General features: G+C 62.9%; 102 protein-coding genes, 1 tRNA gene and 4 pseudogenes (1 of these 107 running past the window's edge). 41 read left to right on the plus strand and 66 right to left on the minus strand.

The genetic code is table 11. The features are described from left to right. Positions 1-120: 120 nt before the first annotated feature. On the minus strand, positions 121-876 hold the full coding sequence (locus tag AC0QUY_RS24505; protein ID WP_202639225.1) for a methyltransferase domain-containing protein: 756 nt from the start codon (positions 874-876) through the stop codon (positions 121-123). A 120-nt stretch (positions 877-996) separates the two neighbouring features. Here AC0QUY_RS24505 and gloB point away from each other — a divergent pair, with 120 nt between their 5' ends. Then, positions 997-1,764 carry a hydroxyacylglutathione hydrolase gene (gene gloB / locus AC0QUY_RS24510; RefSeq protein WP_161851261.1) on the plus strand — a complete coding sequence of 256 codons (768 nt, stop codon included), beginning with the start codon at positions 997-999 and terminating at the stop codon, positions 1,762-1,764. Next, complete coding sequence (locus AC0QUY_RS24515) at positions 1,764-2,195, plus strand: cupin domain-containing protein (protein ID WP_475388788.1); 432 nt, start codon at positions 1,764-1,766, stop codon at positions 2,193-2,195. The genes gloB and AC0QUY_RS24515 overlap by 1 nt, the downstream gene beginning before the upstream one ends. Positions 2,196-2,281: 86 nt before the next feature. On the opposite strand, the gene yddG is transcribed toward AC0QUY_RS24515, so the two are convergent. From yddG to AC0QUY_RS24530, 3 genes are all read right to left on the minus strand, one after another. After that, positions 2,282-3,148, minus strand: coding sequence for an aromatic amino acid exporter YddG (gene yddG, locus AC0QUY_RS24520; protein ID WP_475388789.1), 867 nt, complete (start codon positions 3,146-3,148; stop codon positions 2,282-2,284). Between the two features lie 183 nt (positions 3,149-3,331). Further along, positions 3,332-4,057 carry an acetoacetyl-CoA reductase gene (gene phbB, locus AC0QUY_RS24525; RefSeq protein ID WP_161851259.1) on the minus strand — a complete coding sequence of 242 codons (726 nt, stop codon included), beginning with the start codon at positions 4,055-4,057 and terminating at the stop codon, positions 3,332-3,334. Positions 4,058-4,279: 222 nt separating this feature from the next. Beyond that, positions 4,280-5,458, minus strand: coding sequence for an acetyl-CoA C-acetyltransferase (locus AC0QUY_RS24530; protein WP_161851258.1), 1,179 nt, complete (start codon positions 5,456-5,458; stop codon positions 4,280-4,282). 317 nt (positions 5,459-5,775) lie between these two features. On the opposite strand from AC0QUY_RS24530, the gene phaR reads away from it, so the two are divergent. Then, entirely contained in the window at positions 5,776-6,375 is a 600-nt protein-coding gene (phaR, locus tag AC0QUY_RS24535) for a polyhydroxyalkanoate synthesis repressor PhaR (RefSeq protein WP_475388791.1), read from the plus strand. A gap of 138 nt (positions 6,376-6,513) precedes the next feature. Here the strand turns inward: phaR and AC0QUY_RS24540 are convergent, their stop codons facing one another. Next, positions 6,514-8,205: a putative bifunctional diguanylate cyclase/phosphodiesterase gene (locus AC0QUY_RS24540; protein ID WP_475388792.1), complete on the minus strand. Its 1,692-nt coding sequence runs from the start codon at positions 8,203-8,205 to the stop codon at positions 6,514-6,516. A 230-nt stretch (positions 8,206-8,435) separates the two neighbouring features. Between AC0QUY_RS24540 and AC0QUY_RS24545 the strand changes: the two genes are divergently transcribed. Then, positions 8,436-8,723, plus strand: coding sequence for a hypothetical protein (locus AC0QUY_RS24545; protein WP_475388794.1), 288 nt, complete (start codon positions 8,436-8,438; stop codon positions 8,721-8,723). A 10-nt stretch (positions 8,724-8,733) separates the two neighbouring features. On the opposite strand, the gene AC0QUY_RS24550 is transcribed toward AC0QUY_RS24545, so the two are convergent. From AC0QUY_RS24550 to mtgA, 3 genes are all read right to left on the minus strand, one after another. Then, on the minus strand, positions 8,734-9,477 hold the full coding sequence (locus tag AC0QUY_RS24550) for a hypothetical protein (protein WP_475388795.1): 744 nt from the start codon (positions 9,475-9,477) through the stop codon (positions 8,734-8,736). A gap of 134 nt (positions 9,478-9,611) precedes the next feature. Continuing rightward, positions 9,612-9,794, minus strand: coding sequence for a 50S ribosomal protein L32 (gene rpmF / locus AC0QUY_RS24555; RefSeq protein ID WP_024509484.1), 183 nt, complete (start codon positions 9,792-9,794; stop codon positions 9,612-9,614). Between the two features lie 153 nt (positions 9,795-9,947). Beyond that, positions 9,948-10,625, minus strand: coding sequence for a monofunctional biosynthetic peptidoglycan transglycosylase (mtgA, locus tag AC0QUY_RS24560; RefSeq protein ID WP_161851254.1), 678 nt, complete (start codon positions 10,623-10,625; stop codon positions 9,948-9,950). 177 nt (positions 10,626-10,802) lie between these two features. Here mtgA and AC0QUY_RS24565 point away from each other — a divergent pair, with 177 nt between their 5' ends. Then, on the plus strand, positions 10,803-11,723 hold the full coding sequence (locus AC0QUY_RS24565) for a polyprenyl synthetase family protein (protein ID WP_475388796.1): 921 nt from the start codon (positions 10,803-10,805) through the stop codon (positions 11,721-11,723). 119 nt (positions 11,724-11,842) lie between these two features. Continuing rightward, the gene (locus AC0QUY_RS24570) at positions 11,843-12,523 is read left to right on the plus strand and encodes a DUF1345 domain-containing protein (protein WP_475388797.1); all 681 of its coding nucleotides are present in this window, start codon (positions 11,843-11,845) and stop codon (positions 12,521-12,523) included. A gap of 82 nt (positions 12,524-12,605) precedes the next feature. On the opposite strand, the gene AC0QUY_RS24575 is transcribed toward AC0QUY_RS24570, so the two are convergent. Further along, a complete protein-coding gene (locus AC0QUY_RS24575) occupies positions 12,606-14,348 on the minus strand; it encodes a caspase family protein (RefSeq protein WP_161851251.1) in 1,743 nt (580 codons plus the stop codon). Positions 14,349-14,551: 203 nt separating this feature from the next. On the opposite strand from AC0QUY_RS24575, the gene AC0QUY_RS24580 reads away from it, so the two are divergent. Next, on the plus strand, positions 14,552-14,962 hold the full coding sequence (locus AC0QUY_RS24580) for a hypothetical protein (protein WP_161856330.1): 411 nt from the start codon (positions 14,552-14,554) through the stop codon (positions 14,960-14,962). Between the two features lie 12 nt (positions 14,963-14,974). Here AC0QUY_RS24580 and AC0QUY_RS24585 read toward each other — a convergent pair whose 3' ends face one another. Then, on the minus strand, positions 14,975-15,409 hold the full coding sequence (locus tag AC0QUY_RS24585; protein WP_161851250.1) for a GFA family protein: 435 nt from the start codon (positions 15,407-15,409) through the stop codon (positions 14,975-14,977). A 102-nt stretch (positions 15,410-15,511) separates the two neighbouring features. Here AC0QUY_RS24585 and AC0QUY_RS24590 point away from each other — a divergent pair, with 102 nt between their 5' ends. Together AC0QUY_RS24590 and AC0QUY_RS24595 are read left to right on the plus strand one after the other, a co-directional pair. Continuing rightward, positions 15,512-15,886 (plus strand): nuclear transport factor 2 family protein, encoded by a 375-nt coding sequence (locus AC0QUY_RS24590; protein WP_161851249.1) that lies wholly within the window; start codon positions 15,512-15,514, stop codon positions 15,884-15,886. Positions 15,887-15,927: 41 nt separating this feature from the next. Continuing rightward, entirely contained in the window at positions 15,928-16,302 is a 375-nt protein-coding gene (locus AC0QUY_RS24595; RefSeq protein WP_161851248.1) for a nuclear transport factor 2 family protein, read from the plus strand. Positions 16,303-16,324: 22 nt separating this feature from the next. Here the strand turns inward: AC0QUY_RS24595 and AC0QUY_RS24600 are convergent, their stop codons facing one another. From AC0QUY_RS24600 to ispG, 3 genes and pseudogenes are all read right to left on the minus strand, one after another. Then, positions 16,325-17,665 (minus strand): Rieske 2Fe-2S domain-containing protein, encoded by a 1,341-nt coding sequence (locus AC0QUY_RS24600; RefSeq protein WP_161851247.1) that lies wholly within the window; start codon positions 17,663-17,665, stop codon positions 16,325-16,327. A gap of 254 nt (positions 17,666-17,919) precedes the next feature. Beyond that, positions 17,920-18,725 (minus strand): annotated as a pseudogene (locus AC0QUY_RS24605) (TauD/TfdA dioxygenase family protein); the annotation flags it as partial. A gap of 146 nt (positions 18,726-18,871) precedes the next feature. Continuing rightward, positions 18,872-20,155 carry a flavodoxin-dependent (E)-4-hydroxy-3-methylbut-2-enyl-diphosphate synthase gene (ispG, locus tag AC0QUY_RS24610; protein WP_161851245.1) on the minus strand — a complete coding sequence of 428 codons (1,284 nt, stop codon included), beginning with the start codon at positions 20,153-20,155 and terminating at the stop codon, positions 18,872-18,874. A 265-nt stretch (positions 20,156-20,420) separates the two neighbouring features. Here ispG and AC0QUY_RS24615 point away from each other — a divergent pair, with 265 nt between their 5' ends. From AC0QUY_RS24615 to AC0QUY_RS24625, 3 genes are all read left to right on the plus strand, one after another. Then, positions 20,421-21,296: a sulfurtransferase gene (locus AC0QUY_RS24615; protein WP_475388798.1), complete on the plus strand. Its 876-nt coding sequence runs from the start codon at positions 20,421-20,423 to the stop codon at positions 21,294-21,296. Between the two features lie 87 nt (positions 21,297-21,383). Then, positions 21,384-21,644, plus strand: coding sequence for a hypothetical protein (locus AC0QUY_RS24620; RefSeq protein WP_475388799.1), 261 nt, complete (start codon positions 21,384-21,386; stop codon positions 21,642-21,644). Further along, complete coding sequence (locus AC0QUY_RS24625) at positions 21,641-22,159, plus strand: nucleotidyl transferase AbiEii/AbiGii toxin family protein (protein ID WP_475388800.1); 519 nt, start codon at positions 21,641-21,643, stop codon at positions 22,157-22,159. Before AC0QUY_RS24620 ends, AC0QUY_RS24625 begins: the two co-directional genes overlap by 4 nt. Positions 22,160-22,333: 174 nt before the next feature. On the opposite strand, the gene AC0QUY_RS24630 is transcribed toward AC0QUY_RS24625, so the two are convergent. Then, the gene (locus AC0QUY_RS24630) at positions 22,334-23,272 is read right to left on the minus strand and encodes a DMT family transporter (RefSeq protein WP_475388801.1); all 939 of its coding nucleotides are present in this window, start codon (positions 23,270-23,272) and stop codon (positions 22,334-22,336) included. A gap of 32 nt (positions 23,273-23,304) precedes the next feature. Further along, entirely contained in the window at positions 23,305-23,790 is a 486-nt protein-coding gene (locus AC0QUY_RS24635) for a Fur family transcriptional regulator (RefSeq protein WP_161851241.1), read from the minus strand. 155 nt (positions 23,791-23,945) lie between these two features. Here AC0QUY_RS24635 and AC0QUY_RS24640 point away from each other — a divergent pair, with 155 nt between their 5' ends. The 3 genes from AC0QUY_RS24640 to AC0QUY_RS24650 are packed head-to-tail and all read left to right on the plus strand — an operon-like array spanning position 23,946 to position 27,145. Then, positions 23,946-24,425 carry a MarR family winged helix-turn-helix transcriptional regulator gene (locus tag AC0QUY_RS24640; protein WP_475388803.1) on the plus strand — a complete coding sequence of 160 codons (480 nt, stop codon included), beginning with the start codon at positions 23,946-23,948 and terminating at the stop codon, positions 24,423-24,425. Next, positions 24,418-25,584 (plus strand): HlyD family secretion protein, encoded by a 1,167-nt coding sequence (locus AC0QUY_RS24645; RefSeq protein WP_475388804.1) that lies wholly within the window; start codon positions 24,418-24,420, stop codon positions 25,582-25,584. Before AC0QUY_RS24640 ends, AC0QUY_RS24645 begins: the two co-directional genes overlap by 8 nt. Before the next feature lie 4 nt (positions 25,585-25,588). Then, complete coding sequence (locus AC0QUY_RS24650; RefSeq protein ID WP_475388805.1) at positions 25,589-27,145, plus strand: MDR family MFS transporter; 1,557 nt, start codon at positions 25,589-25,591, stop codon at positions 27,143-27,145. A gap of 19 nt (positions 27,146-27,164) precedes the next feature. Here the strand turns inward: AC0QUY_RS24650 and AC0QUY_RS24655 are convergent, their stop codons facing one another. The 16 genes from AC0QUY_RS24655 to pcaF form a co-directional block, all read right to left on the minus strand. Further along, positions 27,165-27,644: an SRPBCC domain-containing protein gene (locus AC0QUY_RS24655; RefSeq protein ID WP_475388806.1), complete on the minus strand. Its 480-nt coding sequence runs from the start codon at positions 27,642-27,644 to the stop codon at positions 27,165-27,167. An 11-nt stretch (positions 27,645-27,655) separates the two neighbouring features. Further along, positions 27,656-27,979 (minus strand): ArsR/SmtB family transcription factor, encoded by a 324-nt coding sequence (locus AC0QUY_RS24660; RefSeq protein ID WP_475388808.1) that lies wholly within the window; start codon positions 27,977-27,979, stop codon positions 27,656-27,658. Between the two features lie 192 nt (positions 27,980-28,171). Beyond that, the gene (locus AC0QUY_RS24665; RefSeq protein WP_475388809.1) at positions 28,172-29,095 is read right to left on the minus strand and encodes a DMT family transporter; all 924 of its coding nucleotides are present in this window, start codon (positions 29,093-29,095) and stop codon (positions 28,172-28,174) included. Positions 29,096-29,306: 211 nt separating this feature from the next. Next, positions 29,307-31,019, minus strand: coding sequence for an FAD-dependent oxidoreductase (locus AC0QUY_RS24670; protein WP_475388810.1), 1,713 nt, complete (start codon positions 31,017-31,019; stop codon positions 29,307-29,309). A 6-nt stretch (positions 31,020-31,025) separates the two neighbouring features. Continuing rightward, positions 31,026-32,855, minus strand: a complete 1,830-nt coding sequence (locus AC0QUY_RS24675) for a tannase/feruloyl esterase family alpha/beta hydrolase (protein WP_475388811.1) — start codon at positions 32,853-32,855, stop codon at positions 31,026-31,028. 42 nt (positions 32,856-32,897) lie between these two features. Next, complete coding sequence (locus AC0QUY_RS24680) at positions 32,898-34,769, minus strand: bifunctional sugar phosphate isomerase/epimerase/4-hydroxyphenylpyruvate dioxygenase family protein (RefSeq protein WP_475388814.1); 1,872 nt, start codon at positions 34,767-34,769, stop codon at positions 32,898-32,900. Then, positions 34,766-35,506, minus strand: coding sequence for an ABC transporter ATP-binding protein (locus AC0QUY_RS24685; protein WP_475388816.1), 741 nt, complete (start codon positions 35,504-35,506; stop codon positions 34,766-34,768). The genes AC0QUY_RS24680 and AC0QUY_RS24685 overlap by 4 nt, the downstream gene beginning before the upstream one ends. Before the next feature lie 12 nt (positions 35,507-35,518). Continuing rightward, positions 35,519-36,262: an ABC transporter ATP-binding protein gene (locus AC0QUY_RS24690; RefSeq protein ID WP_475388817.1), complete on the minus strand. Its 744-nt coding sequence runs from the start codon at positions 36,260-36,262 to the stop codon at positions 35,519-35,521. After that, positions 36,259-37,257 (minus strand): branched-chain amino acid ABC transporter permease, encoded by a 999-nt coding sequence (locus AC0QUY_RS24695; RefSeq protein WP_475388818.1) that lies wholly within the window; start codon positions 37,255-37,257, stop codon positions 36,259-36,261. Before AC0QUY_RS24695 ends, AC0QUY_RS24690 begins: the two co-directional genes overlap by 4 nt. After that, the gene (locus AC0QUY_RS24700; RefSeq protein ID WP_161851228.1) at positions 37,254-38,129 is read right to left on the minus strand and encodes a branched-chain amino acid ABC transporter permease; all 876 of its coding nucleotides are present in this window, start codon (positions 38,127-38,129) and stop codon (positions 37,254-37,256) included. The genes AC0QUY_RS24695 and AC0QUY_RS24700 overlap by 4 nt, the downstream gene beginning before the upstream one ends. A gap of 92 nt (positions 38,130-38,221) precedes the next feature. Continuing rightward, a complete protein-coding gene (locus AC0QUY_RS24705) occupies positions 38,222-39,358 on the minus strand; it encodes an ABC transporter substrate-binding protein (protein ID WP_475388819.1) in 1,137 nt (378 codons plus the stop codon). Positions 39,359-39,410: 52 nt separating this feature from the next. Next, a complete protein-coding gene (locus AC0QUY_RS24710) occupies positions 39,411-40,301 on the minus strand; it encodes a shikimate dehydrogenase (RefSeq protein ID WP_475388820.1) in 891 nt (296 codons plus the stop codon). Positions 40,302-40,428: 127 nt separating this feature from the next. Next, complete coding sequence (locus AC0QUY_RS24715) at positions 40,429-41,367, minus strand: LysR family transcriptional regulator (protein WP_475388821.1); 939 nt, start codon at positions 41,365-41,367, stop codon at positions 40,429-40,431. Positions 41,368-41,415: 48 nt separating this feature from the next. After that, on the minus strand, positions 41,416-42,021 hold the full coding sequence (gene pcaG / locus AC0QUY_RS24720) for a protocatechuate 3,4-dioxygenase subunit alpha (RefSeq protein ID WP_475388822.1): 606 nt from the start codon (positions 42,019-42,021) through the stop codon (positions 41,416-41,418). Beyond that, positions 42,022-42,723 carry a protocatechuate 3,4-dioxygenase subunit beta gene (gene pcaH, locus AC0QUY_RS24725; RefSeq protein WP_161851223.1) on the minus strand — a complete coding sequence of 234 codons (702 nt, stop codon included), beginning with the start codon at positions 42,721-42,723 and terminating at the stop codon, positions 42,022-42,024. It abuts the gene before it with no gap. 106 nt (positions 42,724-42,829) lie between these two features. Then, positions 42,830-44,038 (minus strand): 3-oxoadipyl-CoA thiolase, encoded by a 1,209-nt coding sequence (pcaF, locus tag AC0QUY_RS24730; protein ID WP_161851222.1) that lies wholly within the window; start codon positions 44,036-44,038, stop codon positions 42,830-42,832. Positions 44,039-44,269: 231 nt separating this feature from the next. Between pcaF and mutS the strand changes: the two genes are divergently transcribed. Together mutS and AC0QUY_RS24740 are read left to right on the plus strand one after the other, a co-directional pair. Continuing rightward, complete coding sequence (gene mutS, locus AC0QUY_RS24735; RefSeq protein ID WP_475388823.1) at positions 44,270-47,002, plus strand: DNA mismatch repair protein MutS; 2,733 nt, start codon at positions 44,270-44,272, stop codon at positions 47,000-47,002. Positions 47,003-47,029: 27 nt separating this feature from the next. Further along, positions 47,030-48,154 (plus strand): hypothetical protein, encoded by a 1,125-nt coding sequence (locus AC0QUY_RS24740; protein WP_475388824.1) that lies wholly within the window; start codon positions 47,030-47,032, stop codon positions 48,152-48,154. Here the strand turns inward: AC0QUY_RS24740 and AC0QUY_RS24745 are convergent. From AC0QUY_RS24745 to AC0QUY_RS24765, 5 genes are all read right to left on the minus strand, one after another. Further along, on the minus strand, positions 48,151-48,948 hold the full coding sequence (locus AC0QUY_RS24745; protein ID WP_475388825.1) for a hypothetical protein: 798 nt from the start codon (positions 48,946-48,948) through the stop codon (positions 48,151-48,153). The two genes, AC0QUY_RS24740 and AC0QUY_RS24745, sit on opposite strands and share 4 nt — an antisense overlap. Positions 48,949-49,131: 183 nt before the next feature. Beyond that, positions 49,132-49,641: an OsmC family protein gene (locus tag AC0QUY_RS24750; RefSeq protein WP_161851218.1), complete on the minus strand. Its 510-nt coding sequence runs from the start codon at positions 49,639-49,641 to the stop codon at positions 49,132-49,134. Between the two features lie 57 nt (positions 49,642-49,698). Beyond that, the gene (locus AC0QUY_RS24755; protein ID WP_475388826.1) at positions 49,699-50,484 is read right to left on the minus strand and encodes an ABC transporter ATP-binding protein; all 786 of its coding nucleotides are present in this window, start codon (positions 50,482-50,484) and stop codon (positions 49,699-49,701) included. Continuing rightward, complete coding sequence (locus AC0QUY_RS24760; RefSeq protein ID WP_475388827.1) at positions 50,484-51,332, minus strand: ABC transporter permease; 849 nt, start codon at positions 51,330-51,332, stop codon at positions 50,484-50,486. Before AC0QUY_RS24760 ends, AC0QUY_RS24755 begins: the two co-directional genes overlap by 1 nt. A gap of 205 nt (positions 51,333-51,537) precedes the next feature. Next, positions 51,538-52,512 (minus strand): aliphatic sulfonate ABC transporter substrate-binding protein, encoded by a 975-nt coding sequence (locus tag AC0QUY_RS24765; protein WP_475388828.1) that lies wholly within the window; start codon positions 52,510-52,512, stop codon positions 51,538-51,540. A 192-nt stretch (positions 52,513-52,704) separates the two neighbouring features. Here AC0QUY_RS24765 and AC0QUY_RS24770 point away from each other — a divergent pair, with 192 nt between their 5' ends. Further along, positions 52,705-55,500: a [protein-PII] uridylyltransferase gene (locus tag AC0QUY_RS24770; RefSeq protein ID WP_475388830.1), complete on the plus strand. Its 2,796-nt coding sequence runs from the start codon at positions 52,705-52,707 to the stop codon at positions 55,498-55,500. Positions 55,501-56,322: 822 nt separating this feature from the next. Here the strand turns inward: AC0QUY_RS24770 and AC0QUY_RS24775 are convergent. Next, a complete protein-coding gene (locus AC0QUY_RS24775; protein ID WP_475388831.1) occupies positions 56,323-56,580 on the minus strand; it encodes a hypothetical protein in 258 nt (85 codons plus the stop codon). A gap of 430 nt (positions 56,581-57,010) precedes the next feature. Between AC0QUY_RS24775 and AC0QUY_RS24780 the strand changes: the two genes are divergently transcribed. The 4 genes from AC0QUY_RS24780 (at position 57,011) to AC0QUY_RS24795 (ending at position 60,441) form a co-directional block, all read left to right on the plus strand. Next, entirely contained in the window at positions 57,011-58,762 is a 1,752-nt protein-coding gene (locus AC0QUY_RS24780) for a PAS domain-containing sensor histidine kinase (RefSeq protein ID WP_475388832.1), read from the plus strand. Continuing rightward, the gene (locus AC0QUY_RS24785) at positions 58,759-59,427 is read left to right on the plus strand and encodes a response regulator transcription factor (protein ID WP_475388833.1); all 669 of its coding nucleotides are present in this window, start codon (positions 58,759-58,761) and stop codon (positions 59,425-59,427) included. Before AC0QUY_RS24780 ends, AC0QUY_RS24785 begins: the two co-directional genes overlap by 4 nt. 93 nt (positions 59,428-59,520) lie before the next feature. Next, positions 59,521-59,907 carry a response regulator transcription factor gene (locus AC0QUY_RS24790; protein ID WP_246738505.1) on the plus strand — a complete coding sequence of 129 codons (387 nt, stop codon included), beginning with the start codon at positions 59,521-59,523 and terminating at the stop codon, positions 59,905-59,907. A gap of 336 nt (positions 59,908-60,243) precedes the next feature. Then, complete coding sequence (locus AC0QUY_RS24795) at positions 60,244-60,441, plus strand: hypothetical protein (protein WP_475388834.1); 198 nt, start codon at positions 60,244-60,246, stop codon at positions 60,439-60,441. Between the two features lie 200 nt (positions 60,442-60,641). Here AC0QUY_RS24795 and AC0QUY_RS24800 read toward each other — a convergent pair whose 3' ends face one another. Then, entirely contained in the window at positions 60,642-61,151 is a 510-nt protein-coding gene (locus tag AC0QUY_RS24800) for a methylated-DNA--[protein]-cysteine S-methyltransferase (RefSeq protein WP_246738504.1), read from the minus strand. A 97-nt stretch (positions 61,152-61,248) separates the two neighbouring features. On the opposite strand from AC0QUY_RS24800, the gene AC0QUY_RS24805 reads away from it, so the two are divergent. The 3 genes from AC0QUY_RS24805 (at position 61,249) to AC0QUY_RS24815 (ending at position 64,477) form a co-directional block, all read left to right on the plus strand. Then, a complete protein-coding gene (locus tag AC0QUY_RS24805) occupies positions 61,249-61,611 on the plus strand; it encodes a DUF1304 domain-containing protein (RefSeq protein ID WP_475388836.1) in 363 nt (120 codons plus the stop codon). Between the two features lie 130 nt (positions 61,612-61,741). Continuing rightward, complete coding sequence (locus AC0QUY_RS24810) at positions 61,742-62,968, plus strand: ABC transporter substrate-binding protein (protein ID WP_475388837.1); 1,227 nt, start codon at positions 61,742-61,744, stop codon at positions 62,966-62,968. Positions 62,969-63,250: 282 nt separating this feature from the next. Further along, positions 63,251-64,477 (plus strand): ABC transporter substrate-binding protein, encoded by a 1,227-nt coding sequence (locus AC0QUY_RS24815; RefSeq protein WP_475388839.1) that lies wholly within the window; start codon positions 63,251-63,253, stop codon positions 64,475-64,477. Positions 64,478-64,645: 168 nt separating this feature from the next. Here the strand turns inward: AC0QUY_RS24815 and AC0QUY_RS24820 are convergent, their stop codons facing one another. Continuing rightward, entirely contained in the window at positions 64,646-65,071 is a 426-nt protein-coding gene (locus tag AC0QUY_RS24820) for a DUF1330 domain-containing protein (protein WP_475388840.1), read from the minus strand. 145 nt (positions 65,072-65,216) lie between these two features. On the opposite strand from AC0QUY_RS24820, the gene AC0QUY_RS24825 reads away from it, so the two are divergent. Further along, entirely contained in the window at positions 65,217-67,430 is a 2,214-nt protein-coding gene (locus tag AC0QUY_RS24825) for a transglycosylase domain-containing protein (protein ID WP_475388841.1), read from the plus strand. A 145-nt stretch (positions 67,431-67,575) separates the two neighbouring features. On the opposite strand, the pseudogene AC0QUY_RS24830 reads toward AC0QUY_RS24825, so the two are convergent. The 4 genes and pseudogenes from AC0QUY_RS24830 to AC0QUY_RS24845 all read right to left on the minus strand — a co-directional run bounded on the left by AC0QUY_RS24830 (position 67,576) and on the right by AC0QUY_RS24845 (position 71,718). Continuing rightward, positions 67,576-68,426 (minus strand): annotated as a pseudogene (locus AC0QUY_RS24830) (M48 family metallopeptidase). A 208-nt stretch (positions 68,427-68,634) separates the two neighbouring features. After that, a complete protein-coding gene (locus AC0QUY_RS24835; RefSeq protein WP_475388842.1) occupies positions 68,635-69,984 on the minus strand; it encodes a polyhydroxyalkanoate depolymerase in 1,350 nt (449 codons plus the stop codon). A gap of 124 nt (positions 69,985-70,108) precedes the next feature. Further along, positions 70,109-70,927, minus strand: a complete 819-nt coding sequence (locus tag AC0QUY_RS24840) for an ABC transporter permease (protein WP_475388843.1) — start codon at positions 70,925-70,927, stop codon at positions 70,109-70,111. After that, entirely contained in the window at positions 70,924-71,718 is a 795-nt protein-coding gene (locus tag AC0QUY_RS24845) for an ABC transporter ATP-binding protein (protein WP_475388845.1), read from the minus strand. The genes AC0QUY_RS24840 and AC0QUY_RS24845 overlap by 4 nt, the downstream gene beginning before the upstream one ends. A 288-nt stretch (positions 71,719-72,006) precedes the next feature. Here AC0QUY_RS24845 and AC0QUY_RS24850 point away from each other — a divergent pair, with 288 nt between their 5' ends. The 3 genes from AC0QUY_RS24850 (at position 72,007) to AC0QUY_RS24860 (ending at position 75,911) form a co-directional block, all read left to right on the plus strand. Beyond that, a complete protein-coding gene (locus AC0QUY_RS24850; protein WP_161851204.1) occupies positions 72,007-73,332 on the plus strand; it encodes an ActS/PrrB/RegB family redox-sensitive histidine kinase in 1,326 nt (441 codons plus the stop codon). 108 nt (positions 73,333-73,440) lie between these two features. Beyond that, positions 73,441-73,995 (plus strand): ActR/PrrA/RegA family redox response regulator transcription factor, encoded by a 555-nt coding sequence (locus tag AC0QUY_RS24855; protein WP_057852373.1) that lies wholly within the window; start codon positions 73,441-73,443, stop codon positions 73,993-73,995. 194 nt (positions 73,996-74,189) lie between these two features. Then, the gene (locus tag AC0QUY_RS24860; protein WP_475388846.1) at positions 74,190-75,911 is read left to right on the plus strand and encodes a SulP family inorganic anion transporter; all 1,722 of its coding nucleotides are present in this window, start codon (positions 74,190-74,192) and stop codon (positions 75,909-75,911) included. Positions 75,912-76,023: 112 nt separating this feature from the next. On the opposite strand, the gene AC0QUY_RS24865 is transcribed toward AC0QUY_RS24860, so the two are convergent. The 4 genes from AC0QUY_RS24865 to AC0QUY_RS24880 all read right to left on the minus strand — a co-directional run bounded on the left by AC0QUY_RS24865 (position 76,024) and on the right by AC0QUY_RS24880 (position 79,621). Beyond that, the gene (locus AC0QUY_RS24865; RefSeq protein ID WP_475388847.1) at positions 76,024-76,380 is read right to left on the minus strand and encodes an Mth938-like domain-containing protein; all 357 of its coding nucleotides are present in this window, start codon (positions 76,378-76,380) and stop codon (positions 76,024-76,026) included. A 118-nt stretch (positions 76,381-76,498) separates the two neighbouring features. After that, positions 76,499-77,686, minus strand: a complete 1,188-nt coding sequence (locus AC0QUY_RS24870) for a 6-phosphofructokinase (protein WP_475388849.1) — start codon at positions 77,684-77,686, stop codon at positions 76,499-76,501. A gap of 21 nt (positions 77,687-77,707) precedes the next feature. Continuing rightward, a complete protein-coding gene (locus tag AC0QUY_RS24875) occupies positions 77,708-78,853 on the minus strand; it encodes a fructose 1,6-bisphosphatase (RefSeq protein WP_475388850.1) in 1,146 nt (381 codons plus the stop codon). Between the two features lie 279 nt (positions 78,854-79,132). After that, the gene (locus AC0QUY_RS24880; RefSeq protein WP_475388851.1) at positions 79,133-79,621 is read right to left on the minus strand and encodes an MmcB family DNA repair protein; all 489 of its coding nucleotides are present in this window, start codon (positions 79,619-79,621) and stop codon (positions 79,133-79,135) included. Positions 79,622-79,778: 157 nt separating this feature from the next. Here AC0QUY_RS24880 and AC0QUY_RS24885 point away from each other — a divergent pair, with 157 nt between their 5' ends. Continuing rightward, entirely contained in the window at positions 79,779-80,900 is a 1,122-nt protein-coding gene (locus AC0QUY_RS24885) for a vWA domain-containing protein (RefSeq protein ID WP_475388852.1), read from the plus strand. Positions 80,901-81,036: 136 nt separating this feature from the next. On the opposite strand, the gene AC0QUY_RS24890 is transcribed toward AC0QUY_RS24885, so the two are convergent. Continuing rightward, positions 81,037-81,774 (minus strand): RMD1 family protein, encoded by a 738-nt coding sequence (locus tag AC0QUY_RS24890; protein ID WP_475388906.1) that lies wholly within the window; start codon positions 81,772-81,774, stop codon positions 81,037-81,039. 264 nt (positions 81,775-82,038) lie between these two features. Between AC0QUY_RS24890 and AC0QUY_RS24895 the strand changes: the two genes are divergently transcribed. Further along, on the plus strand, positions 82,039-82,719 hold the full coding sequence (locus tag AC0QUY_RS24895) for an MBL fold metallo-hydrolase (RefSeq protein WP_475388853.1): 681 nt from the start codon (positions 82,039-82,041) through the stop codon (positions 82,717-82,719). Between the two features lie 35 nt (positions 82,720-82,754). On the opposite strand, the gene AC0QUY_RS24900 is transcribed toward AC0QUY_RS24895, so the two are convergent. Beyond that, positions 82,755-83,966 carry an extracellular catalytic domain type 1 short-chain-length polyhydroxyalkanoate depolymerase gene (locus AC0QUY_RS24900; RefSeq protein ID WP_475388854.1) on the minus strand — a complete coding sequence of 404 codons (1,212 nt, stop codon included), beginning with the start codon at positions 83,964-83,966 and terminating at the stop codon, positions 82,755-82,757. Between the two features lie 125 nt (positions 83,967-84,091). Beyond that, a pseudogene (locus AC0QUY_RS24905) lies at positions 84,092-85,497 on the minus strand (MFS transporter). Between the two features lie 406 nt (positions 85,498-85,903). On the opposite strand from AC0QUY_RS24905, the gene AC0QUY_RS24910 reads away from it, so the two are divergent. Together AC0QUY_RS24910 and AC0QUY_RS24915 are read left to right on the plus strand one after the other, a co-directional pair. Next, positions 85,904-86,359, plus strand: a complete 456-nt coding sequence (locus AC0QUY_RS24910; protein WP_475388856.1) for an Lrp/AsnC family transcriptional regulator — start codon at positions 85,904-85,906, stop codon at positions 86,357-86,359. Between the two features lie 187 nt (positions 86,360-86,546). Further along, positions 86,547-87,788 (plus strand): LLM class flavin-dependent oxidoreductase, encoded by a 1,242-nt coding sequence (locus tag AC0QUY_RS24915; RefSeq protein WP_475388857.1) that lies wholly within the window; start codon positions 86,547-86,549, stop codon positions 87,786-87,788. Positions 87,789-88,014: 226 nt separating this feature from the next. Here the strand turns inward: AC0QUY_RS24915 and AC0QUY_RS24920 are convergent, their stop codons facing one another. Continuing rightward, on the minus strand, positions 88,015-88,827 hold the full coding sequence (locus AC0QUY_RS24920; RefSeq protein WP_475388858.1) for a hypothetical protein: 813 nt from the start codon (positions 88,825-88,827) through the stop codon (positions 88,015-88,017). 240 nt (positions 88,828-89,067) lie between these two features. On the opposite strand from AC0QUY_RS24920, the gene AC0QUY_RS24925 reads away from it, so the two are divergent. After that, positions 89,068-90,444: a cytochrome P450 gene (locus AC0QUY_RS24925; protein ID WP_161851191.1), complete on the plus strand. Its 1,377-nt coding sequence runs from the start codon at positions 89,068-89,070 to the stop codon at positions 90,442-90,444. Between the two features lie 116 nt (positions 90,445-90,560). Here AC0QUY_RS24925 and AC0QUY_RS24930 read toward each other — a convergent pair whose 3' ends face one another. Further along, complete coding sequence (locus AC0QUY_RS24930) at positions 90,561-91,052, minus strand: cupin domain-containing protein (protein WP_475388859.1); 492 nt, start codon at positions 91,050-91,052, stop codon at positions 90,561-90,563. Positions 91,053-91,167: 115 nt separating this feature from the next. Next, on the minus strand, positions 91,168-92,010 hold the full coding sequence (locus AC0QUY_RS24935) for an SDR family NAD(P)-dependent oxidoreductase (RefSeq protein ID WP_161851189.1): 843 nt from the start codon (positions 92,008-92,010) through the stop codon (positions 91,168-91,170). Positions 92,011-92,198: 188 nt separating this feature from the next. Here AC0QUY_RS24935 and AC0QUY_RS24940 point away from each other — a divergent pair, with 188 nt between their 5' ends. From AC0QUY_RS24940 to AC0QUY_RS24950, 3 genes are all read left to right on the plus strand, one after another. Next, positions 92,199-93,161 carry a sensor histidine kinase gene (locus AC0QUY_RS24940; RefSeq protein WP_475388861.1) on the plus strand — a complete coding sequence of 321 codons (963 nt, stop codon included), beginning with the start codon at positions 92,199-92,201 and terminating at the stop codon, positions 93,159-93,161. A 238-nt stretch (positions 93,162-93,399) separates the two neighbouring features. After that, positions 93,400-95,175 carry a putative bifunctional diguanylate cyclase/phosphodiesterase gene (locus tag AC0QUY_RS24945; RefSeq protein ID WP_475388862.1) on the plus strand — a complete coding sequence of 592 codons (1,776 nt, stop codon included), beginning with the start codon at positions 93,400-93,402 and terminating at the stop codon, positions 95,173-95,175. 144 nt (positions 95,176-95,319) lie between these two features. Further along, positions 95,320-98,427, plus strand: a complete 3,108-nt coding sequence (locus tag AC0QUY_RS24950) for a bifunctional diguanylate cyclase/phosphodiesterase (RefSeq protein ID WP_475388864.1) — start codon at positions 95,320-95,322, stop codon at positions 98,425-98,427. On the opposite strand, the gene AC0QUY_RS24955 is transcribed toward AC0QUY_RS24950, so the two are convergent. The 3 genes and pseudogenes from AC0QUY_RS24955 to AC0QUY_RS24965 all read right to left on the minus strand — a co-directional run bounded on the left by AC0QUY_RS24955 (position 98,343) and on the right by AC0QUY_RS24965 (position 101,509). Beyond that, entirely contained in the window at positions 98,343-100,277 is a 1,935-nt protein-coding gene (locus AC0QUY_RS24955; RefSeq protein ID WP_475388865.1) for a patatin-like phospholipase family protein, read from the minus strand. The genes AC0QUY_RS24950 and AC0QUY_RS24955 overlap by 85 nt on opposite strands. Positions 100,278-100,391: 114 nt before the next feature. After that, positions 100,392-100,445, minus strand: a pseudogene (locus AC0QUY_RS24960) (hypothetical protein); the annotation flags it as partial. Next, positions 100,430-101,509: an LLM class flavin-dependent oxidoreductase gene (locus tag AC0QUY_RS24965; protein ID WP_475388867.1), complete on the minus strand. Its 1,080-nt coding sequence runs from the start codon at positions 101,507-101,509 to the stop codon at positions 100,430-100,432. The pseudogene AC0QUY_RS24960 and the gene AC0QUY_RS24965, both read right to left, overlap by 16 nt. Before the next feature lie 141 nt (positions 101,510-101,650). Between AC0QUY_RS24965 and AC0QUY_RS24970 the strand changes: the two genes are divergently transcribed. Then, positions 101,651-102,058, plus strand: coding sequence for a YccF domain-containing protein (locus tag AC0QUY_RS24970; RefSeq protein ID WP_161851185.1), 408 nt, complete (start codon positions 101,651-101,653; stop codon positions 102,056-102,058). A gap of 18 nt (positions 102,059-102,076) precedes the next feature. On the opposite strand, the gene AC0QUY_RS24975 is transcribed toward AC0QUY_RS24970, so the two are convergent. After that, positions 102,077-102,553 carry a universal stress protein gene (locus tag AC0QUY_RS24975; protein ID WP_161851184.1) on the minus strand — a complete coding sequence of 159 codons (477 nt, stop codon included), beginning with the start codon at positions 102,551-102,553 and terminating at the stop codon, positions 102,077-102,079. A 165-nt stretch (positions 102,554-102,718) separates the two neighbouring features. Between AC0QUY_RS24975 and AC0QUY_RS24980 the strand changes: the two genes are divergently transcribed. Continuing rightward, positions 102,719-102,795, plus strand: a tRNA-Arg gene (locus AC0QUY_RS24980). A 37-nt stretch (positions 102,796-102,832) separates the two neighbouring features. Here AC0QUY_RS24980 and AC0QUY_RS24985 read toward each other — a convergent pair. The 7 genes from AC0QUY_RS24985 to AC0QUY_RS25015 form a co-directional block, all read right to left on the minus strand. Then, on the minus strand, positions 102,833-104,020 hold the full coding sequence (locus tag AC0QUY_RS24985; RefSeq protein WP_371419385.1) for an IS481 family transposase: 1,188 nt from the start codon (positions 104,018-104,020) through the stop codon (positions 102,833-102,835). 261 nt (positions 104,021-104,281) lie between these two features. Beyond that, the gene (locus AC0QUY_RS24990; protein ID WP_475388869.1) at positions 104,282-104,770 is read right to left on the minus strand and encodes an AAA family ATPase; all 489 of its coding nucleotides are present in this window, start codon (positions 104,768-104,770) and stop codon (positions 104,282-104,284) included. Between the two features lie 51 nt (positions 104,771-104,821). Beyond that, positions 104,822-106,225 carry a CopM family metallochaperone gene (gene copM / locus AC0QUY_RS24995; RefSeq protein ID WP_475388870.1) on the minus strand — a complete coding sequence of 468 codons (1,404 nt, stop codon included), beginning with the start codon at positions 106,223-106,225 and terminating at the stop codon, positions 104,822-104,824. A 530-nt stretch (positions 106,226-106,755) separates the two neighbouring features. Beyond that, positions 106,756-107,052, minus strand: a complete 297-nt coding sequence (locus AC0QUY_RS25000; RefSeq protein WP_475388872.1) for a GYD domain-containing protein — start codon at positions 107,050-107,052, stop codon at positions 106,756-106,758. Positions 107,053-107,181: 129 nt separating this feature from the next. Beyond that, positions 107,182-107,646, minus strand: a complete 465-nt coding sequence (locus AC0QUY_RS25005; RefSeq protein ID WP_475388873.1) for a methyltransferase family protein — start codon at positions 107,644-107,646, stop codon at positions 107,182-107,184. A gap of 341 nt (positions 107,647-107,987) precedes the next feature. Next, positions 107,988-108,212: a hypothetical protein gene (locus tag AC0QUY_RS25010; RefSeq protein WP_475388875.1), complete on the minus strand. Its 225-nt coding sequence runs from the start codon at positions 108,210-108,212 to the stop codon at positions 107,988-107,990. A 537-nt stretch (positions 108,213-108,749) separates the two neighbouring features. After that, positions 108,750-109,268, minus strand: coding sequence for a copper chaperone PCu(A)C (locus AC0QUY_RS25015; protein WP_475388876.1), 519 nt, complete (start codon positions 109,266-109,268; stop codon positions 108,750-108,752). 385 nt (positions 109,269-109,653) lie between these two features. On the opposite strand from AC0QUY_RS25015, the gene AC0QUY_RS25020 reads away from it, so the two are divergent. Further along, positions 109,654-110,757, plus strand: a complete 1,104-nt coding sequence (locus AC0QUY_RS25020; protein WP_475388877.1) for a transporter — start codon at positions 109,654-109,656, stop codon at positions 110,755-110,757. A 195-nt stretch (positions 110,758-110,952) separates the two neighbouring features. Here AC0QUY_RS25020 and AC0QUY_RS25025 read toward each other — a convergent pair whose 3' ends face one another. Next, positions 110,953-112,650: a methyl-accepting chemotaxis protein gene (locus AC0QUY_RS25025; protein WP_475388878.1), complete on the minus strand. Its 1,698-nt coding sequence runs from the start codon at positions 112,648-112,650 to the stop codon at positions 110,953-110,955. A 213-nt stretch (positions 112,651-112,863) separates the two neighbouring features. Here AC0QUY_RS25025 and AC0QUY_RS25030 point away from each other — a divergent pair, with 213 nt between their 5' ends. After that, on the plus strand, positions 112,864-113,169 hold the full coding sequence (locus AC0QUY_RS25030) for a hypothetical protein (RefSeq protein WP_161851175.1): 306 nt from the start codon (positions 112,864-112,866) through the stop codon (positions 113,167-113,169). Between the two features lie 16 nt (positions 113,170-113,185). Here the strand turns inward: AC0QUY_RS25030 and AC0QUY_RS25035 are convergent, their stop codons facing one another. Then, a protein-coding gene (locus AC0QUY_RS25035) for a serine hydrolase domain-containing protein (RefSeq protein ID WP_475388879.1) crosses the window boundary here: on the minus strand, positions 113,186-113,306 show its end. It continues 1,145 nt past the right edge of the window; only the last 121 of its 1,266 coding nucleotides appear in the window; its start codon lies beyond the right edge, outside the window — the gene reads right to left on this strand; it ends in the stop codon at positions 113,186-113,188.

Raw genomic sequence — 113,306 nt, forward strand, 5'->3', positions numbered from 1 at the left:
ACACCATCAATGTGAGGGACGACCGCCCGCCTTCCAGGCAGGTCGCGCGAAGCGCGCCACCCAACACCGCCGTAGCAAGCGCGGCTTGCCTGGAGGGTGGACCGGGGCCCGTTACCCCATCTACGATCCCTTCAGCTTGTCCCGCGTCGCCGTCGACGACGGTACCAGCACCGGCTCCAGCGAGGGTATCAGCCGCGTGCGTTCGCGGCCCGCGGGGATCGCGCGATAGACCTGCTTGGTCGCTTCCACGATATGCACGCCTGCAAACGGCAGCGACAGCGCGGCGCCGACGCGCTCCCACGCCATCGCCGAGCGCAGAAACCAGCCATTGCCGACCGGCGGCAGAAACAGCGCTTCACCCCACGCCGCCGGCGTGAACCAGGTCTGCCGCAGCAATTGCGTGATCTGCGCGCGCGAATAGGGCCGCCCGTGGCCGAACGGCGTATTGTCGGTGCGCGTCCACACGCCGCGCCGGTTCGGGATGACGGCGATCAGGCGGCCGGACGGCGCCAGCACCCGCCACACCTCGCGCAGCAGGCGCTCCGGATCGTCGGACATTTCCAGCGCATGAACCAGCAGGATGCGGTCCACCGCGGCGTCCGGCAGCGGCATTGAAAACTCATCGATCAGGGTCGCCAGCGCCGGCCGCGCCGTCGGCCATTTCAACACGCCCTGCGCCGCCGGCATGAAAGCGATGCATCGCTCGGAATCCTCGCGAAACAGGCCGAGATAGGGCGTAGGATAGCCGAGGCCCAGCACGCGCTGCCCTGCCGCGTTGGGCCAGCGCGCCCGGATACCGCGGTTGATCAACTGCCGCGCGACGATGCCGAGGCGCTGCGAATAGAAATCGCGAAGATCGATGACGTCGATGGTCATGCGCGCAATCTACCACACCGTGTTACATTGCGGCGCACCGAAAATGGCATTGCCGCGCAAGCGTTAACGCCATATTTCTTGGAATTAATGGGGGCTGAAGGTCCTAACTACGGAGCGATCATGGCCGCGGAAATTCGTACTTTCACCTGTCTCAGCGACAATTTCGGCTATTTGATCCACGATCCCGCGACCAAGGCCACCGCATCGATCGACGCGCCGGAAGCTGGTCCGATCCTCAAGGCGCTGGAGCGCGAGGGTTGGACGCTGACCGATATCCTGATCACCCACCACCATCACGACCATGTCGGCGGCGTCGCCGAACTGAAGCAGAAATATAACTGCCGCGTCGTTGCACCGCACGACAAGTCCACCAAGATCGCCAATGTCGACCTGCGCACCGGCCATGGCGACGTCATCAAGGTCGGAAGCCTGCTGGTGCGGGTGCTGGAAACGCCGGGCCACACGCTCGACCACATCTCCTATGTATTCGACGGCGAGAAGGCGGTGTTTGCCGCCGACACGCTGTTCTCGATCGGCTGCGGCCGGGTGTTCGAGGGCACCTATCCCATGATGTGGGATTCGCTGCTCAAGCTGCGCGCGCTGCCGGACGATTTCAAACTCTATTGCGGCCATGAGTACACGGCATCGAACGTCAAGTTCGCGCTCACGGTCGACGGCGACAACCCCGCGCTGAAAGCACGCGCAGAGGAAGTGACGCGGCTGCGCGCCGAGAACAAGCCGACGATCCCGGTACTGCTGGGCGAAGAGAAAAAGGCCAATGTGTTCCTGCGCGCCGACGAACCGTCGGTGGCGGCGAATCTGCACATGAAGGGCGCCAGCGCCGTCGAAGTGTTCGGCGAACTCCGCGAACGCAAGAACAAGTCCTGATGGCGCTGCCGAAAGAAGCCGCCGACATCATCGCGCGGCTCGACCTCAAGCCGCATCCCGAGGGCGGCTACTATCGCGAAACGTTTTGCGACGAAAGCGTCGACAGCGACGGACGTTCACGATCGACGGCGATCTATTTCCTGCTGGCGCGCGGCGAACGCTCGCACTGGCATCGCGTCGATGCCGTGGAGACCTGGCACTATTACGCCGGCGCCGCGCTGACGCTACGGATCGCAGACGGCAGGGGCCAACGCACCGTGAATCTCGGCGCAGATCTCGCAGCCGGTGAAGCGCCGCAGGCGATCGTGCCGCCGCATGCGTGGCAATCGGCCGAGAGCAACGGCGACTGGACGCTGGTCGGCTGCACGGTTGCTCCCGGATTTGAGTTTGCGAAATTCGAGATGGCACCGAAGGGCTGGGAGCCGACGTGAAATCGTAGGGCGGGCAAAGCGCGGCGTACCCACCATTCTCAACCGCGAGCGCAGAACGATGGTGTGCACGCTTCGCTTTGCCCAACCTACCTCTTCCAAACCATGTCCTTCGCCGCGATCAGGCCGCCACCGGCGATCAGGATCGCGGATGTGGCGATCGCGGCCGTCGGTTGCGCAAAGCCCGCGAGAATCAGAAACGCCGTCGAAAGCAGCGGTGTCGCATAGGACGCCGCGCCGAGCACGCGAATATCGCCGCGCTTCATGCCGATGTCCCAGACGAAGAACGCCGCGCCCACCGGGCCGACGCCGAGCGCGATGATCGCAAGCCATTGCCCGATCGTTTCCGGCCATACCGTGATCTCGACCATGCTGTGAACCAGCGCGGCGAGCAGCGCGGTGGCGAGGCAGAAGCCTGCCACCGCATCGGTCGGCACCGCCTTGAGCTTGCGCGACATCACCGAATACGCCGCCCAAACGAAAGCGGCGACGAAGGCGGCCGCCAATCCCGGGACCTGGGCCGGCGTGAAACCGCTGGTATTGCCGGCAAACAGCAGCACCGTACCAGCGAGCCCGAGCAGCGCACCGATGATGTGATGCAGAGCCAACCGTTCGCCTGGCAAGAGCGAGGAGAACAGCACGATCAGAAGCGGCCAGAGATAGTTCAACAGGCCGGCTTCCGCCGGCGGTGCAAAGCGAAGCGCGAGGAAATAGAGCGCGTGATAGCCGAACAGGCCGCCGACACCGACGACCCAGGCGACTACGGGCTGCTTGAGCGCGCCGAAGGCAGACGGCCGGAACAGGAAGCTCGCAAAGGCAACCAGAGCGCCGATCGCAAACGTCATCGCTGCAAGCTGGAACGCCGGGATCTTTCCGGTCGCAACCGTGAGCACCGACAGCAGCGACCACATCAGGATCGCGGTCAGTCCGACCAGGGTGGCGGTACGTGGAGTCATGGGCAGAGTTCTCTCGTCATGGCCGGGCTTGTCCCGGCCATCCACGTCTTTCTTGCCGCCGGTTGTAAAGACGTGGATGCCCGGGACATCTAGCGCGAAGACGCGCTTCGCGCTTTTGCCCGGGCATGAAGACTTTTTATGAGCCGTTGCGACATGCAACAGCCATGCGATGACGAGACGCCATCAGGTCATATACTGTCCACCATTGATCGTCATCGTCGAGCCGGTGATGCCGCTGGCTTCATCGGCGGCAAGGAACACCACGGCGCGGGCGATTTCCTCGGGCTCGCCGAGACGGTTGACCGGGATCAGCGGCAGAATGCTCTTCTCCAGCACGTCCTTCGGCACCGCCTGCACCATTTCGGTGTTGATATAGCCGGGGCAGATCGCGTTCACAGTGACGCCGCCCTTGGCGTTCTCGAGCGCCAGCGCTTTGGTGAAGCCGATATCGCCGGCCTTGGCCGCGGAATAATTGACCTGGCCGAATTGTCCCTTCTGGCCGTTGATCGAGGAAATATTGATGATGCGGCCGAACTTGCGGGCGCGCATGCCCTCGATCACCGGGCGCGTCATGTTGAACAGCGAGCCGAGATTGGTGTTGATGACCGCGTTCCACTGATCGAGCGTCATCTTGTGGAAGGCGCCGTCCTTGGTGATGCCGGCATTGTTGACGAGCACGTCGATCGGACCGACATCGGCCTCGACCTTCTTGATGCCCTCGGCACACGCGTCGAACGAGCTGACGTCCCATTTGTAGACGGGGATGCCGGTCTCGGATTTGAATTTCTCGGCAGCGGCATCGTTGCCGGCGTAGCTCGCCGCAACCTTGTAGCCGGCTGCTTTCAGCGCCTTGCTGATCGCCGCGCCAATGCCCCTCGTCCCTCCCGTAACCAATGCAACACGTGCCATATCGTAGTCCTCCTTGGGTAATCTTCTTGATACGCCGGAATTGTCCCGGTCTTTTGACGAAACTCAACCTTTCTGCATTCGAAGCGCTCTTGCTTTCAAGCTTTTGGAAACGCTTCAGAGATGAAAATGCCCGGCGCGAGACCGGGCATTTCATCTTTATCAATTCGAGCCGCGGTTACGAGATGATCTTTTCATCATTCAACCGTTCACTCTGCCTTTTGTTCAATCGCGTGCGACGCACATCGCGATACCCATGCCGCCGCCGATGCACAAAGTGGCGAGGCCCTTCTTGGCGTCGCGCTTCTGCATCTCGTGCAAGAGCGTCACCAGCACGCGTGCACCCGACGCGCCGATCGGATGACCGATCGCGATCGCGCCGCCGTTGACGTTGACCTTGCCGGTATCCCAGCCGAGATCTTTGTTGACCGCGCAGGCCTGTGCCGCGAACGCCTCGTTGGCCTCGATCAGGTCGAGATCGCCGACGTTCCAGCCGGCCCGCTTCAGGGCGGCGCGCGAGGCAGGGATCGGGCCGGAGCCCATGATCTTCGGATCGACGCCGGCCTGGCCCCAGGACACGATGCGGGCGAGCGGCTTCTTGCCCTGCTTGGCGGCTTCCTTGGCGGTCATCAGCACCACCGCGGCGGCGCCGTCATTGATGCCCGACGCGCTGCCGGCGGTCACGGTGCCTTCCTTCTCGAAGGCCGGCTTCAGCTTGGCCATCGCCTCCAGGGTCGCGCCGTGGCGGGGATATTCGTCGGTGTCGACCACCACGTCGCCCTTGCGGGTCTTGATGGTGACGGCGGCGATCTCGTCCTTGAACTTGCCGGCCTTCTGCGCGGCCTCCGCCTTCTGCTGCGAGTGGACAGCGAACTCATCCTGCTGGGCGCGGGTGATCTGCCACTGCTTGGCGACGTTCTCGGCGGTGTTGCCCATGTGATAGCCGTTGAAGGCATCCCACAGGCCGTCCTTGATCATGGTGTCGACCAGTTCAAGGCCGCCCATCTTGACGCCGCCGCGCAGATATTGCGCATGCGGGGCCATGCTCATCGATTCCTGGCCGCCGGCGACGACAACGGAGGAATCGCCGTTGAGCAGCGCCTGATAGCCGAGCGCGACCGAGCGCAGGCCCGAGCCGCAGAGCTGGTTGACGCCCCAGGCCGGGCTCTCCACCGGAATACCGGCATTGATCGAGGCTTGGCGGGCCGGGTTCTGGCCTTGGGCAGCGGTCAGGATCTGGCCCATGATGACTTCGGAGACCTGGCCCGGCTCAACGCCTGCGCGCTCCAGCGCCGCCTTGATGGCGATGGCGCCGAGGTCGTGGGCCGGGGTGGTGGCGAACGCGCCGTTGAAGCTGCCGACCGGAGTGCGGGCGGCGCTGACGATGACGACATCGTCTGACATGGACATCTCCTTATGGGGTTTCTTGGGCTTGAGGTTCTTGGACGGCGGGCGGGCCGGATGGCGTGCCTGTCTCTCACCTTATCCTGTTAACCCCGTTGACCCATGTCAATCGGCCAAGGCCTAAATTCCTGTCGCGGCGCATTCAAAATGATCCCGGTCAGGGTTTTCGTAGCAGCGTCCATGCCTTGGAATTAACCGTGCCGCACAAAACGGTAGCCGAGCCGCATTGAAAATGCTTACTTTGCTGCGTTTGCGTTGCTCGTCTGCCCGTCAGCGAAGCTGCCGGGTTCCCGCTCTCGGTGTCGATGTGTGAGCTTATGGCAAAGTCAGACCAACCTACGACTATTAAAAAATACGCTAATCGGCGGCTCTATAATACCGGCACCAGCACCTATGTGACGCTCGAGGATCTCGCGGCGATGGTGAAGGAAGGCGAGGATTTTCTCGTCTATGACGCCAAGACCGGCGACGACATTACACGCCAGGTGCTGGCGCAGATCATCTTCGAACAGGAAAACAAGGCCGGACAAAATCTGTTGCCCACCACCTTCCTGCGGCAATTGATCCGCTTCTACGGCGACAGCATGCAGTTGGTGGTGCCGAAATATCTGGAGCAGTCGATCGACACCCTGACGCGCGAGCAGGAAAAATTCCGCAAGCAGCTCACCAACACTTTCAGCGGCACGCCGTTCGCGCCGCTCGAAGAGCATGTCCGCCGCAACATGGAATTGTTTCAGCAGACCTTCTCGATGTTCAAGCCGTTCGTGCCGCCGCGCGCCGGTTCGAACTCGTCCGAACCGGACAAGGTGCCCGAGCCGGCGCCCGACGAGGACAATATCGACGACCTTCGCCGCCAGATGAAGGACATGCAGGAACGCCTCGAGCGCATGTCGAAAGAGCCGAAGAAGGAAGAGTGAGACTTCTTTGCTGAAGCTGCCTGCTGTTCTCGTCATGGCCGGGCTTGTCCCGGCCATCCACGTTTTTGGTGCAACGGTTGCTAAAGACGTGGATGCCCGGGACGAGCCCGGGCATGACGACCTTTGCTATCTCTCGATCTATCCCGCCGCCGGCAGCGCGGTATCACCCGACGCAGCCCACGGCCGCTGCGGCGAGGCCAGCCCGATCAGGCGGCCCTGGATGTAATCGCAGCCCCATTCGCGCAGCATCACGGCCGCCTCCTCGTCCTGCACCCATTCCGCCACCGTCTTGATCTGCAGGCGGCGCGCCAAGTCGATCAGCGTCTGCACGAAGGCGCGATCGTCCGCCGAGCGCGCGATGTTCTGCACGAAGGCGCCGTCGATCTTCACGATATCGACGCCGAGCTTGCGCAGGTTGCGGAACGAGGTGTATCCGGCGCCGAAATCGTCGATCGCGATCTGACTGCCGAAGTTTTTCAGTCGCGTGATGAAATCCCTGATATCGTCGATATCCTGGATCGCAACGGTCTCCGTGATCTCGACGATCAGCCGCTCGCCGGCGCCGGGATGGGCCTGCATCAGCGACTCAATCGAAGTCCACCAATCCGGGTCCATGGTGGTGTCGGGCGAGATGTTGAGGCTGAGCCGCACGTTCGGCGAGGCCGCAAGCTCGGCGACCGCGAGTTCGAGCACGCGGTGATCGACCAGCCGGATCAGGCCCAAGCGCTCGGCCACCGGAACGATATCGGGCGCCAGCAGCGCCCGCCCGTCCTCCTGCTCCATCCGCACCAGGCATTCGTAGAATGCCGGCTGCCGCGAGCGCGCTTCGACCACTGGCTCGAAGGCGGTGACGATCCGCCGCTCATTCAGTGCGGTGACGATCTCATCGGTGACGCGGATGTTGACGCGTCGCTGGGCGTCGCGCTCGATGTTCGGCTTCCACAGCGAGAACGATCCGGCGCGGCGGCGCTTGGCGGCATCGAGCGTTTCCTGGGCGCGGTTGACGGCCTCATCGGCATTGCGGGCATAGCGCGGGGTGGTGATGGCGCCGATCGAGGCGGTCACCGAGACCGGGCCGGATTTGGTCGGGATCACCTCGTCGCGGATCCCGGCGAGGAAGCGCTCGGCCGCGATATTGGTGTCGTCGACGGTGCAGTTCCTCAAGATCAGCCCGAACTTGTTGCCGGAGAACCGCCCGAGCACGTCGCCGCCGCGCAGCTTGGCGCGGATGCGTTTTCCAACTTCGGCAATCACGGCATCCGCGACGTCGAAACCGAATGCATCATTGACGCGCGCCAGATGATCGATGCCGATCAGCATGAAGGCGCAGGTCGATCGGAACCGCATGGCTTCCTCGATCGATTCCGCCAGCGCGGCGACCAGATGGGTGCGATTGAGTTCACCGGTCAGCGGATCGTGCCGCGACAGCCGTATGAGCTGTTCGTCGCGGGCGTGGCGCTCGTTGTTGATACGGACGATGCCTTGCGCGCGCACCGGCTTGCCGTCGGCACCTGCAAACCAGCAACCGGTCTCCTCGATCCAGATCACGGGCGCGGAGGTCGAGGCCCGCACGCCATATTCGATCCGGTAGGCGATGCCTTCGTCGCCCCGCGCCGGTGCCGATTGAGCGAGCACGTCCGTGCGGATCGAGCGGGAAGGCTCAATCAGCCGGGCGAAGCCGGTGCCGCTAGCCAGCGCTTCCGGTGGAATGTCGGTGAAAACCGCACCAGCGTTGTCGCTCCAGGTGAGGGTGTCCGCTATCAGATCCCAGAGGAAGGCCGCCTGGCCTAGCGAGGCGAGGATGCTGGAGGCTTGTGGGACAGGAAGCATCAGGCCGCCTCGATTCGGGACACCGCCGGGTGATTCCCAACGGCAAGGATAGTGGCTCTTCCGAACCAGAGGCTAGGCGAAGATCATAAATAATCCGGAAACCATGTTTCGCAGACTTCCGGGGACAGCCGGGAACGAATCGGAAGGGAGCGGCATAGGCCTTGCGAGGTCCTATCGCAGTGGGGCGTTACGTCCCAAAACGTGACAGTTTTAGCCGGTTGCGGTGTGCGATGCTGGATGCCGATCGACCAGAGGAAATCCTGGACGGCGAGTTCGTCAATCTCGACGAGCCGGCCTGCGTCGAGCTCGTGCCGGTGACCCAGTCGGTGCAGTGGTCGCGAAGACCGGCCATCCCTCGGCCCGATCCGACCTTCCTCGCGCAGCTGATCGCGACCGCTGACCAGGCGCCGCAAACCCGCAGCCTGCGCCGGGCCTCGCTGGCGGATGCACAAACCGCCTATGGCGCCAGCCAGAGCCGGCGTTGCAACGCCGGGTTCCGGACGCGGCAAACCATCTAGATCTGCTGGATCAGCGCTGAGGCGTGTCCGGTTTGTCCGGAGATGGCGTTGGGCCCGGACCCGGCTGCAGCCCCGGCGACGGGACTTCCGGCGATGACGCCTCGTGCGATGTGGCTTCCGGTGAAGGCGTTTTCGGCGGGGCGGCGTCGGGCACGACCGGGGCCGCCTCGGGCGCGACGGTGGGCGCGGGCGGCACCGGTTTCGGTTCGGGATGATCCTTCAATACGGATTCGGCAACAGAGGCTGCCGCCGGCGCCGCTGGCGTAGCCGTTGCTGCTGCAGCAGGTGGCGCTGCCGGCGCCGGCTCGATTTTGGGCTCGGCTACGGGGGCTTCGACCTTTTCGGCGCCTTTCGGTGCCGGCGCCGGCACCGGTGTCACCGCGACAGCACGGCGCCGCGTCCGCAAGGCGAGGCCGGAGAGGAAATCCACCAGCGAGAGCGCTGTCATCAGGAAATAGGTCGACGTGCCGAATTTCGGCCACAGCACGAATTCGGCCGCCGCCGCGCCGAACACGAGCAGCGACAGCAGATGGTCGGTGAGATATTTCGCGCCAGGGCGCGCGCCTTTAATGACTTCGGCGAGCAGCAGCAAAATGCTGAGCGTGAGCAGCACGTCGCTCAGCGACACCGCCCATTCCGCACCCGACATCAGCGTCACCTTCACCAGCGGATCGGTGAACGATACCTCCGGCATCAGAAAGACGATGATGTTGTAGATCGCGAGCGGAATCAGAAGCAGCGGAAAACCGACCATGGGTATCGCGCCTTGCTAGGAAAACCGGAATGTCCCCGGGCAAAGCAACGCCTCGCCCCTCGGGAACCGTTGGCCCACTCGTTGGCCAAATTCAGGCAGACGCCGCCGAAAGCGGCGCCTTATCCCCTATCCGGTCAGGATTCCTTCTTCTTCAGCACCTGCCGGCCCTTGTACATGCCGGTCTTCAGGTCGAGATGATGCGGACGGCGCAGTTCGCCGGAATCCTTGTCCTCGACATAGGTCGGCTTCTTCAGCGCGTCCGCCGAGCGGCGCATGCCACGCCGCGAGGGCGATGTTTTTCTTCTGGGAACGGCCATAACGGTCCTCTAGGGGTGTTGTCGGAGGCATCGTCTGAAACCAGACGGCCCAGCGCTTCGCGCACGGGCTGCGATGCCGATAAGGCCGCGCTTATAGAGGAACGGACGACGTAAAGCTAGGCCGGCCTGCGGTAAAAACGGCCGAAAATTGGCTCAAAAACCTCGATTCTCGCTCCAGCAGCGCTGTAGTGCCGCGGCATTGGCCCGCGCCATGTAGGTCGCGGCCAGACGGCGCACCCCGGGTCCGGGATTGCGGGCGCTGCGCCTGACCGGGTTGGGCAGGATCGCCGCCAGCAAGGCAGCCTCTCGCGCCGACAGCGTCGCGGCGGAACGGCCGAACGCGTACATCGACCCGGCCTCGGCGCCGAACTGCCCGGACGGGCCGAGTTCGGCAATGTTGAGGTAGATTTCCAGGATCCGCTGCTTCGGCAGCACCAGATCGATCCACATCGCGAGCGGCAGTTCCAGCGCCTTGCGGACCACGCTGCGACCCGGCCACAGGAACAGGTTCTTGGCCACCTGCTGGGTGATGGTCGATCCGCCACGGGCAGGCTCACCATCCTCGGCATCGTCGATCGCGTCCTGCAAGGCCCCCCAATCGACCCCGCGATGGCTGCAGAATCTGGCGTCTTCGGAACCCACCACCGAGCGCGGCAGGTAGGGCGACATTGCGTTTAGATCGATCCATTGGCGTGTCACCGGCGCGCCCTTGAGCCAGCGCCAGGCCATCAGCATCGAGACCGGATGGCCGGTTCGGTAGAACGGCGTCACCACATAGGGCAGCAACAGCACCGCCAGCAGGATCAGCACTAGAATTCGGACAATGCGCAAAACGGATGCTTCCGGTTCAGACCAAGCCGTCCAGGACCGGTGAACAGGCCCCACCCTAAGTGACATCTCCATGATATTTCGGGAGTTTTCCAGCGCTTTTGTGACTGAAGTCATGGAATTGACGAAGCCTCTGGCATCAACGATTGTCCGGGCCAAATTGATCTGGAGCTATTCTTAATGACCACCGCCACTGCCGATTTTGCCAAACGACTGGACCAGACCGCAGAGGACACCGAAGCGCTGCTGGCGAAGCTGTTGTCCGATACGCTGCTGCCCGACGAGATCGCGCGGCCGAAGCGGCTGATGGAAGCGATGCGCTATTCGACCCTCGGCGGCGGTAAGCGGCTGCGGCCCTTTCTGGTAGTCGAAAGCTCGGCCGTGTTCGGCGTCCCGCGCGAGGCTGGCCTTTTGGTCGGCGCGGCGCTGGAATGCATCCATTGCTATTCCCTGATCCATGACGATCTGCCGGCGATGGACAACAGCGATTTGCGTCGCGGCCGGCCGACGCTGCACAAGAAGACCGACGACGCCACCGCAATCCTCGCCGGCGATGGCTTGCTGACGCTGGCCTTCGACATCGTCACCCGCGACGAGATCCACAAGGACGCCACTGTGCGCCTTCTCCTGACGCGGGCGCTGGCGCGCGCCGCCGGCATCGGCGGCATGGTCGGCGGCCAAATCCTCGACCTCGCCGGCGAAGGCCGCTTCGGCGATCGGGAACCGGTCGACGTCGCGCGGCTGCAGCAGATGAAGACCGGCGCGCTGTTGCGCTATGGCTGCATCGCCGGTGCGATTCTCGGCCAGTCCTCACAGAAGGAATATCACGCGCTCGACGATTACGGCCGCGCGCTCGGCGAGGCCTTCCAGATCGCCGACGACCTGCTCGACGTCGAGGGCGATGCCGCGGCGCTCGGCAAGCCGGCCGGCGCCGATGCGGCGCTCGGCAAGACCACCTTCGTGACGCAGCTCGGCATCGAAGGCGCCAAGCAGCGCGTGCGCGATCTGCTGGCGCGGGCGGATTCGGCGTTGTCGGTGTTCGGCGCCAAGGGCGACGTGTTGCGGGCGGCCGCGCGCTTCGTCGCGGAGCGCAAAAACTAGCGCCCGGCTCTGATTGAATCAGAACCGGGCTCTAGCATTTTTGTTTTGACGCGTTTTCTTCACGCGAACCGGGATCCACTTCGCTCGAAAACGCTATAGGGCGCAGTCAAAGGCAGCGGATGAGCAGGGAATTCGAAGAGCACCTTGTTCGGTTCCGAAACCTGCCGCTGCCGATCCGCGTGGTCTATGGCCGGCCGCGCACCTTCATCGCGCTGGCGGCCGGCGTCATCGCATTCTTCCTGCTGCCCGGCACGCTGCGGCTGCCGACGCGGCTTGTCGTCGGCTGGGATGTGTTTGCCGCGCTTTATATCGTGCTCGCCTACTTCATGATGCTGCGCTGTGACGTCGGCCATATCAGACGCAGCGCGGTGTTGCAGGACGACGGGCGTTTCCTGATCCTGTTGTTGACCGCGTTCGGCGCCCTCGCGAGCCTTGGCGCGATCGTGTTCGAGCTCGGCGCCTCGAAAGGCAATCCGGCCGGGCTGATCCTGGCTGTAGTGACGATCGTATTGTCATGGGTGCTGGTGCACACCGCCTTTGCGTTGCACTACGCGCATGATTTCTACCGCGGCAGCAAAGCCGGCGGCCTACAGTTCCCGAGCGGCGGCGCGCACGAGGATGCGGACTATTGGGACTTCGTCTACTTTTCGTTCGTGATCGGCATGACCGCGCAGGTTTCCGATGTCGGCATCACCGACAAGGTCATCCGCCGCACCGCGACGGCGCACGGCATCGTCTCGTTCGTGTTCAACACGGCGCTGCTGGCCTTGATGGTGAATATCGCGGCGAGCGCGATCTGAGTCTCTGTTGTCCCGCCATGAACCGGGACCCGGATTCCCTGCCGTCAAGACAGGATCAGCCGGACCCGGCGTCCCCGCGGCTTTATGGGCATACGCCCGACATGATGGCTCCGAACGAGTGGCAACCCGTCGCACGTTCCTGGCCGGTAAGCGGACGACCCGAAGACGACATCCCTGCACCAGTCTGAGACCGCGTGATAACAACTCTCTTTGTTGCTTCCGGAACTCGCCTTGCTTCGGGAGCGAGCCTCGGTTCGGGCCTGTCGCGTCTTGCCACCGGCTTGGTGCGGCGCTTCTCGCATTCATTGTCGTCGTTGAGGTACGAGCCCTCGGCACAGACGATCTTGATGCAGCGCTCACCCTCGGCCTTGAAGCCGTGCTCACAGACCAGCGGGCACACCCGTGACGACTTCAGCTTGATCGTATCGAGCGTATCGACGCTGGCGACCTTGGTGTCGAGCTTGGTTCCGGCGTAGCGGTTGAACTGCGTCAGCGACCGCTGCGAGGCGTTATTCCAATTGCCATCGGCGTTGCCGGAGAGGCAACCGACGCGGCGCAGTTCGGCCTGCACCGACTTGGTAACGTCAGGCTGTTGCGCGGCCGGCGTGAGGGCGGCCACGTTCACCGGCTTATCCTTGTCGGCGGCGGCGCTTTCGGCGGCGACGCGCTTCTGTTCGGCCGCGGCCGCCTGCTCCTGCGCCACCTGCTTGGCCTTTTCAGCCGCGATGCGCGCCTGCTCGGCGGCCTTGGCTTCCGCCTCGGCCTTGGCCTGTTGCGACTTCTGGGCGCCTTCGGCTGCAAGCCGTGCCCGCTCCTGTTCAGCGAGCCGGGCCTTTTCGGTCGCCGCGACGCGCGTCTCTTCGGCCGCGATCTTGTCGAGCTGAAGCTTGGCGAGGCTCGAATAGAAACCGTCGGGATATTGCGCAAGGAAGGCGTTGAGCGCGCTCTTGTTGCCGATCTGCAGCGCCAGTTCGTAATCGCGGCGGGCTTCGGCCTGCGCGCTCAGGGCTGGCGCAGGGGCCGCCGCTGCGGGCGCCGGGCGCGGCGCCGGCACCAGCGGCACGTCTTCACCGCCGAGCGAACCATACACGAAGGGTTCCTGCCGGTTGTTGGTGGTCTTGAGCACCTCGTCGCGGACGAAGCCGAACGCTCGGCGCACGTCGAGCCCGGGCTTGGTCAGATGGTGCGACAGCGCCGCGGTGAACGGGCTGTTCTGGCCATCGCCGTCAGCCGCGGTGGAGCCGGCCTTGGCCGAATAGGCGATCAGGACATTCGGGCTGGTCGGCTCGACCTTGGCTAAGCCCTGCCCGATTGCGCGCGACGCGACAGTGCGCTTCATGGTCCGGGAGAACGGATTGTCGCGGCAGGCGTCGAGAATCACGAGCCGCAGCTTCTTGGCCGGCTCGATCGCGATCAGGATGCGATCGAGCGAGAAGGCTTCATCGTAAACGTCGGTGTCGCGTTCCAGCCGCGCATCGACGGGAATCAGGTAGTTCGCGCCGTCCACCTCGATGCCGTGGCCGGCATAGTAGACCACGGCGATATCGGCATCGCGCGCCCGGTCGGCGAAATCACGCAGCGCGCGCCGCGTCTCGGCAGCGGCGAGGTCGCGCCGGGAATCGACGACATCGAAGCCCGCGTCTTTCAGCGTCGCGGCGATCTTGCTGCTGTCGTTAACGGGATTGGCGAGCGGTGCGACATTCTGGTAGTTGGAGTTGCCCAGCACCAGCGCCACGCGCTTTTCGGCAAGGGCCGGCCCGCTCACCAAGAGCAGCAGGGCGGCCAAGGCAAGAACCAACCGGTTCGATTTCATGAGCGATTTCATGGTCACGCTTCCAGAACTAGGACAAATCTAGCACACTGGCCTGACTACCAGAAGCAACCGCGGTCCTTTGTGAGTTATCTCACGATCGCCGGAGCCTGGTCGGGCCATCCTGAACATTAGTCGGCCAAATCGGCCGCCGGTTCGCTTTGCCGAGGGGATCGCGTGCCCAAGATCACATAACAATGAACAAGAGCGGAGCAGCCATGGAAGGGCGCAATTCGTTAGTTCTATTGACCCAATCCCGGGCGACTGGCGCGAGGGTACGAAAAACGATAGCCATCGTCCTGCTTGCCACAGGCCTTGCCGGCTGCGGCGCGGTCGATGCCCTGGTGGACGGCTTCAAACACGCCAAGGCAGTCGAGACCGACCTCGCGCAGACGACGGGCGTCCGTCCGACGGTCGGCTTCAACTGGAACAACGGCCGGCTCACGACGGTAACCGTCACCTTCCCAAAACTCCTTGAGGACAAACCGCTGCGCGAACTCGCCGAGGCTGCGCGAGCCGCGGTCGGAAAGGAATTCAAGCAACGCGCCGACAATGTCGTGCTTTCGTTCTCGCTGGGACCAACTGCCACAACCACGGCGCAAGTAGAGCGATCTCACGCGACGAACTGACCAGGCGCCGATTTACTCCGCGCCAGGCGTAACATGCTCCCGATATCGCGGCAGATCGTCGCTGATCTCATGCCACGGCGCCTTGGAGCCGACAAAAATATGCGCGCTCGGCCGGATCGAGGGCGCATCGACAAGCGTTCCCATCGCGACATGGACGAAGGCGCCGTCGCGCACCACCGAATAGAGCAGCGAGCCGCAGCCGCGGCAGTGCGCGTCATGCGTCCTGTCGTCGCCGTAAATCAGCAAGGCGTCACCGCCCCTGACGACGCTGAACTTCTCGCGCGCAATTCCGGCGAATGGCTTGAACGCCGAGCCGGTGGTGCGCCGGCAATTCGAGCAATGGCAATTCAATGCATAGGCGAACGCGTCCTCGACCTCATAGCGCACGGCGCGGCAGAAGCATTCTCCGACAAGGATGCGAGCATTCGAATTTTCTGATCCGGCCACCGATCACTCCTCACGCGGATGTCAAAGTCAGCCATAGCGCAATTTGGCGGTTCGTGGCTTAATTCAATCGAGCATATCCAATCCTGCCGGGGAGAACGACCCATGAGCCATGACCGATCGACCGTCGAAGCCGTAGTGCAGAACTATTTCGATGGCCTGTACGAGGGCGACGCCGAAAAGCTCGGCGCGATCTTCGACGCGACTGCCGATCTGCGCTGGCTGGAGAAAGGCGAGCTGCAGGTTTTGACCGTGCCGGACTGGCTCGATCGCGTGCGCAAGCGCCCCTCTGCCAAGGCCGAAGGCAAGCCGCGCGAGGACTTCATCGTTACCATCGACCGCTCGGATGAGCAGACCGCCTTCATCAAGGTGCGCTGCCAATTGCCGCCGCGCTACTTCACCGACTATCTGGTGGCAATGAAGCTGCGCGACGGCTGGAAGATCGTCTCGAAATCCTACCGCTACGATCTGCGCGAGTAACGATTTCCAACCAGCCTCGTCATGCGCAAAGAGCACAATCCGTGAGCCATGATCGTTCTACCTTAGAGGCGGTGGTCCAACATTATTTCGACGGCGTGTACGAAGGCGATGTCGAGAAGTTGGCGGCCGTCTTTCACCCGTCCGCCGACCTACGCTCGTTGGAAAGCGGCAGGCTGCGAGTTCTTACCTTGTCTGCTTGGCTGGACTGGATGAAGAAGCAGCCTTCGGCGAAAGCCGAGGGCAAGCCGCGCGACGATTTCATCGTCACGATCGACCGCTCCGATGACCAGACCGCCTTCATCAAGGTGCGCTGCCAGTTGCCGCCGCGCTACTTCACCGATTATCTGGTGGCAATGAAGCTGCACGACGGCTGGAAGATCGTCTCGAAATCCTACCGCTACGATCTGCGCGAGTAATCCGCTCACGCCTTCGCGCTCCCTACTCCGCCGCCGCGTTCCTGCCGGGACCGCCGACATAGCCGGCCGCATCGCCGAACCGCTCGATCATGACAGCGGTGAGATCCTTGGCCTTGCTGGTGACGCAGGCGCCGGAGCGCACGGCGTAGCGGTCCTGATGCTTCAGGTGCGGCGGCGCCTCGCCCTTCTGCAGCGCGCGGGCGGCATCCATGACCAGCTTGCGGAAATGCATGATGCCGAGATCGGTCGGGCCGAGATGTTCGCGGGTACGGTCGGCGATCGGGCCCTGGCTGTCCTGCACGGCGGCGTCCTGCTCGGACACGCCCTTGATGCCGGTGTAGCTGCTGGTCTTCTGCAGCTTGCGATCGATCAGATAGTCGTTCGACTTGTTGCGCAGCGGGACATAATTCTCGTCGACCACGGCCATCACGCCGTTGCCGCGATCGTAACCGTCGCGTTCGGCCTGCGTCAGCGGACGATCCGGATTCCATGCATAGGTGTAGATCCAGCAATTTGTATCCGTCACCGGCACAAAGCTCTGACCGAAGATGTTCTCGCCGGGCATCGAGCTTGGCGCATAGGCATGCACCGGCATCAGGAACTGGGCGATACGCCAGTAGATATTGTCTGATCCGGTCAGCCGCCCGCCCGCGACCGTGAGACCAGCCTCGTGCGGATTGATCTTGATCACGGGGCGCGGGTCTTCAGCGATCCAGCGCATGTGGTCGGTCGCCACCCGTACAAGCGGATTCACAAAGTGCTTCTTGATGTCGAGAATCTCGTTTTCTTCCTTTTCGAAGGAGAGATGCGCGAAGGTGAAATGCGCGGTGTCGATCGAGCCTTCCAGCGCCTGCACCCAGTTGCAGTCCTGCCATTTCTTGGTGACGTAACGGTGCGAGGGCGGCACCAGCGCCATCTCCAGATCAGGCAATTCCGGCATCTGATCCGCCGGTCCCATATAGGCCCAGATCATGTCGCCCCATTCGCGCACCGGATAGGACTTGATGCGGATCAGATCCTTTGCGTTGAGGTCGGGATAGGACGTCGGCATGTCGACACAGCGGCCGTCGGTATCGAATTTCCAGCCGTGATAGACGCAGCGGATGCCGCATTCCTCGTTGCGCCCGAGCCAGAGATTAGCACCGCGATGCGGGCAATACTGATCGATGACGCCGACCACGCCGCGACTGTCGCGGAAGGCGAGCAGCTCCTCACCCATGACGACGATCTTCTTGGGCGTACCGTCGGGCTCGGGCAGTTCTTTCGACAACAGCACCGGAATCCAGAAGCGGCGCAGTAATTCGCCCATGCCGGTGCCTGCACCGCTTTCGGTGAGGAATTTGTTGTCTTCTGCGCGGAGCATGCGGCGTCCTCCGGATTGTTATTGCTTTTGACCGAGATTGACGCAGGCCGGGCGATGCGTCAACGCGAATGCGGCATGATCGCATCGTAGGGTGGGTTAGCCGAAGGCGTAACCCACCGATCAAGCGAAGAAGGGCGGATTACGCTTCGCTAATCCGCCCTGCGAAATTAGACCGGCCTTTCTCCCTTCACCGTCACCCGCGTGCCTGATCGCGTATGCGGCCAGTAATCCCACATCGCGCGGTGCTGGGCGCAGCGGTTGTCCCAGAAGGCGATGGCGTTTTCGGTCCAGCGGAAGCGGCACTGGAACAGCGGGTTTTCTGCGTGCTGGTAGAGATAAGCGAGCATGGCGTCGCTCTCATCGCGGGGAATGCCAATGATGTGTCGGGTGAAGCCGCGGTTGACATAGAGCGCCTTCTTGCCGGTGACGGGGTGGGTTCGCACGACCGGTGTTCGGCGCGCGGATATTCCACCCGGTCGGCGACGCCGTAATTGGCGTAGAGGCCGCGATAGGTCTGCTCGCCGTCATGCAGCGCGGTCAGCCCGTCGAGATAGGCCTTCATGCGGTCCGACAGGGCCTCATAGGCGGCATACATGCTGGCGAACAGCGTATCGCCGCCGCGCGGCGGGCATTGCTTGATGTAGAGGATCGACCCCATTGGCGGCTCGACATCGCAGGACACGTCCGAGTGCCAACCCTCGCCATTGGCGCGCGGCGAATCCTTGTCGGCATAGATCTTCATCAGCGCCGGATCGCCCTCATTGGGTGCGGCCGGATGCACATGCAATTCACCGAACTTGCGGCCGAAGGCGAGGTGTTGGTCGGGGCTGATGTGCTGGTCGCGAAAGAAGATCACAAGATTTTCGGCGAGCGCGCGATGGATCTCGTCCATCGTCCGGTTGGAGCGCGCGTCGTCCGAGACGAGCTTGCCGATATCGACGCCTGAGATTTCCGCGCCGATGATAGGGGTAAGTTTTTCGACGCCGATGGTCTCGTAGGGTTCAGCTTCGCCGGCGGTGTGCCGATAACGCGGTCCCTGCTTGCCGGACAGTGAGCTCATGGGCGTTCTCCCAACCGTTCTTGATTGGGATCATCGTAGCAATGTAGGGCGGGTTAGCGAAGCGTAACCCGCCACTCCCGCGGCCAAAAAATAAGGCGGATTACGCTAACGCTAATCCGCCCTACAATGCAGCTGTTTGGCGGGCGTTATTCCGCCGCGGTCACCGGCGCCTTGGCACCACTGCCATAACGCTGATCGATATAATCGATCACCAGCGCCTTGAAGTCGGCGGCAATCGTCGGCCCACGCAGGGTGCGGAACTTCTTGCCGTCGACGAACACGGGAGCCGCCGGCGCTTCGCCGGTGCCGGGCAGGGAGATGCCGATATTGGCGTGCTTGGATTCGCCGGGGCCGTTGACGATGCAGCCCATCACAGCGACGTTGAGCTGCTCGACGCCGGGATATTGCGTCTTCCAGGTCGGCATCTCGTCGCGGATGAAATCCTGGATCGAGCGCGCCAGCTCCTGGAACGTGGTGGAGGTGGTGCGGCCGCAGCCCGGGCATGCCGCGACCAGCGGCACGAAGGTGCGGAAGCCCATGGTCTGCAACAGCTCCTGCGCGACCTGCACCTCAAGGGTACGATCGCCGCCGGGCTCGGGCGTCAGCGAGATACGGATGGTATCGCCGATGCCGTCCTGAAGCAGGATGCCGAGCGCAGCCGACGAGGCGACGATGCCCTTCGATCCCATGCCGGCTTCAGTGAGGCCGAGATGGATGGCGTAGTCGGAACGCGAGGCGAGCGTCTGATAGACCGCGATCAGGTCCTGCACGGCGGAAACTTTCGCCGACAGGATCATGCGGTTCTTGGGCATGCCGAGCTCTTGGGCGCGGGCGGCCGACAACAGCGCTGACTGCACCATGGCCTCGCGGGTCACAGCGCGCGCATCGCGCGGGTTCGGCGAGGCCGTATTCTCGTCCATCAGCTTGGTCAGCAGTTCCTGGTCGAGCGAGCCCCAATTGGCGCCGATGCGGACCGGCTTGTTGTTCTTGTTGGCAATCTCGATGATGTCGGCGAACTGCGTGTCGCGCTTGTTCTTGAAGCCGACATTGCCGGGATTGATGCGGTATTTGTCGAGCGCCTCGGCGCAATCAGGGTATTCGGCGAGTAGCTTGTGGCCGATATAGTGGAAGTCGCCGATCAGGGGCGTGGTGATGCCGCGCTTGCGCAGGCCGTCACGGATATGCGGAACGGCGGCAGCCGCCTCCTCGCGATCGACGGTGATGCGCACCATTTCCGATCCGGCGCGGGTCAGCGCCGCGACCTGCGCGATCGTGCCTTCGATATCGGCGGTGTCGGTGTTGGTCATCGACTGCACGACGATCGGCGCACCCCCGCCGACGGCAACATTGCCGACCATGACCTGGGTGGTTTTGTGCCGGGCCCTGGGGCCTGCGACGTCGTCTTGCGGGATTATTTCGGGCTTGTTCATGGGGCCTCGAATATCAGGTTTTGGTGACAATCACCAAGGGGGTGGCGAAAGGTCTGTGCGCCCCGTCACTCTTCGGATTTTGCATTGTAGATTCAACAGCTTAGGCCGTTAACAGTGGCGGAAGCCGGGTGAAAATACCGCGGCTTCCGTTAACCGCTATATTGGTCAGGAATCGCCGAATTGAAAGGGCGAGCGCACTTCCCGGCCGCCTTTTCATAGCCCGATGCGGGCCCTAGCATCAGCCTAAAATAACGGGAGGCCATCAATGTCGGGGCATAACGGGCTCATCTCTACGGCGGAACTCGCTGATCTCCTGGATCAGCCCATTTTGCGCCTGTTCGACTGCACCACCTACCTAGAACCCGCACCCGAAGGCTCCAGCCAGCCCTATCTCACCGTGCCCGGGCGGCACACCTTCGAAGCCGGCCACATTCCGGGCGCGGACTTTCTCGATCTGCAGGGCGAGTTCTCCGATGCCGCTACCGAGCTTCGCTTCATGATGCCTGAGGTGGCGCAGCTCGAAGCCGCGTTCGGACGTCATGGCGTATCCAATGACAGCCGGGTGGTGCTGTACAGTATCGGCACCCCGATGTGGGCGACGCGGTTCTGGTGGATGCTCACGTCGCTGGGCTTCGAGACGGTATCTGTGCTCGACGGCGGGCTCGACAAATGGAAATTCGAGGGACGTTCGCTCGAAACCGGGCCAGCGAAGGGATATCCGCCGGCGACGTTTGTCGCCGAACCGAAAGACGGATTTTTCGTCGACAAGTATCAGACGCTGGCCGCCACCGCCGAACGCAACACCGTCGTCGTCAACGCCCTCGGCCCGCAGTTTCACAGGGGACTGGAGCCCAGCCGCTACGGCCGGCCGGGCCGCGTGCCCGGCAGTTGCAACGTCTCGGCCGCGACACTGCTCGATCCCAAGACCAAGGCCTTCGTGCCGCTCGCGGAAGCCGAAGCCAAGTTCAAGGCGCAGGGCATCACGAAAGACAAGCGTGTCGTCGCCTATTGCGGCGGCGGCATCTCGGCCACCGTCGACCTGTTCCTGCTGCACCGGCTCGGCTACGGAAACCTCACCCTCTACGACGGCTCGATGGGCGAATGGGCGAAGGATGCATCCTTGCCGATCGAGACGGGGTAAATCGTTTAAGGTTCGTTGACGGAATGCGCCTTAATTCCGTTGACAAGGGGTACCACCGGACCAATCTAATAGCTCTAGGTGATAAAGATGACGAGCGCCGCTCTGGTGTTAACTACTGTCAATGCGCCGTACAGCAAACAGCTGGACGCGCAGGCGCTTGCCTTTTGTCTCCTTCATCCTGAAGCCGCTAAAGCAGCACCCGGGCATATGTCTTCGTTTTTTGGCGAAGTCAGTCCAGAGCTGCAAATCGAGTTTGCCTGCTCTTACAATATTACCGAGCAACAGCTTGCAACCGCAGCCAAGGCCTTTGCCATTTATTCTGGCGAGTCCTATCCGCTCGCCGCGTGAGCGCACCCAAACATTCGCCTGACTGGGCGCAGCTATTCCGGATAGCTTGCGCCGTTATCCGTCAGGCAAATGCCGAGCAGGCCGTCATCACTCATTGGACGTTCGGTGGCGGCACGGCAATGATGCTGCAAATTGATCACCGCGAGAGTCATGACATAGATATCTTTCTGCCCGATCCTCAGCTTCTGCCACTCCTCGATCCCCAAAAACGCGACTTCAAACTCGAGGTTGCCCCGACCGAGTACGAAGGAGACGGCACAAGATTCTTGAAACTGGCTTTCAAAGACATTGGCCAAATCGACTTCATCGTCGGTTCCTCAATGACGTCGTCGCCGACAATCCGACGCACGATTGAAGGTGAATCCGTCGAACTGGAAAATGTCCCAGAAATAATCACCAAGAAAATCTACCATCGAGGACCGAGCATAAGACCGCGCGATATTTTCGATATCGCGGCGGCAGCGGAGAAGCATACGGACGCGATTATTCGTTGCGTTCCTACCGGGACAAGGTAGCAAGGACACTCCTTACGCTAGACAAGCTGAACCCCGACTTTGTCAATGGCGCGATTGCCGACATGGCAATCAAGGACCCATACAAATCGATCGCAAATACAGCTCTTGAACGGGCTCAAACAATTCTCCGTAACGTCTAGCGAAAATCCCGAGAGGCGTTCGATACGACAACGGCTACGCCGGCACGTTCGGATCCGGCACCACCTTCGGATCCGGCTTGTTCACGAGATAAAGCCCCGCGATGACCAGCAGCGCCGCGACGCCGAACGCAATCGTCAGCGTATCGTGCAGGATGAAATAGGCGGCGACGACGCCGAACAATGGCGTGAAGAAGGTGAACGACGAAAGCTTGCTCGCCGAGTAGGTCTTCACCAGCGCAAACCACAGCACGAAGGTGCAACCCACGACCCAGATTGCCTGATAGGCCAGCAGCGAGATCGACAGCGCGCTCGGCATGTGGGTGATCTTTTCGCCGAACAGGAGCGATGCGGCGCCCAGGATCGGGATCGACACCGCGACCTGGTAGCCGAGCGCTTTTTCCGGCGCGGCGTTCCGAAGCTTGGTGCCCTTGGCGATCAGCGTGGTCGCGCCCCATAGCGCGCCGCCGCCGACCACCAGCAAATCGCCAAGCAATACTTTCGCGTCGACGTTGGCCTGCGGCACGCCGATCGCCAGCGCTACGCCCGCAAAACTGAGGCCCAGCCCGCTCCATTGCAGCATGCTCAAACGCTCGCCGAGAAACTGGTAGGAGCCGAGCGCAACGAAGAACGGTGCGGTGTAGAGAAACACCGCCGCGCGCGATGCTGAGGTAAACACCAGCCCGGTGAAGATCAGCACGAACTCGATTCCGAACAGCGTGCCCGCCAACAGGCCGGGGCCCAGCGAACCGTCGCGCTCGAAGAATTTCACGCCACGCAGCCATCCGGCGAACAGCATCACCGGCAGCGCACCGGCGGAACGTATCAAGGCCTGCAGCATCGGCGGGACATCGGGCAGCGCAAGCTTCACCGCGATCTGGTTGAACCCCCAGCTCAGGCACAGCATCAGCATCAAGGCGATGGCGCCCGGGGTGAGCGCACGCCCGGCAGAAGGTTCTAATGGCTTGGACGGCATCTATCCTCGTGACCGGCTTGGCGCCGTGTTCTTTATTTCTGGCAATGGGCGCAGGTGCCGGCGATCTCGACGACGGAGAGCTTTGGCGCGAAACCCGAGGCGCGCGCCGCCGCGTTGACGCTTTGCGCGACCGGGGCCGCTGGAATTTCGCCGACGGAGCCGCAGAGCTCGCAGATCAAAAACGCTACCATCGAGGTCTCGTCATGGTCATGCGCACAGGCGAGGAACGCGTTGCGGCTTTCGATGCGGTGGACGAGGCCGTTTTCCATCAGAAAATCGAGCGCGCGGTAGACGGTGATCGGCGCCGGGCGCGGCATCGATTTGGCGAGTTCGTCGATCACCTCATAGGCGCCGAGCGGGCGGTGGCTCGACAATAGCGCCTGCAGCACCTGGCGCCGGATCGGCGTGAATTTCTGTGCCCGGCGCGCGCAAACCTGTTCGGCATGGGCGATCGCTTCCGCAGTGCAGCGGCCGTGATCGTGATCGGGCGCGGGAAACGTTGGCTTTGTCAGGCTCATCTCAACCTTTTGTAGCACTTCTGACGGCCAATCCCAAAGCCCGGCTTCCGCTGGTTCCCAGCCATGTGCTGGAAGCGGATCAGGCCATTGTTAACTCGGCATGCGGAATTCATAAGCAAGCTTATTATATCGCTAGCTTATGGAGGCTGAGGGCGATGCGCGGTTCGGTGGACATGAATTTCCTTTTTACGCTCGGCGAGGTGCAGCGGATGATGCGCGCCTATGCTGACCGGCAGGCGGCGCGCTACGGCATCACCCGCGCGCAATGGGCTGTTCTGGCCAAGGTCGAACGGACCGAGGGCCTGAAGCAATCGGAACTCGCCGAACAGATGGAGATGCAGCCGATCACGCTGACGCGGCTGATCGACAAGCTCTGCGACAATGGCTGGATTGAGCGCCGCGGCGACGAGAACGACCGCCGCGTCAACCGTCTCTATCTGCGCAAGGCCGCGCGTCCGTTACTCGGCAAGCTTGCCGGGCTGCGCGCCGAACTGACGGCGACCGCACTCGATGGCATCAACCCTGCCGATGCGCACCGCCTGCTCGACCAACTCGACCTGATCAAGGAGAACGTTCGCAACGCGATCCAGAATCCTGCGAACGAATCTCCACGAAAGGAGCAGCGTTATGGCTGATCCCGTGCTCAAATTCCCGCCCGAGCAGAAGAACAGTCCGGCATCGCCGCGAACGAAACTTGCCGCCGAGCCGCGCCGCCGCCTGTTGGCCGGCCTGCGTCGCTATCGCCGCTTCCTGCTGCTCGTCGTGCTGCCGCTGGTCGCGCTGGTGGCCGGAGTGACGTTCTATCTCAACGGCGGCCGCTACGTGACCACTGACGATGCCTATGTCGGCGCGCAAAAGATTCTGATCACGCCCGACATATCAGGCAAGATCGAGAAGGTCGTGGTGAAGGAGGGCCAGCAGGTTGGTCCGGGCGACGTGCTGTTCGAGATCGATCCCGTGCCGTTCCGACTCGCCGTCGCGCAGGCCAAGGCCAACCTGGCGCAAGCGAACGTCACCTACGACAATCTGATCGCCGACCTCAAGATCTACGGCCAGATGAGCGAGCTCTCGCAACAGGGCATGGACTTGAAGCGGCGCGACGTCGAACGCAAGTCGGCGCTGGTGAAGAATAATTTCGGCTCGCAGCTCGACCTCGACAATGCATCGACCGCCCTCGTTACCGCGAGCGCGCAATATCAGCTGCTGCAGCAGAAGATCGCGACCGCAAAAGCGCAGTTGCTCGGCAATCCAGACCTGCCGCTCGGCGAATTCCCGCCCTATGCCCAGGCCAAGGCGGCGCTCGACCAGGCCCAGCGCAATCTCGATCATGCCGTGATGCGCGCGCCGATGGCCGGCATCGCCACCCAGGTCGAGCAGATTCAGCTCGGCCGCTTCGTTACCGCCGGCACGCCCGTGTTCAGCATCATCGACACGTCGAACCCGTGGGTCGACGCCAACCCGAAGGAATCCGATTTCACCCATGTCGCGGTCGGCCAGTCCGTCACGCTCGAGGTCGATGCCTTCCCGAACCATCCGTTCAAGGGCACGGTCGGCTCGCTCTCGCCCGGCACCGGCGCGCAATTCGCGATCCTGCCGCCACAGAATGCGTCGGGCAATTTCGTCAAGGTGGTGCAGCGCGTGCCGGTGCGGATCTATTTCGACAAGAACGACAAGTTCGTCCGCAAGCTGAAGGCCGGCATGAGCGTCTACGCCACGATCGACACCAACCATCGCCGTTCGTTGCCCGCCCTGCTCGGCATGTCGCCGGCGGTGGCGAACCAGGACCCCGAATAACGCCATGACGACGGGCGCACCATCGGCTGCCGTTCCCGGCCTGCGCCGGAACATGGTGACGATCTGCGCTATGACAGCGACCATCATGCAGGCGCTGGACACGACCATCGCCAACGTCGCGCTGCCCTACATGCAGGGCACGCTGTCGGCCTCGCAGGACCAGATCAACTGGGTCCTGACCTCCTACATCGTCGCCGCCGCGATCATGACCGCGCCGGTCGGGTGGATCGCCAACCGCTTCGGCCGCAAGCGCATCTTCATCGTCTGCTCGGCCGGCTTCACCGTCGCCTCAGTGATGTGCGGGCTGGCGCAGGACATCACCCAGATGGTGGTATTCCGCCTGCTGCAGGGCGTGTTCGGCGCAGCGCTGGTGCCGCTGTCCCAGGCGGTGATGCTCGATTCCTACGCATTGCACGAACGCGCCAAAGCAATGGCGATCTGGGGCATGGGCGTGATGATGGGGCCGATCATGGGTCCCTCGCTCGGCGCCTGGCTGACCGAGACCTATTCCTGGCATTGGGTGTTCTTCGTCAACCTGCCGTTCGGCGTCATCACCGTGCTCGGCCTTGTGATCTTCATGGACGAGACCAGGAAGGACCTCGAGCTGCGGTTCGACTGGTTCGGCTTCACCGCACTGGCGGTCGCCATCGGCGCGCTGCAGCTTGCGCTCGACCGCGGCGAGCAGCTCGGCTGGCTGGAGTCCAATGAGATCATCGCCGAATTCATCGTCGCCGCCATCGGCTTCTATTATTTCCTGGCGCATTCGCTGACGACGCAGCATCCGTTCATCCAGTTCGCGCTGTTCAAGGACAAGAACTTCGTCGCCGGCTGCGTATTCATGGCCGTGATGGGGCTGGTGCTGTTCTCCACCATGGCCCTTGCCTCGCCGTTCCTGCAGAATGTGATCGGCTATCCCATCATCACCGCCGGGCTGCTGCTGGCGAGCCGCGGCTGCGGCACGTTCGTGGCGATGATGCTGGTCGGCCGCATGATGAACCATATCGAGGCGCGAACGCTGATCGTTTCCGGCCTCGGCATCACCTGCCTGTCGCTGTTCTATATGACGGGCTGGACCGACCAGACCGGCGCGACCGAGATCGTGATCATCAGCGTGGTCCAGGGTTTTGGCTTCGGCCTGGTGTTCGTGCCGCTGTCGACGGTGGCGTTCCTGACGCTGCCCAATCATCTGCGCACCGACGGCACCTCGATGCTGACCTTGATGCGCAATGTCGCCAGTTCGATCGGGATCTCGCTGGTGATCGCGCAACTGACGCAGCGCACGCGCTACACCTACGCAGTACTGTCGGAGAATATCAATCCGTTCAATCACGCCCTGCAGATGCCGGGCGTGCGCGATATGATCGATCTCGCCACAGACAAGGGCCGCGCCATGGCTGATATGATGGTTAAGGTGCAGGCGCAGATCATCGCGTTCTCGCACGACTACCAGATGGTGATGATCTTCACCGCCTGCGCCATCCCGCTCGCCATCATGATCGGCTCGACCAAGGCCACGTTACGCGAACAGTCGGTCGCGCCGGATCACGCGGTGATGGAGTAGCCGTCCGCGCGCGGTTTCGTTATGGCCGCGCCGGGATAGATAGCGCGTCAAGCCGCGCGTAGCTCGCTTCCATTCCATCTTCCATGCCGGTCGCCAGCATCGCGGCGCGCGTCGCAGCATCAGGCAGCGTCATTCGCATGGTCATCAATGTGCCGGTGCCATCGGGGGCAAAATTCGTTTCGACATGATTGTCCGGTGTCGGATCGGGCAGATGCATCCGTTCGACGTGCACGAGCCGGGTGAACGGCACGGTCTCGATAAACTCTCCGGTCAGATAGAAGCCGCCGCCCTTGCCGTCGCTCCATTCGTACCGGATCTTACCGCCGGGGCGCGCCTCGTTGATGCAGACCGGCATCGTCCAGCCCTCCGGACCTAGCAGCCACTTCTGGATCAGCGCGGGTTCGGTGTGCGCGCGATAAACAGCCTCCGGCGTGGCGGCGAAATGCCTGGTGACAACGACGTGGGTGTCGCCTTCGGTCTTCAGCGTCAACTTGCTCATCGGACTGCCTTTCACTCTTCGGTTTTCATGGCGGCCAGAACGTCGTCCAACCGGTTGTAGTTCGCACTCAGGGCCTGGCGCAGCATCCCGAGCCATTGGTCGATCTCGGCAACGGCCGTCGGCGCCAGCCGGCACGGCCGCTTCGTGCCTTCGACCCGGCGGAGGATGAGACCTGCGCCCTCGAGCACCTTGAGATGTCGGGAGATGGCGGGTTGCGTCATCTCGAACGGCTCGGCCAGCTCCATGACGGTGGCTTCGCCCAACGCGAGACGCGCCAGGATTGCGCGACGAGTTGGGTCAGCCAGGGCGGAAAAGGCGGCATCGAGATTTGGCATCGTCCATCTCAAATCTACTATATAACAAATACATTATATAACCGATCATTTATTGTCAAGTCGATGCCAAAGGCCGCCGTTATGACGGCCACGCGGAACGGCGCGACAAGGAGAGCGACTCGTCAGGTGAAATCGGCGACGCGCATCGAGCGCGAAGATGCCTTGATAAATTTCCGGGCAGCCGACGTCGCGTTAGGATGGTGATCCGCTCTGCTTCGCCTGCAGGCTCAACCACATGCCGCCGAGCGACAGTGCGCCGCCGATCAGATGGATCATGGTAGGCGCCTCCCCGAGAAACAGGATCGACAGCACCGCGCTGACGATCGGTCCGAGATAAAGGCTCAGGGAAGTCGACACCGCGCCGAATTTCGCGCCGAGATAGGCATAGGCCGAATAGGCAAAAAGCCCGGGGACCAATCCTGCGAACAAATACACCAGCGCCGCACGCCCGTTGAACGCGGCGGCCGGCGCGGTCCACATTTCGTGGATGGCGAAGGGCAACGAGAACAGCGCGCCCGCTGCCGCGAACAGGCCGATCCGCGCCAGAAAGCTCACACCGCTGCCGACACGATTCTGCAGCAGGGTGTACCCCGCCCAACCCAGCATCGCCATCAGCGCAAGCAGGTCGCCGGTTACCACGCCAGCGCCGACGGCTGCCTGCCCTTTGGTAATGATCAAGGCCGCGCCGGCCAGCGAGAGCAGCATGCCTATGATCTGGCTTCGATGAATGGGTTCCTGGCCGGACATGAAAGAGAACAGCAGTACTGCGAGCGGCGCGAGCGCCATGATCAGCGCCAGGTTGATCGCCGAGGTCGTAACGCCGGCGAGATAAACCGGGCCGCCGCACACGAACATGCCGAGAAAGCCCGCCGCCGCGATGCCGAGCGTCTGCCCCTGCAACACGCCGGGCCTTTCCCGCAATGCCATCACGATGGCCGGCAACAGGCCGAGCGCGACGATGCTCCAGCGAAAGAAGGCGATCGAGAACGGCGGTACGCTGCCGGCAACGCCGCGCGCCAGGATCATGTTCGAGACCTGGGCTGTGGCCACCAACAGGAAGCCGAGCAGGCCCAGCACTTCGCGCGCTTTGCTCGCGCTTTCCTTGGGTTCGATCATGTTCAATCCGGTACTGAGGCCGCTACCGACGACACGATCCTAACCCGCCGGCCTACCGGCAGCTATAGCTCGAAACCTGCTTTGCATCTCCGTTGCCATTCCACGTCGTCCGCAGCGGATAGACGAGACGGGATAGCTGCGGCGGAGATGCAGATCAATTCGCATGGTGCAAGTTCGAGCGCGATAAGCGCGGCAAGCGAAAACGACGGCGTCATTCGACGCCCAAGCGCCGAGCGGCGTCCGACGCCGCGATATAGGCAAACGCGATCGCTGGCCCGAGCGTGATCCCCGGTCCGGGGTAGGTTCCACCCATGATCGACTGCATGTCATTTCCGCAAGCGTAGAGGCCAGCAATCGGCTGATTGCCGGCATCTAGAACGCGGGCAAGCTCGTCCGTGACAAGTCCGCAGGAGGTACCGATATCGGAAGGATAAAGCCGGACCGCATAGAAGGGGGCCGACGCGATGCGGCCAAGGTTGGGATTGGCCCCGCCCGCAGACGCATCACCGTTGTGATTCTGATACACCGTGCTTCCCCTGCCGAATTCGGGATCAAGACCGGTTTGCGCATACAGGTTCATCCTGTCGACCGTCGCGCGCAATTGACCGGGATCGATGTGCAGTCGCAGTGCAAGCTGCTCGACGGTGTCGGCGACGCTGACATAGCCGTCGGCGACAGCCGCTCTGGTGCCCCAGCCACCAGGCCGCACCATGCCAAGGCCATACTTCCTGACTGAAACCGCATCCGCGATCAGAAACGCCGGAATGGCCGACTTTCCCTTTGCCAACATCTCCAGCGCAAACTGGTGATAGGAGATCGCTTCATTGACGAACCGACGCCCGTTGCTGTCGACAACCAGCGTCCCCGGTTTGGCACGGTCGAGCACGAAGTGCGGAAACACCGCTTGTGATCCGTCGCGCCGCCGCCGGATCGATGCGGGCGCCCAGAATGCAGGGCTGACATCCCGATCACCGAGGCGCGCACCGATCTCAAGGGCCTTGTCCTGCGCATCGCCGCTCGAGCCCGGCGCGACGGACGACCATCCGGACTCGGTTCCAAGCGCGGCGAGGCGTCGCTCGGCATGGCGGTTGAAACCGCCTCCCGCCAGAATCAGAGCGGCATTGACGCCGATCTCGCGCGATACTCCTTCCGAGATCAAACCGGCCGCCATAACGGCGCCGTCAGGTTTCCGGATGATCTTCGCAAGCGATGCGCCTGTCAGGATCTCTACACCCTGACGCATCAATGAATACAGTAGCCGGCCGACCAGCGCATTCCCCATCACGAGCCGTGTGCCCCTGCCATGGCTCGCTTTGTCGCGTGCGTAGCGCGCAAAGAGCTTGGTAGAGTGCCACAACGATTTGACGGACCTCGTTGACGACAACAGATGACCGATATCCGTCCTGTCGACCATCATTCCGCCAAGCAGCGTGAACTCCGGGAGCGGCGGTCGAACCAGCGCGAACGCCTCGCCAAGCAAACGCCCGTCGAATGGCAACGGCTCCAGCGCGCGCCCGGCGAGCGCCGCACCCTCAAGCTCGGAGCGATAGTCGGGATGACGAACATAGGCCCGCAACTTCACTTCGGAATGATTTTCCAGAACCTCGACTGCCGTGGGACCCGCCTTCAGGAAGGCGGCGCGCAGCGCAACGTCGGCATGGTTTCCAATGATCTGCTGCAGATATTTTTCGACGTTCGCCACGCTATCGATCGCGCCGGCGGCCGATGCATGGCGCGTATTGGGTATCCAGATCGATCCGGCCGACCATGCGGAGGTACCGCCGACAACCCCCGTCTTCTCGACCAGCAGCGTTTTCGCGCCGCGAATGGCGGAAAAAAGCGCAGCCGACATGCCGGCGGCTCCGGCGCCGATCACGACGACGTCGTACCCGGGCGAGATCTCGGATAATCGTGGGCGGCGCAAGGGCAGCTACCGGCAGCTATAGCTCGAGGCCTGCTTTGCATCTTCATTGCCGTTCCAGTTCGTCCGCAGCGGATAGACGCAGACGGGATAGCTGAGGCTGTTGTCACGCGACGTCAGCAGGATTTCGCCGGGCGCGGTGCCCTTCTCGACCCAGTCGATCAGCGCGGTGAAGAATTGGTCCTGCTCGCGTGTCGGTGTCTGATTGGCATTGCCCGGCAGCTTCGGCAACGGCACGCTGTCGTTCTTGCCGCCGACGGTATAGGCCCTCCCTTGCGAAGAGTGCGCCGATCCCGGCACAAGATACATCCGCATGAACTTCTGCACCTCGGCATACCCGCCCATCGCCGCCACCACGCGCTCGTGGTAATTGATGTTGCCGGCGGGCGGGATCGCATCATCGACGAGGCCCGTGTAGACGATGACCTTGCGGCCGAGATCGCGCAGTTTCGCGAGGTCCGCCTTGTCGGTGATGAGGTCGCTGAACAGCGTCGGCTGCAGCGCGACGCCCTTGTTCACGGCATCGGCGAGCCCGGCGTAATCAAGCTCCAGCCATTTATTGCGCACATTGGTCGAGACGTTCGTGATGGGTTCGCCTGACGACGTGCTGGCGTCAGGAGCGTAGCTGACATCCTGCAGCGCCAAGGCGACGCCATAGGAGGAGGCGCTGGTGATCAGGTTAGCGATGCCGGTGCTTTTGGTGAACGTCCACCAGAGCTGGTTCTTGCCGAGCGATTTGCCGGACCGCGCATCGGCGCTCTGCGCGGCATCGAAACTGCCATCGCTGGTGGCGCCGTACCAGATCCGGTTCAGCGCGTTCGCCTCCTTGAGACTCATGCAGGCCGCACCATCGGCATTATTGCCGGCGACGCCCTCGCCAGCCTCGCCTGCGCACAGCATGTCGGCATCGCGTGCGGGATTGTAATCGCAGGCAAAGGGATCGAGCAGGAAGCCGAGGCCGGCCTTATCGCAGGCGGCCACCGCGCGCTTGTTGGCGGCGGCAACCTTGGCGGCGAAGGCTGTGGCCTTCGGTTTGTCCGCCGACGTGAAGCCGAGTTCGGTTTTCATCACGATCTGCGGATAGAGCCCTGCCGTCCCGAATTTCGCGATATTCAGCGCCGGCTGCGCGATCATGTAGCCGTCGTAAAGCTCGGGATATTCCTGCACGAGTTTCAGGCCTTGCCGGCCACCCTGCGAATGGCCGTCGTAGTAGGCATATTTCGGCGCCTTGCCGTAGTAGAGGTTGACCAGCGCCTTGGTCTTGACGGCCTGCTCCACCATGGCGCGCACCGAGAAATCGCGCAGCGCTTCCACGTTGACCTTGCCGTCGGACAGAAATGCGAACGAGCCATCCTGATACCAGGGCTGGCCTGCGTCCGTGGTGCCGGAGGCGTATCCGATATTGGCATTGACGATCGCCGGCACCTTGCTGCCGATCTTGTCCGCATAGCGATGACCGCCGCCGACCCATCCGCCGCCGCCGTAATTGCGGATACGCTCATTCCAATTGGCCTGCGTCGGCAGCCAGACCTCGATCCCGATACCTTCGGACCAGGAGCGCGCGTTCCTGTCCTTCTCCGCCGTGGCGCCGGGGCCGACCAATAGCTTGACCAGGCACAGATCAGCGGCAGCCGTAATCGGCTGCGGCGCGTCAACTGCCTTCAGCTCCTCGCCCTTCTTCACCAGGCGAACTGCAACCACCTTCGTGTCGGCGTCCGGGCGAAACGCCGTCTTGATACCGTCATCGCAGGAAAGCGTATCGGCCGATGCTGGCGAGAGATAACCGCAGGCCGCGAGCAGCAATGTTGCGCCAACGACCTTCCCCTTCATGATCGACATCGCCTCGCCTCCCCTCAGTGTTCTTGTTTTCCATTCCGATGGTCACGCCTTGGGCATGGTCAGCGGCCGCGATTCGCGGGTCTGCGCCGCGAGCCTGATCGCGGCGTTGGCGGCGCCGAAGCCGTGATAGTTGCGGCGCTCGACGATCTCGAAGAAAAACCGCTCGTCGAACGCATGGGTATAGACCTGAAAGAATTCGCCGTCGCCTTCGCGGTCGTAGAGAATCTGGTTGTCGCGCAGCGCGGCCATGGTGGCGGCATCGAGGCCGTACTTGGCTTCGATGTCGTCGTAGTAATTGTCAGGGATCTTGAGGAAATCCGCACCGCGCGCACGCATGTCGGCGATCGCCGCGAAAATATCGCCGCAGGAGAACGCGACATGCTGCACGCCGGAACCGAAGAATTCGTGGATGAAGCGGGCCGACAGCGTGCGGGTGGCTGACGAGCCGTTGAGCACCATGCGCAGACCCCGATTGCCATTGATCAGCGCCTGGCTCTGCACCAGCCCGACCGGGTCCGCGATCTCCATCTGCGGCAGGCGCTCCAGATCGAGAATGCCGGTGTAGAACAACAGCCATGACAGCATCTCGTCATAGGGCATCGACTGCGAGATATGATCGACGGCATCGAGCCGGTCGCTGGCCGCATCGCTGCGCAGGGATTCGAAATCGAGGTCCCAGTTCTTGCCGGCTTCTTCGAGGAAATACAGCAGGCTGCCGCCGACGCCGCGGATCGCCGGAATCTCCAGCTCACCCGGCCCGACCGGCTGGTAGAAGGTCCGCGCCTGCAAGGCTTCCGCCCGTGCCATGGTCCTGCCGGCATCATCCACGTCGACGGCGATGGCGCAGACGCCGGGGCCGTGCGCGACAAAGTGCGAATGCGCAAAGCCGTCGGGTTCGCAATTGATCACGAGGTCAATACGGCCCTGCGACCAGCGTTCGACGTCCTTGCTGCGATGCGCGCCGGTCTTGCGGAAGCCGAGCTGGCCGAACAGCGCGGCGAGGCTTTTGGCTTTTTCGTCGCTGACGGCGAACTCGATGAAGCCGACGCCACGACTGTGTGCTTTCGGTGGCAAGGGCGCTGCCGGAGCGCTCGACGCCGCCGCGCGAACGTCATCCTCGAGCAGGATCAGCGAGCGCAGTCCATCGGTCGCGGTGCGTACCGCGGAGCCGGCGCGAAACTGGTCGTTGAATATTTCCAGCGACAGCGGGCCGGTATAGCCGGTGGCCAGCACGTCCTGCACGAAACGCGCGACCGGCAGATCGCCCTGCCCCGGGAAGCAACGGAAATGCCGGCTCCAGGACAGCACGTCGAGGCCTAGTTTCGGCGCGTCGGCCAGTTGCACCAGAAAAATCTTGTCGGCGGGAATCGACTGGATCGGCAGGGTCGGGAACGACGGCGCCAGCGCGTGAAAGCTGTCGAGGATGACGCCGATCGATTGGTGATCGGCGCGCCGCACGATCTCCCAGGCATCGCGATAGTCGTTGACATGAAGCCCCCAGGCGAGCGCCTCATAGCCGACGCGCAAGCCCCGTGCGGCGGCCCGCTCGCCCAGCTCGCGGAAATCGGCGGCCGCGCGATCAATGCCGCCAAGCGAGGCCGGCGAGATGTTGCTGCAGATCAGCATCAGGTCGGTCTGCAGTTCCTGCATCAGGTCGAACTTGCGCTCGGCACGTGCGAAGTTGCGGGCACGTTGCGGCTCCGGCATGCCCTCGAAGTCGCGGAACGGCTGGAAGGCGCAGATCGACAGCCCGAGATCCCGGCACATCCGGCCGACGTCGCGCGGGCTGCCGTTGAACGACAGCAGATCGTTCTCGAAAATCTCGACGGCATCGAACCCGGCTTCGGCGATCGCGCGCAGCTTTTCATCGAGCGCCCCGCTGAGCGAAACGGTAGCGATCGAGCGCTTGTTCATGCGGCCGTCTCCGTCATGGCGCCGCCCAGGAACAATTGCCCGATGCGGGGATCGTTCAGCACCCGCTCGGCCTTGTCGACGAGGCGGGTCTGGCCCAGTTCGAGCACGATGCCGTAGTCGGAAATCTCCAGCGCCGAGCGAGCATTCTGCTCGATCATCAGGATCGATACGCCGCGGTCGCGCAATTCCTTCAGAATGTTGAAGGTCTGCTGCACCATCAGCGGCGAGAGCCCGATCGACGGCTCGTCGATCAGCACCAGTTGCGGATTGAGCAGGAGGCCGCGGACGACTTCGAGCTGCTTCTGCTCGCCGCCCGACAGCGTGGATGCCTGCTGCGTCGCCTTCTTGCGCAGCACCGGGAATTTATCGAGCGCCGCCTCGATTCTGGCAGGCAGATCGGTGATGTCGCGGCCCGCGACGACGGCGCCGAGCTGGATATTGTCGCGCACCGACAGCTCGGGGAAAATATTGCGCCCCTGCGGCACGTAGCAGATACCTGCATTGAGCAGTTCGCGCTGGCTCAGCCCGGTGACGTCGCGTCCCTTGAAGACGACCTTGCCTTCGCGCAGCTTGAGCAGGCCGAAGATCGCCTTGAACACGGTGGATTTTCCCGCGCCGTTCGGACCAATGACGGTGGTGATGGACCCTGCCGGCACCGAAAAGCTGGTGCCATTGAGGATCGTCATCTTGCCGTAGCCGCCGACGAGGCCTTGAACATCGAGGATGGCATCGCTCATTGGTCGATCCCTCTAGTGGCCGAGATAGGCTTCGATGACGGCGGGATTGGCGCGCACTTCAGCCGGCGTGCCCATCGCCAATAGCTTGCCTTCCGCCATCACCATCACGCGCGTGCACAGCGACATCACGAATTCCATGTTGTGCTCGATGACGACGAAGGTGGCGCGCTTCTCGCGGTTGATCGCCGCCAGCCGCTCCTTGAGATCGCCGAGCATGGTGAGGTTGACGCCGCCGGCGGGTTCGTCGAGCAACACCAGCCGCGGCCCGCCCATGAACGCAATGGCGGCATCGAGCAGCTTTTGCTGGCCATAGGACAGGCCGCCGGCGGCCTCGGTCGCGAGATGATCCAGCTTGAAGAAGCCGATCATCTGGTCGGCTGCCGCTGATAATCCGGCATCCGACGGGCCGAACAGCCGCGACATCATGTTGCCCTGATGCTCCTGCCCGGCGAGGATCAGATTCTCCCGCACCGACAGCTTCGGAAACACCTGCAGGAGCTGGAAGGTGCGGCTGACGCCGAGACGATTCAGTTCGGATGGCCGCACCCCGGTGACGACCTTGCCGTCGACCTTCACCTCGCCACCGGTCGGCGCGAGCTGGCCGAGGATGCAGTTGAACAGCGTAGACTTGCCGCAGCCGTTCGGCCCGATCAGCCCGAGGATCTCGCCCTCCTGCACGTCGAAGCTGACGCCATCGACGGCCTTGATGCCCCCAAAGCTTTTCTTGATATCGCTGACTTCGAGGACCGCGGTCATGGCGCCGTCTCCAGTCTCGATTTGGTAACCGCGCGCAGCGCCGACGCCGTCTTGGTGCGGCGCTCGGCCAGATAGCGGTCGAGGATGCCGAGGATGCCGGTCGGCGAATAGATCAGCAGCAGCATCACGGCGACCGCGTACAGCATCAGGTAGTAGCCCTGCGTGAAGCGCAGCCATTCGGGCAGCAGCACGGCGATCATGGCGCCGAGGAACGGTCCGAAGAAGAAGCCGGAGCCTCCAACGATCACCATCATCAAGAGATCGAGCGAGAGCGAGAGATTGAACGGAACCGGATCGATATATTGCGTCAGCGGCGCATAAAGGGTACCGGCGACACCGCCAAGGGCAGAGCCGATCGCAAACGCCATCAGCGTATAGCGCCTTGTGTCGATGCCGAGCGACAGCGCCCGCACCGGGTTTTCGCGCAGCGCCACGAAGGCGCGGCCCCAGGGCGAGCGGATCAGCCACCACATCGCCAGCGAGACGACGCCGAGCGAGCCGAGGCAGAAGTAATAGAACGGCAGCGGCCGGTTGGTGGCGAAGCCCAGGACGTTCGGCCGCGGAATATTCGATATGCCGTAGATGCCCTTGGTGAGCCAGTCCTCGTTGCGGAACACCAGGAACGCGAGCGTCGAAAAGGCCAGCGTCACGAAGGCGAGGTAGTGATGCTGCACACGCAGCGCCGGATAGCCGAGAATCCAGCCGATCGCAAAGCACAGCACGATCGCGACGCCGAGCGCCGCAATCAGCGGCATGCCCTGTGTGGTCATGATCGCCGCCGCATAGGCGCCGATGCCGACGAACGCGCCCTGCGCCAGCGAGACCTGGCCGGCATATCCGAGTGTCAGATTGAGCCCCATCGCGGCGATCGTCATCACCGCCCACTGACTCAGGATATAGAGGCCGTAACGGTTGAAGTTCATCGGCACGATGATCAGCGCCGCGATAACGGCGATGCCGAGAGCAATGCGCAGATATTTTCCGTTGATGGTCATACCGTGCGCTCCTCGGGCCGGCCGAGCAGGCCCTGCGGCCGGAACAGGATGATGACGATCAGAAGAACCAGCGGCACCGCGGCACGATACTGCGTCGACACATAGGCCGCCGCCAGGTTGTCGACGACGCCGATCAGCAGCCCGCCGGCAATCGCGCCGCGCACCTGGTTGAAGCCGCCGACGATCGCCGCGATGAACGCCGCCTGCCCCAGCACCTCGCCGGAGGAGAATTTCGCCAGATAGATCGGCGTGATCAGCAGCGAGGCGAGCGCAACCAGGAATGCGTTGATCAGGAAGGTCAGCAGGATCATGCGTTCGACGGGCACGCCAATGATGCGGGCAACCGTCGGATTCTGCGCGGTCGCCTGCATCTGGTGACCGATCGACGTGCGGTTCAGCAGCATGGTCAGGCCGATCACCACGGCAATCGCGAGCGCGAGCACACCTAAGCTCTGCAGCGACACCACGCGGCCGAGGATCGAGACGTCACCGGCCGGCACGATGGAGGGGAATGGCGAGGCCTCGGCGCTGAAGAACTGCTTCACCGCTTCCTTCATGCCGATCGCCAGCGCCATGGTCGCAATCGCAAGCGGCAGCACGCCGTGCCGGAGCATCGGATCGACCAGCAGCAGCTTGAAACCGAGGCCGAGCAGCAACAGCGACAGCAGGATGCCGAGAATTATGGCGAGCCAGAACGGCGCGCCCGCATGCATCACCGCCAGCATCAGGAACGCCGGCAGCATCACGAATTCGCCCTGCGCGAAATTGATGGTCTGCGACGTCTGCCACAGCAGCGTGAACCCGACCGCGACAAGGGCATAGATCGCCCCGGTCGCAAGACCTGCCACGAGAAGATCGAGCAGATTCGACATGCTTCTCCCCTCAGCCGTCACGCACGGACGGCGCCAATGATTTCGTGATGCTGAGCGGGGCGCACGCGCTCAATCGCACGCGCCCGCGCGGTTCAATTAAGTTTCGGCAGCACCTGCTTGACGACCTGCTTGCCCTCGACGATCTCGACCAAAAATCCCTGGCGGTCGATGTCGCCCTTCGCGTCAAAGGTCACATCCATCAGGATGCCAGGCTCGTTCGCGGCATTGATGGTGAGGCCGTGAAGTGTGTCGGCGAACGCCTTGGAATCGACCTTGCCCATTTTATCGGTGGTCGCCTTGATCATGTAGATCGCGAGATAGCCCTTCAGCCCGTTATGATCGGGGACGTAATTGTACTTCTTGACGAACTTCTCCCTGAAGGCCTTGACCAGTTCGACCGGCGCATCGGTGGTGAGGCCGACATGGCCGCGCGCGCCGTTGGCAGCATCGCCGGCGAGTTCGACAACCTTCTGGCCGACCAGCGTGGTCTCGCCCATCAGCGGCACGGTGACCGCCTGGCGCTTCAGCTCCTTCAGTATCCGCGCGCTTTCTTCCTCGTTGAGGTAGATGAAGACGGCATCGGGCGCCGCGGCCTTGATCTTGCTGACGTCGGCGGCGAAGTCGGCCTGTCCCGCTTCCGTGGAAAGGTCAGCCGCGACCTTGATGTTGTACTTGGCGAATTCCTTGGTGATGACGTCGCGGCCGCCCTTGCCAAAATCGTTGTTGACCCAGACGACCGCGACCGACTTCGCCTTCAGCTCATCGTTGATGTATTTGACGACCTTCGGCATCGAGGACTGCTGGCCGAACGAGGTGCGGAACAGGAACTTGTTGCCGCCTTGCGTCAGTTCGGCAGCTTCGCCGCCCATGATCTGGGCGATACCGGCTTCAGCGGCGAGCGGCGAGGTGACCTTGACGGAGCCCGAATAGCCGGGCCCGAGCAGGACGTAGGGCTCATTGTCGAGCGCCTTTTGCACCTGCGCGCGCGCCACGCCGGGGTTCGACTGCGAATCCGCATGCGTGACTTCGAGCTTGCGGCCGAGCAGGCCGCCCTTGGCATTGATTTCCTCGATCGCGAGGTCGATGCCGTTTTTCCAGTTGTTGCCGACGGTGGCGCCGCCGCCGGACAGTTCGGCGACATTGGCGAGCTTGATCGGTGCGCCTTGCGCGAATGCGGCTGCGGCCGACACGGTCGCAAGCAGGAGTCCTGCGAAAAATCCAGTTCTCATTTCCATCCCCTCTTCTTTGATCCAATGCGCGACCTTGTGACCGGCCGCGTTGTTAAGCTGCGTTCACTTTAGCGTAGCGTTTGGCCATCACGGCGTCGAATGCATTTCCCATCTCGACGGCCGATGGCTTCAGCCCCGTAAACAGCTCGAAGGCGTCCGCGGCCTGATAGATCGCGAGCTCTCGCCCCGTCATGACCTCGGCGCCCTTGGCCTTGGCGGCATTCAACAGCGGCGTCCAGAGCGGCGTGTAGACTGCATCCGCTACCCACATGTCCTTGTGCAGCAGTGAATCCGGCACAGGCGTGCCGCGGTTCGGCAACATGCCGACCGGCGAGCCGTTGACGACCCCGGTGACGCCGCGCATGGCTTCCTCGACGCTGACGGCAACCTTCACGCTGCCATGCTTCTCGATCTGGCCGGCAAGTTGCGCGGCCTTGGCGGCGTCGGTATCGAAGACCCGGATCTCGCTCACGCCGATCTCCGCCAGCGCGAAGGTGATCGCCTTGCCTACGCCGCCTGCGCCGATCACGGCAACGTGGCTCTGCGCGGGATCGCGGACGAGTTCGGTGATCGCCCGGGCAAATCCCGTCGTGTCGGTGTTGTGTCCGATCAGCCGGCCGTCCTGGACCACGACCGTGTTGACTGCACCGACGGCACGCGCGCCGGGCGACAATTCATCGAGCAGGGAAACCACCGCTTCCTTGTAGGGGAAGGTGACGTTGACGCCCGCAAAACCCAGCCGCCGCACGCCATCGAGCAGCAGCTTCAACTCTTCGCGGCTGGCGCCTGCGACTTCGATCAGTTGGTAGTGGCAATGGGCGCCGAGCGCTTCGGCGGCCCGCTCATGCATTGCCGGCGACGCCGAATGCGCGATCGGCGCGCCGATCAGGCCGGTGAGGAAGCGGCGATCGGCCGGAGCGATGGGGCGGGCGGCAGGGCTCATGATCTCGTCATCGGGCGTAATGCATTAACGGCGGCGGGCGACCCGGGATACGCCCCGATCCGGCCGAACGATAGCGCTTTGCCGACCTAACACAATTACCCATTTATGCCGGATAGATAACGTAATGTTATTTTTTGCGGGGCCTGGTATCGGCCTTTCGCGGCGCCGGCTTGCCCGGCCCCACTGCCCGCATTTCCGAGCGCAGGCACTCGATGAAATGCTCGATGTGCAGCGATAGCGGCGCACCACGTTTCACCGCGATGTAGGTGTCAAATCGGGTCGGCTCGACGATCTTCAACAGTTCGACGCCGGGATAGCCGCCATGGGCGACGGTGAACTGGTCGATCACGGCAATGCCGAGGCCGGCCTTGACCAGTGCGCACACCGTGGTGCCGAAACGCGCGCGGATGGTGATGTCGTAGTCGAGTTTGTTGCGCGCGAAGATCTCCGCCATGATCCGCCCATAGGGATCGTTGGGGTCGATGCCGATCAGCGGATAGCGGATGATCTCCTTGGCCGAGACCTGCTTGCAACCGGCCAGTTCATGCCCCGCCGGCACGATGCAGAACAATTCACCCGATGCCAGCGGCAGGAAATCGAGGCCGGGATGCTCGAGCCGGTAGCTCATGGCGACGCAATCGCCGCGGCCCAGCAACAGATAGTCGACGGCTTCCTCGATCTTGAGGATGTTGATGTCGATCCGCAGTTCCGGATAGCGGCGGCGAACCCGCTCGATCGCGCGCGGCACCATTACCTGCGAGATGCTCGGCACCGAGCCGATGCGCAGTTCGGACAGATCGCCGCGTCCGATCTTGGAGATGATCTCGGTGAGATCATCCATCTTCTCGTAGACGCCGTTGATCTGCTCGAAAATGTTGCGGGCTTCCGGCGTCGGGAAGTAGCGCCCGTTCTGACGCTGGAAGAAGCGCACGCCCAGGGATTTCTCGGTGTATTTCACCAGCCGGCTGATGCCGGGCGCCGACACGTTCAAAAGCCTCGCCGCGCCGCCGATCGTGCCGGTGACCATCACGGCGCGAATCACCTCGACCTGGCGAAGCGTCATCATGTGCGAAGTCTTGCCTGTCGCTCAGCCTCGTCCGCGATACGATTGCGGCTACACGTCGAAGAACACCGTCTCTTTGTCGCCCTGCAGATGGATGTCGAACCGATACACTGCGTTGCCGTTGCCCGGCTGCCGCGTCGCGATCAGCGTCGCGCGGCGGTCGGCCGGCACCAGCGCCAGCACCGGATCGGCGGCGTTGGCAGCTTCGCCGTCGAAATAGATCCGCGAATAGAGATGCAGCAGCATGCCGCGTGCAAACACCGCGAGCACGATATGCGGCGCCTGCGGCTTACCGTCGGGATCGGGCACGACGCCCGGCTTGATGGTGTCGAAGGCGTAAGCGCCCTTCGCATCGGTGCCGACGCGGCCAAACCCCTTGAAGGTGGAATTCGGCAGTGCCCGCTTGTCCTGCGGATCGGACAAGCGCCCTTGCGCGTCCGCCTGCCAAATCTCCAGCATGCAATCGACAATCGGCACGCCGTCGCCGTCGAACACCATCCCCTCGACACGAATGCGTTCGCCCGACGTATCCGGCGTGACGAGGTTGTTGCTGAAGGCGTCGTTCCAGTCGTACTTGCCGTTCGAGGTCAGGCCGTAGGCGAAATACGGACCGACGGTCTGCGACGGGGTGACCCCGTCTGGCTTGGTCTGGGACACTTACTTGTTCTCCATCGGCGTGGCGTTGCGCCCGCGCAGCACAATGTTGAATCGGTAGCACAGAGCCCAATCCGGCTTGGTATTCTCCAGATCGAACGCGGAGATCATCCGGTTGCGCGCCTTTTCGTCAGTGACCGAATTGAAGATCGGATCGAACGGAAACAGGGGATCGCCGGGGAAATACATCTGCGTCACCAGCCGCGAGACGAAGGAGTGGCCGAACACCGAGAAGTGGATGTGCGCCGGACGCCAGGCGTTGTGGTGATTGCCCCAGGGATAGGCACCGGGCTTGATGGTGATGAAGCGGTAATAACCTTCCGCGTCGGACTGCGTGCGGCCGGCGCCGGTAAAATTCGGATCGAGCGGCGCCGGGTGCTGATCGACGACGTGGACGTAGCGGCCGCAGGCGTTGGCCTGCCAGAGTTCGACCAGCGTATTCGGCACGCCGCGGCCGTCTTCATCCAGCACGTGGCCGTGCACGATGATGCGCTCGCCGAGCGGCTCACCCTTGCCCTGAACGGTGAGATCGTGATCGTTCGCGCGCACGGTCTCGTGGCCGTAGACCGGCCCGGTCAATTCCGACAGCGTGTGCCGCATCGGAATCAACGGCTTGGAGGGCGATCGCTTGACCGTGCTCTTGTAGGCGGGAGACAGCCGCGGCGGATGCGCCGCGAGTGATTGCACTGGATAGACCAATGTCATGACGAATTCCTCCCTCGCGTTGCGCCGGTCAGCCGCGCCGCCGGGATCATTATATGACATAACTAATTTGGGAAAGGACGATTTTTCGCCCTCCCAAATCGTTGTCTTAATTGATCTTTTCGATCGCGACCGCAACGCCCTGACCGACGCCGACGCACATGGTTGCCAAGGCAAGCTTCCCGCCCCGCTTCTCCATGCCGTGCACTGCCGTCAGCGCCAGCCGCGCGCCGCTCATGCCAAGCGGGTGGCCGAGCGCGATCGCGCCGCCGTGCGGATTGACGAAGTCGGCATCGTCCTTGACGCCGAGTTGCCGCAGACAGGCTATGCCCTGCGAGGCGAAGGCTTCATTGAGCTCGATCAAATCGAAGTCGGAGATCTTGATGCCGAGCCGCTCCATCAGCTTCTTGGTCGCCGGCACCGGCCCGATGCCCATGATGCGCGGCGGCACCGCGGCCGAGGCTAACCCAAGGATGCGCGCCCGCGGCGTCAGCCCGTGCTTCTTCACAGCAGCTTCGGAAGCGAGGATCATCGCCGCCGCGCCGTCATTGACGCCGGATGCGTTGCCCGCGGTCACGGTGCCGGGATTGCGCACGATCGGCTTCAATTTGGCCAGACCTTCGAGCGTGGTCTCAGGGCGCGGATGCTCGTCCTTGTCGACGGTGATGGGACCGGCCTTGCCGCCGGGCACCTGGATCGGGGTGATTTCCTCGGCGAAATAGCCCGCCGCGATTGCCGCGCCCGCGCGCTGCTGCGAGCGGATCGCCATCGCGTCCTGATCGGCGCGCGAGACCTGGAATTCCTCGGCAACGTTCTCGCCGGTCTCCGGCATCGCATCGACGCCATACTGCGCCTTCATCAAGGGGTTGATGAAGCGCCAGCCGATGGTGGTGTCATAGATGTCGGCCGAGCGCGCGAACGCTTCCGGCGCCTTGCCCATCACGAACGGGGCGCGGGTCATGGATTCGACGCCGCCGGCAATCGCGAAATCGATCTCGCCTGATCGAATCGCCCGGCCCGCGGCGCCGACCGCGTCGAGGCCCGATGCGCAGAGGCGATTGAGGGTCTGGCCGGGAACCGATTCCGGCATGCCCGCGAGCAACAGCGCCATCCTTGCAACGTTACGGTTGTCCTCACCGGCCTGGTTCGCGCAGCCGAAAAACACCTCATCGACCTGCGACCAGTCGAGATTGGGATGCTTCGCCATCAACGCCTTGATCGGGGTCGCGGCCAGATCGTCGGCGCGCACCTTGGCGAGCGAGCCGCCGAAACGGCCGATCGGGGTCCGGACGGCATCGCAAATGAATACATCACGCATAGAATCTCTCCCTGAATGCCGTGCTTTAGGCGTTGAGCCCTACGGAACTGTTGGCGAGTTTTAGGAGCGTGCCCGCGGCAGGTCAATTGAGGCATGCTGCTCCTGTCGTGCTCTGGCGGGATGCCCGGCATGCGGGCGTGATCAATTATGCGGCGTGGGGCGTGGAAAACTCTGACAATGGGGGTAAGGGAATAGGACCGGACGGCGAAATTTTGTAGCTTGCCGCCCGCAATGACGATCCAGCAATCCATCCCCGCCCCCGCTCCTCCCGAGGCCACGCCGGCGACTGACGCATCTTCGCGCGTCACGCCGATGATGGAACAATACCTTGAAATCAAGGCTGCCCACCCCGGGCTCCTGCTGTTCTACCGGATGGGCGATTTCTACGAGCTGTTCTTCGAGGACGCCGAGATCGCCTCCAAAACGCTCGGCATCGTGCTGACCAAACGCGGCAAGCACCAAGGCACGGATATCCCGATGTGCGGCGTGCCGGTGGAGCGCTCCGAGGATTACCTGCATCGACTGATCAATGCCGGCCATCGCGTTGCCGTGTGCGAGCAGACCGAGAATCCCGCCGCGGCGCGCGCCCGTGGCAACAAGAGTGTCGTGGCCCGCGGCGTGGTCCGGCTGGTGACGCCGGGCACGCTGACCGAAGACACGCTGCTGGACGCCCGCACCAACAATTATCTGCTGGCGATCGCTCGTGCGCGCGCTTCCTCCGGCGGCGACCGCATCGGGCTTGCCTGGATCGATATTTCCACGTCCGAGTTCATGGTCACGGAATGCTTAACCGCGGAACTGGCGGCGACGCTGGCGCGGATCAATCCGAACGAGGCCATCGTCACCGACGCTCTCTATGGCGATGCCGACATCGGCCCGCTGCTGCGCGAACTGCCGTCGGTGACGCCGCTGACCCGCGACGTTTTCGACGGCGCCACTGCCGAGCGTCGGCTGTGCGATTATTTCGCCGTCGCGACGATGGACGGCCTCTCGGCGATGTCACGGCTCGAAGCGACCGCGGCGGCCGCCGCCGTCACCTATATCGACCGCACCCAGGTCGGCAAACGCCCGCCGCTGTCGCCGCCCTCACGCGAGGCCGCCGGCACCACGATGGCGATCGATCCCGCCACCCGCGCAAACCTCGAACTGACTCGCGCGCTGGCCGGCGAACGGCGCGGATCGCTGCTCGATGCGATCGACTGCACCGTTACGGCCGCCGGTTCGCGGCTGTTGGCGCAACGGCTCGCGGCGCCACTCACCGACAGCGCGGGAATCGCGCGGCGGCTGGATGCGATTGCGGCGTTCGTCGCCGATAGCGCGGCGCGCGATGATATCCGCACCGTGCTGCGCGCCGCCCCAGATATGTCGCGTGCACTGGCACGGCTGTCGGTTGGGCGCGGCGGCCCGCGCGACCTTGCAGGCCTGCGCGACGGCATCCTCGCCGCAGACCAGGCGCTGGCGCGGCTTGCGCAGCTCGAAGCGCCGCCATCTGAAATCATTACCGGGATGGAAGCCTTGCGCCGTCCTTCGCGCGATCTTGCACGCGAGTTCGAGCGCGCACTCGCCGAACAACTGCCGCTGATCAAGCGCGACGGCGGCTTCATCCGCGAGAACTATGAGCCCGCGCTCGACGAGAGCCGCAATCTGCGCGACGCTTCGCGTCTTGTCGTCGCCGCGATGCAGGCGCGCTACGCCGAGGACACCGGCATCAAGGCGCTCAAGATCCGCCACAACAACGTGCTCGGCTATTTCATCGAGGTCACCGCCCAGCACGGCGACAAGCTGATGGCGCCGCCGCTCAACGCAACCTTCATCCATCGCCAGACGCTGGCGGGGCAAGTTCGCTTCACCACGTCCGAACTCGGCGAGATCGAGGCCAAGATCGCCAATGCCGGCGACCGCGCACTCAATCTGGAGCTGGAAATATTCGAGCGGCTCTGTGCCATGGCGCTCGCCGCCAGCGACGATTTGCGCGCCGCGGCGCACGCGTTCGCGTTGCTCGACGTTGCGACCGCGCTGGCGAAGCTCGCCGTCGACGACAATTACGTGCGGCCCGAGGTCGATGGCTCACTGGGTTTCGCCGTTGAAGGCGGCCGGCATCCGGTGGTCGAGCAGGCGCTGAAACGCGATGGCCAGACGTTCATCGCCAATGCCTGCGACCTCTCGCCTGGGCCCACGCAAAAATCCGGCCAGATCTGGTTGATCACAGGTCCCAATATGGCGGGTAAATCGACCTTCCTGCGCCAGAACGCCTTGATCGCGCTGATGGCCCAGATCGGCTCCTACGTGCCGGCGTCGCGCGCGCGGATCGGCGTCGTCGATCGCCTGTTCTCGCGCGTCGGCGCGGCCGATGATCTCGCGCGCGGCCGCTCCACCTTCATGGTCGAGATGGTCGAGACTGCCGTCATCCTGAACCAGGCCAGCGAACGCTCGCTTGTCATTCTCGACGAAATCGGCCGCGGCACCGCAACCTTTGACGGCCTGTCGATCGCCTGGGCAGCCATCGAGCATCTGCATGAAGCCAACCGCTGCCGCGCGCTGTTCGCCACGCATTATCATGAGCTGACGGCGCTCTCCGCCAAACTGCCGCGGATGTTCAACGCCACCGTGCGCGTCAAGGAGTGGCAGGGCGACGTCGTGTTCCTGCATGAAGTGCTGCCCGGCTCGGCCGACCGCTCCTACGGCATTCAGGTCGCGAAACTCGCTGGCCTTCCGCCTGCCGTGATCGCCCGGGCCAAATCGGTGCTGGCGAAGCTCGAGGCCCAGGACCGCGGGCAGACCGCGCGTGCACTCGCCGACGATCTGCCGCTGTTCGCCGTCCCCTCCCGCGCCGCCGCCGAAGCCGCGCCGCCGAGCGAGGCGGAGCTATTGATGGAAGCCGTGAAGGCGCTGCATCCCGACGAGATGTCACCGCGCGAGGCGCTGGAGGCGCTCTATGCGCTGAAGGCGAAATTGACGAAGTAGGCTAGCGCGGCTTCCAACAACTAGAGAATGCTGCCAAGCTGGGGTATGTCATCACCTGCCCGGCCCATTCTCTCGCCATCGCTTTCGGTCAAGCTTGCCGCTCTTGCCACCCGGCCGGCGACCAAGCGCGAATTGGACGATATCCTTACCGAACTCGCTGCGCTGCCGGCGCATCTTGTCGTACGGGCCAGCGGGGAAATCGCGACCCACGCAGGTCTCGGCTGGTGGCAGCCGGAACGGCGGCCGCGGCAAGTCATCCCAACTTACCGAGCAAGCCTCTCTTTCCAGCGGATCAGGGACCGGCTTTGGCCGAAACCATCTCCTGTCCTCTTTCCATCTGACCGAGAATTGCTCGCCGCAAATGCGGATCTCGCGTGGCTGTTCCTGTTCCACCCAAGCGGCTACCTCAGGGAGGCGGCGCTCTACCACATAACCACACCACCGACCTCGCCATTCTTCCTTGCGGCTTTGGCGTGGCGACTGAATGACTGGGCTGAACCGGTTCGCCAGGCCGCGAAGCGATGCGTCAAGCATGTTGCGCCTGATATCGCAGCAGCCGTTGCGGGCGATGCGGCCGTATACCTGCTCGAGCGGCGCTTTGTCTGGGGCCGGTGGCGTGACGAGGGAAATATCCTCGACTTAGTGTTTACGCGCGATGACGTCCTTGCCGCCCTAGCAACCCGCCTGCAGGAGCAGTCAACCGGTCCTCTCGCAGCCTGTCTTCGCCATGCCTTGCGATTTCCCGGCATGGATCAGCACCTCCCGCGGCTGGCAAAGGCCGCCGTGCAACCATCAGTCAGAGCCGCCGCCTATAAATGCCTGATTTCCGGCAAAGCGACCTGGCCCGTCGGCTTCGAATGGATGTGGATCAACAAGGTATACGGCTTGCGACGACGTACGCCGGTGCTGCACACGCGAACCATTCAGCGAGATCGTCTTTCTGCCGACTTCGTCAAAACAGGCATCCGCGACAAGTCACCCTTCGTGAGGAAGGCCGCCGCAGACGCGATGATCGCCGTGCGGTCGGAGATACCTGACGAGGGATCGCTAATCGCCCATCTGTCAACGGATCAGAGTCCCCTAGTGCGATCGAGGGCAGACTTCCTGTTGAGACATCCGCGGACATCGAATTCACAGGCGAAGCACGATTAAGTCCGCAATGCCTTCCTCCGCCCGAGCCACCATAGGCCGAGATTCCACCCCACACACGTCGCCAGCGCCAGGCTCAGCCCGATAGCCGATCCGAACTGCAGCGCCGCGACGTGCAGCACGGCGATGGCGATGCCGAGGCCGATCAGGCCCCAGGCGCTGTTGGCGAGCACGGCCGCTGTCGGCGGGCCGCCGATGCGGGGATGCAGGATCAGCATCATCGAGGTGAACACGATCGGGAACAACGCGATGATGCCGCTGACCTTGGGGCCGACCCAACTCGACGTGGTGACCACGGTCGCCACCAGTGTGGCGACCAGCGAGGCGCGCAGCGGGATGTCGTACCAGCGGCGCCTGATCGGCGGCATTTTGGCGTGGCGATAGCGGGCGAGCAGCGGGACGCAGATGGCGAACGCAATCGCGTTCACGATAAGGCCACTGATTAGCGACCATTGCACCGAGCGGATGACCGTCGCGAGCACGAGCCATACCGCGACGGCCGCGAGGCAACTGAGCAGCGCGCCATGGCGCTGCGCCAGCACGACGTAGGTCAGGCCGAGGAAAATCGTTGCGGCATTGATCGGGAGACTCGCCAGCGCGCCCTCGGCGATGAAGGCCGCGTCGTGATCGAGCGCGAGGAACACGTAGGATGGCCCCGCCGAGATCGGCAGCGTCGCGATCAGGGCGCCGATCACCGGGCCCGAGCGTTCGGTGACGATCGACGCCGTCACCACGAACGCCGCGGTGATCGCCATGCGCAGGCCGAGCGTGAGGATGAAGGTGAGTTCGGGGGACATGATAGCCTTATACCCTCCCCTGGAGGGGGAGGGTCGACGCGACTGGAAGGAGCGGCGGGGTGGGGTGACGGTCTCTCCACCTCCAACAGTGCCCGAGTGGAGAGATCACCCCACCCCGTCTCGCATTTCGCTCCGCTCATGCGAGCCGACCCTCCCCCTTCAGGGGAGGATGAAAGCAAGCGATCACACCCGCTTCATCGACACCGAGATTTTTGGGCCGTTCCTGATGGTCTGATAGACCACGCAGTAGCGCTCGGTGAGCTTGAGCAGCAAATCGAGCTTGTCCTGCGGCGCGTCGGTTCCGACCTCGAAACGCAGGCGGATCTCTTCGAAGCCGACGGGAGCCTCCTTGTCGACGCCGAGCGTGCCGCGAAAATCGAGGTCGCCTTCGGCGATGACGATGCCGCTCTTCAGCGGCACTTCGACGGCGGTGGCAACCGACTTCAGCGTGACGCCAGCGCAGGCCACCAGCGCTTCCAGCAGCATGTCGCCGGAGCAGAGTTCTAGCCCCGAGCCGCCGGTGGCGGGATGGAGCCCGGCGACCGCCAGCGCGCGGCCGGTCTCCACCTTGCAGGCGATGCCTTCATTGTCGATCGAGCCTTTGGCCTTGAGGGTGATGACGGCGGCGGAGGGATCGGACTTGTAGCGTTCCTTGATCGGGGCCTGCATCGCGCGGAGTTCGGCGGCGTCCATCTTCGTCTCCCGGATTTTATTTTGGCACGCCGGATTTAGAGCGAAATCGCGCCGCTGTCACCACCACATCGCTTCGCCGGCCATCGATTTTGGATCGGCGTCCGGTATGTTGCGGTCGAGCGAGCGATCGAGCGCGGTCAGCACGTGGCGCTTGAAGTTCTCGAACAAGGGCGAAGTGCGGTCGCGCGGCCGCGCCAAATTGATATTGATCACCTCGAACAGCCGCCCCGGCCGCGGCCGCATCACCAGCACGCGATCCGCCAGCACCACGGCCTCGTCGACGTCATGCGTCACCAGGACGAGCGTCGGCCGCGTGTCGTTCCAGAGATCGAGCAGATGGTCCTGCAGGTCGCGCCGCGTGAAGGCGTCGAGCGCAGAGAACGGCTCGTCGAGCAGCAGCACTTCCGGCTGCGGCACCAGCGCGCGCGCAATCGCCACCCGCTGCGCCTGCCCGCCGGAGAGTTCGCGCGGCCAGGCTTTCGCCTTGTCGGCAAGGCCAACCCGCTCCAGCGCGCCGCCTACCTTTTCGCGCCTGACATCGGCCGGCAGCTCCGAGAGCCCGAAGCCGATATTGTCGGCGACGCTGAGCCAGGGCAGCAATCGCGGCTCCTGGAAGATGATTCCGATTTTTGCATGCGGCGCCGTGATTGCCGCGTCGTCCAGCGTCACCGTGCCCATGGTCGCACGGTCGAGGCCGGCGATGGCCCGCAGCAGCGTCGATTTTCCACAGCCGGAGCCGCCGATGATGGCGACAATCTCGCCGGGCTTGATCCTGGCGGAGAAGCGCTCCAGCGCGTGGACGCCGTTAGGATAGGTTTTGCCGACCCGGTCGAGCGCGAGCATCAGGCCGCTCCGCTTTGGCGGCCGAACGCATCCTGCCAGCGCAATAATGGCGCGGTGGCGATTTCGATCAGCCAGTCGGTGGTCTTGCCGAGGATCGCAAAGATCACAATCGCCGCCACGATCTGCGCCGGCTTGCCGAGCTGCTGGCCGTCGATCAGAAGATAGCCGAGCCCTTCGGAGGCGCCCATGAATTCGGCGGCGACGACGAACATCCATCCCAGGCCAAGTCCGACGCGCAGCGCGACGATGTAGGCCGGCAGCACCGCCGGCAGCAGGATGCGGCGGATCATCGCCGGGCCACTCAGGCGGAAGATGCGGCCGACTTCGACGATCTTGCGATCGACCGAAAGGATCGCACCCATCACGCCGAGATAGACCGGGAAAAACACGCCGACGGCGATCAGCGCGATCTTGGAGGTCTCGAAAATGCCGAGCCACAGGATGAACAGCGGCACCCAGGCGATCGAGGGAATCGCGCGCAGCGCCTGCACGGTCGGATCGAGCAATTGCCGCGCCAGGCCCCAATAGCCCGAGATCGCGCCGAGGATGGTTCCGGCGATGACGCCGAAGCCGAAGCCAGCCGCCACGCGTGTCACGGTGGCCGTGATATGGCGCGTCAGCTCGCCGCTCTTCGCCAGTTCCACCACCGTGGCGAAAATCTTGGTCGGCGGCGGCACCAGCCGGCCGTTGGAATAGCCGAGCCAGACCCAGATTTCCCAGATGACCGCGAGTCCGACCGGCAGCAACAGTCCGAGCGCCGGCCGCGCATAACGGCGCAGACGTGAAGGCGACTGCGCCGTCACGATGTCGCGGCGTTCCAGCGCTGGGATTTCGACGGTCATGGTCATAGCAAGACGCTTCTCGCGCGGGATTGCAAGGTGGGCTTACCCTCTCCTGGAGGGGGAGGGTCGGTTCGCATGGAGCGAAGCGGAATGCGAAACGGGGTGGGGTGATCTCTCCACATCGGCACTGTTCGAGTGGAGAGACCGTCACCCCGCCCCGCCGCTCATTTCATGAGCGTCGACCCTCCCCCTCCAGGGGAGGGTGAGAAACTCAATTCGTCGGGAGCGGGACCTGGTCGTCGATCAGTGCATCCAGCGTCGCCTTGACGTCGACCTTGGCGTCGACGACGCCGGCCTGCTGCAGCGCCAGGCCCGCGGCTAGGATGGATTCGCGCTGGGGAGTACCGATGCGGCTGTGGGTCAGTTCGGTGCGCTCCTTGAGCTGCTTGTCGACAACCGCTTCCGGCAGCTTGGTCACGCCGATGAAGGTCTTCTTCAGATCGTCGTAATTGGCCAGCGAATATTTGCGCGCTTCCTCGTACACCGCGAGCACGCGGCGAACGGCGTCCGGATGATCCTTCAAGAACTGCTCGCGCACATTGAGGATGCCCCAGGTGTTGGCGTCCGCCTTGCGGAAGAACAGCTTTGCGCCCTCCTCGACTTCGGCCTGCGCCATCATTGGGTCGAGGCCGGCCCAAGCATCGACGTCGCCGCGGATCAGCGCGCTCTTGCCGTCGGCGTGCTGTAGCAGCACCGGGGTGATGTCCTTGTCGGTCAGGCCGGCGCCGAGCAGCGCGCGCACCAGGAAGATGTGCGGATCGGTGCCGCGCGTCACCGCGACGCGCTTGCCCTTGAGGTCCGCGACGGAGGCGATCTTGGAATCCTTGCCTGTCACCAGCGCGGTCCATTCGGGGCGCGAATAGACATAGACCGACTTGATCGGGTTGCCGTTGATCTTGGCGACCAGCGCAGCAGAGCCGGCGGTCGAGCCGAAATCGATCGAGCCGGCGTTGAGGAATTCGAGCGCCTTGTTGGAACCGGCCGACTGCACCCAGACGATGGTGATGCCGTCCTTGGCGAATTCCTTTTCCAGCAATCCCTTTTGCTTGAGGACCATCGACACCGGATTGTAGGTCGCCCAGTCGATGCGTATCTCCTTGAGCGCGTCGGCAGCAAACGCCGCCCCGGGCAGCAAGGTCGATACCGCGATGATTGCCGCCAGTGCGCGCCGTGAAATCCTGGACATTGTCGCCCCTATGATGCTGTAGAAAACACCATTATTCTCAATATGTTATACCGCTACGCAACGAGAAAATACATGCCGCCAATGCGCCTGTGCGAGCACGGCTTTGCCCCAACGCATCAGAATCGAGCATAGATCTGCTGTTGCCTTACAATCCTCCGTGACAGCCTTTGTGCCGTCCGTTATCGGGTAGCCATGGATAGCATCGTGATTGAGACCCCCTCGGGGGAGGATGATCGTTTCGATACCGCGCGGATCACCGCGGCGGTCGATGCCCTCGCCGAAAAGCATGCCGGCCGCGAGGACGTGTTTCGCTCGGCGCTGGCGCAACTCCTGAAAGCCGAGATGATCGCGGCGCGCGCCACCGCGCAGGCCATATTGCTGAAGGACCGCCACGGCCGCCGCTGCGCCGAGCGGCTGTGCTTCATGCAGGATGAAATCATCCGCATCCTCTATTCGGCCGCGACACGGCATCTCTATCGTTCGCACGTGCCCTCCGGCGCCGAGCGCATGGCTGTCGTCGCCACCGGCGGCTACGGCCGCGGCCTGATGGCGCCGGAATCCGACATCGATCTGTTGTTCATCCTACCCTACAAGCAGACCGCCTGGGGCGAGCAGGTCGCCGAAGCCATTCTCTATTGCCTGTGGGACATGGGGCTGAAGGTCGGCCACGCCACGCGCTCGGTCGACGAATGTATCCGCCAGGCACGCGGCGACATGACGATCCGCACCGCGATCCTCGAGACGCGCTTTCTGACCGGAGACCAGCCGCTGTATGACGAGCTGGTGGCGCGGTTCGACAAGGACGTCGTGCAAGGCACCGCTTCGGAATTCGTCACCGCCAAACTCGCCGAGCGCGAGGAGCGGCATCGCCGCGCCGGACAGTCGCGCTATCTGGTCGAGCCCAACGTCAAGGACGGCAAGGGCGGCTTGCGCGACCTGCACACGTTGTTCTGGATCGCCAAATACGTCTACCGCGTGCGCGAGACCGGCGAGTTGGTCGAGCACGGCGTGTTCGACGCGCAGGAATACCGCACCTTCCGCCGCTGCGCCGACTTCCTGTGGTCGGTCCGCTGCAACCTGCATTTCGTCTCGGGGCGCGCCGAGGAGCGGCTGTCGTTCGACATGCAGCGCGAGATCGCGGTCCGCCTCGGCTATACCTCGCATCCCGGCATGCAGGATGTCGAACGCTTCATGAAGCACTACTTCCTGGTGGCTAAAGACGTCGGCGACCTCACTGCGATCCTCTGCGCCAAGCTGGAGGACGAACAGGCCAAGCCCGCGCCGGTGCTGAGCCGCATGGTGGCGCGGCTGCGGCCGGGCGCCAAGCGGCGGCGGGTGCCCGACAGCGATGACTTCATCATCGACAACAACCGTATCAACCTCGCCGCGCCCGACGTCTTCAAGCATGATCCGGTCAACCTGATCCGCATCTTCCATCTGGCGCAGAAGAACAATCTCGCCTTCCACCCCGACGCGATGCGGACGGTGACGCGCTCGCTGAAACTGGTGAACACCCAGCTTCGGGAGAGCCCGGAAGCCAACCGGCTGTTCATGGAGATCCTGACTTCGAACGACGCCGAGACCGTGCTGCGGCGGATGAACGAGACCGGCGTGCTCGGTCACTTCATCCGCGCCTTCGGCAAGATCGTGTCGATGATGCAGTTCAACATGTACCACCATTATACGGTGGACGAGCATCTGATCCGCTGCATCGGCTTCCTGCAGGAGATCGAGCGCGGCGGCAATGACGAATTCACGGTCGCGAGCGACCTGTTCCGCAAGATCCAGCCCGAGCATCGCGCGGTGATCTATATCGCGACGCTGCTGCACGACGTCGCCAAGGGACGCCCGGAGGATCACTCGATCGCGGGCGCCAGGGTGGCGCGGCGATTGTGCCCGCGGCTCGGCTTTTCCGCCGCCGACACCGAGCTCGTGGCCTGGCTGATCGAAGAGCATCTGACGATGTCGACGGTGGCGCAGTCGCGCGATCTCTCCGACCGCAAGACGATCGAGAATTTTGCCGCCGTCGTGCAATCCGTCGAACAGATGAAGCTCCTGACCATCCTGACCACCGCCGACATCAGGGGCGTCGGCCCCGGCGTGTGGAACGGCTGGAAGGCGCAGCTCTTGCGCACGCTGTATTACGAAACCGAGCCGGTCCTGACCGGCGGCTTCTCGGAAGTGAACCGTGCGCAGCGCATCGCGGTGGCGCAGTCCGAATTCCGCGCTGCCTTCACCGAATGGCCGGACGCGGAACTCAACGCCTATATCGCCCGGCATTATCCGGCCTACTGGCTCAAGGTCGACCTGCAGCGAAAAATCCGCCAGGCGCGCTTCATTCGCGCCAGCGAACAGGCCGGACATCAGCTCGCGATCAATGTCGGTTTCGACGAGGCGCGCGGCGTCACCGAGCTGACGATACTGGCGACCGACCATCCGTGGCTGCTGTCGATCATCGCCGGCGCCTGCGCCTCCGCCGGCGCCAACATCGTCGACGCCCAGATCTACACCACGACCGACGGCCGCGCGCTCGACACCATCGCGATATCGAGGGAATACGATCGCGACGAGGACGAGGGACGGCGCGCCACCCGCATCGGCGAGATGATCGAGCACGTGCTCGAAGGCAAATTGCGGCTGCCCGAGGTGGTGGCGCGCAAGGCCGCCAATCGCGGCAAGGTGCGCGCCTTCGTGGTCGAGCCCGAGGTCACTATCAACAATCAGTGGTCGGACCGCTACACCGTGATCGAGGTCTCCGGCCTCGACCGCCCCGGGCTCTTGTACCAGCTCACGACAGCGATCTCGAAGCTCAACCTCAACATCGCCTCCGCCCATGTCGCGACCTTCGGCGAACGCGCCCGCGACGTGTTCTACGTCACCGATCTGCTCGGCGCCCAGATCACCGCGCCAACCCGCCAGGCCGCAATCAAGAGCGCACTGATTCACCTGCTCGCCAGCGAGGACAACGTCGCCAAGCCGGCGGCGTGATTGCTGTCTCCGTCATTGCGAGCGAAGCGAAGCAATCCATACCTCAACCCGGGGATAGATGGATTGCTTCGCTCCGCTCGCAATGACGCGGAGATAGCGACGCAATACTCCGCCGTCATCCCCGCGAAGGCGGCGATCCAGTACGCCGCGACCTATCGGTTCAATCACTGACGTCTCTGGAATACTGAGTCACCCGCCCCAGTGCGCAATTGCGCACAAGGCGGGGAACGACAACTGAATGTGAGGTAACGTTCTCGCGACATGAGCTGTCCGAGGTTTGCTGTAAACATCCCGCCCTCTCCAATCGGAGGGCGCAGGGAAGACCGGGTGCTGGCTGCACCCGAGGTCTCGTGTGCCGTTGCGCATAAAGGAAAACGCACACGAGCATACAGGTACAGCGGAAACACTCCGGCCTTCCCTGAGCAATGGCTTTACGGCTTACTTCGTGCTCTTCCCGGAGAACGGCTCTTTTGCCTCCGTCATCGGTGGGACACTTCCCGCCAACTTAACGCCAGCACCGCGGCGTCCGAACCACACGACTTCGCCGTACGCTTCACGTCACGTACGTCGTCGTGACATCAGCGTCCATCGCATCTCACCGCGCGTTCGTGACGATGGCCAACGCCCCTCATCTTGCCGTGAGACGAGCGGAGTTATGCGACTGATTTGGGTGACCTGTTAAGCGGAATATTTTTGGATTCCGGGCTTGACACAATTTCGGAATATCCGAATTGATTTGCCCGTCGCGCGAGGACAACGTCGCGAAGCCACGGCGTGAACAGCCGCATCAGCAGCGCCTTGCCGACCGGCGCGGCGCGCACGCTACTGAAGGCGCGGTGTGGCCGCCTCGAGTGCCGCCAAGCTCGCTGCCACGAAGGCGAGATAATTTGTCTGGGAAACCAGAACACCGAGATCGAACAGTTCGAGCAAACCTTGCCACGGGTTCCCTGCCGGCGCGGCGATTGCCCGCTTGCCACCATCAATCACGGAAGGTCGGAAGCTGCGGTTGGATCTCCGCTGCTTTGCTTCGGGTACGATGTCGCCCGAACAACGGATCAGATGCAGGCGCGCTTTCGGCATATCAGTCCCCAGAGTTCAGTCGGCAATCCCCTGAACGAGCGGGTTGACAACAGCGACGGTTGCGACCGCCAAGACGTCAGATCGATGGGTTTCCGTAACACTTTCCCGCATGGCAATACCGGCGTTCCGCCGCCATCCGGTTCGCCAGTCAGCGTAATCATCGAAAAGGAATGGGCCATTGAACGGAGGTTGATTCCAAACTTTCCCTTCGGTTGAGCGAATCATACGGAGGTTTAGGCGGCCTGGCCCTCATGCGACGGAAGATCGCGCGTCGGGAGGCGAGAAGGCACGGAGGAGCAGCCGATTTTACCGTTCGGACGTCCGAAAAGCTGGTAACATCCGGCCTGTTAGGAGGGCGACGTTGTCGCCGCTGATGATTGCGAACACCTAGCGACGCAGCGCCGCTCGGGAAGGCCGAGCGTCAGTGCTGATGATCCGGAAGCCGACGATAAAGTCCTGGCGCTCGGCCGAGCAATGGCTGCTCGGCAGCATGGCGCTGGCGTTGGGCACGGTAGCCGGTATCTGGCTGCTGCTCGGTCCGGTCCCGATGTCCGTCCCTTATTTTGCCGCCCTCGTGCTGCTGATCGCTTCGCTTGCCGCCTCGTTGATCATGATGGGCCTGGTAAGCCGCACCCGCCGGAAGATGGAAGCCATGCTTCAGGGCCGAATGAGTGCCGAAGCGCACGCGATCGAGACGCTGCGCCACAGCGAGGCGCAATGGAAGGAGGTCTTCGAGCATAACCCGGTGATGTACTTCATGGTCGATGCGACGGGGACCGTGCTGTCCGTCAACACGTTCGGCGCCGCACAGCTTGGCTACTCCGTCAGCGAATTGCTTGGAAAATCCGTACTGAGGGTCTTTCCTGCCGAAGAGCAACGCGCCGCCCAGAGCAATGTTGCCGTATGCCTGGAGAATATCGGCCAGACCCACAGTTGGGAAATCTGCAAGGTTCGCAAGGACGGCTCGTCGCTCTGGGTTCGTGAAAACGCCAAGGCCGTGCGGCTTGACAATCAACTGATCGTGCTGATCGCGTGCGAGGACATCACCGAACGCAAGGAGGCTGAAAATGCCTTGCGGCAGAGTGAAATGTATCTGGCCGAAGCCCAGCGATTGAGCCGCACAGGCAGCTTCGGCTGGCGTGTCGCCAGCGGCGAAATCATCTGGTCGGAAGAAACATTCCGAATGTTCGGCTACGACAAGGCCCCCTCCATCAAGCACGCCACCGTCTTCCAGCGCGTTCATCCAGACGATCGCGCGCGCGTGGAACAGACCATCGACCGCGCGTCCCGCGACGGAAAGGACTTTGCGCACGGATATCGATTGCTGATGCCCGACGGCTCGGTCAAACATGTCCATGCCACCGCGCATGCCGTAACAGATGCGTCGGGCGAAATGGAATTTGTTGGAGCGGTGACCGATGTCACGGCCCGCAAGCGAGCCGAGATGGAATTGCAGGAAGCGCAGGCGACCCTCGCACATGTCACGCGCGTAACGGCTCTCGGCGAACTTGCCGCCTCGATTGCGCACGAGGTGAACCAGCCGCTCGCCGCCGTCGTCACCAATGCTGCGGCATGCCGGCGCTGGCTCGACCGCGATCCTCCCGACCTGAAGGAAGCGCGCGGGACCCTGGAGTCGATCATCAAGGACGGCAATCGGGCCGGCGAAGTGATCCAGCGCGTCCGCGCGCTGGTGAACAACGCTCCCGATCAGAAAGCGCCCCTCAACGTCAACGATGTCATCAACGAGGTCATCAGCCTGGTGCAGCATGAGCTGCTCAACCACCGGATATGGTTGCGGCTGGAACTCTCCTCCGCGCTCCCCCTGGTCGTCGCCGATCGGGTCCAGTTGCAACAAGTTATCCTGAACCTGGTCATCAACGGCATCGAGGCCATGCAGCCGGTTATGGACCGGCCGCGGGAACTGGTGATCCGGACATGCCATGGCGGGGGCCGGCAAATCATGGTGACGGTGAAGGATTGCGGCGTCGGGCTCGCCACCGAGAATGCTGACCGGCTGTTCGACGCCTTCTTCACCACCAAATCCGGCGGCATGGGAATGGGCCTGTCGATCTGCCGCTCCATCGTCGACGCTCACGGCGGTCGGCTGTCCGCGTCTGGAAATGCCGGCCCTGGCGCGACATTCCACTTCACCCTGCCACTGGATCAGGAGGGTACGCCATGACCGGACGCCGGGCATCGCCTTCCCTCGCAAGCGCCGAGGAGCCGATCGTCTTCGTCATCGACGACGATGCGTCGGTACGTGAGGCACTGAGCAGCCTCTTCCGGTCAGTGGGATTGCGCGTCGAGGCGTTCGGCTCGGCTCACGAGTTTCTGCAATGCAAGCTTCCGAACGTCCCCAGTTGCCTGATCCTCGATATCAGGCTGCCCCGCCTGAGCGGTCTCGACTTCCAGGCCGAACTCGCCAAGGCCGACATTCAGATCCCGATCATCTTCATGACGGGTCACGGCGATATTCCGATGACGGTCCGCGCCATGAAGGCCGGGGCCGTCGATTTTCTGACCAAGCCGTTCCGCGATCAGGACATGCTGGATGCCGTAACCGCGGCAATCGAACGCGACCGCAACAGCCGCGATGAGGCGAAGGTTCTCTCAAACCTGCAGGAGCTCTTCGCGACCCTCACTCCCCGGGAGCGGCAGGTGATGGCGCTCGTTACGACGGGGCTCATGAACAAGCAGATTGCAGCCGAAATTGGCCTGGCCGAGATCACCGTGAAGATACATCGCGGGCACATCATGCGGAAAATGGGGGCGAAGTCGCTGCCTGACCTGGTGAGGATGGCCGAGCTGCTCGGGATCGGGCCCGCATCCGGCCAGCCGCAAACCTAAGTATGATTTTCCCGCCCTGATTTGCAGCGCACTCTTCCCCAACGCGGCGGCACAGCAAAACACATCCTCTGGTCGTCTCGGCAAAGGATTGCCTTGTCCAACCCGATCATATCAATCATCGACGATGACGGATCGGTTCGCGCCGCGACCCACAATCTCGTGCGGTCGCTCGGCTACGTCGTGAATACATTTGCGTCGGCCGAGGAATTCCTGCGATCGCCGCGTCTGAATGATACGTCATGCGTGATAACGGATATCAGAATGCCCGCCATGAGCGGGCTCGACCTGCAGGCTCATTTGCTCGCCACCGGACGCAAATTTCCGTTCATCTTCGTCACGGCCTTTTCGGTCGAAAGCGACCGCGACCGCGCCATGAAGGCGGGAGCGACCTGTTTCTTGAGCAAACCGTTCGATGGGGAAACACTGATCCAGTGCCTCGAAGCCGCGCTGGCGTCAAACCGCCAGTCCGCAACCAGATGAACGGACCCTGCGCGCGCGAGCCATTCATACGTAAGGATGACCGCGCCAAACATCTAGACGAATTGAAGATAATCCAGTGACGGCGCAAGACTTCGCATGTCCTTCGAGGAACGGAGGACACAAAGCATCACACATTTTAGTTCGGCAAGTGGCAATTCCTCAGAAGGAGGTCGCCATGCGTATGGAACCGCGTTGCTCCGAATGTGACTGCGAAGAACCCAAGATCATTGCTCTGCGAAATCCAGGACGCGAACGCTATTGCGGACGCTTCTGTCTCGACAAAGGTCACGAGAATTTCATCCGCTGGATACGGCGTGCGAATGCGGAGGTCGCGTCATGAATAATTGTTGCGGAAATCCGGAATGCAAGCGCCCCTTCGGGCTGGTCCGGCGTAGCTGGTACTTCCAGCAGTTTTGCTCGGCGAAGTGCCGCGACATCTACAGGCGTCAACTGGAGCGCAACCGGACCTATTGGAAATGGCTGTACCAGGTGCCGGCACCTGCGGGCCGCAGCGACTACTGCTCCAGCCGATAAGCGCGGAGGAACTATGTTGGCGACGGTGAATGCAATGCTGATCGGCGCGCTGCTGGCATGGGGACCCCTGTTGATTGTGTTCATCTATATATTGCGGGACATGCGAAACGCTCCCCGTGAGCGCGATTGACCTGAACGGCGGAGCCCCCCGAGCGCAAGTTCAATGCGCCCGGCCGATCCGCCCTTCTTGTTCCGGAGCATCAGATCTCCACGCCCTCATGCTTGAGCAGCCAGCGCTTGCGCTCGAGCCCGCCGCCGTACTTCACCAGCGAGCCGTTGGCGCCGATCAGGCGGTGGCAGGGCAGCACCACGCTGATCGGATTCGAACCATTGGCGTGGCCGACGGCGCGGACGGCGCGCGGCATCCGGAGCTTGGCAGCGAGCGCGCCGTAGCTCATCGTCGTCCCCGCCGCGATCTTCGGCAGTGCGTGCCAGATCTTCTGCTGGAATGGCGTGCCGGCAACGCGCCATTCGATCGCAGCGAGGCGATCAAGGTCGCCGTTGAAATAGCCGGTCAAGGCAGCACGTAGATCGCGTGGCGCCCGCGCATCGTTCAAATTCACCGCACCATAATGCAGCCGCAGCAATTGCATCATGCGCGGCTCATAGTCTTCCCAATCGAGCGCGCGGAGCAGGCCATCCGCGTCGGTGACCAAGAGCGCGGTCCCGATCGGCGTCGGCAGGTGGTCGAGGCTGAAGTGCTCGGGCATCATCATTCCCTAAGAATATCCGCGGGGCATGGCGCATTTTTCACCCGTGGCGTGCTAGCGTCCACCCGAATTCCGCTGCCGGTTGGGGGACCGCAACATGATCTTCATCGCTAACGCTCTGGTCGCGGTGGTGGCCGCGCTGCATGTGTTCTTTCTCGTGCTGGAGATGTTTCTCTGGGACAAGCCGCTGGGCCTGAAGGTCTTCCGCAACACAATCGAGAAGGCCGGGGACTCCAAGGTGCTGGCCGCCAATCAGGGCCTGTATAACGGCTTCCTCGCAGCCGGCCTCGCCTGGGGCCTGTTTCATCCCAATCCGGCCTTCGCGTTCCAGATCAAAGTATTCTTCCTGCTGTGCGTGATCGTGGCCGGCGCCTATGGCGCGGCTACCGTCAGCCGCAGGATCCTCTATGTACAGGCGGCCCCCGCGGCGCTCGCCCTGATCCTGCTCTGGCTGGCGTGAGAAGCTCACCTTTTCGTCACTGCCTTGCGTTGCCAAATCCGTTCCGCCACACTCCCCGGTAACGATGACGGCTGGCCATCCGAACCGATGACCGGACACGATCATCGGTCAACACAACGGAGGCAGCGATATGAGAAGTGGCATTCTTCACCTGCTTGCAGGCGCGGCGGTTGCGATCGCGCTATCGGCGACATCTGCAAGTGCGCAGAAGAAATACGATACTGGCGCAAGCGACACCGAAATCAAGATCGGCCAGACCGTTCCGTTCTCGGGCCCTGCGTCTGCCTATGCCGGCATCGGCAAGACGCAAGCCGCCTATATGCGGATGATCAACGAGCAGGGCGGCATTAACGGCCGCAAGGTCAACCTGATCCAGTATGACGACGCCTATTCACCGCCCAAGGCGGTCGAGCAGGTGCGCAAGCTGGTCGAAAGCGACGAGGTGCTGCTGACCTTCCAGATCATCGGCACGCCCTCGAACGCCGCCGTGCAGAAATATCTCAACGGCAAGAAGGTGCCGCAGCTCCTGGCCGCGACCGGCGCGTCGAAGTTTACCGACCCGAAGAATTTTCCGTGGACGATGGGCTTCAATCCCAACTACCAGTCCGAGGGGCGCATCTACGGCCAGTACATTCTGAAGAACCATCCCAACGCCAAGATCGGCATCCTCTATCAGAATGACGATCTCGGCCGTGACTACCTAACCGGCCTGAAGGAAGCGCTTGGCGCCAAAGCGGCGTCCATGATCGTCGCCGAAACCTCCTATGAACTGACCGACCCGACCATCGACTCGCAGATCGTCAAGCTGAAGGCTGCAGGTGCCGACCTGCTCTACGACGCCTCGACACCGAAATTCGCGGCACAGGCGATCAAGAAAGTCGCCGACCTCGGCTGGAAGCCGGTCCATATCCTCGACATCAATGCGAGCCCGGTCTCGGCGACGCTCAAGCCTGCCGGTCTCGACATCTCCAAGGACATCATCTCGACCAACTATGGCAAGGACCCCGGCGATCCGCAGTGGAAGGATGATCCTGGCATAAAGGCCTATTTCGCCTTCATGGATAAATATTACCCGGAGGGCGACAAGCTCAACACCGTCAACACGTATGGCTATTCGACTGCGGAACTACTGGTGCATATCCTGCGGCAATGCGGCGACAACCTCACGCGTGAAAACATCATGAAGCAGGCGACCAGCTTGAAGAACTTCAGCGGCAGCCTGTCGCTGCCAGGCATGGTCACCAACACCTCGCCGACCGACTATCGCATCAACAAGCAGATGCAGATGATGAAGTTCAACGGCGAGCGCTGGGAACTGTTCGGGCCGATCATCGAGGATGCCGGCCCTGCCGGCTAGCAAACTGCCTGGAACAGAAACGAAGCCGCCGGTGTCACAACGCCGGCGGCTTCTGTTTTGAGACCTGTAACGCCCTCGCCCCTGCGCGGCGCATCATTTTACGGCTGACGCAAATAGTGGATTCATTTTGAGCAGGGCGGAACCCGATGCCGAATCATTCACTTTTGGATGCCTTGCATTGCAACATGTCATCCGCCACTATTGTGGCAGCGACGACATGCGCGGCCGAGCAGGCCAAGGCAAGATCACGCTCAATCATAAACACACGAGGAACGCAGTATAATGAAGAAGAGTATTTTCCATCTGGCCATCGGCACGGCGCTCGCATTTGCGCTATCGGTCTCCGCGGCGTCCGCGCAGAAAAAATACGACACCGGCGCGAGCGATACCGAGATCAAGATCGGCCAGACCAATCCATTCAGCGGACCGGCCTCCGCCTATGCCACCATCGGCAAGACCCAGGCCGCTTATATCAAGATGATCAACGATCAGGGCGGTGTGAACGGCCGCAAGATCAATTTGATCCAGTATGACGACGCCTACTCGCCGCCGAAAGCGGTCGAGCAGGTGCGCAAGCTCGTGGAAAGCGACGAAGTGCTGCTCACCTTCCAGCTGCTCGGTACGCCCTCGAACGCAGCCGTGCAGAAATATCTCAACAGCAAGAAGGTGCCGCAGCTGTTCGCCGCCACCGGCGCCTCGAAGTTCACCGACCCGAAGAACTTTCCCTGGACCATGGGCTTCAACCCCAACTACTTCGTCGAGGGTCGCATCTACGGCCAGTACATCATCAAGGAACATCCGAATGCAAAGATCGGCGTGCTCTACCAGAACGACGATCTCGGCAAGGATTATTTGAACGGCATCAAGGCCGGCCTCGGCGACAAGGCGGCGAAGATGATCGTGGCGGAAGCTTCCTACGAAGTCTCTGACCCGACCATCGATTCGCAGATCCTCAAGATCAAGGACGCCGGCGCGGACCTGTTCTTCTCGGCGACCACACCAAAGCAGGCGGCGCAGGCGATCAAGAAGATTTACGAGCTCAACTGGAAGCCGGTGCACATCCTCGACATCAACGCCACCTCGGTCGGCGCCGTCATGAAGCCGGCAGGGCTCGAAGCCTCCAAGGGCGTGATCAGCGTCAACTACGGCAAGGATCCGCTCGATCCCACCTGGAAGGACGATCCGGGCATGAAGAAGTATTTCGAGTTCATGGCGAAGTACTATCCAGAGGGCGACAAGGATTCGAGCTTCAATTCCTATGGCTACATGACCACGCAACTCCTGATTCACGTGCTCAAGCAGTGCGGCGACAATCTCACACGCGAGAACGTCATGAAGCAGGCGACCAGCCTCAAGAACGTTCAGCTTGATCTCCTGCTGCCAGGCATCACAGCCAACACGTCGTCGGACGATTATCGCGTCAACAAGCAGTTGCAGATGATGCGGTTCAACGGCGAGCGTTGGGAAATGTTCGGCCCGATCCTTGAGGACAAGGGTCCCGCGGGCTAGGCTTGCGACCCAATCGAAACGATCGGCGGAAAGAAGCGATCGGCGGCCCCTAGGGGCCGCCGATTTTTTGCACGTCGTCATTGCCGGGCTTGACCCGGCAATCCATCACTCTTCATGAGATGCTTCGCCTGATGGATGGCCGGGTCAAGCCCGGCCATGACAAGAGGGTCACTCCGGGATCTCCCCGAACGTCCTGCCGACCGGCAGCACGGCGTGGCGGATCAGGCGGGAGCCCTCGACTGCGGCCTGGCGGTGCTTGACCGCCTCGCGATAGACGGGATCGCGGATCATTTCGGCAAACGCGGCGACGCTGGGATATTCGGCGATGAAGCAATGATCCCAGCGCTCGGCCTCGGGTCCGATCAGCATCAGCTCGAACCTGCCCTGCCACACGATGCGGCCGCCGAGCCGTTCGAACACCGGACCGCTTTCCCGGCCATAGGCGGCATAGGCTTCCGCACCGGTCGCCTTGCGACCGTCGGGATAGGCGGCCTGCTCGCGCAGCCGGACCAGGTTAAGCATGTGGATCGGACCCGGCCGGTCGTTGGCCCGGAATTGCGCGAAAACTTCCCTCGTGGGATCGATGTGGCCCATGCAGATTTCCCCTGAAAACACTGTCGTTTGCGTCGATCCTAGTATGGTCCCGCCGCACCTCCTAATCCCGCATTAACCTTTCCGTAACCGACCCTTAAACAGCCACCGCTAGCGTGAAGCAGGACGGGTGTGAACGGCGTTTGTCATGGCGTGGGGACGGAAAATGAGCGGCGGACGCAAGGAGCCGCTGTTCGGGCTTCCGGCAGCGCTCGCGGACCTGCGTCTGTCGCCCGCGGACCGCATTCCGGACGCCACCGACGAAGAAGACAAGCCGAAAAAGCCAGTGCCGAAGCGCAAGCACGACGAGGACGACGACGAGCCGCCGCGCGAGCGCAAAGCCCGCGCGGCCAAAAGCGGCGCCAAGCGGCGCTCGAAACGCCGCTTCAGGTTCGGCCGGCTGGTCTATTGGGGCGCGGTGCTGGGCCTGTGGGCGGCGATCGCCATCATCGGCGTCGTGGTCTGGGTCGGCGCGCATCTGCCGGCGATCCAGTCCCTGGAAATCCCAAAGCGCCCGCCGACCATCCAGATCGTCGGCCTCGACGGCAGCGTGCTGGCCTCGCGCGGCGAAGCGCCCGGCTCCAATGTCGCGCTGAAGGATCTGCCGCCGTTTTTGCCGAAAGCGTTCATCGCCATCGAGGACCGCCGCTTCTATTCGCATTACGGCATCGATCCCGTCGGCATCGCGCGCGCGGCGGTCACCAACATCCTGCATCGCGGCGTCTCACAGGGCGGCTCGACGCTAACGCAGCAGCTCGCCAAAAACCTGTTCCTGACCCAGGAACGGACGATGGCGCGCAAGCTGCAGGAAGTGGAGCTGGCGCTATGGCTGGAGCGCAAGCATTCCAAGAACGAAATTCTCGAACTCTACCTTAACCGTGTTTATTTCGGCTCCGGCGCCTATGGTGTGGAAGCCGCTTCGCAGCGGTATTTCGGCAAGTCGGCAAAGAACGTCACGGTCGCGGAAGCCGCGATGCTGGCCGGCCTCGTCAAGTCACCATCGCGGCTGGCGCCGAACCGCAACCCGGAAGGCGCGGAAGCGCGGGCCGGCATCGTACTCGCGGCGATGGCGGAGGCCAAATTCATCACGGACGCCCAGGCCAAGGCCTCGATCGGCCATCCCTCCTACAAGGTGAAGCCGGCCGGCGCCGGCACCGTCAACTACGTCGCCGACTGGATCGGCGAAGTGCTCGACGACCTCGTCGGCCAGATCGACCAGAGCATCGTGGTCGAGACCACGATCGATCCGAAGCTGCAGAGTGTGGCGGAAGCCGCCATCATCGACGAACTGGCGGCCAAGAGCGTGAAATTCAACGTCACGCAGGGTGCGCTGGTGGCGATGACGCCCGACGGCGCGGTGCGCGCCATGGTCGGCGGCCGGAACTATGCCGAGAGCCAATATAACCGCGCGGTCACGGCCAAGCGCCAGCCAGGCTCGGCGTTCAAACCGTTCATCTATCTGACCGCGATCGAAGGCGGGCTGACGCCGGAGACAATCCGGCAGGACGCCCCGCTCGATCTGAAGGGCTGGCGGCCCGAGAACTACACCCATGAATATTTCGGCGCGGTGACGCTGACGCAGGCGCTTGCGATGTCGCTCAACACGGTCGCAGTGCGGCTGGGGCTCGAGGTCGGGCCGAAGAACGTGGTGCGGACCGCGCACCGGCTCGGCATTTCATCGAAGCTCGAGGCCAATCCCTCGATCGCGCTCGGCACCTCGGAAGTCTCAGTTATTGAGCTGGTCGGAGCCTATGCGCCATTCGCCAATGGCGGGCTCGGCATCTCCCCGTATGTGGTGACCAAGATCCGGACCAATGAAGGCAAGCTGCTGTATGCGCGACAGCCCGACCAGCTCGGCCAGGTGATCGAGCCGCGCCATGCCGCGATGATGAATACGATGATGCAGGAAACGTTGCTGTCGGGCACCGCGCGCAGGGCCGAGATTCCGGGCTGGATGGCTGCCGGCAAGACTGGCACCAGCCAGGATTTCCGTGACGCCTGGTTCATCGGCTACACGGCCAATCTCGTCACCGGCGTCTGGCTCGGCAACGACGACAACTCGCCGACCAAGAAAGCGACCGGCGGCGGCCTGCCGGTGGAAGTGTGGACCCGCTTCATGCGCACGGCGCATCAGGGCGTTCCGGTCGCGGGCCTGCCGAGTTCGCAACGCGGCGGCTTCATGTCGAGCCTGTTCCAGACCGCGTCGCAGGCCGGTGCCGCGCCGCCGCCATCACCGCCGCAGGGCGGTTCGTATCGGCCAGCGCCGGCGCGCAGCTCCGCGCCGCCGCCCAATCCAAATGCGCGGCCGGAGGCAGCCGCGGGACTCGATGGCTGGCTGGTGGATCGGCTGTTTGGAAGATGACTCGTGGCCTGTAGCCCGGATGGAGCCAACGGGTCGCGCGAACGCGCGCCCGATGACAGGCTCCGCGCAATCCGGGAACAGTTTATCCGCTAGTGAGACCGTACCCGGGTTTCGCTTCGCTCCACCCGGGCTACGATTCAATGACCTAATCCTCGACCCCGTAACGGTGCAGGTCGTTGCCGTAGGTATCGAGCCAGCGCTTGGCGCGGTCGACATGGTCGCAGATGCGGCCGACCACCCGCCAGAACCGCGGCGAGTGGTTCATCTCGACAAGGTGCGCGACCTCATGGGCGGCGAGATAGTCCAGCACGTAGGGCGGCGCGAGGATCAGCCGCCAGGAATACGACAGCGATCCGGCTGAGGTGCACGAGCCCCAACGGCTCGACTGATCGCGGATCGACACCCGCCTGACCCGCACGCCAAGTTCCGCTGCATAGGCGAGCGATGCCTTGTTGAGGTCCTTGCGCGCCTCGCGCTTGAGAAAGTCGTGGACGCGCCGGTCCATATGCTCGGAGCCGCCGGCGACGCATAGAATCTTCTCGCCGCTGTCGCGGGTTTCGGTCCACACCGTGCCGCGCTCGCCGGCGCGATGCACCAGGCGATGCGGAACGCCACGCAACGGTACGATCGTGCCGGATTGAAACGGCGCGGCCTTCGGCAGACGACCGAGACGGGCGGCGATCCAGCCGCCGTGAATCTGTGCGAAGTCTCGCGCTTCAACCAGTGTGCCACGCGGCGGCATGGTCAGGATCGCTTCGCGATCCGTCGGATGAATTCGCAAGGTGTAACGCCGCGCCCGGCGATGCCGGCGCAGCCGAATCGCAAAGAATTGCGAGCCGTGTTTGACCAAAAGGGTCGCGGGTTCGGCGGGCCGCCGATAAAGGAGGGCGCGAGTAGCCATGTCTTGGAGTCCGGGGAGCAGGAGTTCGCCCGGATTCTGCCATATCCGCTGCCAAGGGAATCTCATCTAAATCGCTCGGCGCAAAAACAAATCATTTGCCCAATATACAGGGGCTGTCGGCCAAAAAGCCTCTACAGGATGGGCCTGGAACCGGATTTTTTGGATGGAACCGGGGGTCTAACCGACGTCCGAAACGGCCTCAAGAAGTGAGTCTGAACTCACCCCTTGATTCGACCGGAATCTGGAATGTTTGAATCTATTCAGCAGCTTATCGGCGGCTCGGAAGCGAGGCCGCTGGGCACACTATTCAGCCGCACGGACCAGTGTTGGCTTCTTAGTGGCCGCTGACACGTTGGTATTCGCCGCTAACATCATGAAATCGGAGATGCGCGGCACGATTTCGGAACGGAATCGCGATCCGTTGAACACACCGTAATGTCCGACGCCCTTTTGCACGTAGTGCACACGGCGATGATCGGGAATGTGGGGGCACAGCGCGTGCGTCGCTTCGGTCTGACCGAGGCCGGAGATGTCGTCTTTCTCGCCTTCCACCGTCATCAGCGCCACGCGGTGGATCTTCGACGGATCGACCGGCTTGCCGCGATGGGACATCTCGCCCTTGGGCAGCGCGTGCTTGACGAACACGACGTCGACGGTCTGCAGGTAATACTCAGCCGTCAAATCCATCACCGCGAGGTATTCGTCATAGAATTCGCGGTGCTTATCGACCATGTCGCCGTCGCCCTTCACCAGGTTGTTGAACAGCGCCTTGTGCGCGTCGGTGTGGCGGTCGAGATTCATGGTGATGAAGCCGGACAACTGCAAAAAGCCCGGGTAGACGTCGCGCATCACGCCGGGATGCGGGAACGGCACCTTGGTGATGACATGGTTGCGGAACCAGTCGATGCCGCGCTCGGCCGCGAGGTTGTTCACCGAGGTCGGGTTACGGCGGGTATCGATCGGGCCGCCCATCAGGGTCATCGACAGCGGCACGAACGGATCGCGCGCCGCTTCCATCACGGAAACAGCCGCCACCACCGGCACCGAAGGCTGGCACACCGCGATCACATGCATGTTGCCGCCGAGTACGTGCAGCATCTCGATGACGTAATCGACATAGTCGTCGAGATCGAAGCGGCCCTCGGTGAGAGGAACCATGCGCGCATCCGTCCAGTCGGTGATGTAGACTTCATGCGTCGGCAGGAACGCCTCGACCGTGCCGCGCAACAGTGTCGCGTAATGCCCGGACATGGGCGCCACGATCAGTACGCGCGGCTGGGGGTTGCGCAACGGCCGCGTCAGCTTGCGATCGAAATGCAGGAGACGGCAGAACGGCTTTTCCCAGATCGAGCGGACCTCGACCGGCGTACGGACGCCGTTGACCTCGGTGAAGTCGAGCCCCCATTCGGGCTTGCCGTATCGGCGGGTGGTCCGCTCGAACAATTCGCAGGCGGCGGCGATCGATTTGCCGAATTCGGTATGCGACCAGGGATTAAGCGGGTTTTGAAACAGGATCTTGGTGGCGTCGGTCACGGCGCGTGCCGGGTTGAGCGACGCATGGCCCATTTCGTACATCCAGTACATCGGCGTCGTGAACGCCGGACTGCCTTCGGCCACCAGCGGCGGTGCGCCGCCAAACTCACCAATCGGCATCTATTCTGACCTCTGTTTTGCGCCGCAGCATGCTGCCAAATGCGAAATTAAGCGTCAATGTATCGATAAGTATATCTACGTACTACACAGGCTAAAAAGCTGCGGAATCCACCAGGATAGTGACTTATTCGCCACCCCCGAGCAGCGATCCGTGATGTTTGGCACTGCGCAAAAGGGCAACAAAGATCGCAAAGGAGGCAATGAACAGCACCGCATTGATGGCAAGCGACCAGACCATCAGGTCGCTCCTGAAGGTTTGATTAATGAGAAGCGCACGCATGCCCTCGAACACATAGGTGGGCGGCAGCGTCCAGGCGATCCATTGCAGCCAGTCCGGCAGCACCGAGACCGGGTAATAGACGCAGGCGAGCGGCATCAGGCCGAACATCAGCGTCCAGACGATGCTTTCGGCCCCTAACCCGTTGCGCAGCACCAGGCCCGACACAAAGATCCCAATCGACCAGCTCGTGAAGATCAAATTGCAGAAGAACGCGATCAGCGGCAGGCCGATCGCGAAGAAGTTGAAGTCGAAGAAAAACAGCGCCAGCAGCGTCATCGGGATGACGCCGATCGCAAGCCGGACCAGGCTCATGACCATCAGCGAGATCAGAAACTCGATCGGCTTTAGCGGGCTCATCATCAGATTGCCGATGTTGCGCGCCCACATCTCCTCGAGGAACGAGATCGAAAAGCCGAGCTGACCGCGGAACAGGATGTCCCACAGGATCACGGCGCCGATCAGCGTGCCGCCGGCGCGCGCAAAGAAACCGTCGTTCTGCGAGATGTAGTTCTGCAGAAAGCCCCAGGTGATGATCTGCAGCACCGGCCAGTAGATCAGCTCCAAGAGCCGCGGCCAGGACGACATCAGGAGATACCAATAGCGCAGCACCATCGCCTGGATGCGATGCCAGGAGATTCCGTAATGGGCGACGCTCTCGCTCATGGCGCTCCCTCCACCACCCGGCCGCGCGCGACGTCGAGAAACACGTCTTCCAGCGTGGTGCGGTTGTAGCGCGCCATGATCTGGTCGGGGCTATCGTCATCCTCGATGCGGCCGCGCTTCATGATGATGACGCGGTCGCACAGCCGCTCCACTTCCAGCATGTTGTGCGACGCCAGCAGAATCGTGGCGTCATGGGTCTTGCGATAGTTCTGCAAATGTTGCCGCACCCAGTCGGCGGTGTCGGGATCGAGCGAGGCGGTCGGCTCGTCAAGCAACAGCAGCTCCGGCTGGTTGATCAGCGCCTTCGCCAGCGCGACGCGGGTCTTCTGTCCGGCCGACAGTTTTCCGTTGGCGCGATCGAGGAAATCCTTCAGATCGAGGTCGACCGCGAGCTGTTCGATGCGCTCGGCGAGATTCTTCACCGCATAGAGCCGGCCAAAGATGCTGAGGTTCTGCCGCACCGTGAGCCGCATCGGCATGTCGACATAGGGGCTTTCGAAATTCATGCGGCCGAGCACCTCGGCGCTTTGCTCCGGCATCGCGTGTCCCAGCACCTGGACGCGCCCCGAGGTCGGCAGCACCAGCCCCATGATCATCGCGATCGTCGTGGTCTTGCCGGCGCCATTGCCGCCGAGCAGCCCGGTGACGCTGCCGCGCGCGATCCGGAACGAGATGTCATCCACCGCCCGGGTGGTCTTGTAGAGTTTTATGAGATGCGCGACCTCGATCGCGGCAGGACCTTGCGGCCCGGCCGCGGGCGACGGCGCTGGCACTGTCTCGCTATCGACCATTACGGGACGTTCATTGAGCCATTGCGGGAGTGAGCGCAAGTGAGGCCCGTCATATAAGGTCGTCATGCCCGGGCATAGTCGTCTGCCTGGCGCAGACTACGTAAACTTGTCTGCGCTCCCGGGCATCCACGTCTTCCCGGTGCCGTCGCAAGAAACACATGGATGGCCGGGGCCACGGGCAAGCGGTAGCGACGCCGTCCTTCGGACGGCTATGCCGGGCCATGACCGAAAGAGTATTGGGTCACGCGCCAATTTGTGATCGCTGCCCCGCACGGCTAAACTCCAGCCATGTCCGACGTTGCAGCCTCCGACTTCCGCCTGCCGCACCGCTATGTCCGCCTCGATACGATACTCCGGCTGCGCTGGCTGGCGGCGCTCGGCCAGCTCACCGCGATCTTTATCGTGGCGCATGGGCTGGAGTTCGACTTTCCCGTCATTGCCTGCGTCGCCGTTGTCGGCGTCTCGGCGCTGCTCAATCTCGCGCTGCAGGTGGCCTTCAACCCGATGCAGCGGCTGGATCCGCTCCATGCGGCGGCGCTGCTCGCGCTCAATATCGTCGAACTGGCCGCGCTCTTGTTCCTGACCGGTGGCTTGCAGAACCCGTTTTCATTCCTGTTCCTCGGGCCGGTCCTGATCTCGGCGACGGTGCTGCCGATCCGGCTGACGATCGGGCTCGGCCTGCTCGCGGTCGCCTGCGCCTCGGCGCTGGTGTTCTTCCACCTGCCGTTGCCCTGGGACAGCGACGATCCGCTGGTGCTGCCGCCGATCTACCTGTTCGGTGTCTGGCTTTCGATCGTGCTCGCGATCGGCGTCACCTCGCTCTATGCGTTTCAGGCGGCCGAGGAGGCGCGAAAGCTTTCCGATGCGCTGGCCGCGACCGAACTGGTGCTGACGCGCGAGCAGCATCTGACCCAGCTCGACGGGCTCGCGGCTGCCGCCGCGCACGAACTCGGCACGCCCCTGTCGACGATTTTTCTGATTTCGCGGGAATTGGAAAAGACGATCGAGGGCAACGGCCAGCTCGCCTCCGACCTCAAGACCCTGCGCGAGCAGGCGCAACGCTGTCGCGACATCCTGGCCAAGCTCACTCAGCTCTCCTCGTCCGGGGCGCCGTTCGACCTGATGCCGCTGTCGACGCTGATCGAGGAAGCGGTGGCGCCGCATCGCGACTTCGGCGTCGCGATCAAGGTGCGGCTTGCTGTCGCAGCCACGCGCGAGCCGGTCGGTGCCCGGAACCCGGCGATCCTTTATGGTGTCGGCAACATCCTGGAAAATGCGGTCGATTTTGCACGGACCACGGTCGAGGTTAACGCCTGGTGGAACGCGGATACGGTCGAAATCATCATTTCCGATGACGGCCCGGGCATCGCGCCCGATATGCTCAATCGGATCGGGGAACCCTATTTATCAAGGCGTCGCAGTGCCGATGAGACCCACAGCGCGCGTGCTGGCCTCGGCCTGGGCGTGTTCATCGCCCGCACGCTGCTGGAACGGACCGGCGCCAAGGTTTCCTTCTCCAACCGGACCTTTCCCGATCACGGCGCCGTGGTGCAGATCGCCTGGCCCCGCGCCCGCTTCGAAACCGAGGAAAGTGCTGCCGGGCCAGCGGATTAGGCCCGTGCCAAGCATGGGGAAAGCGAACCGGTCGACTTTGGAGGGCCTTGGCAGTGCTATATTGTCACGCCATATGGTTCATAAGCTCCGCAACCGGGGGAACCCGACTTGAACGCCATCGCCGAACTGAACGATCTCGCCGACCGCTCGCTGTTGATCGTGGAGGATGACAAGCCGTTTCTGGAACGTCTGTCGCGCGCAATGGAAACCCGCGGCTTCGCGGTGACGTCCTGCGACACCGTGTCCGACGGGTTGGCGCAGATCAACAAGGCCGCGCCGGCTTTCGCGGTGGTGGATCTGCGACTCGGCGACGGCAACGGGCTCGACGTGGTGTCGGCACTCAAGCGCAAGCGTCCCGACGCGCGCACCATCGTGCTGACCGGCTACGGCAACATCGCAACTGCCGTCACGGCGGTGAAGATGGGCGCGGTGGATTATCTCTCGAAGCCGGCGGACGCCGACGACGTCGTCGCCGCGCTGCTCGCCAGCGGCACCGAGAAATCGGAACTACCGTCGAACCCGATGTCGGCCGATCGTGTGCGCTGGGAGCACATCCAGCGCATCTATGAGATGTGCAACCGCAACGTCTCCGAAACCGCGCGGCGGCTCAACATGCACCGCCGCACCTTGCAGCGGATTCTCGCGAAGCGCGCGCCGCGGTAGATTCGTCAGCGCGCCACCTGATCGTCCACAGGCAAAAGGCGGCCCTCCGATTGCATTGCCGGCAACGGTTGACCCTTAGCGGATCATATTTTTTCGCTTGCCGCGGGGTGCAACAGCCTCGACTGTATTCTGGCTGGGCTAATCGCAGTCGCTACCCAAGCTAGCGAGCCCGGCCGGGTTCGGAGTGACCGGCAATGAAGCATTGGATGCGCTGGTTGCCAGGTCTCGACACCCTTCGTCGATATGAAGCGGCGTGGCTTAGGCACGATGTACTTGCCGGGCTCGTGCTCGCAGCCATGCTGATCCCCGTTGGCATTGCCTATGCGGAGGCCTCGGGCTTGCCCGGCATCTACGGTCTGTACGCAACGATCATACCGCTCCTTGTCTACGCGTTGTTCGGCCCAAGCCGCATCCTCGTCCTGGGACCGGACTCGGCGCTTGCAGCTATCATCCTTGGCGTTGTCGTTCCGTTGTCGGGTGGCGATCCCGTCCGCGCCGTAACCTTGGCCGCCATGATGGCAATCGTTTCCGGGACGATATGCATTCTGGCAGGCGTCGCGCGCCTCGGCTTTGTGACCGAACTTCTTTCGAAGCCGATACGCTACGGCTACATGAACGGAATTGCGTTGACCGTATTGATCAGCCAACTGCCGAAGCTGTTCGGCTTCTCGATCGAGAGCGACGGACCTTTGCGGAGCTTATGGGCGATCGCCCGCGCCATCCTTGATGGAAAGACCAATTGGGCAGCCGCCGGGATCGGGCTCGGCACGTTGGCGGCTATCCTGCTGCTTCAGGGATACAAGCGACTGCCAGTCATCCTGATTGCAGTCGTCGGGGCAACGGCCGCCGTCGCGGCGCTGGATCTTGCGACGCATTACGGCGTGACGGTTCTGGGTCCCCTTGCGCCGGGTCTGCCGGGTCTCGCCATTCCCTGGATCGGCCCCGCCGACGTGATCCCGGTGCTGATCGGCGGTTGCGCGGTCGCCATGGTATCTTTTGCTGACACCAGCGTGCTCTCGCGGGCATATGCCGCACGATTGGGCGATAAGGTCGATCCCAACCAGGAGATGGTGGGACTCGGCGCCGCCAATCTGGCAACCGGACTTTTTCAAGGTTTTCCGATCAGCAGCAGCGGTTCACGTACGCCCGTTGCCGAAGCCGCCGGCGCCCGCACCCAGCTGACCAGTGTCGTTGGGGCGCTCGCCATCGCCTTCCTTCTGCTGGTGGCGCCAAACCTCCTTCAGCACTTGCCCAACGCTGCATTGGCCGCCGTCGTCATCGCCGCTGCGATCGGCCTGATCGAGATCACCGATCTCAAGCGGATCTATCGCATTCAGCGGTGGGAGTTCTGGCTATCGATCGTCTGCCTTGTCGGCGTCGCCGTGCTCGGAGTGATTCCGGGAATAGGTCTGGCAATCGCCATCGCCATTGCCGAGTTCCTGTGGGACGGGTGGCGCCCGCACTCCGCCGTATTGGGCCGCGCCGACGGCGTGAAAGGTTATCACGATATCACGAGATATCCGGATGCACGTCAGATCCCCGGGCTGGTTCTATTCCGGTGGGATGCGCCCCTGTTCTTCGCCAACGCTGAATTTTTCAAGGAGCGCGCGCTGGACGCGGTGGCGAAATCACCTACGCCCGTACGTTGGCTGGTCGTTGCCGCCGAGCCGGTCACCAGCGTGGACGTCACTGCCGGCGATACACTCGCCGAATTGGACGAGGCGTTACACGCACAGGGTATCGAGCTTTGTTTTGCCGAACTCAAGGATCCCGTAAAGGACAAGCTGAAGCAATTCGGACTATTGGCGCAGCTGGGCGAGAATTGCTTTTTCCCGACCATCGGCGCAGCCGTTTCCCACTATTTGGAAGTCCATGATGTAGAGTGGGAAGACTGGGAAGACCAAGCCAAACGTTAGGAGTGACATGGCGGGCGCACGCGGATTGGCTTCCGGTCAGCAAGCACGACCACGCGACCAATCGATGTTTCACCGCTCCCGGGCTTTTGCTCGTGCGAGCGGCCGGCCCGATCTAGCAGGTGATGTGGAAGAGGCCGATCTTCTTTGCATGCGATTTGTTGAACGTATGAATCGCCTCAGGCGTCGGCTGCAACAGCACCGTGCAACCCTTTTTCGCAAAATACGTCTCAGCTTCCGGCGATAGGTGCACATTGCCCATCTGGCCCGAGCCAAGGATGAACTGCTCGCATCCGTCCTCGTAGACGAACTTCGCCTCGTCTTTCGAGAGGACATGCGAGGTGCCGTAGTACTTCTTCGACAGCTTCTTCTTCCGCCGTGCCACTTCGCCGGAGAGACGAATGATCACGTCGTGTTCATAGGTCTTTCCATCAATCGTGATGGTGCCGAATGTAGTGCGTTCGATCTCCATAGCCTGACTCCCTCATTCTCGGCACGAGGCCCTGATTGCGCGTCGGCAGATCCATCTGGCCGAGGGCTACTTCCGAGGCTCCTCCAGAGGAGACGTTCTTGGTGGTTACCACCTGTACCTATGACGCGCGGTTGAGAAAGATCGGCAGCCCTCGCTTATTGCCGTAGATGGGGCGGTAGCGCTCCGTGTTGTACGTGCTGGCGACGTCCAATTTGCGCGGCCCGAGCTTGGCGTCAGGGATGGGCACGAGGTCGTAGCGCCCCTCCACCAGCGCCGACATGAGGCCGGTCTTGCCTTCCAGGATGGCATCATAGGCCATGTTACCGAAAGTCAGGGCCACGAGCTTGTCTATGAAGTCCGGATTGCCAGATCGCAGGTCGTAGGTGAGGTCAGACGTGATCGTCTCCTCGCCGACGCGCCGCTTGATCTCGTCGGCGAACGATTCCGCCACGCTCGCCTTCTTGCGATGGCCGTAGGCATCGGGCTCGCCGTATTCCTGCACCTCGTAGCCCTGCCACGCGGCGCCCTCGCTGAGCACGACCAGCGCGTAGTTGCTTGGGTTGGCGCGCTTCTCCTCGACGAGCAACTGGATCAGCTTGTCGAGATCGAACTTGTACTCCGGTATGACGCACCGTATCGAGGTGGCGTACGCGGTGTAGAGCGCCGTAAATCCGGCATCGCGGCCAAAGACGCGGAAGATGCCGATGCGCTCGTGCGATCCGACAGTGGTGCGCTGCCGCTGGATGGCGTCGCTGGCGCGGGTGATCGCGGTCGAGAAGCCGATGCAGTACTCGGTGTTGCGGACGTCATTGTCCATGGTCTTCGGAATGGCGATGATTTTGACGCCGAGGTCGTTGAGCTTGGATGCGTAACTGAGCGTGTCGTCGCCGCCGATGGCGATCAGATGTTCGATGCCGAGCCCCGAGAGATTAGCCAGCACCTGGCCAGTAACGTCCCACGTCCTGGTTGCGATGCCGCCCTTGGTGCCGAGCGAGGCCGGAAAGTCCTGGCCTGCGAGATGATCTGGCAGCTTCTTCATCTTGGACGGATTGGTGCGGCTCGAGTGCAGCACGGTGCCGCCGCTGCGGTCTATGGTGCGCGTGTTGTCACGGTTCAGCGGGATGATGTAGTGGGACCTGGAGGCCGGGTCCTCGAGGTTCACATGCGTGAGGGCCTCCCAGCCACGGCGGAGGCCGACGACCTCGATGTCGTTCTCGCTGCCGCGATAGGTCACGCTCTTGATGACTGCGTTGAGGCCGGGAACGTCGCCGCCGCCCGTGAGAATGCCGATGCGCCTTTTTGCCATACCCACCTCGCAGACGATCCCTTACTCGGCCGCTTCCGGCTTCGGCTCCTTGCGCACCTCAAAGCGCTTCAGCAGTGAGGACACGGTGTCGCGGAAGCCACCATACTCCAGCTCGGAATAGGGCAGCATCGCGGCGCCGGACCAGCCCTGGCTGCGCATCTCGATTGCCTTGCGCTGGGCGCGCCGGCGGACCTCGTCCCACGCCGGGTTGTCGAAGAAATCGGTATAGGACTCCGCGAATCGGCCGTCCTTGTCGATCGAGAAGCCCGCGCAGGAAACGATCGGCAGGCAGTACATTCCCGTCACCGGTGTGTTGAGCGGCACAGGCATCAGCGGCATCACGTGCGAGCCGCGCGCATCGCCGCCTACGAAGTGCGCCTTCGCGAACGGCGAGACGATTTCTTCGGGCGCAGGGAAAATTCCCTGGTTCCTGACGATCGCGACCGGATCGTCCTTGCCGGTGTACTTGCCTGCGATCGCGTGAAGACGCTGCGCCGAAACGGCGACGGCGACCTCGCCATGGGTCCGGGAAACGATGCGATCAATGCCAAAGCGCTCATTGTCGCGGAGCAGTGCGACAATCTGGTAGCCATCCGCGGGCGCGTCGAGTTCGATCACGCTGTCGCCGGCCGTGTTGTCCATGTCGATGACATGGAAACGGAACCCCTTGATCATCGGCGGCAGCATCAGCCCGGCGCAATACATGGGATCGGCAAAGGCGAGATAGAGCGGCAGATTGTAGGCGCCGGGGCCGCATTTGTCGGCGGCGAACACCATGAAGGACTCCGCAGGTCTCGTGCCCGAGAGGCTGTGGTCGAAGCTGAGCTCGGCGACGCCCGGGCCGGCGCCGCGGACATTTCCGGACGGTGCGTCAACGAGAAGATCCTGGCCGGCGCCATAAAGCCCGGAGGTTTTCGCGACCGAGGTGGCCGCGAGGAACGCCTTCCAGGCAAGTTGATGCACCTCGGAGCTCCCTTCGCCCCGCGTGTGCGTCATGATGATCGCGATGTCGTCGCCGGTGTGGCAGACGAAGGCGTCGATCAGCAAGCCATCGCAGATCGCCTTCGCGACCTCGCCCTCGACAGCCGCCATCATCCGTGTAGACGGTTTGGTATGGCCGCCGACGGAGCCTATGTCAGCCTTGATGACCGAAAGGGTGAGCCTCATGAGCGTTTCCTCCGACCAGCGCAGCGCAGCGCCTCGGCGTCTGCGCTTGCTGCGCCGGGGCGACGGCGCTGCTCATTCGCGAAAAAGAACGTCGGAGGTTTCGTTAGGTTCCACAAATGCCCTTCTCGAAAAGCCAGGGTTGATCCGGCAGCCGGATCATCGATCACCATAAGAATCATGCCAGACGCGATAGGATAACCAGTTCATGCGCCCATTGGCTGAATCCAGCAGACACGCTCTCGGATTGCGGATTTTGCGCCGGCGAGGCCGCTTCGCAGTCTAAAACTCGCTATGCCCCTGCGGATCGACCAGGCGGTTGATGCGTTGGGCTGCCGCCATTGCAAACCGCACCGTCATCGATTTGCGCGTGGCCGCCGGCAAACGGTGCTCGGGCGCCTCGCACTGCAGATGGGCGCCATAGGCATCGGCGATGATCAGGCCGGTGCCTTCCGGAAAAATCTCGCAAGGCAGATCCTGCGTGAAGGCGAAGAACAGCCGGTCGCAATGCATCCGGTAGTCCTGCCATTTCTGGTCGGCGCGCAGATCTTCCACCGACGACTTGATCTCGACGATCCAGATTTCGCCGCGCTCGTTTAGCGCCACCAGATCGGCGCGCCGGCCCGACGGCAGCGGAAGTTCGCTGATGCAGGAAAATCCAAGCGATCGTAACAGCCGCGCGGTGCCGCGCGCGATCGCGAGCGCCGTCTCCGACTGGCGGCGATCCGGCGCGGGCACGAGGCTGATGTGGCGGGCGGGTGATGATTCCATGGCGCTCGAACCATAACCGATTTCGGACCGTCCAACAGTCGGACCAGCGCACCATCAGCCGCAATTTCGACCCCGGCCCGCCTTGTTTTCGGCCACAGCCCACCGCGAAGGCCGTGGAACCTGGGTTCCGAGGGGACGAAACATCTGGAGGAGATCCATGAAGTCACGCATCACCCTTCGCTCGCTCGCATTCGCTCTCGCCACCCTCCCTCTCTCTGCCGGCCTGTCGCAAGCCATCGCCAAACCCGCCGTCGAAGTCGCTTTCGTGCTGGATACCACCGGCTCGATGGGCGGCCTGATCGAAGGCGCCAAGCGCAAGATCTGGTCAATTGCCACAGCCGTCGTCGATTCCAATCCCGACGCCGACATCCGCATGGGCCTCGTCGCCTATCGCGACATCGGCGACGACTACGTCACCAAAAAGATCGACCTCACCACCGACATCCAGGATCTCTACGCCCACCTGCTCGAATTGAAGGCGCGCGGCGGCGGCGACTGGCCGGAGAGCGTCAACGAGGCGCTGGAGGTTGCCGTCAACAAGCTGCAGTGGACTAGCGGCGGCGATGTCAGGCGGATCGTGTTCCTGGTGGGCGATGCGCCGCCGCACATGGATTATGCGCAGGACACCAAATATCCGGTGACGCTGTCGGTGGCGAAGCAGAGGGACATCATCGTCAACGCGGTGCTGGCCGGCAACGCCCAGGACACCGCACGGATCTGGCGCGACATCGCCCAGAACGGCAACGGCCGCTTCATTCCGATCCCGCAGGACGGCGGCGAAGTGGTGCTGATCGAAACGCCGTTCGACGAGGAGATCATCATCCTGCAGCGCGAGATCAACGGCACCGTGATCCCCTACGGGCCGAAACACCTACAGAAACGTACCGAGGGCAAGACCAAGCAATTGTCCGACGTCGCCGCCGCCGCGCCGGCGCAGGCCTCGGAGATGGCAAGCTATCTCAACAAGCGCTCCAAGGTGACGTCGGAAGCCGTCACCGGCGACGGCGATCTCGTCGCCGACGTCACGGCCGGCCGCAGCAGGCTTTCGGCCATCAAGGAGGAAGACCTGCCCGACAATCTGCGCGCGCTGAAGCCCGAGCAGCGCGTGGACGAGGTCAACAAGCAGATGACCCAGCGCAAGGCGCTCAACGAAAAGCTTTCTGCACTGGTGGCGAAGCGTGACAAATACGTCGCCGACCAACGCGCCAAGGCAGCGCCGAAAACATCTTCGTTCGACCGCGTCGTCGAGGATACGCTGAAGGCGCAGATCAAGCGGTAGTATGACCTACCCGTCATTCCGGGGCTCGCGAAAGCGAGAACCCGGAATCTCGAGATTCCCCGGGGCGCAATTGCGCCCCTGAGGTCTGGTCCTTACGGACCATCCCGGAATGACCCATCTGCAATAACGGCCCCGCTCAGGTGTGCCGCCCCATGGCGAGTTGATAGATAGTCACCAGAACCTCGAACAGGATCAGGAGCACGATAATCACTTCGAGCCGCAGCGAGCGCCGCGTGTCGATGATATCGGTCAACACCTGGGCGCTCTCGGCGATCACGGCGAGCTTGCCGTTCAGCGATTCAGCGCGCTCCTTGAGTTCGTACTCGTCCTCCAGCCGGGCATACAGGCGCTCGAGATGCGGCTTGTCCCAGAGCACGTCGGGTTTCTCTTCCACTTCGACCGGCCCAGATACCCGATGCCGCACCAGAAGCGCGTTGCCGATATTTTGCAGGATCGAGCGACGGCTGCCGCGCATGCGCCCGCTCCGCGCCAGTTCCCGCGCGAACGGTTCGGTCGTATCAAAGACGCTGGCAACCTCGCGTTCGTGCCGCGCCAGAACGACGCTCTTCGCCAGCGCCTCACCGATCAGGATCAAGCGGTCGGGCGAAAGGCTCTGCAGGCAGATCGGGCCGCCGGGTGGAATCTGCTCTTCCTTTTCCGGAGCCAGCTCGATGATGGCGATTTCCTCGTCGCGTCGCGCGAGCTTGCCCGTCATCCGATGTTCCAGGCCGCGCAGGAACTCCTCCTCTTCCAGCGCATTCAGCCCGATCAGGACCACCACGCCATAGCGGAACAGAATCGCGACACCATTCGCATTGACGCGAAACGCAAGCGGTATCGTGGCGAGGACATCGCCGCGCTCGAGCCCCGACATATTCAGGCGCTCGCTGACGAAGAAGGCCCGGGCAGTAATACGGGGCCCGGCCAGCGGCGACGCAGAAGCTTGGCTGGTGGAAGTCTCGACTGTCGAAACCACGATGAACCCCCGGAACTGGCCGGCGGCGGCGCTATCCGGCAGCGCACGCCAAACTGTCAAACCACATGCAACCCTATCACGGAGCCGTGTGCATCACACGCCGGTAACACGATGATTACAAAGCCGTGTTGACCACTCTCCCGGGATGAATATGGTGCCCCCATGGACAACAAAACCGATACCCAGGACGAAAACCAAGCCAAGGCCGGCGCGATGATCGTGCCGGTGACGCTGTTCGAGCAGAACTGCACCATCATCTGGCAAGAGCCCTCCAAGAAGGCCGTGGTGATCGATCCTGGCGGGGATGTTCCCAGAATACTGGAAGCGATCAAGCAGACCGGCGTCACGGTCGAGAAGATCTGGCTGACGCACGGCCATATCGACCATGTCGGCGGCGCCGCCGAATTGCGCGACGCGCTGCAGGTGAAGATCGAGGGCCCGCATATCGCCGATAAATTCCTGCTCGACAACGTCGTCTCGAGCGGCGAACGCTTCGGCATGACCGGGGTGCGCAATTTCGGGCCCGACCGCTGGCTCGACGAAGGCGATCAGGTCTCGATCGGCGACCTCACCTTCGACATCCTGCACTGCCCCGGCCATTCACCGGGCAGCGTCGTGTTCTTCAACAAGGAATTGCGCTTCGCCCATGTCGGCGACGTCTTGTTCAACGGCTCGGTCGGGCGCACCGACCTGCCCGGCGGCAGCCACGCCACGCTGATCAATTCGATCAAGGAAAAGTTGCTGCCGCTCGGCGACGACGTCGGCTTCATCTGCGGCCATGGCGCCGGATCCAGCCTCGGCCAGGAGCGGCTGACCAATCCGTTCCTTACCGGCGAGATGTGAGCTGAAAATATCCGCCTGAAGGCCGTGATGCCGTGCTACTTCATCAATCCCGCGGCCGTCAGCGCGCGGGTGATGACGCCGCTGACATCGATGCCGCGGCGCTTCGGCTCGCGCGGCGCGGGCTTGGGCTGGCGAACCGGCTTGTGAGACCTCGACCAGAGCCTGGCGGCAAGGTCGGACGACTGCAGGGTTTCCGTGGCAGCCGATGCAACGACCTTCGGCGCCTGCGCCGGCTTGGCCGCTTCGCTGGCCGGGCTGACGCGTTCGGTCAGGCCGAAAAAATTGGCGATGTGATAGGACGAGGAAATCCCTGCCTCGATCAGGAACGCGCCCTCCGCGCCGTAACGCTCGTCACTGCCGGATAGCCCCAGCGGCGTGCCGTGGGCCATGTCGGTGATGGTGTAGGATTCGACAACGGTCTCGCCGTCGGCATTCCACCAGACTTCGCGCGGATGACCGTCGACATCGCCGATCGACATCGGCGCCGCCGGCAGACCGTGGACGTCGAGCCACTGCTTGATGATCTCGTTGGCGTTGCCCGGGTTCACCGTGCGGTCCGCGCTGCCGTGCCACACCGACACTTTCGGCCACGGCCCCTTGTGCTTGGAGGCCTTGCGCACGAGATCGCCAAGCTTGCCCGAGGGGCGTGACGTCGATTGCATCATGCCGCCGAGCGCTTCCCGGACATTGCTGGCGATGCCGAACGGCAGGCCTGCGATGATGGCCCCACCCGCGAACACTTCCGGATAGGTCGCCAGCATCACCGACGTCATGGCGCCGCCGGCGGAAAGCCCGGTCACATAGATGCGGCGCGAATCGAGTTTATGATCGGCGACGATGCGCGCGACCATCTGCCGGATCGACGCAGCCTCGCCGCGGCCGCGCGCGATGTCGCCCGGGTTGAACCAGTTGAAGCAGGTGTTGGCGTTGTTGGCCGCCTGCTGCTCGGGCATCAACAACGCAAAGCCGTAGCGTTTGGCGAGCGTCGACCAGCCGGTGCCGAAATCGTAACCGGTTGCGGTCTGGCCGCAGCCGTGCAGCACGACGACAAGGGCGCGCGCGGGCAACAATTGCTCCGGCACATACGCGAACATCTTGAGCGCACCGGGATTGGTGCCGAATCCTGAGATTTCGACCAGCGGACTTTCAGCTCCGGGCGATGCGCTTCGGCCATAGATTCCCAAGCCATTGAACCCGTTCAGCTTCGGGAAATGGCGCAAGAATTCGACGTTCTTGGCGAGAGACAACGACAGCTCCTGGGGCGATTGTTCTTAACTACTCTTCAAAGAACAGATAGTTGCTGCACCGCAAAATAAAAAGGCCGTGCACTGTCATTCCCCACAATCAAATTTTGGCAGGTGACGTTAATGTGTCATCCTGTGATCCGACGCATCCATGTCAGGAATGCGGCGCAGGCGAGGATCGACGCGACAAACAGCGCGACAGAAGCGAGCAATGCCAGCCGCGCCGAGTGCGCTGATTCGATCGCGAAGAATACCGCGCCGATCGCAGCCACGCCGGCGGCGTTTGCGATTTGCGCCGTCGTGCCGTACATGCCCGAGCCCGCACCGGCGCTGGCCGGTTTAACGCTCGACAGCACCGCGCCTGATAGCGGCGCCATGACAAGCCCCTGACCGTAACCGAAGACCGTCAGCACCAGCGCCAGCACGATGACGGAAGGCGCCTCGATCCATTCGACCGTAGCGACCAGAGCCGCCAGGCCGGCAATCTGCACCGCGCAGCCTTCGATCAGTACCAGCGTGCCGCGATGTTTGGTGCGCATTCCACCATGCCGTGCGGCGACCACGAAGGTCAGCGCCAGCGGCAGGAAGACCAGCCCCGCCTGCAGCGGCGGAATATGCAGCCCCTTCTGCATGTAGATCGTCATGACCAGGTAGAACGAGAGGTTGGCGAAGAAGAAAAAGAACACTGCGGCCAGCCCGCGCATGAACGTGGCATCCGACAGCAGCGCAAGATCAATCAGCGGCATACCGCCGCGGCGGGCGACCGCGCGCTCCAGCCGCAGGAAACCTGCGATGATGACAAGACCCGCCGCCATCACCAGCCAGACCCATGGCGACCACTGCATGTCATGGCCTGATAGCAGCGGACCGATCAGGCATAGCAGCCCAAGAAACAGCACGATGGCGCCTGATATGTCCAGCCGCGTGCCGGCCCGGCGCTGAAACGTCGGCATGATCCTGAAGGCGGCGGCAATGATGACGGCGCCGAAGGGCACGTTGACGAAAAACACCGCGCGCCAGCCGACGCCAGCGAGATCGAGCGTCACCGGGAGGCCGCCGAGCAGAAAACCGGCCGCGCCGGCCAGCCCAAGCACGATGCCGTGAATGCCGAAGGCGCGGCGCGCGAGGCATCGGCGAACAGGAGATGGATGGTGGCGAGCACCTGCGGCACCGTCAATGCCGCGGTCGCGCCCTGTGCCAGCCGCGCCACGATCAATTCAGGCCCGGATTGCGCCAGCCCGCACCACAGCGAGGTGACGGTGAAGCCCGCCACGCCCGCGATGAACACATTGCGCGTGCCGTAGATGTCGCCGAGCCGCCCACCGGTAATGACCAGCGTCGCATAGGCGATCAGATAGATCGCGATGACCGCCTCGATCTGCGGCGCGCTCGCGTGCAGCTCCGCTGCAATGGTTGGGATCGCGACGTTAACGATGAAGGCATCGACCCCGAACATGAATTGCGCCGCAACCACGGTCGCGAGCACCAACCAGCGGCGCGAAGTATCGACGGGAGTTGAGACGATCTGATGCATGAGAACGGCCTCGTCCGGGAATCTGCGCGGCGGATGATCTCAGCCTGCGGTCATGTCCGCGATTACCCCCGAGGTAAGCGATCACCCGTGCCCTGAACGCAGCTCCCGCGGCCTGCGACCAGGCAGCATCGGCGTTGCGAAGGATGCTTCATGTCTGCCGTTTCGAAATTGTGCCCGCCGCCCTCGCTGCAACTGGCGATCCTTCGGTGGTGAGGCGACCACACCGGGGATTGCGCTCTAAGCGTATATTTCGGAATTTTCAGATTTTTCCGTTTTTGTTGGTGGTTTTACCGATACATTCCGGACTTCATTCGAGAAAAGGGCCGGAAAAGTCCGTGAAAGCTTTTGCAGGCGCTCGGCGGCCGGTCTAATTCCGTAAGACTTCCGAAATTCCTGGCGAGGGCTGATGGCGAAACTAGACGACACCGACCGGCAACTGCTGATGCTGCTGCAGGAGGACGACCGTCAGGCGTTGGCTGTTCTCAGCGAGAAGATCGGCGTCGCGGTTTCCACCATCAACGACCGCATCAAGCGGCTGGTTCGAACCGGCATGATTTCCGGTTTTCACGCCCGCATCGCACCGGAGGCGATCGGACTCGATCTGCTCGCCTTCATCATGGTGAGCTGGAGCAATCCGAAGGTCGAAGCGGTTTTCCTGGAACGGGTGAAGGCCTCGCCCGACGTGCTGGAGTGCCATCACATCACCGGCGCCTGGAATTATCTCATGAAGGTGCGCGTCAGCACCACGCGCGATCTCGAACGGTTTCTCACTGAAACCATCAAGGCCGTGGATGGCGTGGAGCGAACCGAGACACTGATCACGCTGTCGACGGCGAAGGAGACATGGAGCGTCCGCGTTTAGCGCGTGACTCGCACTGCGCCTGTTTGATTGAGCCTCAGGAACGGGAATTCCGGGCGACGGCATGTCGGCCGGGCCGCGCGACAACCATGCACTGGCCGCGGGCTTGCAGCATTGCCTTGCCCCTGCCCACCCCGTAGGTTTGCTGCCGAGCCAATCCAAAGAACAATAATTTCGGAGAGCAAACCCCATGGCACGTCTGAAATTCGGAGCCTTTCTCGCCCCGCATCATCCGATCGGCGAGAATCCGCTGCTCCAGTTCCGCCGCGACCTCGATTTCGTCGAGCAGATCGACACGCTTGGTTACGACGAGTTCTGGTGCGGCGAGCACCATTCCTCGGGCTGGGAAATGATCGCTTCGCCGGAAATGTTTTTGGCGGCGGCCGGCGAGCGCACCAAGCGCATCAAGCTCGGCACCGGCGTGGTCTCGCTGCCCTATCATCACCCCTACAATGTCGCGCAGCGCATGGTGCAGCTCGACTGGATGACCGGCGGCCGTGCCATTTTCGGCTCGGGGCCCGGCGCGCTCGCCTCCGACGCGCACACGCTCGGCATCGACCCGATGACGCAGCGTGACCGCCAGGACGAAGCGATTGCGATCATCCGCCGCCTGTTCAAGGGCGAGCGCGTCACCGCCAAGAGCGACTGGTTCACCATGCAGGACGCCGCGCTGCAGTTGCTGCCGCTGCAGGAAGACATGCCGTTCGTCGTGGCGTCGCAGATCTCGCCCTCGGGCATGACGCTGGCCGGCAAATACGGCATCGGCATCATCTCGCTCGGCTCGATGTCCACGCAGGGACTGATGGCGCTGCCGACGCAATGGGGCTTTGCCGAGGATGCCGCCAGGAAGGCCGGCACCACGGTGAGCCGTTCCGACTGGCGCGTGCTCTTGAGCTGGCACATCGCCGAGACACGCGAGCAGGCACAGCGCGAGGCCGGCGCCGGCCTGATGCGCTGGCACAATGAATATAATGTCCGCACGCTGCAGCGGCCGGGGCTGGAGCCGTTCACCTCGCCCGAGGATGCGATCGAGAAAACGGCCGGCGGCGAAAATGCCGCCTCCACCATCGGCACGCCGGACGACCTGGTCAAGACCATCAAGAACCTGATGCACGTCTCGGGCGGCGTCGGCGCCATCATCGGCTTCGTGCATGACTGGGCCAATCCGGAAAATACCCGGCGAAGCTGGGACATGGTCGCCCGCTACGTCATCCCGGAGATCAACGGCTACGTCGCCAAGCTGCGCGAGTCGCAGAAATTCCTGATCGAGAACCGCGCGGTGTTCGAGCGCGCAGGTCAGGCCGTGATGGCCAAGATCATGGAGAACGAAAAGGCGGCTGCGGCGCTTGCCCATACCGGCCCGGGACGGGTCGCGATTCCGACCATCAACGCGCCGGATTTGCAGAAGGAAGCGGCGAAGCGCAAGGCGTGATGTTTCTCGTTAGGGTCGGCGAGACTTATCCCTGTCATTGCGAGCCAACGGGTCGCGCGAACGCGCGCCCGATGACAGGCTCCGCGAAGCAATCCATTCCTCAACTCGGGGATAGATGGATTGCTTCGTCGCCTCAGCGCAAAATTGCTTTGCAATTTTGTCGCGAGCTCCTCGCAATGACGGGGGTGCCAGCTCTGCCCTATTGCGGCACCGGAAGCAGCGCCCCCTACTTCCCGTAATATTCCTGCACGGTGTCCCACGCGATATTCTGCAGGAACGCTACGGTTTGTCCGTCGAGACCGGCGAGATGGGCGTTGCCGACCGGCGAGCGGCCGGTGAGCGCGGCAAAGACCACACAGGAGGCGAGATAAGTGCCGGCCAGGCTCGGATGGCGCTTGTCGGCGGCGTACAGATTGATCTCGGGTTGCTTGTCGAGCGCTTTCGCAAAGGCGAGGCCGGCCGGGATCACCAGCGCGTTGTTCGCATTGCCTGCGATCGTATAAGCCTCGGCGAGTTGCGCCGTCATTTCCGGCTTGTCGGCATAGGCCCAGGACATGAAGAACACCGGCCTAGTGCCCTTGGCGCGAACGATCTCGCTGCTCTTTTTGGCAAACTCGGTGAATACCGACTTGAGCGTCGGATGGATCGGGCACTGGCTGCAATCCATCATGATGGCGACGTCGAACAATTTATCGAGCTTGTTGAAGACGACGTTGTTCTGCTCGTCGAAGGAATAGGAGCCGATCGCCTTTGGACGGAGATAGCTTTCGACATCATGCCAGTCGATGCCGGAGCCACTGATGGTGACCGAGGTGGCGCGGTAGGCCTGCTTGTTGGTGGCGTCGGCGGCCCGCTGCATCGCCAGCACGTGGCTGTGCATGCTGTTGTTGTAGTAGAAGAAGCTGTTGCCGATGAAGATTTCAGTTTTGGGAAAATCCGGCCCCAGCGTTTTGACCAAAGGTTTGGTCTGGGCCTGCGCCAGAGAATTTCCGCCCAGCGCGACCAGCGCAAGCACGAGCAACCCAAGCATCCGCGGCATGTCTACCCCCCTGCCCAATTGATTTTGGAGCACCCTAGCACACGCTCGCGGCTTTGTGACGCGACTTGGCTGATCTACGGCTGGCGCCGACAGCCGCGCGCTTTGCCGCATGGAAACAAGGAGTTATTTGCCGGACCAGGCTAAACCCGCGCCGTGCACGCCCATATTTAATGCCGCGACAAAGCCACCGACACGGAGGATAATCTTTGCGATTTTCGCAGATCGCCCGGAGCAATTGCCATGTCGATGCCGAGTGTGGCTTCATCAGCCAATATCCCGGTGCCGCCGAACCCCAAGGCGTTGCGGCACATTCCCGGTAATGAGGGTTGGCCGTTTATCGGCAACACGCTGGCGGTGCTGGCCGACCCCAAAGGACAGATCGAGAAGTCGGCCGCCAAATACGGTCTGATCTACCGCACCCATTTGTTCGGCGAGACCAGCGTGACGATGCTCGGGCCGGAGGCCAACGAGCTCGTGCTGTTCGACCAGGCCCGCCTGTTCTCCTCCACCCATGGCTGGGGACCGATCCTCGGCCTGCTGTTTCCGCGCGGGCTGATGCTGCTGGATTTTGAAGAGCACCGCCTGCACCGTCGCGCGCTGTCGGTCGCGTTCAAATCGGGGCCGATGAAGTCCTATCTCGTCGATCTCGACCGCGGCATTGCCGCGCGGGTCAAGCAGTGGAAGGCGCAGCCGGGCGAGATGCTGGTGTATCCGGCGATGAAGCAGCTCACGCTCGATCTGGCGGCAACGTCGTTCCTCGGCGCCAAGATTGGGCCCGAGGTCGACGAGATCACCCGCGCCTTCGTCGACATGGTGGCGGCAGCCGTGGCGCCGATCCGGCGGCCGCTGCCGTTCACGCAGATGGGCCGCGGCGTTGCCGGCCGCAAGCGGATCGTTGCCTACTTCGCCGAGCAGATTCCGATCCGCCGCGCGCGGGGCGGCGGCGATGACCTGTTCTCGCAGCTATGCCAGGCGACGCACGAGAACGGCGCGCTGCTGTCGACCCAGGACATCATCGACCACATGAGTTTTCTGATGATGGCGGCGCATGACACGCTGACATCGTCGCTGACCTCCTTTGTCGGCGAGCTTGCCGCCCATCCCGAATGGCAGCAGCAGTTGCGCGAGGAAGTCAAAGGCCTCGGCATCGAGGCCAACGATCCCTCCAGCATCGCCAATCTCGAAAAGATGCCGCTGTCGGAAATGGCATTCAAGGAAGCGCTGCGGCTGAAGCCGCCGGTGCCGTCGATGCCGCGCCGCGCGGTGCGCGACTTTTCGTTCAGGGGGTACGACGTTCCTGCCGGCACGCTGGTCGGCGTCAACCCGCTGTTCACGCACCATATGCCGGAGATCTGGCCCGAGCCGGACAAGTTCGATCCGATGCGTTTCTCCGACGAGGCGCAGCGCAACCGAAATCGTTTCGCATGGGTGCCGTATGGCGGCGGCGCGCATATGTGCCTCGGGCTGCACTTCGCCTATATGCAGGCGAAATGCTTTGCCCGGCATTTCCTGCAGAATCTCGAAGTGTCGCTGGAGCCTGGTTACAAGGCTGATTGGCAGATGTGGCCGATCCCGAAACCGCGGGATGGATTGCGGGTGGTGGTGAAGGCGGTGTGAACCCGTCATTGCCGGGCTTGACCCGGCAATCCATCACTCTTCGCTGAATGTCTTTCTTGATAGATGCGCGGGTCAAGCCCGCGCATGACGAGCATTTATCGGGTTACGCACTACATCTACTTCACCAGCGTCGTCAGTTGCGCACCTTCATCGGCCACGAACACCGCGATCAATTCCGCGGGTTCGGTCATGCTGGCATTGGCCGAGACCAGATGGGTCGAGCCGGGCGGCTCGAAGAATGACTGGCCGACCCCAAACGTCTCGACCGGCCCGCCGGCCAACTGCGAGCGGATCTCGCCCTTGGTGACATAGGCGGTGACAGAGCCGGCATGCTGGTGCGCCGGCGTAAAGCCGCCGGGGCCGTAGAACACCCGCACGATGGTGACGCGCTTGCCCGCCACGTTCGGCAGCGCATGCGAGCTGATCGGCTCGACGACATCCTGCGAACCGGTCACGCTGTTGGCGCAGAGCGGCTCGATGATCGCCGAGACCGCGTTCATGGTCGACGGCAGCGTCTTGCCGATGACGAAGGCGCAGGCGAGGCCGGCGATGACGGCGAGATAGAGCGGGCGGCCTTCCGATGGCGATAGCTGGAATGTTGCAGACATTTGCGTCTCCTTTTGCCCCAAATCTTAACCGTCAATGCGAGAAGCGAAGCGACGAAGCAATCCAGGTCTCCGTGTTCGGCGCGATGGATTGCTTCGCTGCGCTCGCAATGACGGACTATCCCGCGCCCTGATCGAACGCCTTCTTCAGCGTGACATAGCCCTGCTGTTGCTGGCTCCAGTTGCGGCCGCCGATCATGGCGCCGTCGACCACAAGGTCGTGGCCGTTGACGAAGGAAGATTCGTCGCTGGCCAGAAAAACCGCCGCGTGCGCAATATCATCCGGCAGGCCGGCGCGCGGGATGGGCTGCGCCGATTTGTAGACCTCGCGCATTACGGCCGGGGTCTTCTCGGCGGCTTCCACCGACAGGCCGAGCGCTTTGCCGAAAATGCCGGTCGCGATCGCGCCGGGCGAAATCGAATTGACGCGAATATTGGATTCGCCGAGCTCCATCGCCACGCATCTGGTGAGGTGGATGACGGCGGCCTTGGCCGCGCTATAGACCATCGACGATGAATAGCCGGCCAGCGTGCCGGCGATGCTGCCGTTGTTGATGATGCTGCCGGAGCCCTGCTTGCGCATGTAAGGCGCCGCATGCTTCATGCCGAGCATCACGCTGCGGATCAGCGTCGCCATCGCCGCATCAAACCGCTCCACCTCCAGGCCTTCGATGCCGCCGGTCTGGGCCGGACCGCCGGCATTGTTGAACAGGCAATCGATGCGGCCGAATTTTTCTACCGAAAGACCAATCAGCGCCTTCATCTGCGCTTCCACCGTGACGTCGGTCTGGCGAAAGATGCAGTGGGCACCGAGTTTCTTGGCCAGCGCCTCGCCTTCCGGCGCGCGGCGGCCGGCGATGACGATTTTCGCGCCCTCCGCGACGAATATCTCCGCGGTGCGCAGTCCGATGCCGCTCGTCGCACCCGTGATCACCGCGACCTTGCCGTCCAGCCGTCCCATGTCGTTACCCCCCCGATATCGGTTGAGGCCAATATTCCCGTCTCTTGCCGGCAAGGCAAGCGCACTTGTTCCATCGCGTTCCCGCCGGCGCCGGGCCGGTTTGCGACCTCAAGGCGCCCCGAAATCCTCGAATTTCGGCATGGTCGGCCATATTTTGGATTCGCTGATCACGTGAAGTGACCATTCTGATGAAGAAATTGATCGACGAATTCAGACGCGGCTGGCAGGGCATCTCCCAGCCCTCGCTGCTTTTCAGCACGGCCTTCGCGGCCGGCTGCCTCGCTGTGTCGACGATCGCCCGGTGGGGCGTCGCCCAGCTCCGCCCCGACGTATTCTTCACGCCGTATTTCCCGGCCGTGTTCCTGGCCGCCGCGATCGGCGGCGCCCGGTTCGGGATCGCCACCGCCGTCGCGGGGGGCGTGCTCGGCCTCACCGTCAATTTCGACGGCGCCACGGCCGATTCCGCGCGGCTTGCGCTGCTATTGATGTTCTGGGCGGTCTGCGGCTTCGCCATCTGGGGCGTCGAGCATTACCGGACGATCGTGGCGCAACAACGGGAAGATTCCAAACGCCTGATCCGGGAAGAAGAGTACCGCAAACTCCTCGTCGAGGAATTGCAGCACAGGCTCAAGAACAAGACGTCGACGATCCACGCCGTGCTGCACCAGGTCCTGCAGGACCAACCGCAGATCTGGGGCAGTATCGATCGCCGCCTCCGCGCGCTGTCGGCGACCGACGATTTGATTGCGCGGCTGGACGGCAGCGGCTGCGACATCAAGGACATGCTGCGCTCGGAGCTCGGGCCGTACGGCCATGTCCGGTTCAACTTGAACGGCGACTCGCTGTTCCTGCCGGCCAAGCTGGCGGTCAGCCTAGCGCTTATCTTTCACGAACTCGCCACCAATGCGGGCAAGTACGGCGCGTTTTCCTCGGCCCGCGGACTGCTGCAGGTGTCGTGGTCGGTGTCGGAAGGGCGCCTCAACGTCACGTGGGACGAGACTGAAGGTCCCGCGGTCGAAAAAGTCGGCCCGGCGGGCTTCGGCACCAAACTGCTGCAATCGGCGCTTCGTGCCTTCGACGGCAAGACCGAGATCAGTTTCCTGAAGACCGGCGTACATTGCACGATGCAGTGCCGGCTTCCCGCAAGCTAGACCCGATAGCGCCATTTTCTCATCTTGAGACATCCTTGCCGACGCAAGGTGTCCGTCGCGCTCTCGAAACGCCGTGAATCGAGATTCGCCTTGCACGCGACATTCTCGCCCGGCGTTGATACTCTGTTAATGACGATCGAGCGGACGCCGTTTGGGAATCGCCGACTTTTAGGGTTGTTGCGGCTTTTCGGAAGTCCGCTTAACCAATGCTACAAGGGACTTTGCCAAGTTCCGTGGCATGCATAGTCCCAATAAAAACGATTTTCAGGCCGCGGCGACGCAGGCCGGCAATGAAAGCTCATTCGAATCCGAACTGAACATCCTGAGAGATGTTTTCAGGCTGCTCCCGAACGGCGTGACGGTTCAGGACGAGAATGGCGAATTCGTTCTGATGAACGACGCCGCGGCGGCTGCGCTGCAGGCGGCTGCCGCCGCGCCGGACCCGTCGCAACTGAACGATCGCCGCGAAACCTGCCTCGAATTGCTGCGTGCAGGCCGCCCGGCCGTGCTGGAAGAATCCATTGCCGGTGGCCAGGCCAAGCAGGTATTGCTGACCTCGCACCGACCGATCCGGATCGCCGAGCGCAATTTGCTGATCTCGAGCTCCACCGACATCTCCGAACAGAAGGCATTCGAGGAGCATCTGTTCCGCTCCGCCTATTACGACGAATTGACCGGGCTGCCGACGCGGCGCGTGATCGAACATCGCGTCAACAGTCTCTTGAAGTACGACAACGGACAGGGCCGTTTCGCACTCGCCTTCCTCGACGTCGACAATTTCAAGCACATCAACGACTACTACGGACATTCGGTCGGCGACGCGCTGCTGGCGGAGATGGCCAAGCGGGTCGGTCTCGACCTGCGCGAATCCGACATCCTGTCGCGGATCAGCGGCGACGAGTTCGTGCTGCTGCTCAACCCGATCGAGAGTGAGGACGAGGTCGCCGAGTTCATTCGCTTCATTCTGCAGCGGCTGAAGGCGCCGTTCTTCATCGACCAGTCCGAAATCTTCGCCTCGACCTCGATCGGCGTCAGCCTCTATCCCGAGCACGGACGCAGCTATGAGGAGTTGCGTCAGAACGCCGATATCGCAATGTACCGCGTCAAGAATGGCAGCAAGGGCGCCGCGGCGTTCTTCGATGCCAGCATGGAACGCGAGGCGCTGGCGCGGATGAAGGTCGAGCAGGCATTACGGATAGCGATCCTGGAAAAGCGCTTCTGCTGCGCCTTCCAGCCCAAGGTCGACATCCGGACCCAGGAGATCCAGGGCGTCGAGGCGCTGGTGCGCCTGCGCGACGACGAGGGGGTGATTCAGGCTCCCAGCACGTTCATCAATCTTGCTACCGAACTCGGCCTGATCGACGAATTGACCCACCTCGTGCTGGCGGAGATCGTCAAGTCGATCGACCTGATTAACGAGACCTTCGGCCCCGACACCACGATCAGCATGAACGTCGCGGCCAAGCAGGCCGGCAACCCCGAATTCATGGGGCCGTTCGCGCAGGCGATCGAAGCCACCGGATTTCCCAAGCGCTTCATGATCGAGGTGACGGAAGACGCCTTCGTCACCAAGACGCATTTCCACGACGAGATCCTGCCGCTGTTCCGCAAGCTCGGCGTCAGGATCTCGATCGACGATTTCGGCATCGGCTATTCGTCGCTTTCGGCGCTGGCCGACATCACCGCCGACGAGATCAAGATCGACCGCTCCTTCATCACCGACATCCATAAGCGTCCGCGCAGCCAGGGCATCCTGCGTGCGATCGAATCCTTGAGCGAAGCGCTCGGCATGACCGTGATCGCCGAAGGGCTCGAAAGCTTCGAGGAGCTGGCCTATCTGCAGGCCGCAACCAAGATCCGCTACGCGCAGGGCTACTATTTCTCGAAGCCGATCTTCCTGGAAGACCTCAAGCTGGCGACCCCGCGCGTCAGCGAGGCGCGCGCCGGTGTGGTCAACCGTCCCGCGCCGGAAACCCGCGCGGCTTACGCCCGCACCGGCACCTATCGCCGCTAGAGGGGATGCTCGCCGCGAACGCAGCAAAATAACTCCTCGTCTTTCGGCGCCCGAAGGACACGCGATTTAAGCCTTAAGTAACCGGATTTCCTAACGGCTTATGACATCCGCGCATCGTATTTAGGCTTCCGGGAGAAGGGAGAAATGCGCGAGCTGATTCACCACCTGCACGACATGAAGGCCAGAACCGCGGCCGCCGGGCGGCACCTTGCCGCGACCTTCCGGGGTCCGGTGCTGTGGCTGACGCTCTGCGGCGGGATGCTGGTCGCGGCGATTTTCGTCGGCACCGTCATGATGGCCGATGAATTCCGCGAGCGTGCGCTCGTCAACAGCGAACGCGAACTGGAGAACACCGTTCGCCTGCTCGCCCGCCATTTCGACCAGCAATTCGAGGATTCCGACACGCTCGCCGATGACGTGATTACCCGGCTGCAGATTTCCGGCATCGCCTCGGAGAAGGAATTTCGGCAACGCGTCGCGAGCGCCGAAGCGCACGAGATCCTGCGATCCAAGGCGGGCGTTCTGTCATATCTCGGCGACATCTCGATCTTCGACTCCAATGGCGACATGATCAACTGGTCGCGGCCGCTGCCGGCGCCGACGCTTAACATTTCCGAGCGGGCTTATTTCAAGAGCTTCAAATTCGATTCGCGCTCGCCGTCCATCCTGGCCGAATCGGTGCGCAGCTATCTCACCGGCAATCTGAACTCCGTCATCGCGCATCGATTGAGAGGCGAGGACGGCACTTTTCTCGGCGTGATGACGCGCCGCATCAACCCCGCCAATTACGAAAAATTCTTCGCTTCCGTAGCCCTCGGCACCGGCGCGGCCATCTCGATGTTTCATGCCGACGGCACCCTGCTAGCGCGCTATCCCCGGGTCGACGAACTGATCGGCCAGAATTTCGCGAAAGCGCCGCTGCTGCAGCGGGTCCGGGAGCGCGGCACCCAGCAGACGTTGCGCGTACAAAGCCCGATCGACCAGACAGCCAGGCTGGGATCGGCAGCCCCACTCGGCCACTACTCGGGCATAGTGGTCGCAACCAACACGGTTACCGCCGCGCTCGCCGATTGGCACGAACAAACCACGGTCCTGGTTATCGCGGCAACGCTGGCGGCGGCGGTGATCGCCCTGATCCTGTTCCTGATCATCCGACAGATCGCCCGCCAGAACAGCGAGGCGCAGCAGCGGCTGGAAGCGGAACGGGGCCGGCTCGACACCGCCCTGAACAACATGATCCAGGGCCTGGTCACCTTCGACGCCTCGGCGCGCGTCGTCACCTTCAACCGCCGTTATATCGACATGTACAATTTGTCGACCGAAATTGTGAAACCGGGCTGCCACTTCCGCGACCTGATGCAGCACCGCAAGGACAGCGGGTCGTTCGCCGGCGATGTCGACGAATTCTGCTCGACCGTGATGCGAAACATCGCGCGCGGCCAGGTCGATCACAGCATCATGCAGGGCCCGGACGGACGCTCGTTCATGGGAGTAAGCAAGCCGCTGGCGGGCGGTGGCTGGGTTGCCACCATGGAAGACATCACCGAGCGGCGCAATCTCGAACAGGAGCGCGACCGCAACTACGCGTTTCTGAGCCAAATCATCGATCACATCCCCTCGCAGATCACCGTGAAGGACGTGCATGACCGGCGCTATTTGCTCGTCAACCGCGTGGCTGAGGCTCAGTTCGGCATTTCGCGCGACCTGATCATCGGCAAGACGGCGTCCGACCTCTTTCCGGAAGACGCCGCCGCGATCATCGCGGCCGACGAAGAGAAAACGCTGCAATCCCCCGACGGCCTGTTCAAGGACGAGCACGTCTGGGAAACGCAAGGGCTGGGCCCGCGGTACATCACCTCCAGGCGGCTTGGAATCCGCAATTCCGCGGGTCAAGCGCGTTACATCATCAACGTCGTCGACGACGTCACCGAGCGAAGGCTTGCCAACGAGAAGATCGCGCATCTGGCGCATTATGACGCGCTGACCGACCTTCCGAACCGGGTGCTGTTCCGCGAGCAGATCGAGCGCGAGTTGCGCAAGGCCGCCGGCGGCAAATCATTCGCCCTGCTCTATATCGACATCGACGAATTCAAGGGCATTAACGACTCGCTCGGACATCATGTCGGCGACGAACTTTTGAAGGCGGTCGCGGCCCGCCTCAAGGATTGCATCAAGCCGGGTGACCTCATCGCCCGCCTCGGCGGCGACGAATTTGCTGTCATCCAGACCGCGATCGGCGGCCGTGCCGATGTCGAGGAATTCGTGGCGTGCGTCTACGAGGCAATTCGCCAGCCCTATCAATGCCTCGGGCATCAGCTTTCGACCGACGCCAGCATCGGCATCGCGCTCGCGCCGGAGGACGGCACCGAACTCGACCAGTTGATCAAGCACGCCGACCTCGCAATGTACGCCGCCAAGGCCGAGGGACGCCGCGTCCATCGCTTCTTCGAGCCCACGATGGATGCCCGCGCCAAGGCGCGGCTCACCATGGAGCAGGATCTGCGTCAGGCATTGGCCGACGGCGGCTTCGAAATCCACTACCAGCCGCTGCTCGATCTCACCAGCAATGAGGTGACCGGCTGCGAGGCGCTGTTGCGTTGGCGCCATCCCGAGCGCGGCATGGTCTCGCCGGCCGAATTCATTCCGGTCGCCGAGGATACCGGCCTGATCAACGAACTCGGCGACTGGGTGCTGCAGACCGCCTGTACCGAGGCGGCCGGCTGGCCGTCCCTGGTCAGGATCGCCGTCAACGTGTCGCCAGTCCAGTTGAAGTCGCCGACGCTGGCGCTGCGGATCACCGGCGCGCTGGCCGCCTCCGGCCTGGCGCCTGACCGGCTCGAGATCGAAATCACCGAGGCGGTGCTGATCCATGACGACGAGACAGCGCTCGCCATCCTGCATCAGCTCCGCGCCATCGGCGTGCGCATCGCGCTCGACGATTTCGGCACCGGCTTCTCCTCGCTCAGCTATCTGAAGCGGTTCCCGTTCGACAAGATCAAGATCGACCGCTGCTTCGTCAGCGACATCGAGGTCGACGGTTCGGCGGCAATCGTGCAGGCGGTGGTGAATATCGCAGCCGCCCGCAGCATGACCACGACTGCGGAAGGCGTCGAGACCGAGCAGCAGCGCGAGATGCTGCGCCAGCTCGGCTGCACGCAGATGCAGGGTTACCTGTTCAGCGCACCCAAGCCCGCGGCCGAGGCGAGGCGACTGCTCGGCGTGCGATTGGAGGCCGCGACGGCCGTCGCCTGACGCCGTTCCAGCGCGCCGGTATCGAGTATCGCCTCGATCGCCGAACTGCCCCCCGCCTCCAGCGCCGCGATCGCCTCGCTGGCCCAGAGGTAGGAGGCCTCGAAGATTTCCGTGTGACGATCGAAATCCGTCACGTCGATATCGAGCGGAAGCGGCGGACGCATCACCGTATCGAATGGCCCGACCGGCAGCGTATCGTAGCGCTGATGCGCAACGAGGCTTCGCCAGAGCACATTCACCGCGCTCGGCGCTGCGGGCAGCAGCTTCTTGCGGAACGGCGTCAGCATGGCGGCGATTAGCTCCAGCCGTCCCGGCAGCGAGGCATAATCGACGTCGAACATCTCCGCCGCAGGCTCGCCGAAATGCACGACCAGATTGGGGCCGCTCTTGAGCTGATGCATCGAGGCGAGCGGGACGTTGTCGATGAGGCATCCATCGACCAGCATCGCGCCTTCCGCCGTGTAGAACGGCGGCAACAGCCCGGGGATCGCACTCGATGCCCGCACCGCCTGCCATAGCGGCCCCGAGCGGATCAGTTCGAGATTGTGTGTCGACAGGTTGGTGGCGACGGCGGCGAACGGCCGCCAGCAATCCTCGATCCGGCAGTCGGGGCCGTATTGATGGGCCAGCGCGCGATCGAAGGCCTTGTGGTCCAGCAGCGAGTAACGCGGCCAGGTCGGCCGCCGAAAGCTTCTGCTTCTGACGAAGATTTCGTGCGTCCCGCGCTCGAGATCCTCGGCTTCGAGGTTTTTGGCAAATCCCGCCACCATCGCGGAGCCGACGCTGGTGCCGACAAAGATATCGAACATCACGCCGCGTTCGCGAAACGCCTTGTAGATCCCGACATGCGCCGTGCCAAAACTGCCACCGCCTGCAGCGACGAAGCCGATTGCCCGGCCGCACAGAAAGCGGATCAGGCTGTCGATATCGACCTGGTCTTCGAGGGCGACGTGGTGATGCATGAAGGACGGCAGCCGGGCAAGCCAGGCCGCGGTGCGAGAAACCTCTCCGCTTCGCCGGTCATGAACGCGTACAAGGCGTCGGGCCGAAATGGAATGAACCTCGCAGGCAAAGGTCTCGATATCCGTCAATGCGGCTGCCGGCGCATCGCCGCGGCAGGCGAACACGACCATGTCGGCCTGGCGGATGGCCTTGCGCGCCCAGGGCGACGCCTCATGGCCACCGAGATAGACCACCAGCGGAGCGGCGTGTTCGAGCTTGTTGAGCCACTCGGTCACATCATGAGCATCGAGCACGCGGCCGGGAAACATCGCCTGCAGACGGTCGGCGTCGACAATCTCGGCATCGATCGCGGCGAGCCCCTCGCGTATCCGGCGCTCGAAAGCGCCCGGCAGCGGCTCCAATCCGCCGCCGATCAGCGCCACCGTTCGCGCCTTCGGCGAGGTACGGAATGGCGCGATGCGTGCAGTCTCCCTGGCGAACCGCCGCGCCAGCGCCGCGAGCAGCGCTTCGACGATGGCGGGGGCTTCCTCGACGAGCTTCTGGTAGGCAGGACGAGTCAATGCCAGCACGCTGGTGTCGCGGATCGCGATCACATCGGCCGTGCGCGGGACATTGGCGAAGAAGCCGATCTCGCCGACGAGTTCGCCGGCTCGAAGTTCAGCGATCGGTTCGAGGTAGCCGGTCTTGCGCACCGCAAGCGCGCCGTGCAGCACGAGGAAGAGCGAATCCGACGGCCCGCCTTGCGCGACCAGCATCTGCCCACGCACCAGATCCTGGCGGACCATGGCGCTGAGAGCCTTCAGCCGCTGTTCGGCGCTGAGCGTTCGAAACAGCGCGAAGTCCTCCAGCGCGGAGCTCCAGGCGAGGACCGAGCTCGACCCACTCATTTGGCGGTACCCAGTTGAAACGGCCCGACTTTAGCGCCGGGCACAAATCACCGCGAGTGATATAAAGGCTTGCAAGTTAGCGCACCGCAGCAGCAGCCCCCGTGTCAGGTGGTCTTACGGATGCACTGCAGCATGACCGCCGCACCTCTGCCTTACGCCGCCCACCGGCCGCGATTGTTCTCGGCCAGAATGGGACGGATCAGCCGGCCAAAGCGCTCGGCTTCCTCGTCATGCAGATAACCGGACAGGCAGAACGAGTGGCAGCCGGCATCGATGAATTGCTGCAGGGTCTCGGCGCACTGGACGGGATTGCCGACGACGGCAATGCCGGCGCCGGGACGGACTTTTGTGATGCCGGTCCACAGATGCGGCAGCAGGAGATCGCCGTGCTCGCGGGCGAGCTGCTGCACGCGCATGTTCGCTTCCGATTTGTTGTAAAGCGTCTTCATTTCCTGCTTCTGCCGCTCGGTGGCGTGCCGCACCAGCTGGTCGGCGGCCTCCCAGGCGTCCGCCTCGTTCTCGCGGCAGATCATCTGCAGCCGCATGCCGAAGCCGATGTCGTTCTCGCGTCCATGCGCGCGCGCCATCGCCCTGATCTCGGCGATGTTCGCGGCGATTTTTTCCGGCAGGTCGCCCCAGAACAGATGCACGTCGGAATGTTTGGCTGACAATTCCCAGGCCTGTCGCGAGCCACCGCCAAGATAGAATTTCGGAAACGGCTGCTGGTGCGGCCGCGGCCGGATATGGGCGCCGGACAATTTGTGAAACTTTCCCTCGAAGTTTACCGGCCCGCGCGTGGTCCACAGCGCCTTGAGGATCGAGACTTCCTCCTCCATCAACTCATAGCGCGCTTCCTTCGGGTAGAGCACGCCCTCCCCTTCGACCTCGCTCTCGTTCTGACCGGCGATCAGATTGATGCAGATTCGCCCGCCCGACATCTGGTCGAAGGTCGAGATCATCTTGGCCAGCAGCACGGGATTGATGTAGCCGGGCCGCGCCGCGATCAGCGGCTTGATGGACGACGAGCGCGCCGCCATGAACGCGCCTGTGATCCATGCTTCCCAGCACACCGAGCCGACTGGGATCAGGAGATATTCGAAGCCGGCCTGTTCCGCCGCCCGCACCACGCGGTCGCACAATTCAGGCGAGCCCGGAATCTGCGCGTCCATCAGGCCATAGGCCGTGGTGTCGCCATGCGTTGGCAGATACCAGCCGAATTCGAGTGGACGCATGAACGTTTCTCCCTGTCGACGCTTGTTGCCCGGTCGTTAGGCAAATGAGTTTAGCGGCTGCGAGGCACGGGGCAAATCGGGTTCCGCTTGCAGGGCTGTTTTCGATTTCAATCGCATCCACGGCAAGCTAAGTTCTCGGCCATGTCTCCGGTCTCGCTGCTTCTCAATATCATCTGGATCGTTCTCGGCGGCGCATGGATGGCGTTCGGCTGGCTGGTTGCCGCCATCGTCATGGCGATCACGATCATCGGAATTCCCTGGGCGCGGGCCGCGTTCAACATCGCGGCCTACACGCTGTTCCCGTTCGGTTTCACCGCGGTGTCGCGCGACGCCTATACCGGGCAGGAAGATATCGGCACCGGGCCGCTCGGGGTGATCGGCAACATCATCTGGCTGGTGCTGGCGGGATGGTGGCTGGCGCTCGGGCATGTGGTCACGGCGGTGTTGCTGGCCGTGACCATCATTGGGATTCCTTTCGCCTGGGCACACCTGAAGCTTGCCGGGATCGCGCTATGGCCGATCGGCAAGGTCATCGTTCCCACGAACTAGGTCCGGACCAACCTCGGCTTAGCCCGAGGCCGTCGCTTCCGCCGGCTTCAACCGCTCGAACTCGGCGTCGCTGATCTCGGTCTGCGCCACCAGCACGCTGCAGCGCAGGCGCTTGACCAGATAGCTGCCGATCGAGCCGAACCAGCGCGCCAGCGCCCCCTGCGGGCGGTGCCCGACGACCACGAGATGCGCGCCGATTTCTTCGGCGACCTCGGCGATTTTCTGCCCGGCATCGCCGACCTCGAGCCGCACGGTCGGCGTAAATCCCAACGCCTTCAGCCGCTCGGCGCCTTCGTTCAGGATGGCCTTGTAATCCTCGGTCTGCAGTTCGATCGGGATCGTCAGCCCGGCCTCGGGTGTCATGATCGAGGAAACCTCGACGACGGCGAGCAAAAAAACCTCGGAACGGCAGAGTTGTGCGAGCTTTGCGCCCTCCCGCAGCGCACGCCGCCCCTCGACCGAACCGTCATAGGCGAGAAGAACCTTCTTATACATCGGACGTCCCCATCCATGGTTCAACACGCCAAGACTAGCACCAATTAACGGGAACGGATCGGAATTTTGCGTCGAGAACGTGGTTATCGGCCGCCACCTTGGTCTCACCAACCCCGGCATGGGGCGTTGCCCCTGCCCGGCCAATCGGCTAAAGGATGCCCCAACGCACCCGTAGCTCAGCTGGATAGAGCGTTGCCCTCCGAAGGCAAAGGTCACACGTTCGAATCGTGTCGGGTGCGCCAATCGCCGAAGGTCCGTTCCGGACACATGGGTTACGGTTTATTCCGGAGACATAGGTAACACCTTTGGGCCGAACGGGTTGTCTATCGGTTCGAGTCTGCATGTCTCGTCGTCGAAGTAACCCAAATTATAGTTCATGAAGGTGACGAGCCAAATCCTGTCGCTCACCTGCTTAATCCCGACGTTCTGCCCAGCGAAGACCACGCTGAGGTTGATTTTCTGCCGGTTGAAGCAGATACGGCCGCATGTCGTTACGGTCGCGGTCCTGTCGTGGAAGGGATAATCAAGGTCCGGCAGGCCCTGGTAGATCCGCCTTGAGGGGATATAGCGCTCGGCCGGGCACTGCATGTTGAGCGCTTGGTGAGGCCGCTCGTTGTTGTAGCCGTCGATGAAATCGTCGAACCTGGCCTGCTGCTGCAGGAAGTTGCGCGCGACCGGCTTGATGGTCTCCAACTTCAAGGTCAGATGCATCCGCTCGTGGCGGCCGTTCTGCTGCGGGTTGCCTGGCTTGATCCGCTCGATCGCGATGCCGAGCCTGAGCCACCAGACCGACAGCCTGCTCAATCCGAACAGCGCATTGGGACTGGCAAAGGGAACACCGTTGTCGGTGCGGATGGCCTGCGGCAGGCCAAACTCCTTGAATGCGCTTTCAAACACCGAGAAGGCATAGGCTTCCTTGGTGGTGTGCAAGGCTTCGCAGGCAATGAGATAACGGCTGGCAAAGTCGGTGATGGTCAGCGGATAGCAGTAGCGGCGATCGGCGAGCATGAACTCGCCCTTGTAGTCGGCACACCACAGCTCATTCGGTTGGGCCGGGTGAGAGAGTGTGGTGCCCTCAGCCCGGTTGCGTCGTCGGGTTCGCCGCTTGACCAGGCCATGACGATCGAGCACCGCATGCACGGTGCTGATCGCGGGCGTGTGCACATCCGGATAAAGCCGGGCCAGCCGTTCCCTGATCTTTGGGGCGCCCCAGCTCGGCTTGTCCTGCTTCAAGCGCACGATCAGCGTCTCGATCTGGGTGGGCAGCTGGTTGGCATGGCGATAGGGCCGGCGCGAGCGGTCGGTGAGCCCTTCCAAGCCAATCTCGTTGTAGCGCGAGAAGATCTTGTAGCCGGTCTTGCGGGAGATGCCGAACTCGCGGCAAAGGCCCGCCATCCGCTCCCCGTCCAGCCGCCGGGCAATGAATTTTAGACGCTCATCCATGGGTTTACACGCCTTCCAGGGCATTTTGCGCTCCCCGCAAAAGGCCCGATTGTGTAACCCATGTCTCCGGAATGAACTGTCACCCCTCTCTCAGGAAGGGCAGAATCCACGATTTCCTGCGATCCGCCCCGCCAGGTCACACCGAACGGAATTCGTTGTCGCAGCGCGTGCGATGTTCGGCGGCCTTAGGCGTTCGTATCAGTCCATCGCTCCTCGGCTGCCAATACCGTGACAGCTCGCACATGCGAGACAGCTCTCGACAGCGGACCGCTCCGGCGTCGCTCCTTAGATGACCTTGAGAATCTCATCGACCGTAGCTTCTACCGGGCCGCTCGTGTCGATCTCATGGTCGGCTGATTGTCTTAGCAGCGGTTCGATCGTCGCGAGAAGTCCGCAAACCTTCTGACGTTCCTCGTCGGTTCTGCCGTAGCCCTCCGCCGAGCGCGCTTCGAGCCGCTTCATGATCGTCGCGACAGGAGCGGACAGGAGAATGACTATATCGATCAAAGAAAACAGCCGCCCCATGTTCTCGGCACAACCGCTGACAAACAAAGGTGCTTGATCTTGCGTCAGGAGAAGCGTTCTGACGCGGTCTTCGCGCCAGACCCAGTCCTTTCCCTCCGCTGGTGTCAGCGTGTCCGTGGGCGCGCTGTCGACCCACTCGGACCATTCCGGCGTATCCAGGTCCACGGCCCGATGGCCCCTTGCGACGAGCTCCCGAGCAACGGCGCTCTTCCCCGTTCCGGACATACCGGTAATCAAAACACGCTTCAACCGAGTCCTCATGACGTCGCAAGTCGGTTCGCTTGTGCTCGTCGCCGTTCCCTAGGGTTGCGGGATGTTCTTCTGCTTGAGCCATTCGCGCATCTCGCCGATCTCTCGCCTCTGGGCGTCGATGATCTCGCGAGCAAGGTGGTGGTTTCGGGCATCCTTGCCGAATTTCAGGACGATCTCGGCCATGTCGACCGCGCCTTGATGGTGAGGGATCATGCCGAGCACAAAGGCCTGGTCGGGATCGACATTGGCGATGCCCTGCATCATGGGGCCGTGCATGCGGTCCATGGCTGTGCGATAAGCCGCCTCGGCCGTCACCGCTGTCGCGGTGGTGCCGTGCATGCCGTGCGGATGCTCGGGGTTCGGCGTGTGCGTCAGCCGTTCGCCGGCCGACGCCCCCGTATTTCCTTCGATACCGTAAATCGCAATGTGCAGTCCCCAATACCCGGTTACGAAGATGACAAGCGCTGCCGCAAGTCCTGCCGGGACGCCGGCCAGCCTGCGCTTGAGCGCGGGCAGGAAATGCACCTCCCTTGTATGATCGGCTGCGATGGCGACGATGATCGCCATGATGAGCGCGTGGCCGATCAGGTCGGTGCGGCCGAATGGATAAACGGCTGCGTTGAAGATGACGAAGAGCGCGATGGCCGACAGCCGGCGAACCAGCGGCGTCCAGATCAGGCCGAATCCCATCGTGAACTCGGCGACGCCGGCCATTGGAATGAAGACGTCGCGCGGCATGCCGAAAGTCAGGAAGGGTTTTTCCTCCACGAGCGGGTAGAACCAGTCGGGATAGGCGAACACTTCGAGGCTGGACCACATCAGCGCGATGGCCACGCCCCAGCGCAGCGCCTCGAAGCGATGCTTGCGCCATTCCGGATTGGACGATGCCTCCAGCACCAGATAGGCGGCGACGCCGACGCCGAGCGCAAGGTAGTCAAGCAGATGGAAGACATCGTAGTCGCGTAGCGCCAGCAGCCAAAGGCCGATGATGCCGGCAGCCGCAAGCGGCAGCGTCTTGCGAGAGAAGATCAGCCCGGCGATCAGGAGCTGCGTCCATGACACCCATTCGGCGGGCGTCTTGAGGTCGGGTGTCAGGTAGACGCCACCGACCGCAAAGATCGCCACGAAGAAGGCGGCGATGACCACGCGCACGAAGTTGTCGAGGCTATTCCAGAGGGGGTCGGTGATGCCGTCCATGCCGCGCAGGATCGTCTCGCCCGCACTCGACTTTTCAATCGCTCTTGTCACGAGGAAAAACACCAATACCAGCGCTATGCCGGTCCAGAACCAGGGATTGGTGAGGGTGGCCCCGATCGGCTGTGGCGGTGCGCCGACGATATACGGCGCAAACCACTTCACATGCGCTTGCGCCGGACCTGAGGCCGCCATGAATGCGAGCGCGCTCAGAGTTAGCAGGCGAGCGGAGAAGCGAGGCAGAGCGGGTTGGTTCAATTTTTTTCTCCTCGGTGCGGAGCCTCGCGGGTGAATCAGGCGGCACGCGACTCCGCACGAAGAAACAATAGTGGTTGAGACACGGATCGCATAGTTCCGTGACAGTAAGGGCCTTGTGGTCAAGCTTGACTTCTGCTGCCGGTTGTCCAGGTGTGCGACGGTGCCCAACTGAATCTTCGCCTCTTTCCTGGCGAGGTCAGGCGTCCAGATGCAATTCGGCTATGGCTTGGTTGGTCGAATGCCACGTTTCCGCAAAGAGCCGGCCATGCCGAGGCCCGCCGTTTGCGTTCGAAGCTGCCGCATCAAGCCGCTGAAATCGCGGGTGGAATTTGGAGCCCGATGAGCCAAGCTTTCACGGGAAGCGCAGCTATTCGCAAGGCCCCGCATCTTCCAGGAGGGCGCGAAACATTAATCGGCTCCTTCGAGCCTGCTCCGTGCCACCGCGCCCGGCAAGAATGCGGCACCACTCGCGCGCAAGCGAAATGAGCACGGCTGGTTGGCAGCAAAGCCGTGAGCCACGACCCCGGCGCTTAGCCCGCCGCGTCCTTGATCGCGGCTTCGAAGGTCTTTGCGTCGAAGGCCGGCATACTTTGGATCCGCCCCAGACCTTGCGTCGCGTACCAGACGGAGAACGCGAGCATCGCCCCCTCATTCGGGGCATCGACGATGTCGACGAAATCGTAGTAGCCCTGCGTGTAGTGGATCGACTCGACCTTGATGCCCAGCTTGTCGAGTTTTGCCTTGGCCTTGCCGATCCGCTCCGATTGCTTGCTTGCCCATTCCGGGCTCAGATTACCAAGCAGCACATATTTCATGGCCACCTCCACGTGATGTCGATCAATTTGCGCGAAGGACCTCACAATCATACGCCTTCCGACGCCCCATGCCTATGCTGTTCTGCGCAGCGGGAACGGTGGGGCACGGGCCCCCCGGCCCCGTGCCCTGGCCGGCAAGCCCTACAGCCAGCGCCGCACCCGCGCGCAGTAGCGGCGATAGACGTCACCAAACTTGCGCTCGAGATAGGCTTCCTCGCGGGTGATCACGCCGTAGCGGATGACGAGGGCGAAGGGCACCAGCATCACCAGCAGCCAGAGGCTGTTGAAGGCGATGGCCAAGCCGATGAGCCCCAGCACCATGCCGAGATAGATGGGATTGCGCGTGAAGCGGTAAGGACCAGCATCGACGATGGTCGTGGTCGGCAGGTTGGTGGGCACGTTCGAGCCGGCCCTGGTCATGGTAGAGATCGCCCACGCGAGCAGCGCCAGTGCAAGCGCAAACACGATCGCGCCGAGCCAGCCTGCAGGGGCCGGCAAGAGCGGCAAGGGCATGAGCCAGTTGAGCGCGAACCCGGCAAGCACCGCGAGCGCCCACGCGATCGGCGGCCGGACAATCACATTCGCGGTATCTGCCGTGTCAGCCATGGCGGCACCGGTGAACCTGCGCTGCTATTGATGGTGCCGCTGAAGACTATTTGCAAGCGCAGCGCAAAAATCAGAAAATCTGAGATTTATCGGTTCGAGCGCGTGGGGGCTGCATCGGCCGAGCGGCCTGATCCGGGATTGGTCAACCCCTGATGCGTTAACGACCCAAAGCCGCAGGCGCTATCGTGAAATTCGATCGTATTGCCATCGATGATGGTCGGCGGCCCCAACCGATCAAGTCACCCGCCGGGGACGGCGAAGGCAGAGAGATCTCCCCACGCCGTCATATTTCTCCTTGGTTAACTGAAAATCAGCGAACGTCCATTTCCGGGCGTCGGGCTTCAGTTCAGGGCGCAGCTACCTGAGCGCGCTGCCGTGTTGCCGGACGCCACGTGACAGAAAGCCTCATAGTAAGCCTCAAGCTCGGCAACGGCGCGATGTTCCCACTCGCTGGCCTGCGCCAGCAGGGAACCGCTATGCAGCGGCCGGTACGCCGCGGTTTGGCGGCACAGCGACGCGATCGTGCGATATCGGCGAACGTTTTCCATGATTGCCAGGCCGTTCATATCAGGATCTCCCCTTTCTTTTCCCGGAGACGAACTTGCGGCAGAACGATTTTCGATTGGTTAGCGGGGCCGGGAGAGAGCGCGCGTGGTTTCCGAACCGTTGACGGCGGACGAGCAGCGCGCGGAGGCGAAGCGACCTCTCGGAATCTTACTGCTCCGCGCGAGCCGCCTGCGCCGAGGTCGAAGAGTTGTCGCTTGAGCAGATGACATTCTGCGAACGACCCTCAGCCGAAAGAAGTGAAGCACTGTTCCCCTCGTGCGCGACGGCTGGGATCAACAACGTGCAAGCACAGTAAGCCAGTCCAACACCGAGAAGCGATGCGGACAAGACCGCGGCAACGGACTGCAAGGCAACTGACTTTACTTGCGACGACGGCTGCGCCGTGCCCGAGTTAGCGAGCGACATTTGGCCTGAGCTGGACACGGGTCAGTATCCCAATGAAGAATTACGGTTCGAAGATCGGCCGCCGCTGGCCGCGGCGGCGCTTGTTTCAAGCCTCTTCTCAGCTGCTCACTGATTCGACGCGAGCGGACACGCTAATGGTGCTTGTGCGAGACACCGTTGACGCCACTGACGGCGGCTCCGGCGTTTTCCTCGACGTTGTAGATGATGTCGACAGGCCCCGCCTTCTCGAACACCAGCGTGCCCTTCACCTTCTGGCCGACCTGGAATGGCTCCTTGAGCCCCATCAGCAGGATGCGGTAGGCGCCGGGCTTGAGCTCGACGGTCTTGCCGGGCTTGATCTCGAGACCGTTCGCGAGCGGGCGCGTCTTCGACATGCCGTCGACATCGATCACCTCGTGCACCTCGATCTGGCTAGCCACCGGCGACGTGCCGCCGATCAGCCGGTCCGCCGTCTTCCCCTTGTTGGTGATGGTGAGATAGCCGCCTGCGATGTTGGCGTCTTTCGGGGTCGGGCGCGACCAGGGGTGACCGATGTCGATTGCACCTACCTTGAACTCGTGCGCGCCAGCGCCGCTCGCAATCAACAAAGTCGCGGCGATGAAAATGGCCGCAGTGACAAACACAAAGATATCTCTGACGACGGTTGTCATAACTGTCCTACTCCGATACGCGCGCTGGACAGAGAAACGTGTAGAGAAACATTCAGACGCGATTACGGCTGGTGCTCGCCGTGATTGCGGCTGCCGCCGGACGTGATTGCGGCTACCGCTGCGCTGGACGCGAAAAATTCGGACGCACAACCGGCAAGCGGACTACGCCACTTGCCATTTGCCAACCACGCGATGGCCACACAGATGTCGCGCCCGCGATAGTGTCTTCGCTTTTCCGCTTCGCTTCCGTCGCCAGCAAGCCGCGCTTCTCGCACGATCCAGTCAATCTGGCGCCCGATTGCGATGGCTAATCGCCGGACAGTAAGTACAGGGGGCGTATGTGTGTGCGTATTTTAAACGGCCTGCGGCCGGCATCTTTTCATCCATGGCACTTCTTCTCGCCGCGCCTGCAGAAGCGCATCATCCCGGCGGCGGCGGCAATACCGGCAGCGGCGGCCCCATCAACACCATCTCGGCCGACACACTTGCCGAAGGAATGTTCGCTGCATCCATCCGCTACGAATTTATCCGGCTGGGTCAGCTCAGCGATGCCGATCTGATCGCCGCCGCGAACCGCGGCACGCATGCGCATTCACTTCGTTCGCTCGACAGCGTTTCGCTTTCGGTCGCCTACGGCATCACCAACGATCTGACCCTTGCCGTTCGCGCGTCCGGCGTCCGCCGCTCCGACATTCGCGAGGCGCATGAAGACATGCTGAGCGGCGGCCATATGGGCATCATGAATTCGAGCGACATGAGCAGCCTGATGAGCCCCGACGGCATCAACCGGCGCGGCAACTCCGCCGGCTTCGGCGACGTGACCATGCTCGGGCAATATCGCTTCCACAGCAATGCGCAGACCGGAACGTCGGCCGCCGTGCTGTTCGGCTTCAAGGCGCCGACCGGCAGCACCAGCCAGCGCGACGCCTTCGGCCAGCTCTTCCAGGCCGAGTTTCAGCCGGGCTCGGGCTCTTGGGACGGCCTGATCGGCGCCGCCTTCACCAAACGCACGGGACGCTGGTCGTTCGACGTGAGCGGCCTTTATTACCTGATCACCAACGGCACGCAGAACACCAATCTCGGCGACCGCTTTCTGTTCGGCACCGCGGTGTCATACCGCCTCGTCGGCCCCACCGGCTCGGCGAAGGAGATTGAGCTGCATGAGTACTGCATGCAGCCGCGCAATCAGCTGCAGGAGCACTGCCTCTACCACGCCAATCACGACCACAGCGACATGAAGAAGACGCCCTATACGCTCGATCTCGTGCTGGAGCTGAATGGCGAGTGGCACGACAAGCAGCGCATCGCCGGCATCGCCGACCCCAATTCGGGGGGCACGACGGTCTATCTCTCACCCGGCGTGCGCGTTGGCTTCGACCGCTTCTCGGGCTTCGTCTCTGTCGGCGTGCCGGTCATAAACCAGCACAACGGCGTTCAGTCCAAGCCCGATTTCCGCGTGCTTACGGGGATCGGCGCGCGGCTCAATTGACGCCTGCAGGGTGCTGGCCACCGTTGCCCGTCATGGCCGGGCATCACGAGAAAGCCTCCGCTCGCCCTTAGAGCATGATCCGGAAAAGTGTGCAGCGGTTTTCCCTCTCGACAAACGCGGAACGCGTTTGCGCGGAGATCATGCTCAAACAAAAAGATAAAGCGGGATGACGATTCGAAGAAAAGTCATCACGCTTTAGGCCGCGCGGATGTTGCCGAGGAATTTGCCGGTTTCGGTTTCGAGCTGCTCGGACTGCGAGGTCAGTTGCGCGGCGGCATTCAGGACGAGGGTGGCGGCAGCATCGACCTTACTCGAAGCTTCGCGCACGCCCGTGATGTTTTGCATCACCTCCTGGGCGCCCTGCGCCGCCTGCTGCACGCTGCGGGCAATCTCGTTGGTCGCAGCGCCCTGCTCTTCGACGGCGGCCGCAATGGAGCCGGTGATTTCGTTCATTTGCCCGATCGTGGTGCCGATCTCGCGGATTGCGTTGACGGTCGAGCCGGTCGCATCGCGAATTTCCTGAATCTGGCTGGTGATTTCGTCGGTAGCCTTGGCCGTCTGTGACGACAGCGCCTTGACCTCGTTGGCCACGACGGCAAACCCCCTGCCAGCCTCGCCGGCGCGGGCGGCCTCGATGGTCGCGTTCAACGCCAGCAAATTCGTCTGCCCCGCGATGGTCTGGATCAGCGCCATGACCTCGCCGATCTTTTGCGAGGCCTCGACCAGGCGGCCGACCATGGCCTCGGTCCGGTTCGCCTGCCCAACCGCATTCTGGGCAATGGACGAAGACTGGGTGACCTGCCGCGCGATCTCCTGGATCGACGACGACAGCTCCTCCGCCGACGCCGCAACGGTCTGGACGTTCGACGCCGTCTGCTCGGCGGCAGCAGCGACCTTCGCGCTCTGACCCGTCGTCCCCACCGCGATCGTTGACATCGATGAGGCGGAATTCTGCAGCTCGTCGGCTGCGGTGGCGGTGCCGCGGATCACGCCACCGATGCTGCGCTCGAAATCGTCGGCGATGCGGGACAGAACCGCCTGCCGCTCCTCGGCGGTGCGCGACTTCATCGCTTCCTGCTCGGTGCGAAGCCGCGTCGTCTCGACCAGGTGATCCTTGAAAACCTGGAGGCTGCGCGCGATCCGGCCGATTTCATTGGTCCGGTCGACGAACGGAATCTCGGCCGCAAGGTGGCCCCTGGCCAGTTCGTCCATCGCCGCGCAGGTCTTGTTGAGGGGAATGACCAGGCCGCGGCCGAGCCAGAACGCAACCAACATCGCGAGGGTCAGGCCACCGAGGCCCGCGATCCCGGCCCACATCATCCGACTGAAGACCACAGCATCGATATCGTCGACATAGGCGCCCGCCTGCAGCGCGAGTAGCTTGTCGCCAGCGCCAAAGGCGCCGACATAGGAGACCTTGCGGAGTTCGGTGCCACCGGCCGACCGGGGTGCCAGATATTCGACAAAGCCGCCGCCGGCGCGCGCCGTCCGCACGATGTCCTGGATCAACAGCTTGCCGCTCTTGTCCTTGAACTCCCAGCGGTTGACGTTGATGTATTTGGGATTGGCGTGCACATAGGTGACGCCGGCATCGGAGCTTCCCGTGCCATAGACGCCGATATAGTCGGAGTACTCGCCCCAACGCATGGCGCTGATCGAGGCAAACGCCGCCTGACGCGCCTGATCCGGACTGATCCGGCCGGCCTTGGCTTCGCTTTCATAGGTGGCAAGAATCTTCGTCGCGGCCTCGACCAGATTGCGGACGGTGGTGCGCCGCTCGTCCAGCACCGCATCGCGCAACACCAGGATCTGCAGGGCGGAAACGGCAAAGAGCACGATTGTCAGCGCCGCAATGATCATCGCAAAACGCTGATAGACGGTGAGGTTACGCATGCCGCTCTCTTCCTGCTGGTTGAGAATTCGTACCAATACAACGTTAATCGACTGTTATCGGGGTTGCGCGGACGGCCCGCAGCGTCTGATTGCGAGAATCGGCGCTTGAAATGACGGCGGCGCGGCGACACAATGGCGCGCATCCTTCAAACGTAATGCGCCAATGATCCCCGCACCGTGCGGACGGCATGGTGCGGTTAAGAGTGACCCATAATGGCTGAAGCCGATCTCGATGTTCTCATCCGGCAAATCGCAAAAGCGCAAAACAAGAGCCTGATGGCTGCCGTCAAGAAACGGCGCGATCAGATCATGGCCCGCGCGGCCAAGGCCAAGGACAAGGAAACGCGGGACCAGTTCCGGCTGATCGCCAGGAGCACGATGGAGCTCGGCACCGCCGCAGCGAGGCGGCTGCAGAACTCGGCAGCAAACACCGCCGACAGTTATGCGCGGGCGATCCGGAACGCGACCGAGGAAGCGGCGGCGGCTGCGAAGAAGCCTGCCAAGAAGAAAGACGTCTGAAAGCGGCCGCTCGCGCTCAGGCGGCCCCATGGACACGGTAAATACCGCGCTCGAATAGACGATAGACATTAAGCGCGCGCTGGTCGGCGAACGGCAGTATCTGCATCAGGATCACACCCGCGATTCGCGACGCCGGA

This window comes from Bradyrhizobium sp. WYCCWR15520 (genome assembly GCF_056174665.1).

What these genes read in the sequence shown, in the direction of transcription:
- AC0QUY_RS24505 (WP_202639225.1), bottom strand. Translation starts at nt 876, where the DNA reads ATGACCATCGACGTCATCGATCTTCGCGATTTCTATTCGCAGCGCCTC.
- gloB (WP_161851261.1), top strand. Translation starts at nt 997, where the DNA reads ATGGCCGCGGAAATTCGTACTTTCACCTGTCTCAGCGACAATTTCGGC.
- AC0QUY_RS24515 (WP_475388788.1), top strand. Translation starts at nt 1,764, where the DNA reads ATGGCGCTGCCGAAAGAAGCCGCCGACATCATCGCGCGGCTCGACCTC.
- yddG (WP_475388789.1), bottom strand. Translation starts at nt 3,148, where the DNA reads ATGACTCCACGTACCGCCACCCTGGTCGGACTGACCGCGATCCTGATG.
- phbB (WP_161851259.1), bottom strand. Translation starts at nt 4,057, where the DNA reads ATGGCACGTGTTGCATTGGTTACGGGAGGGACGAGGGGCATTGGCGCG.
- AC0QUY_RS24530 (WP_161851258.1), bottom strand. Translation starts at nt 5,458, where the DNA reads ATGTCAGACGATGTCGTCATCGTCAGCGCCGCCCGCACTCCGGTCGGC.
- phaR (WP_475388791.1), top strand. Translation starts at nt 5,776, where the DNA reads ATGGCAAAGTCAGACCAACCTACGACTATTAAAAAATACGCTAATCGG.
- AC0QUY_RS24540 (WP_475388792.1), bottom strand. Translation starts at nt 8,205, where the DNA reads ATGCTTCCTGTCCCACAAGCCTCCAGCATCCTCGCCTCGCTAGGCCAG.
- AC0QUY_RS24545 (WP_475388794.1), top strand. Translation starts at nt 8,436, where the DNA reads ATGCTGGATGCCGATCGACCAGAGGAAATCCTGGACGGCGAGTTCGTC.
- AC0QUY_RS24550 (WP_475388795.1), bottom strand. Translation starts at nt 9,477, where the DNA reads ATGGTCGGTTTTCCGCTGCTTCTGATTCCGCTCGCGATCTACAACATC.
- rpmF (WP_024509484.1), bottom strand. Translation starts at nt 9,794, where the DNA reads ATGGCCGTTCCCAGAAGAAAAACATCGCCCTCGCGGCGTGGCATGCGC.
- AC0QUY_RS24565 (WP_475388796.1), top strand. Translation starts at nt 10,803, where the DNA reads ATGACCACCGCCACTGCCGATTTTGCCAAACGACTGGACCAGACCGCA.
- AC0QUY_RS24570 (WP_475388797.1), top strand. Translation starts at nt 11,843, where the DNA reads ATGAGCAGGGAATTCGAAGAGCACCTTGTTCGGTTCCGAAACCTGCCG.
- AC0QUY_RS24575 (WP_161851251.1), bottom strand. Translation starts at nt 14,348, where the DNA reads ATGAAATCGCTCATGAAATCGAACCGGTTGGTTCTTGCCTTGGCCGCC.
- AC0QUY_RS24580 (WP_161856330.1), top strand. Translation starts at nt 14,552, where the DNA reads ATGGAAGGGCGCAATTCGTTAGTTCTATTGACCCAATCCCGGGCGACT.
- AC0QUY_RS24590 (WP_161851249.1), top strand. Translation starts at nt 15,512, where the DNA reads ATGAGCCATGACCGATCGACCGTCGAAGCCGTAGTGCAGAACTATTTC.
- AC0QUY_RS24600 (WP_161851247.1), bottom strand. Translation starts at nt 17,665, where the DNA reads ATGCTCCGCGCAGAAGACAACAAATTCCTCACCGAAAGCGGTGCAGGC.
- ispG (WP_161851245.1), bottom strand. Translation starts at nt 20,155, where the DNA reads ATGAACAAGCCCGAAATAATCCCGCAAGACGACGTCGCAGGCCCCAGG.
- AC0QUY_RS24615 (WP_475388798.1), top strand. Translation starts at nt 20,421, where the DNA reads ATGTCGGGGCATAACGGGCTCATCTCTACGGCGGAACTCGCTGATCTC.
- AC0QUY_RS24620 (WP_475388799.1), top strand. Translation starts at nt 21,384, where the DNA reads ATGACGAGCGCCGCTCTGGTGTTAACTACTGTCAATGCGCCGTACAGC.
- AC0QUY_RS24630 (WP_475388801.1), bottom strand. Translation starts at nt 23,272, where the DNA reads ATGCCGTCCAAGCCATTAGAACCTTCTGCCGGGCGTGCGCTCACCCCG.
- AC0QUY_RS24635 (WP_161851241.1), bottom strand. Translation starts at nt 23,790, where the DNA reads ATGAGCCTGACAAAGCCAACGTTTCCCGCGCCCGATCACGATCACGGC.
- AC0QUY_RS24640 (WP_475388803.1), top strand. Translation starts at nt 23,946, where the DNA reads ATGCGCGGTTCGGTGGACATGAATTTCCTTTTTACGCTCGGCGAGGTG.
- AC0QUY_RS24645 (WP_475388804.1), top strand. Translation starts at nt 24,418, where the DNA reads ATGGCTGATCCCGTGCTCAAATTCCCGCCCGAGCAGAAGAACAGTCCG.
- AC0QUY_RS24650 (WP_475388805.1), top strand. Translation starts at nt 25,589, where the DNA reads ATGACGACGGGCGCACCATCGGCTGCCGTTCCCGGCCTGCGCCGGAAC.
- AC0QUY_RS24655 (WP_475388806.1), bottom strand. Translation starts at nt 27,644, where the DNA reads ATGAGCAAGTTGACGCTGAAGACCGAAGGCGACACCCACGTCGTTGTC.
- AC0QUY_RS24660 (WP_475388808.1), bottom strand. Translation starts at nt 27,979, where the DNA reads ATGCCAAATCTCGATGCCGCCTTTTCCGCCCTGGCTGACCCAACTCGT.
- AC0QUY_RS24665 (WP_475388809.1), bottom strand. Translation starts at nt 29,095, where the DNA reads ATGATCGAACCCAAGGAAAGCGCGAGCAAAGCGCGCGAAGTGCTGGGC.
- AC0QUY_RS24675 (WP_475388811.1), bottom strand. Translation starts at nt 32,855, where the DNA reads ATGTCGATCATGAAGGGGAAGGTCGTTGGCGCAACATTGCTGCTCGCG.
- AC0QUY_RS24680 (WP_475388814.1), bottom strand. Translation starts at nt 34,769, where the DNA reads ATGAACAAGCGCTCGATCGCTACCGTTTCGCTCAGCGGGGCGCTCGAT.
- AC0QUY_RS24685 (WP_475388816.1), bottom strand. Translation starts at nt 35,506, where the DNA reads ATGAGCGATGCCATCCTCGATGTTCAAGGCCTCGTCGGCGGCTACGGC.
- AC0QUY_RS24690 (WP_475388817.1), bottom strand. Translation starts at nt 36,262, where the DNA reads ATGACCGCGGTCCTCGAAGTCAGCGATATCAAGAAAAGCTTTGGGGGC.
- AC0QUY_RS24695 (WP_475388818.1), bottom strand. Translation starts at nt 37,257, where the DNA reads ATGACCATCAACGGAAAATATCTGCGCATTGCTCTCGGCATCGCCGTT.
- AC0QUY_RS24700 (WP_161851228.1), bottom strand. Translation starts at nt 38,129, where the DNA reads ATGTCGAATCTGCTCGATCTTCTCGTGGCAGGTCTTGCGACCGGGGCG.
- AC0QUY_RS24705 (WP_475388819.1), bottom strand. Translation starts at nt 39,358, where the DNA reads ATGAGAACTGGATTTTTCGCAGGACTCCTGCTTGCGACCGTGTCGGCC.
- AC0QUY_RS24710 (WP_475388820.1), bottom strand. Translation starts at nt 40,301, where the DNA reads ATGAGCCCTGCCGCCCGCCCCATCGCTCCGGCCGATCGCCGCTTCCTC.
- AC0QUY_RS24715 (WP_475388821.1), bottom strand. Translation starts at nt 41,367, where the DNA reads ATGATGACGCTTCGCCAGGTCGAGGTGATTCGCGCCGTGATGGTCACC.
- pcaH (WP_161851223.1), bottom strand. Translation starts at nt 42,723, where the DNA reads ATGACATTGGTCTATCCAGTGCAATCACTCGCGGCGCATCCGCCGCGG.
- pcaF (WP_161851222.1), bottom strand. Translation starts at nt 44,038, where the DNA reads ATGCGTGATGTATTCATTTGCGATGCCGTCCGGACCCCGATCGGCCGT.
- mutS (WP_475388823.1), top strand. Translation starts at nt 44,270, where the DNA reads ATGACGATCCAGCAATCCATCCCCGCCCCCGCTCCTCCCGAGGCCACG.
- AC0QUY_RS24740 (WP_475388824.1), top strand. Translation starts at nt 47,030, where the DNA reads ATGCTGCCAAGCTGGGGTATGTCATCACCTGCCCGGCCCATTCTCTCG.
- AC0QUY_RS24745 (WP_475388825.1), bottom strand. Translation starts at nt 48,948, where the DNA reads ATGTCCCCCGAACTCACCTTCATCCTCACGCTCGGCCTGCGCATGGCG.
- AC0QUY_RS24750 (WP_161851218.1), bottom strand. Translation starts at nt 49,641, where the DNA reads ATGGACGCCGCCGAACTCCGCGCGATGCAGGCCCCGATCAAGGAACGC.
- AC0QUY_RS24755 (WP_475388826.1), bottom strand. Translation starts at nt 50,484, where the DNA reads ATGCTCGCGCTCGACCGGGTCGGCAAAACCTATCCTAACGGCGTCCAC.
- AC0QUY_RS24760 (WP_475388827.1), bottom strand. Translation starts at nt 51,332, where the DNA reads ATGACCATGACCGTCGAAATCCCAGCGCTGGAACGCCGCGACATCGTG.
- AC0QUY_RS24765 (WP_475388828.1), bottom strand. Translation starts at nt 52,512, where the DNA reads ATGTCCAGGATTTCACGGCGCGCACTGGCGGCAATCATCGCGGTATCG.
- AC0QUY_RS24770 (WP_475388830.1), top strand. Translation starts at nt 52,705, where the DNA reads ATGGATAGCATCGTGATTGAGACCCCCTCGGGGGAGGATGATCGTTTC.
- AC0QUY_RS24775 (WP_475388831.1), bottom strand. Translation starts at nt 56,580, where the DNA reads ATGCCGAAAGCGCGCCTGCATCTGATCCGTTGTTCGGGCGACATCGTA.
- AC0QUY_RS24780 (WP_475388832.1), top strand. Translation starts at nt 57,011, where the DNA reads ATGATCCGGAAGCCGACGATAAAGTCCTGGCGCTCGGCCGAGCAATGG.
- AC0QUY_RS24785 (WP_475388833.1), top strand. Translation starts at nt 58,759, where the DNA reads ATGACCGGACGCCGGGCATCGCCTTCCCTCGCAAGCGCCGAGGAGCCG.
- AC0QUY_RS24795 (WP_475388834.1), top strand. Translation starts at nt 60,244, where the DNA reads ATGAATAATTGTTGCGGAAATCCGGAATGCAAGCGCCCCTTCGGGCTG.
- AC0QUY_RS24800 (WP_246738504.1), bottom strand. Translation starts at nt 61,151, where the DNA reads ATGCCCGAGCACTTCAGCCTCGACCACCTGCCGACGCCGATCGGGACC.
- AC0QUY_RS24805 (WP_475388836.1), top strand. Translation starts at nt 61,249, where the DNA reads ATGATCTTCATCGCTAACGCTCTGGTCGCGGTGGTGGCCGCGCTGCAT.
- AC0QUY_RS24810 (WP_475388837.1), top strand. Translation starts at nt 61,742, where the DNA reads ATGAGAAGTGGCATTCTTCACCTGCTTGCAGGCGCGGCGGTTGCGATC.
- AC0QUY_RS24815 (WP_475388839.1), top strand. Translation starts at nt 63,251, where the DNA reads ATGAAGAAGAGTATTTTCCATCTGGCCATCGGCACGGCGCTCGCATTT.
- AC0QUY_RS24820 (WP_475388840.1), bottom strand. Translation starts at nt 65,071, where the DNA reads ATGGGCCACATCGATCCCACGAGGGAAGTTTTCGCGCAATTCCGGGCC.
- AC0QUY_RS24825 (WP_475388841.1), top strand. Translation starts at nt 65,217, where the DNA reads ATGGCGTGGGGACGGAAAATGAGCGGCGGACGCAAGGAGCCGCTGTTC.
- AC0QUY_RS24835 (WP_475388842.1), bottom strand. Translation starts at nt 69,984, where the DNA reads ATGCCGATTGGTGAGTTTGGCGGCGCACCGCCGCTGGTGGCCGAAGGC.
- AC0QUY_RS24840 (WP_475388843.1), bottom strand. Translation starts at nt 70,927, where the DNA reads ATGAGCGAGAGCGTCGCCCATTACGGAATCTCCTGGCATCGCATCCAG.
- AC0QUY_RS24845 (WP_475388845.1), bottom strand. Translation starts at nt 71,718, where the DNA reads ATGGTCGATAGCGAGACAGTGCCAGCGCCGTCGCCCGCGGCCGGGCCG.
- AC0QUY_RS24850 (WP_161851204.1), top strand. Translation starts at nt 72,007, where the DNA reads ATGTCCGACGTTGCAGCCTCCGACTTCCGCCTGCCGCACCGCTATGTC.
- AC0QUY_RS24860 (WP_475388846.1), top strand. Translation starts at nt 74,190, where the DNA reads ATGAAGCATTGGATGCGCTGGTTGCCAGGTCTCGACACCCTTCGTCGA.
- AC0QUY_RS24865 (WP_475388847.1), bottom strand. Translation starts at nt 76,380, where the DNA reads ATGGAGATCGAACGCACTACATTCGGCACCATCACGATTGATGGAAAG.
- AC0QUY_RS24870 (WP_475388849.1), bottom strand. Translation starts at nt 77,686, where the DNA reads ATGGCAAAAAGGCGCATCGGCATTCTCACGGGCGGCGGCGACGTTCCC.
- AC0QUY_RS24875 (WP_475388850.1), bottom strand. Translation starts at nt 78,853, where the DNA reads ATGAGGCTCACCCTTTCGGTCATCAAGGCTGACATAGGCTCCGTCGGC.
- AC0QUY_RS24880 (WP_475388851.1), bottom strand. Translation starts at nt 79,621, where the DNA reads ATGGAATCATCACCCGCCCGCCACATCAGCCTCGTGCCCGCGCCGGAT.
- AC0QUY_RS24885 (WP_475388852.1), top strand. Translation starts at nt 79,779, where the DNA reads ATGAAGTCACGCATCACCCTTCGCTCGCTCGCATTCGCTCTCGCCACC.
- AC0QUY_RS24890 (WP_475388906.1), bottom strand. Translation starts at nt 81,774, where the DNA reads ATGTCGGGGCTCGAGCGCGGCGATGTCCTCGCCACGATACCGCTTGCG.
- AC0QUY_RS24895 (WP_475388853.1), top strand. Translation starts at nt 82,039, where the DNA reads ATGGACAACAAAACCGATACCCAGGACGAAAACCAAGCCAAGGCCGGC.
- AC0QUY_RS24910 (WP_475388856.1), top strand. Translation starts at nt 85,904, where the DNA reads ATGGCGAAACTAGACGACACCGACCGGCAACTGCTGATGCTGCTGCAG.
- AC0QUY_RS24915 (WP_475388857.1), top strand. Translation starts at nt 86,547, where the DNA reads ATGGCACGTCTGAAATTCGGAGCCTTTCTCGCCCCGCATCATCCGATC.
- AC0QUY_RS24920 (WP_475388858.1), bottom strand. Translation starts at nt 88,827, where the DNA reads ATGCCGCGGATGCTTGGGTTGCTCGTGCTTGCGCTGGTCGCGCTGGGC.
- AC0QUY_RS24925 (WP_161851191.1), top strand. Translation starts at nt 89,068, where the DNA reads ATGTCGATGCCGAGTGTGGCTTCATCAGCCAATATCCCGGTGCCGCCG.
- AC0QUY_RS24930 (WP_475388859.1), bottom strand. Translation starts at nt 91,052, where the DNA reads ATGTCTGCAACATTCCAGCTATCGCCATCGGAAGGCCGCCCGCTCTAT.
- AC0QUY_RS24935 (WP_161851189.1), bottom strand. Translation starts at nt 92,010, where the DNA reads ATGGGACGGCTGGACGGCAAGGTCGCGGTGATCACGGGTGCGACGAGC.
- AC0QUY_RS24940 (WP_475388861.1), top strand. Translation starts at nt 92,199, where the DNA reads ATGAAGAAATTGATCGACGAATTCAGACGCGGCTGGCAGGGCATCTCC.
- AC0QUY_RS24945 (WP_475388862.1), top strand. Translation starts at nt 93,400, where the DNA reads ATGCATAGTCCCAATAAAAACGATTTTCAGGCCGCGGCGACGCAGGCC.
- AC0QUY_RS24950 (WP_475388864.1), top strand. Translation starts at nt 95,320, where the DNA reads ATGCGCGAGCTGATTCACCACCTGCACGACATGAAGGCCAGAACCGCG.
- AC0QUY_RS24955 (WP_475388865.1), bottom strand. Translation starts at nt 100,277, where the DNA reads ATGAGTGGGTCGAGCTCGGTCCTCGCCTGGAGCTCCGCGCTGGAGGAC.
- AC0QUY_RS24965 (WP_475388867.1), bottom strand. Translation starts at nt 101,509, where the DNA reads ATGCGTCCACTCGAATTCGGCTGGTATCTGCCAACGCATGGCGACACC.
- AC0QUY_RS24970 (WP_161851185.1), top strand. Translation starts at nt 101,651, where the DNA reads ATGTCTCCGGTCTCGCTGCTTCTCAATATCATCTGGATCGTTCTCGGC.
- AC0QUY_RS24975 (WP_161851184.1), bottom strand. Translation starts at nt 102,553, where the DNA reads ATGTATAAGAAGGTTCTTCTCGCCTATGACGGTTCGGTCGAGGGGCGG.
- AC0QUY_RS24985 (WP_371419385.1), bottom strand. Translation starts at nt 104,020, where the DNA reads ATGCCCTGGAAGGCGTGTAAACCCATGGATGAGCGTCTAAAATTCATT.
- AC0QUY_RS25005 (WP_475388873.1), bottom strand. Translation starts at nt 107,646, where the DNA reads ATGGCTGACACGGCAGATACCGCGAATGTGATTGTCCGGCCGCCGATC.
- AC0QUY_RS25010 (WP_475388875.1), bottom strand. Translation starts at nt 108,212, where the DNA reads ATGAACGGCCTGGCAATCATGGAAAACGTTCGCCGATATCGCACGATC.
- AC0QUY_RS25015 (WP_475388876.1), bottom strand. Translation starts at nt 109,268, where the DNA reads ATGACAACCGTCGTCAGAGATATCTTTGTGTTTGTCACTGCGGCCATT.
- AC0QUY_RS25020 (WP_475388877.1), top strand. Translation starts at nt 109,654, where the DNA reads ATGGCACTTCTTCTCGCCGCGCCTGCAGAAGCGCATCATCCCGGCGGC.
- AC0QUY_RS25025 (WP_475388878.1), bottom strand. Translation starts at nt 112,650, where the DNA reads ATGCGTAACCTCACCGTCTATCAGCGTTTTGCGATGATCATTGCGGCG.
- AC0QUY_RS25030 (WP_161851175.1), top strand. Translation starts at nt 112,864, where the DNA reads ATGGCTGAAGCCGATCTCGATGTTCTCATCCGGCAAATCGCAAAAGCG.